The sequence below is a fragment of the Yoonia maritima genome, assembly GCF_043641945.1.
GTDB classification, from domain to species: domain Bacteria; phylum Pseudomonadota; class Alphaproteobacteria; order Rhodobacterales; family Rhodobacteraceae; genus Yoonia; species Yoonia maritima_B.
In genome coordinates this window covers 53865-165754 of sequence record NZ_JBHZRX010000004.1, presented here as the reverse complement: position 1 = coordinate 165754, position 111890 = coordinate 53865, and the positions used below count along the sequence as shown (strand labels likewise).

119 protein-coding genes and 1 tRNA gene (2 of these 120 cut by a window edge) are annotated in these 111890 nt (G+C 54.5%); 69 read left to right on the top strand and 51 right to left on the bottom strand.

What is annotated here, in order from left to right:
- On the bottom strand, positions 1–332 hold the 5' end (the start) of the coding sequence (locus ACHUEV_RS10440) for a [protein-PII] uridylyltransferase (protein WP_394179595.1). The gene continues 2482 nt to the left of window position 1, outside the view; only the first 332 of its 2814 coding nucleotides appear in the window; the start codon lies at positions 330–332; its stop codon lies off the left edge, out of view.
- On the bottom strand, positions 292–1422 hold the full coding sequence (locus tag ACHUEV_RS10435) for a penicillin-binding protein activator (protein ID WP_394179593.1): 1131 nt from the start codon (positions 1420–1422) through the stop codon (positions 292–294). Before ACHUEV_RS10435 ends, ACHUEV_RS10440 begins: the two co-directional genes overlap by 41 nt.
- A 141-nt stretch (positions 1423–1563) precedes the next feature.
- On the opposite strand from ACHUEV_RS10435, the gene rsmI reads away from it, so the two are divergent.
- The 4 genes from rsmI to ACHUEV_RS10415 all read left to right on the top strand — a co-directional run bounded on the left by rsmI (position 1564) and on the right by ACHUEV_RS10415 (position 4681).
- The gene (rsmI, locus tag ACHUEV_RS10430) at positions 1564–2424 is read left to right on the top strand and encodes a 16S rRNA (cytidine(1402)-2'-O)-methyltransferase (RefSeq protein ID WP_394179591.1); all 861 of its coding nucleotides are present in this window, start codon (positions 1564–1566) and stop codon (positions 2422–2424) included.
- On the top strand, positions 2421–2777 hold the full coding sequence (locus tag ACHUEV_RS10425; protein WP_394179589.1) for a YraN family protein: 357 nt from the start codon (positions 2421–2423) through the stop codon (positions 2775–2777). Before rsmI ends, ACHUEV_RS10425 begins: the two co-directional genes overlap by 4 nt.
- A gap of 70 nt (positions 2778–2847) precedes the next feature.
- Positions 2848–3792, top strand: coding sequence for a glutathione synthase (gshB, locus tag ACHUEV_RS10420; RefSeq protein WP_394179587.1), 945 nt, complete (start codon positions 2848–2850; stop codon positions 3790–3792).
- A gap of 49 nt (positions 3793–3841) precedes the next feature.
- Entirely contained in the window at positions 3842–4681 is an 840-nt protein-coding gene (locus ACHUEV_RS10415; protein WP_394179585.1) for an alpha/beta hydrolase, read from the top strand.
- On the opposite strand, the gene ACHUEV_RS10410 is transcribed toward ACHUEV_RS10415, so the two are convergent.
- Genes ACHUEV_RS10410 through cobU form a run of 4 tightly spaced genes read right to left on the bottom strand, consistent with a single transcriptional unit; the run spans position 4651 to position 8061 of the window.
- Positions 4651–6165 carry a YifB family Mg chelatase-like AAA ATPase gene (locus tag ACHUEV_RS10410; protein WP_394179583.1) on the bottom strand — a complete coding sequence of 505 codons (1515 nt, stop codon included), beginning with the start codon at positions 6163–6165 and terminating at the stop codon, positions 4651–4653. The two genes, ACHUEV_RS10415 and ACHUEV_RS10410, sit on opposite strands and share 31 nt — an antisense overlap.
- A 51-nt stretch (positions 6166–6216) precedes the next feature.
- Positions 6217–6906: a glutathione S-transferase gene (locus ACHUEV_RS10405; RefSeq protein WP_394179581.1), complete on the bottom strand. Its 690-nt coding sequence runs from the start codon at positions 6904–6906 to the stop codon at positions 6217–6219.
- Between the two features lie 58 nt (positions 6907–6964).
- Positions 6965–7543 carry a histidine phosphatase family protein gene (locus ACHUEV_RS10400; protein WP_394179579.1) on the bottom strand — a complete coding sequence of 193 codons (579 nt, stop codon included), beginning with the start codon at positions 7541–7543 and terminating at the stop codon, positions 6965–6967.
- The gene (gene cobU, locus ACHUEV_RS10395) at positions 7540–8061 is read right to left on the bottom strand and encodes a bifunctional adenosylcobinamide kinase/adenosylcobinamide-phosphate guanylyltransferase (protein WP_394179577.1); all 522 of its coding nucleotides are present in this window, start codon (positions 8059–8061) and stop codon (positions 7540–7542) included. Before cobU ends, ACHUEV_RS10400 begins: the two co-directional genes overlap by 4 nt.
- 96 nt (positions 8062–8157) lie before the next feature.
- Between cobU and ACHUEV_RS10390 the strand changes: the two genes are divergently transcribed.
- The 7 genes from ACHUEV_RS10390 (at position 8158) to ACHUEV_RS10360 (ending at position 15551) form a co-directional block, all read left to right on the top strand.
- Complete coding sequence (locus ACHUEV_RS10390; protein ID WP_394179575.1) at positions 8158–9036, top strand: RNA polymerase factor sigma-32; 879 nt, start codon at positions 8158–8160, stop codon at positions 9034–9036.
- Between the two features lie 67 nt (positions 9037–9103).
- Entirely contained in the window at positions 9104–10297 is a 1194-nt protein-coding gene (gene coaBC, locus ACHUEV_RS10385; protein WP_394179573.1) for a bifunctional phosphopantothenoylcysteine decarboxylase/phosphopantothenate--cysteine ligase CoaBC, read from the top strand.
- Positions 10294–10749 carry a dUTP diphosphatase gene (dut, locus tag ACHUEV_RS10380; RefSeq protein WP_394179571.1) on the top strand — a complete coding sequence of 152 codons (456 nt, stop codon included), beginning with the start codon at positions 10294–10296 and terminating at the stop codon, positions 10747–10749. The genes coaBC and dut overlap by 4 nt, the downstream gene beginning before the upstream one ends.
- The gene (locus ACHUEV_RS10375; RefSeq protein ID WP_394179569.1) at positions 10746–11801 is read left to right on the top strand and encodes a HesA/MoeB/ThiF family protein; all 1056 of its coding nucleotides are present in this window, start codon (positions 10746–10748) and stop codon (positions 11799–11801) included. The genes dut and ACHUEV_RS10375 overlap by 4 nt, the downstream gene beginning before the upstream one ends.
- A 42-nt stretch (positions 11802–11843) precedes the next feature.
- Positions 11844–12626, top strand: coding sequence for a transporter substrate-binding domain-containing protein (locus tag ACHUEV_RS10370; RefSeq protein WP_394179567.1), 783 nt, complete (start codon positions 11844–11846; stop codon positions 12624–12626).
- Positions 12627–12643: 17 nt separating this feature from the next.
- Positions 12644–13432: an amino acid ABC transporter permease gene (locus ACHUEV_RS10365; RefSeq protein ID WP_394179565.1), complete on the top strand. Its 789-nt coding sequence runs from the start codon at positions 12644–12646 to the stop codon at positions 13430–13432.
- 91 nt (positions 13433–13523) lie between these two features.
- Entirely contained in the window at positions 13524–15551 is a 2028-nt protein-coding gene (locus ACHUEV_RS10360; protein ID WP_394179563.1) for a M3 family metallopeptidase, read from the top strand.
- 17 nt (positions 15552–15568) lie between these two features.
- On the opposite strand, the gene ACHUEV_RS10355 is transcribed toward ACHUEV_RS10360, so the two are convergent.
- Both ACHUEV_RS10355 and ACHUEV_RS10350 read right to left on the bottom strand, forming a co-directional pair.
- On the bottom strand, positions 15569–16477 hold the full coding sequence (locus tag ACHUEV_RS10355; RefSeq protein ID WP_394179561.1) for a cation diffusion facilitator family transporter: 909 nt from the start codon (positions 16475–16477) through the stop codon (positions 15569–15571).
- Between the two features lie 43 nt (positions 16478–16520).
- Positions 16521–17051 (bottom strand): SH3 domain-containing protein, encoded by a 531-nt coding sequence (locus ACHUEV_RS10350; protein ID WP_394179559.1) that lies wholly within the window; start codon positions 17049–17051, stop codon positions 16521–16523.
- 108 nt (positions 17052–17159) lie between these two features.
- Here ACHUEV_RS10350 and ACHUEV_RS10345 point away from each other — a divergent pair, with 108 nt between their 5' ends.
- Both ACHUEV_RS10345 and ACHUEV_RS10340 read left to right on the top strand, forming a co-directional pair.
- Positions 17160–18146 (top strand): 2-hydroxyacid dehydrogenase, encoded by a 987-nt coding sequence (locus ACHUEV_RS10345; protein WP_394179557.1) that lies wholly within the window; start codon positions 17160–17162, stop codon positions 18144–18146.
- A gap of 75 nt (positions 18147–18221) precedes the next feature.
- The gene (locus tag ACHUEV_RS10340; protein WP_394179555.1) at positions 18222–19445 is read left to right on the top strand and encodes a hypothetical protein; all 1224 of its coding nucleotides are present in this window, start codon (positions 18222–18224) and stop codon (positions 19443–19445) included.
- A gap of 4 nt (positions 19446–19449) precedes the next feature.
- On the opposite strand, the gene ACHUEV_RS10335 is transcribed toward ACHUEV_RS10340, so the two are convergent.
- Positions 19450–20103: an alpha/beta hydrolase family protein gene (locus ACHUEV_RS10335; protein WP_394179554.1), complete on the bottom strand. Its 654-nt coding sequence runs from the start codon at positions 20101–20103 to the stop codon at positions 19450–19452.
- 174 nt (positions 20104–20277) lie between these two features.
- On the opposite strand from ACHUEV_RS10335, the gene ACHUEV_RS10330 reads away from it, so the two are divergent.
- On the top strand, positions 20278–22779 hold the full coding sequence (locus tag ACHUEV_RS10330; RefSeq protein ID WP_394179552.1) for a GcvT family protein: 2502 nt from the start codon (positions 20278–20280) through the stop codon (positions 22777–22779).
- A gap of 25 nt (positions 22780–22804) precedes the next feature.
- Here the strand turns inward: ACHUEV_RS10330 and ACHUEV_RS10325 are convergent, their stop codons facing one another.
- The 4 genes from ACHUEV_RS10325 to ACHUEV_RS10310 are packed head-to-tail and all read right to left on the bottom strand — an operon-like array spanning position 22805 to position 25880.
- On the bottom strand, positions 22805–23110 hold the full coding sequence (locus tag ACHUEV_RS10325; protein WP_394179550.1) for a hypothetical protein: 306 nt from the start codon (positions 23108–23110) through the stop codon (positions 22805–22807).
- A 31-nt stretch (positions 23111–23141) separates the two neighbouring features.
- On the bottom strand, positions 23142–23870 hold the full coding sequence (locus ACHUEV_RS10320) for a GNAT family N-acetyltransferase (RefSeq protein ID WP_394179548.1): 729 nt from the start codon (positions 23868–23870) through the stop codon (positions 23142–23144).
- Between the two features lie 10 nt (positions 23871–23880).
- On the bottom strand, positions 23881–24951 hold the full coding sequence (locus ACHUEV_RS10315) for an NAD(P)/FAD-dependent oxidoreductase (protein ID WP_394179544.1): 1071 nt from the start codon (positions 24949–24951) through the stop codon (positions 23881–23883).
- Positions 24948–25880 (bottom strand): aldo/keto reductase, encoded by a 933-nt coding sequence (locus ACHUEV_RS10310; RefSeq protein WP_394179542.1) that lies wholly within the window; start codon positions 25878–25880, stop codon positions 24948–24950. Before ACHUEV_RS10310 ends, ACHUEV_RS10315 begins: the two co-directional genes overlap by 4 nt.
- Before the next feature lie 163 nt (positions 25881–26043).
- Between ACHUEV_RS10310 and mgrA the strand changes: the two genes are divergently transcribed.
- Genes mgrA through ACHUEV_RS10295 form a run of 3 tightly spaced genes read left to right on the top strand, consistent with a single transcriptional unit; the run spans position 26044 to position 29521 of the window.
- On the top strand, positions 26044–27099 hold the full coding sequence (gene mgrA, locus ACHUEV_RS10305) for an L-glyceraldehyde 3-phosphate reductase (protein WP_394179541.1): 1056 nt from the start codon (positions 26044–26046) through the stop codon (positions 27097–27099).
- Positions 27096–28691, top strand: coding sequence for a glycoside hydrolase family 43 protein (locus ACHUEV_RS10300; protein WP_394179539.1), 1596 nt, complete (start codon positions 27096–27098; stop codon positions 28689–28691). The genes mgrA and ACHUEV_RS10300 overlap by 4 nt, the downstream gene beginning before the upstream one ends.
- Positions 28688–29521: a TolB family protein gene (locus ACHUEV_RS10295; RefSeq protein WP_394179537.1), complete on the top strand. Its 834-nt coding sequence runs from the start codon at positions 28688–28690 to the stop codon at positions 29519–29521. Before ACHUEV_RS10300 ends, ACHUEV_RS10295 begins: the two co-directional genes overlap by 4 nt.
- Here ACHUEV_RS10295 and ACHUEV_RS10290 read toward each other — a convergent pair.
- Positions 29518–30348: a hypothetical protein gene (locus ACHUEV_RS10290; RefSeq protein ID WP_394179535.1), complete on the bottom strand. Its 831-nt coding sequence runs from the start codon at positions 30346–30348 to the stop codon at positions 29518–29520. The genes ACHUEV_RS10295 and ACHUEV_RS10290 overlap by 4 nt on opposite strands.
- Positions 30349–30472: 124 nt before the next feature.
- Here ACHUEV_RS10290 and ACHUEV_RS10285 point away from each other — a divergent pair, with 124 nt between their 5' ends.
- The 3 genes from ACHUEV_RS10285 to ACHUEV_RS10275 all read left to right on the top strand — a co-directional run bounded on the left by ACHUEV_RS10285 (position 30473) and on the right by ACHUEV_RS10275 (position 32942).
- A complete protein-coding gene (locus tag ACHUEV_RS10285) occupies positions 30473–31069 on the top strand; it encodes a nicotinate-nucleotide adenylyltransferase (RefSeq protein ID WP_394179533.1) in 597 nt (198 codons plus the stop codon).
- Positions 31066–32532, top strand: coding sequence for a D-alanyl-D-alanine carboxypeptidase/D-alanyl-D-alanine endopeptidase (dacB, locus tag ACHUEV_RS10280; protein ID WP_394179531.1), 1467 nt, complete (start codon positions 31066–31068; stop codon positions 32530–32532). The genes ACHUEV_RS10285 and dacB overlap by 4 nt, the downstream gene beginning before the upstream one ends.
- A gap of 107 nt (positions 32533–32639) precedes the next feature.
- Positions 32640–32942, top strand: a complete 303-nt coding sequence (locus ACHUEV_RS10275) for a hypothetical protein (protein ID WP_394179529.1) — start codon at positions 32640–32642, stop codon at positions 32940–32942.
- A gap of 56 nt (positions 32943–32998) precedes the next feature.
- On the opposite strand, the gene ACHUEV_RS10270 is transcribed toward ACHUEV_RS10275, so the two are convergent.
- Positions 32999–33418, bottom strand: a complete 420-nt coding sequence (locus ACHUEV_RS10270) for a tellurite resistance TerB family protein (RefSeq protein WP_394179527.1) — start codon at positions 33416–33418, stop codon at positions 32999–33001.
- A 108-nt stretch (positions 33419–33526) separates the two neighbouring features.
- On the opposite strand from ACHUEV_RS10270, the gene ACHUEV_RS10265 reads away from it, so the two are divergent.
- The 10 genes from ACHUEV_RS10265 to ureG all read left to right on the top strand — a co-directional run bounded on the left by ACHUEV_RS10265 (position 33527) and on the right by ureG (position 42992).
- Entirely contained in the window at positions 33527–35092 is a 1566-nt protein-coding gene (locus ACHUEV_RS10265; RefSeq protein WP_394179525.1) for a lysine--tRNA ligase, read from the top strand.
- Between the two features lie 166 nt (positions 35093–35258).
- Positions 35259–37547 (top strand): glycosyl hydrolase family 28-related protein, encoded by a 2289-nt coding sequence (locus tag ACHUEV_RS10260; protein WP_394179523.1) that lies wholly within the window; start codon positions 35259–35261, stop codon positions 37545–37547.
- A 117-nt stretch (positions 37548–37664) separates the two neighbouring features.
- Positions 37665–38570 carry an urease accessory protein UreD gene (locus tag ACHUEV_RS10255; RefSeq protein WP_394179521.1) on the top strand — a complete coding sequence of 302 codons (906 nt, stop codon included), beginning with the start codon at positions 37665–37667 and terminating at the stop codon, positions 38568–38570.
- A gap of 3 nt (positions 38571–38573) precedes the next feature.
- Positions 38574–38876, top strand: coding sequence for an urease subunit gamma (locus ACHUEV_RS10250; protein WP_106354662.1), 303 nt, complete (start codon positions 38574–38576; stop codon positions 38874–38876).
- A 41-nt stretch (positions 38877–38917) separates the two neighbouring features.
- Positions 38918–39223: an urease subunit beta gene (locus ACHUEV_RS10245; RefSeq protein WP_106745153.1), complete on the top strand. Its 306-nt coding sequence runs from the start codon at positions 38918–38920 to the stop codon at positions 39221–39223.
- Between the two features lies 1 nt (position 39224).
- Positions 39225–40985 carry an urease subunit alpha gene (gene ureC / locus ACHUEV_RS10240; protein WP_394179518.1) on the top strand — a complete coding sequence of 587 codons (1761 nt, stop codon included), beginning with the start codon at positions 39225–39227 and terminating at the stop codon, positions 40983–40985.
- Between the two features lie 96 nt (positions 40986–41081).
- Positions 41082–41219 (top strand): hypothetical protein, encoded by a 138-nt coding sequence (locus tag ACHUEV_RS10235; protein ID WP_165793308.1) that lies wholly within the window; start codon positions 41082–41084, stop codon positions 41217–41219.
- A gap of 61 nt (positions 41220–41280) precedes the next feature.
- On the top strand, positions 41281–41739 hold the full coding sequence (locus ACHUEV_RS10230; protein WP_106354669.1) for an urease accessory protein UreE: 459 nt from the start codon (positions 41281–41283) through the stop codon (positions 41737–41739).
- Positions 41687–42364, top strand: a complete 678-nt coding sequence (locus ACHUEV_RS10225; protein ID WP_394179516.1) for an urease accessory protein UreF — start codon at positions 41687–41689, stop codon at positions 42362–42364. The genes ACHUEV_RS10230 and ACHUEV_RS10225 overlap by 53 nt, the downstream gene beginning before the upstream one ends.
- 16 nt (positions 42365–42380) lie before the next feature.
- Positions 42381–42992: an urease accessory protein UreG gene (gene ureG, locus ACHUEV_RS10220; protein WP_394179514.1), complete on the top strand. Its 612-nt coding sequence runs from the start codon at positions 42381–42383 to the stop codon at positions 42990–42992.
- Here the strand turns inward: ureG and ACHUEV_RS10215 are convergent.
- Both ACHUEV_RS10215 and ACHUEV_RS10210 read right to left on the bottom strand, forming a co-directional pair.
- Positions 42961–43653: a hypothetical protein gene (locus ACHUEV_RS10215; RefSeq protein WP_394179512.1), complete on the bottom strand. Its 693-nt coding sequence runs from the start codon at positions 43651–43653 to the stop codon at positions 42961–42963. The genes ureG and ACHUEV_RS10215 overlap by 32 nt on opposite strands.
- 53 nt (positions 43654–43706) lie before the next feature.
- The gene (locus tag ACHUEV_RS10210) at positions 43707–44171 is read right to left on the bottom strand and encodes a YdcF family protein (protein ID WP_394179510.1); all 465 of its coding nucleotides are present in this window, start codon (positions 44169–44171) and stop codon (positions 43707–43709) included.
- A 204-nt stretch (positions 44172–44375) separates the two neighbouring features.
- Here ACHUEV_RS10210 and acs point away from each other — a divergent pair, with 204 nt between their 5' ends.
- A complete protein-coding gene (gene acs, locus ACHUEV_RS10205) occupies positions 44376–46334 on the top strand; it encodes an acetate--CoA ligase (protein ID WP_394179508.1) in 1959 nt (652 codons plus the stop codon).
- A 95-nt stretch (positions 46335–46429) separates the two neighbouring features.
- Here the strand turns inward: acs and ACHUEV_RS10200 are convergent, their stop codons facing one another.
- Complete coding sequence (locus ACHUEV_RS10200; protein ID WP_394179506.1) at positions 46430–47530, bottom strand: Hint domain-containing protein; 1101 nt, start codon at positions 47528–47530, stop codon at positions 46430–46432.
- Positions 47531–47754: 224 nt separating this feature from the next.
- The gene (locus tag ACHUEV_RS10195; protein ID WP_394179504.1) at positions 47755–48228 is read right to left on the bottom strand and encodes an AAC(3)-I family aminoglycoside N-acetyltransferase; all 474 of its coding nucleotides are present in this window, start codon (positions 48226–48228) and stop codon (positions 47755–47757) included.
- A gap of 69 nt (positions 48229–48297) precedes the next feature.
- Between ACHUEV_RS10195 and ACHUEV_RS10190 the strand changes: the two genes are divergently transcribed.
- The gene (locus ACHUEV_RS10190; RefSeq protein WP_394179502.1) at positions 48298–48510 is read left to right on the top strand and encodes a hypothetical protein; all 213 of its coding nucleotides are present in this window, start codon (positions 48298–48300) and stop codon (positions 48508–48510) included.
- Between the two features lie 83 nt (positions 48511–48593).
- Here the strand turns inward: ACHUEV_RS10190 and ACHUEV_RS10185 are convergent, their stop codons facing one another.
- Positions 48594–49958, bottom strand: a complete 1365-nt coding sequence (locus tag ACHUEV_RS10185; RefSeq protein ID WP_394179500.1) for a mechanosensitive ion channel family protein — start codon at positions 49956–49958, stop codon at positions 48594–48596.
- 385 nt (positions 49959–50343) lie between these two features.
- Here ACHUEV_RS10185 and ACHUEV_RS10180 point away from each other — a divergent pair, with 385 nt between their 5' ends.
- From ACHUEV_RS10180 to ACHUEV_RS10150, 7 genes are all read left to right on the top strand, one after another.
- The gene (locus tag ACHUEV_RS10180; protein ID WP_394179498.1) at positions 50344–50769 is read left to right on the top strand and encodes a hypothetical protein; all 426 of its coding nucleotides are present in this window, start codon (positions 50344–50346) and stop codon (positions 50767–50769) included.
- A gap of 217 nt (positions 50770–50986) precedes the next feature.
- Positions 50987–52393, top strand: coding sequence for a 3-isopropylmalate dehydratase large subunit (gene leuC, locus ACHUEV_RS10175; protein WP_394179496.1), 1407 nt, complete (start codon positions 50987–50989; stop codon positions 52391–52393).
- Positions 52393–52998 carry a 3-isopropylmalate dehydratase small subunit gene (gene leuD / locus ACHUEV_RS10170; protein ID WP_394179494.1) on the top strand — a complete coding sequence of 202 codons (606 nt, stop codon included), beginning with the start codon at positions 52393–52395 and terminating at the stop codon, positions 52996–52998. The genes leuC and leuD overlap by 1 nt, the downstream gene beginning before the upstream one ends.
- Before the next feature lie 375 nt (positions 52999–53373).
- Positions 53374–54171: a hypothetical protein gene (locus ACHUEV_RS10165; RefSeq protein ID WP_394179492.1), complete on the top strand. Its 798-nt coding sequence runs from the start codon at positions 53374–53376 to the stop codon at positions 54169–54171.
- Positions 54172–54194: 23 nt separating this feature from the next.
- On the top strand, positions 54195–55142 hold the full coding sequence (locus ACHUEV_RS10160; RefSeq protein WP_394180175.1) for an endonuclease/exonuclease/phosphatase family protein: 948 nt from the start codon (positions 54195–54197) through the stop codon (positions 55140–55142).
- 157 nt (positions 55143–55299) lie between these two features.
- Positions 55300–56403, top strand: coding sequence for a 3-isopropylmalate dehydrogenase (leuB, locus tag ACHUEV_RS10155; RefSeq protein ID WP_394179490.1), 1104 nt, complete (start codon positions 55300–55302; stop codon positions 56401–56403).
- Positions 56404–56556: 153 nt separating this feature from the next.
- Positions 56557–57531: a DMT family transporter gene (locus ACHUEV_RS10150; RefSeq protein WP_394179488.1), complete on the top strand. Its 975-nt coding sequence runs from the start codon at positions 56557–56559 to the stop codon at positions 57529–57531.
- A 2-nt stretch (positions 57532–57533) separates the two neighbouring features.
- Here ACHUEV_RS10150 and ACHUEV_RS10145 read toward each other — a convergent pair whose 3' ends face one another.
- Positions 57534–59153, bottom strand: a complete 1620-nt coding sequence (locus ACHUEV_RS10145) for an FMN-binding glutamate synthase family protein (protein WP_394179486.1) — start codon at positions 59151–59153, stop codon at positions 57534–57536.
- Positions 59154–59226: 73 nt separating this feature from the next.
- Positions 59227–60036: a division plane positioning ATPase MipZ gene (locus ACHUEV_RS10140; RefSeq protein ID WP_394179484.1), complete on the bottom strand. Its 810-nt coding sequence runs from the start codon at positions 60034–60036 to the stop codon at positions 59227–59229.
- Between the two features lie 412 nt (positions 60037–60448).
- Here ACHUEV_RS10140 and ACHUEV_RS10135 point away from each other — a divergent pair, with 412 nt between their 5' ends.
- A complete protein-coding gene (locus ACHUEV_RS10135) occupies positions 60449–61762 on the top strand; it encodes a DEAD/DEAH box helicase (RefSeq protein ID WP_394179482.1) in 1314 nt (437 codons plus the stop codon).
- 38 nt (positions 61763–61800) lie between these two features.
- Here ACHUEV_RS10135 and ACHUEV_RS10130 read toward each other — a convergent pair whose 3' ends face one another.
- The 13 genes from ACHUEV_RS10130 to ACHUEV_RS10070 all read right to left on the bottom strand — a co-directional run bounded on the left by ACHUEV_RS10130 (position 61801) and on the right by ACHUEV_RS10070 (position 69202).
- On the bottom strand, positions 61801–62115 hold the full coding sequence (locus ACHUEV_RS10130) for a DnaJ family domain-containing protein (RefSeq protein ID WP_394179481.1): 315 nt from the start codon (positions 62113–62115) through the stop codon (positions 61801–61803).
- 10 nt (positions 62116–62125) lie between these two features.
- On the bottom strand, positions 62126–62578 hold the full coding sequence (locus tag ACHUEV_RS10125) for a hypothetical protein (RefSeq protein WP_394179479.1): 453 nt from the start codon (positions 62576–62578) through the stop codon (positions 62126–62128).
- Positions 62579–62629: 51 nt separating this feature from the next.
- A complete protein-coding gene (gene rpmE, locus ACHUEV_RS10120) occupies positions 62630–62851 on the bottom strand; it encodes a 50S ribosomal protein L31 (protein WP_090199856.1) in 222 nt (73 codons plus the stop codon).
- A gap of 11 nt (positions 62852–62862) precedes the next feature.
- Positions 62863–63246 (bottom strand): 50S ribosomal protein L19, encoded by a 384-nt coding sequence (gene rplS / locus ACHUEV_RS10115; RefSeq protein WP_394179477.1) that lies wholly within the window; start codon positions 63244–63246, stop codon positions 62863–62865.
- A 245-nt stretch (positions 63247–63491) separates the two neighbouring features.
- A complete protein-coding gene (trmD, locus tag ACHUEV_RS10110; RefSeq protein WP_394179475.1) occupies positions 63492–64307 on the bottom strand; it encodes a tRNA (guanosine(37)-N1)-methyltransferase TrmD in 816 nt (271 codons plus the stop codon).
- A 73-nt stretch (positions 64308–64380) separates the two neighbouring features.
- The gene (gene rimM, locus ACHUEV_RS10105; RefSeq protein ID WP_394179473.1) at positions 64381–64914 is read right to left on the bottom strand and encodes a ribosome maturation factor RimM; all 534 of its coding nucleotides are present in this window, start codon (positions 64912–64914) and stop codon (positions 64381–64383) included.
- Positions 64907–65059, bottom strand: a complete 153-nt coding sequence (locus tag ACHUEV_RS10100; protein WP_394179471.1) for a hypothetical protein — start codon at positions 65057–65059, stop codon at positions 64907–64909. The genes rimM and ACHUEV_RS10100 overlap by 8 nt, the downstream gene beginning before the upstream one ends.
- A gap of 60 nt (positions 65060–65119) precedes the next feature.
- Positions 65120–65512, bottom strand: a complete 393-nt coding sequence (rpsP, locus tag ACHUEV_RS10095; protein ID WP_204353921.1) for a 30S ribosomal protein S16 — start codon at positions 65510–65512, stop codon at positions 65120–65122.
- A 48-nt stretch (positions 65513–65560) separates the two neighbouring features.
- Complete coding sequence (locus tag ACHUEV_RS10090; RefSeq protein WP_106354712.1) at positions 65561–65857, bottom strand: chorismate mutase; 297 nt, start codon at positions 65855–65857, stop codon at positions 65561–65563.
- The gene (locus ACHUEV_RS10085) at positions 65850–66410 is read right to left on the bottom strand and encodes a GNAT family N-acetyltransferase (protein WP_394179468.1); all 561 of its coding nucleotides are present in this window, start codon (positions 66408–66410) and stop codon (positions 65850–65852) included. The genes ACHUEV_RS10090 and ACHUEV_RS10085 overlap by 8 nt, the downstream gene beginning before the upstream one ends.
- The gene (locus tag ACHUEV_RS10080) at positions 66407–66955 is read right to left on the bottom strand and encodes a GNAT family N-acetyltransferase (protein WP_394179466.1); all 549 of its coding nucleotides are present in this window, start codon (positions 66953–66955) and stop codon (positions 66407–66409) included. The genes ACHUEV_RS10085 and ACHUEV_RS10080 overlap by 4 nt, the downstream gene beginning before the upstream one ends.
- A 3-nt stretch (positions 66956–66958) precedes the next feature.
- Positions 66959–68458 (bottom strand): signal recognition particle protein, encoded by a 1500-nt coding sequence (gene ffh / locus ACHUEV_RS10075; protein ID WP_394179464.1) that lies wholly within the window; start codon positions 68456–68458, stop codon positions 66959–66961.
- Between the two features lie 156 nt (positions 68459–68614).
- The gene (locus ACHUEV_RS10070; RefSeq protein ID WP_394179462.1) at positions 68615–69202 is read right to left on the bottom strand and encodes a hypothetical protein; all 588 of its coding nucleotides are present in this window, start codon (positions 69200–69202) and stop codon (positions 68615–68617) included.
- A 39-nt stretch (positions 69203–69241) separates the two neighbouring features.
- On the opposite strand from ACHUEV_RS10070, the gene ACHUEV_RS10065 reads away from it, so the two are divergent.
- Positions 69242–70120 carry a LysR family transcriptional regulator gene (locus tag ACHUEV_RS10065; RefSeq protein ID WP_106354723.1) on the top strand — a complete coding sequence of 293 codons (879 nt, stop codon included), beginning with the start codon at positions 69242–69244 and terminating at the stop codon, positions 70118–70120.
- Positions 70120–70995, top strand: coding sequence for a DMT family transporter (locus tag ACHUEV_RS10060; protein ID WP_394179460.1), 876 nt, complete (start codon positions 70120–70122; stop codon positions 70993–70995). Before ACHUEV_RS10065 ends, ACHUEV_RS10060 begins: the two co-directional genes overlap by 1 nt.
- On the opposite strand, the gene ACHUEV_RS10055 is transcribed toward ACHUEV_RS10060, so the two are convergent.
- Positions 70992–71204 (bottom strand): hypothetical protein, encoded by a 213-nt coding sequence (locus tag ACHUEV_RS10055; protein WP_394179458.1) that lies wholly within the window; start codon positions 71202–71204, stop codon positions 70992–70994. The two genes, ACHUEV_RS10060 and ACHUEV_RS10055, sit on opposite strands and share 4 nt — an antisense overlap.
- Before the next feature lies 1 nt (position 71205).
- The gene (locus ACHUEV_RS10050; RefSeq protein WP_394179456.1) at positions 71206–71526 is read right to left on the bottom strand and encodes an ArsR/SmtB family transcription factor; all 321 of its coding nucleotides are present in this window, start codon (positions 71524–71526) and stop codon (positions 71206–71208) included.
- 400 nt (positions 71527–71926) lie between these two features.
- On the opposite strand from ACHUEV_RS10050, the gene ACHUEV_RS10045 reads away from it, so the two are divergent.
- From ACHUEV_RS10045 to ACHUEV_RS10020, 6 genes are all read left to right on the top strand, one after another.
- Complete coding sequence (locus tag ACHUEV_RS10045) at positions 71927–72262, top strand: AtpZ/AtpI family protein (RefSeq protein ID WP_394179454.1); 336 nt, start codon at positions 71927–71929, stop codon at positions 72260–72262.
- Positions 72252–73004, top strand: a complete 753-nt coding sequence (locus ACHUEV_RS10040) for a F0F1 ATP synthase subunit A (protein ID WP_394179452.1) — start codon at positions 72252–72254, stop codon at positions 73002–73004. The genes ACHUEV_RS10045 and ACHUEV_RS10040 overlap by 11 nt, the downstream gene beginning before the upstream one ends.
- 60 nt (positions 73005–73064) lie before the next feature.
- Complete coding sequence (locus tag ACHUEV_RS10035) at positions 73065–73286, top strand: F0F1 ATP synthase subunit C (protein ID WP_045996757.1); 222 nt, start codon at positions 73065–73067, stop codon at positions 73284–73286.
- Positions 73287–73366: 80 nt separating this feature from the next.
- Positions 73367–73915, top strand: coding sequence for a F0F1 ATP synthase subunit B' (locus tag ACHUEV_RS10030; protein WP_394179450.1), 549 nt, complete (start codon positions 73367–73369; stop codon positions 73913–73915).
- Between the two features lie 3 nt (positions 73916–73918).
- Positions 73919–74476 carry a F0F1 ATP synthase subunit B gene (locus tag ACHUEV_RS10025; RefSeq protein ID WP_394179448.1) on the top strand — a complete coding sequence of 186 codons (558 nt, stop codon included), beginning with the start codon at positions 73919–73921 and terminating at the stop codon, positions 74474–74476.
- A gap of 125 nt (positions 74477–74601) precedes the next feature.
- Complete coding sequence (locus tag ACHUEV_RS10020; RefSeq protein WP_394179446.1) at positions 74602–75336, top strand: CPBP family intramembrane glutamic endopeptidase; 735 nt, start codon at positions 74602–74604, stop codon at positions 75334–75336.
- On the opposite strand, the gene ACHUEV_RS10015 is transcribed toward ACHUEV_RS10020, so the two are convergent.
- The 3 genes from ACHUEV_RS10015 to ACHUEV_RS10005 all read right to left on the bottom strand — a co-directional run bounded on the left by ACHUEV_RS10015 (position 75333) and on the right by ACHUEV_RS10005 (position 77826).
- A complete protein-coding gene (locus ACHUEV_RS10015; protein ID WP_106354743.1) occupies positions 75333–76100 on the bottom strand; it encodes a FadR/GntR family transcriptional regulator in 768 nt (255 codons plus the stop codon). The two genes, ACHUEV_RS10020 and ACHUEV_RS10015, sit on opposite strands and share 4 nt — an antisense overlap.
- A gap of 108 nt (positions 76101–76208) precedes the next feature.
- Complete coding sequence (locus tag ACHUEV_RS10010) at positions 76209–76868, bottom strand: YiaD family glycine zipper/OmpA-like lipoprotein (RefSeq protein ID WP_394179444.1); 660 nt, start codon at positions 76866–76868, stop codon at positions 76209–76211.
- A gap of 118 nt (positions 76869–76986) precedes the next feature.
- Positions 76987–77826, bottom strand: coding sequence for a bifunctional helix-turn-helix domain-containing protein/methylated-DNA--[protein]-cysteine S-methyltransferase (locus ACHUEV_RS10005; RefSeq protein ID WP_394179442.1), 840 nt, complete (start codon positions 77824–77826; stop codon positions 76987–76989).
- Between the two features lie 93 nt (positions 77827–77919).
- Here ACHUEV_RS10005 and nth point away from each other — a divergent pair, with 93 nt between their 5' ends.
- The 5 genes from nth to ACHUEV_RS09980 all read left to right on the top strand — a co-directional run bounded on the left by nth (position 77920) and on the right by ACHUEV_RS09980 (position 83264).
- Positions 77920–78564 carry an endonuclease III gene (gene nth / locus ACHUEV_RS10000; protein WP_394179440.1) on the top strand — a complete coding sequence of 215 codons (645 nt, stop codon included), beginning with the start codon at positions 77920–77922 and terminating at the stop codon, positions 78562–78564.
- Positions 78561–79553 (top strand): adenosine kinase, encoded by a 993-nt coding sequence (locus ACHUEV_RS09995; RefSeq protein WP_394179438.1) that lies wholly within the window; start codon positions 78561–78563, stop codon positions 79551–79553. The genes nth and ACHUEV_RS09995 overlap by 4 nt, the downstream gene beginning before the upstream one ends.
- 32 nt (positions 79554–79585) lie before the next feature.
- Positions 79586–79813 (top strand): hypothetical protein, encoded by a 228-nt coding sequence (locus ACHUEV_RS09990; RefSeq protein WP_394179436.1) that lies wholly within the window; start codon positions 79586–79588, stop codon positions 79811–79813.
- Positions 79814–80186: 373 nt separating this feature from the next.
- A complete protein-coding gene (locus ACHUEV_RS09985) occupies positions 80187–80687 on the top strand; it encodes a heme oxygenase-like domain-containing protein (protein WP_394179435.1) in 501 nt (166 codons plus the stop codon).
- Positions 80688–83264, top strand: a complete 2577-nt coding sequence (locus ACHUEV_RS09980) for an HWE histidine kinase domain-containing protein (RefSeq protein WP_394179433.1) — start codon at positions 80688–80690, stop codon at positions 83262–83264.
- Positions 83265–83273: 9 nt separating this feature from the next.
- Here ACHUEV_RS09980 and ACHUEV_RS09975 read toward each other — a convergent pair whose 3' ends face one another.
- From ACHUEV_RS09975 to ACHUEV_RS09960, 4 genes are all read right to left on the bottom strand, one after another.
- Positions 83274–84917 carry an FAD/NAD(P)-binding protein gene (locus ACHUEV_RS09975; RefSeq protein WP_394179431.1) on the bottom strand — a complete coding sequence of 548 codons (1644 nt, stop codon included), beginning with the start codon at positions 84915–84917 and terminating at the stop codon, positions 83274–83276.
- Between the two features lie 55 nt (positions 84918–84972).
- The gene (locus tag ACHUEV_RS09970) at positions 84973–85287 is read right to left on the bottom strand and encodes an antifreeze protein (RefSeq protein ID WP_394179429.1); all 315 of its coding nucleotides are present in this window, start codon (positions 85285–85287) and stop codon (positions 84973–84975) included.
- 147 nt (positions 85288–85434) lie between these two features.
- Positions 85435–86952 carry a catalase gene (locus tag ACHUEV_RS09965; protein ID WP_394179427.1) on the bottom strand — a complete coding sequence of 506 codons (1518 nt, stop codon included), beginning with the start codon at positions 86950–86952 and terminating at the stop codon, positions 85435–85437.
- A 411-nt stretch (positions 86953–87363) separates the two neighbouring features.
- Positions 87364–87453: transfer RNA gene (locus ACHUEV_RS09960), tRNA-Ser, on the bottom strand.
- A gap of 139 nt (positions 87454–87592) precedes the next feature.
- Between ACHUEV_RS09960 and ACHUEV_RS09955 the strand changes: the two genes are divergently transcribed.
- The 8 genes from ACHUEV_RS09955 to ACHUEV_RS09920 all read left to right on the top strand — a co-directional run bounded on the left by ACHUEV_RS09955 (position 87593) and on the right by ACHUEV_RS09920 (position 96437).
- Positions 87593–88153: a GbsR/MarR family transcriptional regulator gene (locus tag ACHUEV_RS09955; protein WP_394179425.1), complete on the top strand. Its 561-nt coding sequence runs from the start codon at positions 87593–87595 to the stop codon at positions 88151–88153.
- A gap of 40 nt (positions 88154–88193) precedes the next feature.
- Positions 88194–88862, top strand: coding sequence for a DUF4166 domain-containing protein (locus tag ACHUEV_RS09950; protein ID WP_394179423.1), 669 nt, complete (start codon positions 88194–88196; stop codon positions 88860–88862).
- A 21-nt stretch (positions 88863–88883) separates the two neighbouring features.
- Positions 88884–89798 carry a LysR family transcriptional regulator gene (locus ACHUEV_RS09945; RefSeq protein WP_394179421.1) on the top strand — a complete coding sequence of 305 codons (915 nt, stop codon included), beginning with the start codon at positions 88884–88886 and terminating at the stop codon, positions 89796–89798.
- A 64-nt stretch (positions 89799–89862) separates the two neighbouring features.
- The gene (locus ACHUEV_RS09940; protein WP_394179419.1) at positions 89863–91938 is read left to right on the top strand and encodes a hydantoinase/oxoprolinase family protein; all 2076 of its coding nucleotides are present in this window, start codon (positions 89863–89865) and stop codon (positions 91936–91938) included.
- Positions 91935–93620, top strand: coding sequence for a hydantoinase B/oxoprolinase family protein (locus ACHUEV_RS09935; RefSeq protein WP_394179417.1), 1686 nt, complete (start codon positions 91935–91937; stop codon positions 93618–93620). Before ACHUEV_RS09940 ends, ACHUEV_RS09935 begins: the two co-directional genes overlap by 4 nt.
- Positions 93617–94822, top strand: a complete 1206-nt coding sequence (locus ACHUEV_RS09930; protein WP_394179415.1) for an NAD(P)/FAD-dependent oxidoreductase — start codon at positions 93617–93619, stop codon at positions 94820–94822. The genes ACHUEV_RS09935 and ACHUEV_RS09930 overlap by 4 nt, the downstream gene beginning before the upstream one ends.
- The gene (locus ACHUEV_RS09925) at positions 94819–95604 is read left to right on the top strand and encodes an HpcH/HpaI aldolase family protein (protein WP_394179413.1); all 786 of its coding nucleotides are present in this window, start codon (positions 94819–94821) and stop codon (positions 95602–95604) included. Before ACHUEV_RS09930 ends, ACHUEV_RS09925 begins: the two co-directional genes overlap by 4 nt.
- Entirely contained in the window at positions 95601–96437 is an 837-nt protein-coding gene (locus tag ACHUEV_RS09920) for an NAD-dependent epimerase/dehydratase family protein (RefSeq protein WP_394179411.1), read from the top strand. The genes ACHUEV_RS09925 and ACHUEV_RS09920 overlap by 4 nt, the downstream gene beginning before the upstream one ends.
- A gap of 26 nt (positions 96438–96463) precedes the next feature.
- Here the strand turns inward: ACHUEV_RS09920 and ACHUEV_RS09915 are convergent, their stop codons facing one another.
- Entirely contained in the window at positions 96464–96895 is a 432-nt protein-coding gene (locus ACHUEV_RS09915) for a DMT family transporter (RefSeq protein WP_394179409.1), read from the bottom strand.
- Positions 96892–97359 (bottom strand): DMT family transporter, encoded by a 468-nt coding sequence (locus ACHUEV_RS09910; protein ID WP_394179407.1) that lies wholly within the window; start codon positions 97357–97359, stop codon positions 96892–96894. Before ACHUEV_RS09910 ends, ACHUEV_RS09915 begins: the two co-directional genes overlap by 4 nt.
- Positions 97360–97752: 393 nt before the next feature.
- Between ACHUEV_RS09910 and rpsD the strand changes: the two genes are divergently transcribed.
- The 6 genes from rpsD to ACHUEV_RS09880 all read left to right on the top strand — a co-directional run bounded on the left by rpsD (position 97753) and on the right by ACHUEV_RS09880 (position 104115).
- Positions 97753–98373, top strand: a complete 621-nt coding sequence (gene rpsD, locus ACHUEV_RS09905; protein WP_106745819.1) for a 30S ribosomal protein S4 — start codon at positions 97753–97755, stop codon at positions 98371–98373.
- Between the two features lie 135 nt (positions 98374–98508).
- Entirely contained in the window at positions 98509–99669 is a 1161-nt protein-coding gene (locus tag ACHUEV_RS09900) for a beta propeller repeat protein (RefSeq protein WP_394179404.1), read from the top strand.
- A 72-nt stretch (positions 99670–99741) separates the two neighbouring features.
- Positions 99742–101160 (top strand): homospermidine synthase, encoded by a 1419-nt coding sequence (locus ACHUEV_RS09895; RefSeq protein ID WP_394179403.1) that lies wholly within the window; start codon positions 99742–99744, stop codon positions 101158–101160.
- Positions 101161–101288: 128 nt separating this feature from the next.
- Complete coding sequence (gene hisC, locus ACHUEV_RS09890) at positions 101289–102377, top strand: histidinol-phosphate transaminase (RefSeq protein WP_394179402.1); 1089 nt, start codon at positions 101289–101291, stop codon at positions 102375–102377.
- Entirely contained in the window at positions 102374–103297 is a 924-nt protein-coding gene (locus tag ACHUEV_RS09885) for a prephenate/arogenate dehydrogenase family protein (RefSeq protein ID WP_394179401.1), read from the top strand. The genes hisC and ACHUEV_RS09885 overlap by 4 nt, the downstream gene beginning before the upstream one ends.
- A complete protein-coding gene (locus tag ACHUEV_RS09880) occupies positions 103297–104115 on the top strand; it encodes an extensin-like domain-containing protein (protein ID WP_394179399.1) in 819 nt (272 codons plus the stop codon). Before ACHUEV_RS09885 ends, ACHUEV_RS09880 begins: the two co-directional genes overlap by 1 nt.
- Here ACHUEV_RS09880 and ACHUEV_RS09875 read toward each other — a convergent pair.
- Positions 104112–105164: an aspartate-semialdehyde dehydrogenase gene (locus ACHUEV_RS09875; protein ID WP_394179397.1), complete on the bottom strand. Its 1053-nt coding sequence runs from the start codon at positions 105162–105164 to the stop codon at positions 104112–104114. The genes ACHUEV_RS09880 and ACHUEV_RS09875 overlap by 4 nt on opposite strands.
- A 254-nt stretch (positions 105165–105418) precedes the next feature.
- Positions 105419–105742, bottom strand: a complete 324-nt coding sequence (locus ACHUEV_RS09870) for a hypothetical protein (protein WP_394179395.1) — start codon at positions 105740–105742, stop codon at positions 105419–105421.
- 276 nt (positions 105743–106018) lie between these two features.
- Between ACHUEV_RS09870 and ileS the strand changes: the two genes are divergently transcribed.
- Positions 106019–108940: an isoleucine--tRNA ligase gene (ileS, locus tag ACHUEV_RS09865; protein WP_394179393.1), complete on the top strand. Its 2922-nt coding sequence runs from the start codon at positions 106019–106021 to the stop codon at positions 108938–108940.
- 48 nt (positions 108941–108988) lie between these two features.
- On the opposite strand, the gene ACHUEV_RS09860 is transcribed toward ileS, so the two are convergent.
- Positions 108989–109969: an LLM class flavin-dependent oxidoreductase gene (locus ACHUEV_RS09860; RefSeq protein WP_394179391.1), complete on the bottom strand. Its 981-nt coding sequence runs from the start codon at positions 109967–109969 to the stop codon at positions 108989–108991.
- Between the two features lie 99 nt (positions 109970–110068).
- On the opposite strand from ACHUEV_RS09860, the gene ACHUEV_RS09855 reads away from it, so the two are divergent.
- The gene (locus ACHUEV_RS09855; RefSeq protein WP_394179389.1) at positions 110069–110527 is read left to right on the top strand and encodes a methylated-DNA--[protein]-cysteine S-methyltransferase; all 459 of its coding nucleotides are present in this window, start codon (positions 110069–110071) and stop codon (positions 110525–110527) included.
- Here the strand turns inward: ACHUEV_RS09855 and ACHUEV_RS09850 are convergent.
- Positions 110524–111222: a CDP-alcohol phosphatidyltransferase family protein gene (locus tag ACHUEV_RS09850; RefSeq protein WP_394179387.1), complete on the bottom strand. Its 699-nt coding sequence runs from the start codon at positions 111220–111222 to the stop codon at positions 110524–110526. The two genes, ACHUEV_RS09855 and ACHUEV_RS09850, sit on opposite strands and share 4 nt — an antisense overlap.
- Before the next feature lie 43 nt (positions 111223–111265).
- Positions 111266–111890 carry the 3' portion of a tyrosine recombinase XerC gene (locus ACHUEV_RS09845; RefSeq protein WP_394179385.1) on the bottom strand. It continues 290 nt past the right edge of the window, so the window shows 625 of its 915 coding nt (coding positions 291–915); the start codon falls outside the window, past its right edge — the gene reads right to left on this strand; its stop codon occupies positions 111266–111268.

Here is a 111890-nt window from a genome sequence, read left to right as displayed (position 1 = left end):
TGTGTCGCGACCTCAAGCACGAGTTCGACGATTTGATCCGTAAGCCAAGCGTAGGCGCGGGTTGTCGGACGCGATGCGAACGGCTGCGACCGGAATGCCGTTGCGATTGCGTCTCGACCAGCGTCGCGTGCATTTCCGAGGATCGAAACAGTCGCTGCGCGCACATCTTTTTCGGCGCTGAGCGGATCAAGCGCTTTGGCTAGTTCAGCCGCGATGGCATCACGATCAAAAATCTCAGACGCCGGACAGATAAATCCATCCGGCGCATTGGGGTTCAATTCTGAAGCCAGGTCAGAGACCTGCGCGACCGAAGCTGCGAGGGGCTTGTTCAAGGATGACTACCTGATTTTCTCTAATTGTGGCGACTGCCAATGCGCGTTGGTTCAGCCCGTTTGGAAGTAGACGGAATACACCGGATGTACCACGGAAACCCTGCGGAGAGGTCAACGCAGATTTGGTAAGGGCGTCGGATTTACCTGCGGCCACCAAGGCGCCAATCGCAGCGATGCCGTCATAAGCGAGACCAGCAAGCGGGTGTGGCTGTTGGCCATATGTGGCGGCGTAGCGGTTCTCAAACAGGGTAGCGGTCGATTGGTCAGGCATTGCAAAAAGGCCACCTTGGACACCCGGGAGCGCATGTAGCCGGGGTACATTGTCCCATCGAGTCAGACCAACGAACTTTGTCGTTTCAGTGTTCATGCCTGCGTCGGGCAGTGCGGTTGCGATCAACGGAAGATCGTTGAGCGCCCCAGCAGTGGTAAAGACGGCTTGCGCCCCTGAACTTCGGACACTGGATGCAATTCGACTGGCCGATGCGAAGATACCTTGCTGTGAAAATGGATAGCCTTCCATCCCAACAACTTGCGCACCATTATTTTTAATGGCTCTGGCAATTGCTTGGCTGCCAACTTGACCTCCGGTATCGTTAGCATAGGCGACAAGATAACGGTTTATACCCTGCCGGGCGCCATACTGAACAAGACGGTTCGCGGTGTTCTCGAAGGTTGGTCCAAGAACAAAAACGTTCCCGCCAGCGATGCTTGTCGTATTTGAGAAAGACAAGACATTAACGTTTCGTCCAGCAACCGCCAAGCCCGCAGCATTCGCGGCTTCACTGTAAACGGGCCCTAGAATGATCTTTGCCCCGTCGTTGACGGCGGTTACAGCGGCGTTCGCAGCGGTCGCTGGATCGCTAGCCGTGCTGTAAACACGCAATTCGATCTTCGCTCCTTCAAGGTCAGCGATAGCCAAACGTGCAGCGTTTTCCAAGTTTTGCGAAAGGAGTTCATCGTTGCCGTCTCCTGAACCGCGCGGGACAAGAAGGGCTACTGGCACGGGATCACCTGTGTCAATCTGTTGCCCGACGTCAGCGCCAGGTGCCAAGGTGACGTCGCACGCGGCGAGCCAAAGGAAAGCGGTCATGGTAAAAAATTGTACCACTGCGGTACGAGCACTACTGTATCGAGCAAACATATGCGTTATCCTCCTGGATCGGGCGACGTGCCGTGACGGTGTCGCAGCCATTCAAGACCATCATAAAGCAGGGGGCACTCGGGTCCAGATATGAATTTTGCAAACAAGCCACTCTCTGCCGGGTTGTACTTTGTCGCGACGCCAATTGGGTCTGCGCGAGACATGACGCTGCGCGGGCTAGATATTCTTGCCTCCGCCGATTTGATTGCCGCCGAAGACACGCGGACAGCCCGTAAGCTAATGGAAATTCACGGCGTGCCACTGAACGGTCGTAAGGTCGTCGCCTTCCACGATCACAGCGGCGACGGTGCGATTGCGCGGCTTGTGCAGGATATTAGAGACGGAAAATCAGTCGCTTACGTGTCAGAGGCGGGAACACCTTTGGTTGCTGATCCCGGATATGAGCTGGGCAAAGCCGCGATTGCTGAAGGGCTGATGGTCACTTCGGCACCCGGTGCTTCCGCGGTGCTTGCAGCGCTGACCGTTTCTGGCTTGCCGACTGATCGCTTTGCCTTCGTGGGTTTTCTTCCGGCGACGAAACAGCAGCGCGAAACTGAAATTGCGGGGCTGCGAGATGTCCCATTTACGCTGGTATTTTACGAAAGCCCGAAACGCGTTGGGGAAATGTTAGGGAATCTGCGCGATGTATTGGGAGGGGACCGGCAGGCTGTGGTGTGTCGGGAACTGACAAAGAAGTTCGAAGAAACCTCGCGGGGGACACTGGCCGAATTGGCAGAGGCCTTTGATGGGCGCTCTGTGAAAGGTGAATTGGTCGTGCTGGTTGGGCGTGCGGGCGCAACTGACGTGGCTGAAATGGATGTCGAAGATGCGCTGCGTGATGCGATGCAGACGATGCGGGTCAAAGACGCGGCGACAGTTGTTGCTGGTGCGTTAGGGTTGCCACGTAGACAGGTCTATCAGGTCGCGTTGGGCATGAAGGAAGATGAATGACAGGACACACTAGCTATCACGCGGGGTTAGCCGCAGAAGAAATCGTTGCGCGTGACTATCAACGCCGCGCGCATAGTGTTGCGGCACAACGTTGGCGCGGCAAAAGCGGTGAGATTGATTTGATCATGCGTGATGGCACCACAGTAGTTTTTGTCGAAGTTAAGAAAAGCCGTAGCTTTGCACGCGCCGCAACGCGGCTAAGCCGCACTCAGATGGATCGCATTTGCGGTAGCGCGTCAGAGTTTTTGGCCGGTGAACCACGTGGCCAGTTGACCGATGTGCGCTTTGATTTGGCGATGGTGGATGGCACTGGTGCGGTGAAAGTGATCGAAAACGCCTTCATGGAAAGCTGACTGGCCCATTGCACAAGGCATGTGCCTGCGCCATGTATCAGGGCAACACTGCATTCAAAGAGGTTGTAACATGTCGCTGAAAATTGCTTTCCAGATGGATCCGATCGGTCCCATTGATATTAACGCGGACAGCACGTTTCGTATCGCTGAAGAAGCACAGGCACGTGGGCATTCGTTGTTCTACTACACACCTGACAAGCTTGCGTTTGATCAAGGGCGAGTAACAGCGCGTGGCTGGCCGCTGACGGTTCAGCGGGTCAAGGGCGATCACTTTACACTGGGTGAAGAGCAGACCGTTGATCTGGGTGAATTCGATGTAGTCTGGCTGCGCCAAGACCCGCCGTTCGATATGGGCTACATCACGACGACGCATATCCTGGATATGATCCATCCGAAAACACTAGTCGTGAACGATCCGTTTTGGGTGCGAAACTATCCTGAAAAGCTGCTGGTGCTGAACTTCCCCGACCTAACCCCGCCAACAATGATCGCTCGCGATCTTGAAACCTTGCGCGGCTTCCGCCAAGAGCACGGCGATGTCATCCTTAAACCCCTTTATGGCAACGGCGGAGCCGGGGTGTTTAAGCTTGCCCATGCTGACAGCAATCTAGCCTCACTACATGAATTGTTCAGCGGCATTAACCGTGAACCATTGATCATGCAGAAATATCTGCCGGCGGTTTCCAAGGGTGATAAACGTGTGATCCTTGTGGATGGTGAACCTGTCGGCGCAATCAACCGCGTGCCAGCAGCGGGTGAAACCCGGTCAAATATGCACGTAGGTGGTCGTCCAGAGAAGGTCGCGCTGACAGATCGTGACCGCGAGATTTGCGCCAAGATTGGGCCTTTGTTGCGTCAAAAAGGTCAGGTTTTCGTTGGTATCGATGTGATCGGCGATTGGCTGACCGAAATCAATGTGACCTCACCGACTGGCATTCAAGAGCTTGAACGCTTTGACGGCACCAATGTCGCCGAAAAAATCTGGCTCGCGATTGAAGCACGTCGCGCCGGATAACATGCGACTGCGCATTTTAAATTTCTGGCTGCGCTATATGGTGCGGCCAGTGCTTAGTTTCCAGAGTTCACCGGCACGCGCTAAACGGGCGTTTGAATTCGTCGCCCCGTGGGTATTTCGCGGCCCGCCGCACATTTGTCACCTAACTGAAGCCATCGAAGACCTGACCCTGAACTGGGTGAGTGTTGGCAGAACTACCCCTCGGCGGGTGATCTTGTATTTGCACGGTGGTGCCTATTTCGCGGGGAGCGGGGCCAGCTATCGCGGTCTGCTGGGGCGAATCTCTAAATTGACCGGCATCCGCATGTGCGCGCCTGACTATCGGCTGCTGCAAGACGCCCCATTTCCCGCAGCATTCGAAGATGCCGTTCTGGCGTGGGATTTGCTGATAGCAAAAGGTTATCGGCCGCAAGACATTGTTCTAGGCGGTGATAGTGCTGGTGGCGGGTTAATGTTGGCCATGTTGGCCCATCTGACCCAACGCGGGCAGCAGCCGCGCGCGGCATTTGCGATGTCGCCTTGGGTCGATCTGACCCTTCTGGGGAAAAGCCTAACGACGAAGCAAGAAGTTTTGCTTCCTGTTTCTCGGATGGATGACGTCGTGGACCGTTACTTGGGCAGTGCCGCACGTAACGACCCGCGCGCATCGCCGTTATTTGCAAAGTTTGATCGGCCTCCACCTGTGTTGATACAGGTCGGTAGTGGTGAAGCATTGCGTGATGATGCGGTGCGAATGGCGGACGTGTTAGGGGACGCAGCAGACCTGCGTATCTGGGACGGTGTCCCACATGTTTGGCAGATGTTTGACGGTTACATCCCTGAAGCGCGCAAAGCGCTCAGGGAAATTGCGGAATTTGTTCAGACCTCTTTTGCCATGGACAATCGATAGCTGACAGCTTCGGCGACATGCGGTTTGCGCACGTCTATGGCCCCATCAAGATCGGCGATGGTTCGTGCGACCCGTAGTACTCGGTGATATCCGCGTGCAGACAGTCCGAAACGCTCGGCGACTTTGACCAGCAGATCACGCCCGTCTGCGTCTGGTGTTGCGATTTCTTCTAGTACCCGCCCTTCGGCGTCTGCGTTCACACGCATCCTGTCATGGTCTGCAAAGCGTGCCGTTTGCACATCGCGTGCCCGCGCGACGCGTTCGGCTACGGTGGCGGAGCTATCGCCGTCTTGGGGGAGGTCGAGATCGGTAAACGCGACGGGGGGTACTTCGATCCGCAGATCAAATCGATCCATCAGGGGGCCGGAAATGCGCCCCATGTAGTCATCGCCACATTGTGGAACACGGGCGCAGGCGCGCGCTGGGTCGGAAAGGTAGCCGCATTTGCATGGGTTCGCTGCAGCCACCAGCATGAACCGACAGGGGTAGCGCACATGGGCATTGGCGCGGGCGACGACAACTTCGCCAGTTTCAATCGGCTGTCGCAAGGTTTCCAGCACGGTGCGTGCGAATTCTGGGAATTCATCCATGAATAGCACACCATTATGCGCAAGGCTGATTTCACCCGGTTTTGCCGTACGGCCACCACCCACGATCGCTGGCATCGACGCCGTATGATGAGGTTCCCGGAATGGGCGTTCACGGTTGATCCCACCCTCGTCTAGCAGACCAGACAGAGAGTGGATCATTGACGTTTCCAGTGCCTCGACCGGTGACAATGGTGGCAAGATGCCGGGGATACGCGCGGCCAGCATCGATTTCCCAGAACCGGGAGAACCGACCATGATCAGATGGTGCCGACCTGCTGCTGCGATTTCCAACGCGCGTTTAGCGCGTTCTTGGCCTTTGACTTCGGATAGGTCGCGGCTGCTGCTGGTGCCGTGGACTTCGCCGGGCTCGGACGGGGATAGAACCGATTGACCTGTGTAGTGCCGGACAACATCGGCCAAGCTGCGCGGGGCGATGACATTGGCGGCGCCTACCCAAGCGGCCTCTGCCCCGCAGGCGTGCGGACAAAGCAATGTGCGGTCTTCGTCAGCTGCGGCCATCGCAGCGGGGAGCGCACCAACCACAGGAACCAACGTGCCATCCAGTGACAGTTCACCCAATGCCACGGTTTGGGCAGCGTCGTCTTGCGGAATGATGTCGAGTGCCGCGAGCAACGCGAGCGCGATGGGCAGGTCGAAATGCGACCCCTCTTTGGGCAAGTCGGCGGGTGATAAGTTCACCGTGATCCGCTTGGAGGGCAACGCAATCGCCATGGAGGTCAACGCAGCGCGTACCCTCTCGCGGGCTTCGGACACAGCTTTATCTGGTAGACCAACGATCGAAAACGCGGGAATGCCCGGCGTCACGGCGCATTGCACCTCGACCAGCCGGGCCTCGATTCCTTCAAATGCCACTGTGTAGGCCAGTGCGACCATGTCCACGCTCCGCTTTTTGTTAACGGTTACGTGGTCGTGGTTTACGAATGGTTAAGATGCATCGCCAGGCCATGGTTTACGGCCAAGGTCCATTGGATAGGGCCACGGATCGTAGTTTTCTGATTTGGATGCATCGCGCCATGCCAAAAACGCAGGATCGCTAAGGTGAGCGTCGACATAGGCTTGGGCGGCATCGCTGACCGGCAGGTCATAAGCCGTGATCCGCAGGGCAACGGGCGCGTAAAAGACATCGGCCAATGTATATTCACCAAATAACCAAGGCCCGTTCTGTCCGTGTCGCGAGCGCGCTAACGCCCAAAGTTCCTCAACGCGGGCAATGTCTGCCAATACGGCCTCGGACGGCTGGAACCCTTCCCATACGTGGGTGATCATGTTGGGGCAGGCATCGCGGAGAGCCATAAAGCCCGAATGCATTTCATGCGTGATTGTTCGCGCAAGGGCGCGCGCAGCTCCGTCGCGTGGGTAAAGGTTGATATCTGGGTGCCGTTCGACCAGCGTTTCGCCCATCGCCAGACTGTCAGTCAGCACGTAACCTTCGGGTGTCTGCATTGCTGGGACTGTGCGGGCTGGGGCCAAATGCGCCAGTTCTTCGCGGTAGGTGCCAGCATATAGCCCTACCAAATGTGTGTTATAATCCAGCCCGAATTTTTCGAGCATAAGCCAGCCGCGCAAAGACCAGCTGCTGAAGGTGCGATCACCAATGTAAAGTTCATATGTCATGGCCAAACCTTAGCGCGCGGTCAGCCACATGCATAACGACAAAATGTGACGGACCTCATCACGGAAGGTGATTAACGACGCCCAGTTCCCACCCCTGCGGTCCAACAGACATTTGCGTGATGGACAGGTTGTCGACCTGGTGTCCCATTGCTTGATAGGCAGTACTGCCGCTGGCGCGTTGGATTTGTGTCATGATGACACCGATGTGTGCGGTCAGGATGATGTCTTGGCCGTTGTGGCGTTGGCACAGATCGTCAACGACGGCATTGACCCGCTTTGCAACGGCGTTCCAGCTTTCGCCGTCAGGGGCTGTTAGGTCACCGGGTTCTTCCCAGAAACGGCGGCTTAGGTCTGGGTCGCGTTCTGCGACTTGGGTAAAGTGCAGACCGTCCCATGCGCCAAAGTCGAATTCGCGCAGGCCCGGATGATCGGGCAGGCGGGTACGGTTTCGCATGATGGCGTCCGCTGTTGCGGATGCACGGATCAGGTCTGATGAAATAACGATCGCGGTTTCCGGTAGGTGGTCAGCGACCCGATTAATCAGCGCATGATCGGATAGGTCCGCAGGAACATCGCGCCAGCCGACAAATGCTTTTTCATGGGTTGGGCCATGCCGCACCCACCATAGTCGGGTCACGGCAATTGCCCCTTTAGCGTCATCGGTAGCCCTGCCATGACAGCAACGACAAGATCAGCCTTGGCCGCGATCTGTTGGTTAAGCGTGCCTTGCGCGTTCCGAAACCTGCGCGCCAGCGCGTTGTCCGGCACAATCCCTTGGCCTGTTTCATTCGAAACAACGACCACTGGGCCTGCGCAGGTATCAAGTGCAGACAGCAACGCCGCGCTTTCTTTGGCAAGGTCATGTTCGCCTAAGATGATGTTGGTCAGCCATAGCGTGGCGCAGTCGATTAGCACGGCTTCGTCCTCTGACACCCGGTTCAGGGCAGACGCGACATCAATGGGTTCTTCGATGGTATTCCAAAGATTTCCGCGCTGATCACGGTGGCGCGCAACCTTTTGCGCCATCTCGTCATCAAAAATCTGCGCGGTTGCGACGTAAACTGGGTTACACTGCGTATTAAGCACAAGGCCTTCTGCAAAGGCTGACTTACCGGAGGCCGCCCCGCCTAGCACGAGTGAGAGTTTGGGCAGCATCTGTTTGAAACCTTTTTTGATCCAGAGCGTTGGTTCCCTACGTAAACGAATTACACAGCAAAGTTAATGCTGCGCATTCACCTAAGGAGCGGTTTGATGAGCACCATTGGTATTACTGATCAGAATTTTTCGCGCAACGCGATGAAGGCGGAAATGTTAGACGCCGAAACCGAGTTAGCGCTGGCCTATGCATGGCGTGATAAACGCGATGAACAGGCGCTTCATCGGCTGATCACGGCGTATATGCGGTTGGCAATTTCGATGGCCGCAAAATTCAAACGCTACGGCGCGCCGATGAACGATCTGATCCAAGAGGCGTCAGTCGGCCTGATGAAGGCAGCAGATAAATTTGACCCAGACCGTGGCGTTCGTTTTTCGACTTATGCTGTCTGGTGGATCAAGGCATCCGTCCAAGAATACGTGATGCGGAACTGGTCGATGGTTCGTACCGGATCGACATCATCGCAAAAATCGTTGTTCTTTAACATGCGGCGCGTTCAGGCCCGGATCGAACGCGAGGCTGCCGCCGAAGGACGCACAATTCCGACGCATGAACTGCATCAGCTTGTCGCGACCGAGGTTGGCGTGCCGTTACACGATGTCGAAATGATGGATGGCCGTCTTTCTGGGGCGGATTATTCGCTTAACGCCACGCAATCGGTCGAGGATGAAGGGCGTGAATGGATTGACGCATTGGAAGACGATAGCCCCCAAGCTGCAGAAACTGTCGCGAACAATCATGACAATGACACGCTAAAGCAGTGGCTATCGACTGCGCTGGGTGGATTGAACGAGCGCGAGCAGTTCATTGTCTATGAACGTAAAATACGAGATAACCCACGCACCTTAGAAAGCCTTGGCACGGAAATGGGCCTGTCAAAGGAACGTGTTCGTCAGCTCGAGGCTGCAGCCTTTGGTAAGATGCGCAAAAGTCTTGAGCGCCAAAGCCCAGAGGTACACGCATTTTTCGCATAAGGCCTGTCATTGTCTTTCCGGTATGAACTGACCTAAGTTCAACCCGAGTTAATACCGGAGACAGCACATGCTGGCGGAAAAGCACATATTGTTAATTGTTGGTGGCGGTGTCGCTGCCTTTAAGGCGTTGGACTTGCTGCGTCGTTTGCGTGAACAAGGCGCAAAGGTCACACCTGTTTTGACGAGGGCAGGGGCGGAGTTTGTAACCCCGCTTAGCCTTTCTGCGCTATCTGCGAGCAAGGTTTATCAAGACCTTTTTGATCTGACAGACGAAGCCGAGATGGGGCATATTGAACTGTCACGCGCTGCGGATCTTATCGTTGTGGCCCCTGCAACAGCCGATCTGATGGCGAAGATGGCAAATGGGCTGGCGAATGATCTGGCTTCTACTTTGCTTCTTGCGACAGACAAACGCGTTTTGGTTGCCCCGTCGATGAATGTGCGCATGTGGGAACACCCAGCCACGCAGCGCAATTTGGCAACTTTGAAAGGTGATGGTGTGCTTGTCGTCGGACCAGATGAAGGCGCGATGGCTTGCGGCGAATACGGTCCGGGTCGCCTTGCCGAAACGCCTGATATTATCGTGGCGATTGATGCGGCGCTGTCAGATGGTCCTCTGAAGGGAAAGCATGTCTTGGTGACCTCTGGCCCCACCCATGAGCCGATTGATCCGGTGCGCTACATCGCGAACCGATCTTCGGGTGCGCAAGGAACAGCCATTGCCAAGGCGTTGGTTGCGCTGGGCGCGAAAGTGACTTTTGTTACTGGTCCTGCCGATGTGCCACCACCCGCAGGCGCGCGCGTAATTGCCGTTGAGACTGCGAATGAAATGCTCGACGCCGTAATTGGTTCTTCCCCTGCTGACGCCGCTGTATTCGCTGCTGCAGTTGCTGATTGGCACGTCGCGAACGCCGGCGATAGCAAGATTAAAAAGGACAAATCGGGACTTCCCAAGCTTGAGTTCGCAGAAAATCCGGACATCCTTGCGACGGTGTCACAAATGAAAACCGGACGCCCTGCGCTTGTCGTTGGCTTTGCTGCGGAAACGGACGATGTGATTGCCAACGCCACGGCCAAACGCCTGCGCAAAGGGTGTGATTGGATCGTCGCAAACGATGTGTCGCCTTCGACTGGCATCATGGGCGGCAGCGAAAATGACGTGACCTTGATCACTGCTGACGGCGCCGAAGACTGGCCGCGCATGTCAAAGGATGCCACGGCGGCTGAGCTTGCCACACGAATTGCAAAGGCCATCACGTGACACCAGAAATTACGATCCAATGGGATGACGGGGCCGACGTTGGCCTTGGGCTTCCTTCTTATGAAACGCCCGGTGCGGCTGGCGCCGATCTACGTGCGAATTTACCGGACAAGCGGGCAATTGAATTGCCGCCCGGTCGCCGCGTGCTGGTCCCAACAGGCCTACGCATGGCGATCCCGCAAGGCTACGAAGTTCAGATCAGGCCGCGGTCGGGGTTGGCTCTTAAGCAAGGGATTGGGTTGGTGAATAGCCCCGGTACGATTGACAGCGATTATCGCGGTCCAGTGGGGATTATCCTGATTAACTGGGAGCAAGACTATTTCACCATCGAACACGGCATGCGCATTGCACAGATGGTAATAGCGCCAGTTGTGCAGGCCCGGTTTCGTCCAGTTGCGTCCTTGGACTTGACGTCGCGCGGTTCGGGCGGATTTGGATCAACCGGCCTATGATTATGGTCGGGGCAATGGCCGCTGCTCTTTGGGGTATCGGCATGTTGATGGGCGCACCAATGCGTGCGCGCTGGACGATGCTTGCCATGTTGATTGGTGCAGTGATCCTAGGGCATCTTGTGCTGCCCGACGGACACCCATTACGCATGGCGACAGGTGGTGATGTGCGCCTATGGATCATGCTTATCGTCTTTGGCGGGATCATTGCAGGCTATCGAAACCTTTTGGGGCGCGTGCGTGCGCGCGCCGTTTCAAACGCGACGCCCGAACAAATCCCTGCTAGTTTTTCCGATACCGAACTGAACCGCTATGCCCGCCATATCATATTGCGAGAGGTCGGTGGCCCCGGACAAAAAGCGCTGCGCGATGCATCGGTTTTGGTCGTTGGGGCAGGGGGATTGGGTGCTCCTGCGCTTCAATATCTGGCAGCAGCTGGGGTTGGCACGATCGGGGTGATCGACGATGATTTAGTCGAAAACGCGAACCTTCAGCGGCAGGTGATCCATTTGGATCGCAATATTGGTGTGCCAAAGGTGCATTCCGCCGCCGAAGCGATGCGTGCGCAGAACCCGTTCGTGACTGTGCAACCTTATCATCGGCGTCTGACTGCTGAGATCGCGAATGACTTGTTCGCTGAATATGATGTCATCTTGGACGGCACCGACAATTTCGATACCCGGTATCTGGTCAATCGCACTGCTGTCGCGTTGGAGAAACCGTTGATCGCAGCCGCGCTAACCCAATGGGAAGGGCAAATTAGCGTCTATGATCCCACCAATGGCACCCCGTGCTATGCCTGCGTGTTTCCCGTGGCACCCGATGCAGAACTTGTTCCTAGCTGCGCCGAGGCTGGCGTGATCGGGCCGCTGCCGGGCGTTATTGGTTCCATGATGGCGGTTGAGACAATTAAGCTGATTACGGGCGCTGGTGATGGTCTGCGTGGGCGGCTGCTGATTTATGATGCGCTTTATGCGCAAACACGGACAATTGCGGTTAAGCCACGTAAGGATTGCGCTGTTTGTGCGGGCAAGGGCTTGCGCGTCTCGGGCTGAGGCTCTTAGGCTGATCCACAATTTAGATCAGTGGAGATTACCATGAAAACGCTTGTGACACTTGCTTTGGCTCTTTGTGCCACCTCTGCCATCGCCGAAGGCCATTTGCCCAATTTGGAAGGCCAAGAGATCGTGGTGGTTACTGAAAACGCCTATCCGCCGCTACAGTTCATTGACGGTAACGGTGATGCCGTGGGCTGGGAATATGACGCCATGGCTGAGATCGCGAAGCGTCTGAATGCCACCGTTGTTTATGAAAATATTAGCTGGGATGCGATGATCCCTGCCGTATCAGAAGCCCAGTTCGATATGGGGATGACGGGAATTACGATCCGCGAAGACCGGGCCGAAGTCGTTGATTTTTCTGATAGCTATATGACCTCTGAAATGGTGATGCTTGTTCGTGGCGATGAGGATCGGTTCAATGATGCTGCCGGATTTGCTGCGAACGAAGATTTATTGATGGCCGCACAGCCGGGCACGACGCCCTTTTACGTCGGCGTCTATGAGGTTCTGGATGGTAATGAGGCAAACCCACGTATCCAATTGATGGAAACATTCGGGGCCACGGTGCAGGCGTTACGTGTTGGTGACGTCGACCTTGTTCTTACCGATGGGACTGCTGGCAACGGTTATGTCGCGGCCTCTGATGGTGGGCTAAAGATTGTTGGTGAAAAACTAGGGACCGAGGATTTTGGTTTTATTTTTCCTAAAGGGTCAGATTTGGTTGCCCCGATCAACGCGGCCATTGCTGATATGAGGGCAGATGGAACAATTGATGCGCTGAACACGCGGTGGTTTCTTGAATACAAAATGGGTGAATAGGCGCGGGGCGAACCGGGTTGCACCCTAAGAATACCGATAAACCGGATTTCCCTTATTGGCTGGTCGCTGTCGTCGCGATCGGCCTTTACTTGTTTTGGCAGGTCATCGCGGATGAAACTTACACCAAGGTCCTGCACACCCTGAGCAAAGGCATATGGGTGACGGTCTATGTGACTGTGATCGCCTATTCGATTGCTTGTGTTCTTGGGCTGGGTTTGGCGCTCGCGGGGATGTCGCGGTCGTTGGTGTTACGCCAGTTTTCACGGTTCTACATTGAAGTTGTGCGCGGCGTGCCTATTATCGTTTTGTTGCTGTATGTGGCCTTTGTTTTGGCACCGGCGCTTGTTTCTTTGTGGAATTGGATGGCTGAACTGACTGGGTTCGATCCTATCCGCACACGCGATTTTTCGTTGCTTTGGCGCGCTATCATCGCGCTGACCTTGGCCTATGCGTCGTTCTTGGCCGAGGTGTTTCGTGCTGGCTTGCAGTCCGTCGACACCGGCCAAATCGAAGCGGCCGAGGCGCTTGGTCTCAGTCGGTGGCAGGTTTTTCGGCTTATCGCCTTTCCGCAAGCCTTGCGTACGATTCTGCCTCCACTTGGGAACGACTTTGTCGCGATGCTAAAGGATTCTAGCCTTGTTTCGGTGCTTGGCGTGACGGACGTCACGCAGCTGGGCAAAGTGACGGCGGCGGGCAATTTCAGATACTTTGAAACCTACAATGTCGTTGCTTTGGTTTATCTGACGATGACCATCAGCCTGTCGATAGCGCTACGCCGATTTGAGCAGCGAATGCGCAGGCGATGACCGCCGATTCGGAGTATTTTGCACAAAGCGAGGGTCAAGTTCTGGCAAATTCGATGTCAGAGGCATAGCTATAGCCCAAAGGAGATTTGCCATGACTAATCCACTGCTTGCCGATTGGGATACGCCATTTGGGCTGCCGCCATTTGATCAGATCACTGACGCGGATTTTTCGCCCGCAGTGGATGCTGCGTTGGCCGAGTCGCGCGAAAACATCGCCGCGATTGCAGACAATCCTGACGCGCCGACATTTGAAAACACTATCGAGGCGCTTGAGCTGGCAGATGAAACATTGGGCCGCGTGCTGGGTGCATTTTATGGCGTGGCTGGCGCAGACAGCAATCCCGCGCGCGAGGCGTTGCAACGGGAATTTGCACCCAAGCTAAGTGCTTATTCGTCTGAAGTGTCAGAGAATAAGGCGCTGTTCGCGCGCGTCGAAACGCTTTGGGCGGCGCGTGATACGCTTGACCTGACCGATGAACAGCAACGCGTTTTGATGTTGTCACGCCGCACCTTTGTGCGCTCTGGTGCTTTGCTAGAAGGTGACGACGCCGTGGCCCTGCGCAATGTAAAGTCACGTCTTTCGGTTTTGGGTACAGAGTTCACTCAAAACTTGCTGGCTGATGAACGTGAATGGTTCATGCCATTGGCCGCAGGCGATATGGATGGTCTGCCTGATTTTGTGATCGCCACGGCCAAAGCTGCGGGTAAGGACAAGGGAGCCGACGGTCCGGTTGTGACGTTGTCGCGATCCTTGATCGTACCGTTCTTGCAGTTTTCTGAACGCCGCGATCTGCGTCAAAAGGCCTATGAAGCATGGGCCGCACGGGGTGCAAATGGCGGTAAAACGGACAACCGTGCGCTTGCCGCTGAAACGCTGAAGTTGCGTGAACAGCGTGCTGGTTTGCTGGGTTATGAAACATTTGCTGATTTCAAGCTAGAGACCGAAATGGCTGGTACCCCTGCGGCGGTACGTGATCTGTTGATGAAGGTTTGGAAACCCGCCAAGGCGGCAGCTGAGGCTGACGCCGAAGTACTAAAGCGTATGCTGCATGCTGATGGATGGGATGGCCCGCTAGAGCCTTGGGACTGGCGTTTCTATTCCGAAAAGCGCCGCAAGGAACTGCATGATTTGGACGAGGCCGAGTTGAAGCCATATCTTCAGCTTGATCGCATGATCGAGGCGTCGTTCGCTTGTGCAAATCGCCTGTTCAACCTTGATTTTGCGCCAATCGAAGGCCCGATCTATCACCCTGACGTGCGCCTGTGGGAAGTCACCCGCAACGGTGAACATATTGCCGTGTTCATCGGTGACTATTTTGCGCGTGGCTCCAAGCGTTCCGGCGCGTGGTGTTCTGCGATGCGGTCGCAACAGCGTCTAAGCGGTGACGTGCGCCCGCATGTCGTCAACGTTTGCAACTTTGCAAAGCCAGCAGAGGGTAAACCTGCGCTATTGTCTTATGATGATGCTCGGACTTTGTTCCACGAATTTGGCCACGCCTTGCATCAAATGCTGTCCGATGTGACCTATGAAAGCATCAGCGGTACATCCGTTGCACGCGATTTTGTAGAACTACCAAGCCAGCTTTATGAACACTGGCTAGAGGTGCCTGAGGTGCTTGCTGAATTTGCGACCCATTCAGAAACAGGCGAGCCGATGCCAAAAGATCTGCTGGATCGCATGTTGGCCGCGACGACATATGACATGGGTTTCCAAACCGTCGAATATGTTGCGTCTGCTTTGGTCGATCTGGAGTTCCACAATGGTCCGGCCCCTGCCGACCCTATGCAAAAGCAGGCGGAGATTTTGGAAGACATCGGTATGCCGCATGCGATCCGGATGCGCCACGCAACCCCGCATTTCGCGCATGTCTTTGCTGGCGACGGGTATTCGAGCGGTTATTACAGCTACATGTGGTCAGAGGTAATGGACGCAGATGCATTCGCCGCGTTTGAAGAGGCAGATGACCCCTTTGATGCGGATACGGCCAAGCGGTTGGAGAAAACTGTCCTGTCCTCTGGCGGATCAGTCGATGCCGCAGAGCTATACACGGCGTTTCGTGGGCGTCTGCCTGGGGTTGATGCTTTGCTCAAAGGGCGGGGGCTAGATCAAGCTGCGTAGGTGGATTGGAATCCACCCTACGGGCGCGGGTCGTCGGGGTGTTTCTCAACGCCGATCGGGTCCTTGTGGATTAGCACATCTGCATGCGGATAGGCATCTACAATGGCCCGGCGTAGCGCGGCACCGGTGGCATGAGCGTCATTCAGGCTCTGGCTGCCGTCCAGTTCGATGTGCATGTTGATGAACACCCTGCTGCCCGCAACGCGGGTCTTGAGGTCGTGATACCCGTGCACGCCCGGAAAGTTGTCAGTGATGTCGCCGATGGCTTGGATCATTGCAGGGTCTGCTTGACGATCCATCAGGGCGTCCCACGCGCCTTTGCCGATGCGAATTGCTCCGACTGCGAGCAGTGCTGCTGCACCCAGTGCAACCACGCTATCAATCTGCCCTAAGCCCAGAGTTGCCGACGCCCAAAGCGCGATGATTGCACCGATGTTGGGGATAAGGTCGCCGAGGTAGTGAAGGCTGTCGGCCTGGACGACCTTGTTGCCGGTTTGCGCGGCGACATAGCGCTGCCACAAAACCAACCCCAACGTGACAGCGATGGAGAAAACCATCACAGAAATGCCGCGTGTTTCATGTTCCGGCAGTAATACGGTGTCATCAAGCAGGCGCATAACGGCAGCTGTCGCAATGACCCCAGCGGAAATCAGAATGAATAGCGATTGCCCAAGCGCGGCGAGGTCTTCGGCAGAGGTGTGTCCAAAGTTGTGGTCTTCGTCAGCAGGTTTTGCAGCGTAAGCAATGGCGGCGAGCCCACCAAGCGACATCATCAAATCCATCGCACTATCAGCTAATGTGGCCGCAACCGCGAGTGATCCAGTTTGTGCCAACGCCCAGAGCTTTGCGAGCACGAGAACAAGCGCCACGGCGACCGATAGTAATCCGGCAGAGAGGTTGAGGCGGGTGGCGTGCGGGTCGGACATCTCTTTGTGCTAGGCCGTTTTCGTCAATATCGCAACTGTTTGCCTATTCTCTGATCTCTGCCTCGCTTACGCCCCACAGCACGGATTTTGGTGCCCAGCCGCCGTATCCGCCAGCGCTAAGTTCGCACCAAGATGGCGTACAGTCGCCAAGCCGGGCGATGACCCCGTGTTCAAGGACCGCGTTTTCGGTCGCGTCCTCGGAGGGGCGGGATCGGATGGGTGTGTCGTCGCCTTCGACCAAGACAGTGCGGACGCCTGACAGCATAGTGTAGTGAATCCAGCCGCCTTGCCCATCACGATCAATGACGCGGCGCCAGTGGCCGTATTCTGCGATTACTTGCAAAGGCATGTTGCGTCTTTGAAAGACCCAGTCAATGCGGTGGGACAATGATGGACCGCGCCGCACGTTTGCTTCGGATGCTTTGAGCGACACAAATCGCGGCAAAGGTAGGTTCGTTTCAGGTCCGAGGGCGGGCGCATCGTTGACGTCTTGCGCAAAAGCCATGCCCGCACTGAGAAATCCAGCGATCAAAGCCAGTTGAACGATGCGAAACCATTGCACCAAAGTACCCATTGTTTGTCCTTAACTGCTCAAAATCGGCGCGCGGTTCTTGTGCTGCGCGTCCCTTTGGCGCAACCTGACACGGAATGGATAATTTGGAAAGCCACGGGAGGGCCCACCATGTCAGGGAAGCAGTTAAGTGTTGTTGTGACGCGACGGTTACCCGAGGTGGTCGAAGCCCGCATGAAAGAGCTGTTTGACGTCACGCTGCGTGAAGACGACACACCAATGACTACAGATGAATTGGCCGACGCGATGGCAAACGCTGATGTTCTGGTGCCCACGATCACCGATCACATTGATTCAAAGCTGCTTGCTCGTGCGGGTGACCGATTGAAGTTAATCGCGAACTACGGGGCAGGGGTTGATAACATCGATGTTGCGACGGCTCGTGAGCGTGGCATTCACGTGTCAAATACTCCGGGGGTTACGACCGAAGATACAGCCGACGTGGTGATGGCGTTGATTCTTGGCGTGACCCGCCGCTTAGCTGAGGGACTGCGCCTTGCGCAGTCAAGCGATTGGCAAGGGTGGTCACCCACTGCAATGATGGGGGGGCGTATTCGCGGGCGTCGCTTGGGCATCTTGGGTATGGGGCGGATCGGACAGGCCGTTGCACGCAGGGCTAATGCCTTTGGTATGGAAGTGAATTACCATAACCGTAAACGTCTGCGCCCAGAAGTCGAAGAAGCGCTAGAGGCAACCTATTGGGAAAGCCTTGATCAGATGGTTGCACATATGGACGTTATTTCGATCAACTGCCCGCATACGCCTTCGACATTTCATTTGATGAACGCGCGTCGGCTAAAGCTGATGAAGCCAGACGCCGTGATCATCAACACTTCGCGCGGTGAGGTGATTGATGAAAACGCGCTTACCCGGATGCTGCGTGCCGATGAAATCGCAGGGGCCGGACTGGATGTGTTCGAACATGGTAACGAGATAAATCCACGTCTTAAGCAGCTACCGAATGCGATTTTGCTGCCGCATATGGGATCAGCAACCGTCGAAGGCCGCATTGAGATGGGTGAAAAGGTGATCTTGAACATCCAGACCTTTGCAGATGGTCACAGGCCGCCCGATCTGGTTGTGCCTGCGATGCTGTAACGTTAGTCTGAATGAACTTAAGTAGCGATTTGCTGCATTTTATGATTTTCAAACATAGATGAGGAACGGATCGCTATGCGACTTATGATGCCTGTTATTGGTATTGCGATGGTAGTTGTCGCTGCCGCTATCGTATTCACCTTCAAAATCGTTTGGGATGACTATGCCTACAACCAACGTCTGGTCAGCATCGAGGTGACCGCGCCGGATGGTTGGGAGGTGGTCCCATATGAGACGGCCCATGGTGAAGCGATTGTTAATGAGGCACTTGCTGCCAGAGATACGCCAGCCACCACGACACAGGGTTTGCTACGCCAGCTTGCGGATATTAGCGTGGATGAACACAAGGGTGCAGTTTGGACCTTTGCGAATGCAGAAGAACTGGTCGTCGTGAATATGGTCTACGGCCCGCATAGGCCAAAACGAAATAGTATTTTTGCGCAAATGAAGCTCGCTTCAGCGGGGGCGCCAAAGCCAAACCTCGATATCGAGGTAGCCACTGTTGCGGGGCGTCCTTTAATACTAAAGCCACGAATTTCTAACGTCCCAGGTGCTGAGTTTCCCGAACCAGTAAACTATCGCAGATTCAACATGAGTTTTGGCGATGAAGAGATTGATGAAGTCCTAAATATCGCTGTGCTGACCAATAGTAGCGATGCTGCGGTTGCTTCAGCGTTGATGGGAATTAATCTTGAGCGCGCAAATGGCTTGCTGCCGATGCCAGATCCAACGGTGGATGCTGAAGCTGGCATCGTTACGCCTGACCAGCAGCCCCTTTCTAGTGCGTTGCCAGAGCCAAGCGTCGCATATAAAGCGTTAGAATTGCTTGTCTCTGGGCGTGATTTTGGCACGCCTTGGACCGAAGCACTACAACGTGTGAAGGCGGGCGAGATTGCCGACTGGGATGCATTCATTCTGGCCTATCCGGATAGCATCGAAGAAGCCCCGTTTGAGCTTTTGACGCTTTTGAACGATGGCTCGGAAGAAATTTCGGCCCGCTCTTTTGCAGCAACGATGATTGACAGTGGTCGTGAATGGAACGCCCACGAACATTACATCCTGACAAAGGTTGTCGACCTTGAGAGCGCACAGAGTGATTTTGAGGAATACATGTCTGGCGACTACGACATCGCAGACGAAGTCATGGCCTTAATCGCGCGGTTGCCTGAAACTCGAGCGACTGCGCCTTCTGAGACACCTGATGTGAATGCACGGCCGGCGGTCTCGACCGGGTTTGGGCAGTCGTCGCAATGTCGCATCGAAAACGGTGTCCGCCGTTGTTCAGTCGGGGGCAATTAAGAACTTAGCCACCCGACCAATGCGACGGCAGGCTGCCGGCTATTTGCCCTGCCTCGACGATTTCGCGGTAGTGGGTCATTTTATGCGCCAGAAAGCGTCGGCGTGGATTTGGCAAAAGTGCGCTCACTTTGCCGACGTGATGAAACGTGCCGGGCAGGTTCGGCACGATATCGTCTTGGCGATTAATAAGAAGACACATCTTGCCATTCTTAATGGGACCCCGTGAGTGTCTTGGCCGGGGCGCAGCAAATCCGATCCCGGGGACGCCATAGGTCTTTGCAAGGATTTGCGTGGCCGCTGCACCAAGCGAATGACCGATTATGAAGGTTGGGGTGATGCGTTCTTTGATCAGCCAGTCTGCCACAACGGCCGCATACGCAAGAAAACCCTGATGCCAGAGCGTTCCCGACGTGCCCCGGCCGACATCATCATCGCTTAGCCTGAGTTGTTTGTGACCCAACAACAGGGGGCGTAGATTGAACTTCAGGTAATCGCGAACAGAATTGGAACCCGGCAAAAGTAGCGTATTGCCCTCCAGTATGTGGGCCTGCACGTCGTTGTGCGGGCAGGATCGCGTAACGCGCGGACTAATAATGTTGATGCTGTTATAGCTTGCTTCCGCCAGCTTTGCGGCGTCTTCGAGAGAAAATCGTGCCATCTGAAATTATCCATTTTTGACGTAATAATGTTATCGTCGCATTCTCTTTATACCACAAAACCGAAACCTTTGTGCTTTGCTGTCGCAATTGCACGATGAGGCGTCGGCTAGTTCTTTCGTTAATGTTCAGTTTCGCGCAAATTGAACGCAAGAATGGTAAAGGGAGTCGCGCTTATGAAATCGCATGTCAAAGCATTGGTCGTCGGCGGTGGCGCCGTCGGGACATCAATCGCATATCATTTGGCTAAGGCCGGTTGGGATGATGTGATGTTGCTGGAGCGCGACGAGCTGACATCTGGTTCCACTTGGCATGCGGCGGGCTTGCTGCCCTATTTCAACATGTCTTACGCGTCTAGCCACATCCACGACTATTCGATCAAGTTTTATAAAACGCTTGAAGAAGAAACCGGACTGAACCCCGGTTTCTCGGTTGTTGGTAACCTGCGCATGGCGCAGTCGCAGGCGCGTATGGACGAATATATGCTGTATGCGACGACTGCAGAAACCGTCGATATTCCCTATGAGTGGATGACACCTGATCAAATCCGCGAACGCTGGCCATTGGTCCGGACCGAAGATCTGGTTGGTGCGATCTTCCATCCGACCGATGGTTACATCAACCCAGCCGATGTCACGATGGCCATGGCCAAAGGTGCGCGTCAGCGCGGTGTCACGATTGAACGCCGCTGGCAGGTTGATGGCTATCATTGGACCGGGGATCATTGGGATGTCACCTGCACAAAGATGGTCGAAAAGGGCGGTAACCTTATCCCATCTGACGAACAGATTGTGATCCATGCGGAACACGTTGTCACAGCAACAGGTAACCACGCGCAACGCACAGCAAAGCTACTGGGTATCAAGACACCCGCGATCCCGGTCGAACACCAGTTCATCGTGACAGAACCTGATCCGGCGTTGGTCGAGTGGCGCAAACAGAATGGCGAACACCCGGTTCTACGCGATGTTGATGCGCGTTGGTATGTCCGCGAAGAACGCGGTGGCTGGATTTTGGGGCCATATGAGGACGGCGCACCTGCGCGGTTCCGTTATGGTGTGCCTGATAGTTTCCGTGCCGACCTGTTCCCGCTGAACCTTGAACGGATCGAACAAGAATACATGGACTTTATCCATCGTATTCCGTCGACCGAAGAGGTCGGTCTTAAGGACGATTTCAACGGTCCAATTTGTTACACGCCAGACGGTAACCCGCTGATCGGCCCTGCGCCGGGTCTGCGGAATATGTGGCTTGCCGAAGGGTTCTCGTTCGGGATTACGGCTGGTGGCGGTGCTGGTTACTACCTTGCGCAAATGATGGTCGAAGGCGAAGCCGAGATCGACATGGCGAGCCTTGATCCAAAGCGTTACGGCGATTGGATGACGTCCGAATATGCGACCGTCAAAAACGAGGAAACCTATCCTTTCCTGTTGAAACTGCACTGGCCAGACGAAGAACGCCCAGCAGCACGTCCGCTGCGCACATCACCAGCCTATGACCGCCAAGCCAAACGCGGCGCACAATTTGGTCAGGTCAATGGTTGGGAACGGCCTAACTATTTCGGACCCGTGGATGCGCCTACGAACTTTGACGAAGAAACCAATTCGTTCCGCCGTGGCGGCTGGTGGCAATATGCCGTCGAAGAAGCAAAAGCGATCCGCGAGGGTGTTGGTCTGATCGACGCAACAGCATTCACCAAGCACATCGTTAGAGGCCCGGGCGCGGAAGCGTTCCTAGATTGGTTTACCACAAACAAACTGCCAAAAGTCGGTCGGATTAACCTGACCTATGCACTGACTACTGCTGGGACGACACGCACGGAATATACGATCGTGCGGTTGAAGGATGATGAATTCTATCTTGTCTCAGCCGGGGCGTGGACTGAATACGATAGTGATTTCCTGCGTAAAGCGATTGAAGACAAAGAGCCTGAGTTTGGTCGCATCGAAGTGCAAAACGTGACGACACAATGGGGCGTGTTTGCCATTGCTGGCCCCAAAGCACGTGATGTGCTGAAGGATGTGATCTGCGATGCGGATCCTGAAACAGCACTGTCGAACAAGCGCTTCCCTTGGCTGTCGGCCCGTCAGATCGAGTTGGGCATGTGCCCGGTGAACGCAATCCGTGTGGCCTATACGGGCGAGCTGGGTTGGGAACTGCACCACCCGATTGAAATGCAGAACTACCTGTTTGATCTGCTCGAAAAAGCTGGTGAAAAACACGGGATGAAGCTAGTCGGTGCTCGTGCGCAAAACTGGCTGCGTCAGGAAAAGTCTTACCGTGCGTTTGGGACCGAACTGGGCCGTGATGCGACCCCGCTTGAAGCCGATCTGCCACGGTTTGTTGATCTGTCGAAAGATTTCCACGGCAAGGCTGCGATGGAGAAGATCGGTATCCGGTCTACATGCGTGACGCTTTTGATCGACGGTCCAGACGATGCTGACCCGTGGGGCCGCGAGGCATTGTATGATACGGATGGCAACCGTGTGGGGCGTCTGACCTCAGGCGGCTATTCAGTGGCGTTCGAGAAATCCATTGGTATGGGCTATGTCAAACCCGGCGTAGATGTGGTCGGCACGAAGCTGCAGGTCAAAATGTTTGATAAACTCTGGCCCGCCGAGATCGTCGAAGACAGCCCGTATGATCCTAAGAACGCGACGATCCGTATCGACGGATAAAGTTCCGAAAACAGTGCAGCGTTGGCTACCCACGCCAACGCTTGCGCATTCCATGCCAAAACCATCGACCTCGAACGATTAGCGATGCCAGCGGCCCTTGAAGCATTGGGATGTCGATGGCCAGCAACAGCATTCCTAACGGGATCATCCAAAGGCCAAACACCGGCAGAATTGCCAAAAAACCGCCTGCGATCAGAACCAGCGCCAACAATAGTCGAACGAGCAGCCAACCCGGCTGTCGTAATCTGTCGATCCATGGGGCAAGTTCAGCAACGCGATTAAATTCGCGTTCGAACCGCTTTCGCCGGGCTTTTAGCTTGTGCTTTGTCATAATGCACTAAGTGGCGTTCACACGCTGATATTCAATCGTCTGGGTTGGATTTTGATTGCGGCATGAGTTCATTTAACCGGCGGCGTTGTTGGCCATGCTGATCGAAGTTGTCGGGTGAAAGCCACGTTTGGATTGCGTGGTCAATTTCAGGCCAGTCTTTATCAAGGATCGAAAACCAAGCCGTATCGCGATTGCGTCCTTTGTACACAATGGCCTGCCGAAATAGCCCATCATAACTAAAGCCCAACCGCTTGGCCGCGCGGCGTGACGGTGCATTTAGCGCGTCACATTTCCATTCGTAACGTCGATAGCCAAGCTCGCCCATCGCACGCTTCATCATCAAATACATGGCCTCTGTTGCGGCGGGTGTACGCTGCAAGGCAGGTGCAAAAGTGATAAACCCGACCTCAACCACACCGTTGGCGGGGTCAATGCGCAAGAAACTAACAACGCCGACCGGCTCATCAGACTTCTTGTCGATGATCGCAAAGAACAGCGGGTCTTGGCTTTTGCAGGCGGTTTCGACCCAAGCGGCATATTCCACCTTTGTCGCAAACGGGCCGACGGGCATGTAAGTCCATAATGTTCCCGTCGTGTCCGCATCAAAGGCAGTGAATAGTGCGGCGCTATGTGATGGCGCAAGTGGAACAAGGTCGCAATACTGACCATACATTGGCGTGCGCGGGATCGTTGCACGTGGTGTCCAATTGGGGACTGCGGCACCGATGGGCTGGCCCTGTAAATTTCTGCTTTGCGTCATCGGACCGCTTTCAAGAAAACCGTGCAGGAGAAAGTGCTGCGACCGCGTCGCTTGGGATCGTAGGCGCGCGTCCGGCGATTAGATCGGCAAGAAGCTGGCTGGCGGCGGGTGCCGATTGCATCCCATATCCACCTTGCCCGGCGCACCAAATGAAACTGGAGTCAGCGGGGGAGGGGCCAAGCACCAGAGTTCTATCTGGCGAAAACGTACGCATACCAGCCCACGATGCCAAAAGGCGGGTCACAGACATCGTCACGTTTTCTTCGAACCGCGCGAGACCTTCGGCAAGCACCATATCATCGGCGTAAGTATCGTGCGGCGTGACCAAATCCTCGTCTGCGGGCGACACGATTAACGCGCCTGCGTCAGGTTTGGTGTACCATGTTTCGCCAGCGGCAAAGACCATGGGCCAATTGCTCACGTCCATTCCATCTGGCGCTGGAATGCGCGCCATTGATCGGCGTAGCGGGGTAAATCCCAGCGGCGCGATCCCGGCCATTTCAGCGATAACGTCAACCCAGCCGCCTGCCGCATTCACGATGTTTTTGGCGTCATAGCTTTCAGATTTCGTTGTGACGTTCCAGCCAGTGCCAGTGCGATTGATCCCAGTGACTTTGGCTTTGGTTTTTATCTCTGCGCCGTTTTGGCGGGCCATTTTGGCGAATGTCTGCACCAGCCTGTCGGTGTCGATATCTTGCGCCCGCTCATCATAACCGACCTGTGTAATCACATTCGGATCAAGGATAGGAAACCGTTCTTGGGCTTCTGGAATCGTCAGGCGGTCCAGTCCCATTTGGGTTAAGTCAGCATCAAAAGCCGCGCTATCTGTCGCAGTGCCAACCAACATGATACCGCGCGGGCTTAACACGTCAGCTTCCTTGTGGAACTCGTAAGAGGCCGTATTCAGGGCGATCGTGGATGGTTTGCCGTAGTTGCGTTCAAACAAAGCCGCAGAGCGGCCAGAGGCATGATAGGCAAGCGCGTCTTCGCCTTCCAACAGAGTAACGCTACCAATTTCTGATATCCGAGCCGCAGCAGTAAGCCCTGCAATTCCGCCCCCAATAATCAAAAAGTCTATCATGCTTCTTCCAGTCTGTCGGTCGCAGGGGCGGGGGCTACGCTCAGGGCTGTAATGCGGGCGTACAGGTCGGGCGGCATCTCAAAATTTTGAGCGGCCAAGGACGGTTCTAATTGCGCAGCCGATCTGGCCGAGATGATAGGGCTGGGACGCGTAGGGTGGGTCTTGACCCACGCCACTGCAAGGGTTGCGGGATCAGTGCCCAATTCGATGGCCAGCTCTGACAATGCGGTTGCTGTTTCGTGCATCCATGTTTGGTCATAGCGCGCTTGATAGCGTTCGTCTTCGGTTAATCGGCCCGTGCCGCCTTTGGCGTATTTGCCAGTGAGTAGCCCGCCGCCAAGTGGGGAATAAGGAATAAGTGCGATGTCCTGGTCTGAAGCCATCGGAAAGATTTCGACCTCAGACTGGCGTTTCACGAGGCTATACATGGGTTGGATCGCGTCGATCTGTGTTCCCAATGATTTCGCAACGCTTTGCGCTTTCATTGCCTGCCAGGCCGCATAGTTTGACACGCCGATATAGCGTATCAGGCCGGCACTTTGGAATTCAGCCATGGTGCTAAAGGTTTCTTCGAGCGGAGTATCGGGATCAAATCGGTGCAGATAAAGCAGATCGACCGCGTCTTGGTTGAGTTGTTTGCGGCTGCGGTCGAACTGTTCTGTGATGTTTTGCCGTGATGCGCCGCGGATATAGCCAACCTTTGATGCGAGGAAGATATCGTCGCGCTGATCTTTGATCATGCCACCCAAGATCGTTTCAGAGGCGCCACCGGTGTAGCCCACTGCGGTGTCGAAATGGTTTATTCCAGCGCGTTGTGCGGCATCAAACATCGCGCGGCTTTCATTGGCATCTGCTGTGCCGCCGAATTGCATGGTTCCAAAGGTTAAGTCAGAAACGGGGGTGCCGTTACGGGTAATTAGCTGTGTCATTCGGTTAGATTTGCACGACATTTGAACAATGAAAAGCGCCGAAGATGGGTGGATGAAAATCCACCCTACGGTGGCTTCCCGACAGGTTTCATTCATCAGCTAGTTGACTTCCTGCCGGGAGCATGGTCGCTTGCTACGTAAACGTTATAGGGGAGGATAACGCATGACATATGTTCCAGCCGAAAACCGTTACGAAAAGATGGTGTACCGCCGCTGTGGTGCGTCTGGTGTAAAGCTTCCGGCGATCTCGCTTGGGCTTTGGCATAACTTTGGCCACGACACGCCGCATGACACGAAACGTGCGATTTGTCGGACGGCGTTTGACAATGGCATTACGCATTTCGATTTGGCGAATAACTATGGTCCGCCGCCGGGTTCCGCCGAACATGCGTTTGGGTCGATTTTGGCCGAAGATTTCAAAGGCTACCGCGATGAGCTGATTATCAGCTCCAAGGCAGGCTATGACATGTGGCCGGGCCCGTATGGTGAGTGGGGCAGTCGCAAATACCTTGTGGCGTCCTGTGATCAGTCGCTCAAGCGGATGGGGTTGGATTACGTCGATATCTTTTATTCGCACCGTTTTGATCCTGACACGCCGCTTGAGGAAACGATGGGTGCGTTGGATTACATCGTGCGGTCGGGTCGTGCGCTTTATGCGGGGATTTCTTCGTACAACACAGAACGCACGCGCGAAGCCGTCGCGATTTTGAAAGATCTGGGTACGCCCTGTCTGATCCATCAGCCGTCTTACAACATGCTAAATCGTTGGGTCGAACGTGATGGGTTGAAAGATACGCTGAAGGACTTGGGTGTTGGATCAATTGCGTTCACACCGCTTGCCCAAGGCATGCTGACCAAGAAATACTTGGGTGGCATTCCCGAAGACAGTCGCGCAAGCCAAGGCAAATCGCTTGCGCCAACCATGCTGACCGAGCGTGCGATAGAGAACATTCGCAAGCTGAACGAAATTGCCGAAGGCCGGGGTCAGACGTTGGCGCAGATGGCGATTGCTTGGGTCTTGCGCGGTGGTGGTATCACGACGGCGCTAATTGGTGCATCGAAACCGAGCCAAGTCGAAGACTGCGTCGGTGCAATTAACAATCTGGACTTCACTGCAGATGAACTATCGCTGATCGATAAATATGCTGACGAAGAGCAGATCAATCTTTGGGCCAAATCAGCCGAGCAAACGCAGGGTGCTGCGGAGCGTAAGAAATGATCCAGAATCCGATCTTGCCCGGTTTTAATGCTGACCCGTCTTTTTGTCGGGTTGGCGAGGATTACTATATCGCTGTGTCCACGTTTGAGTGGTACCCCGGCGTGCAAATCTATCATTCGCGCGATTTGGTGAATTGGGATTTGGTTGCGCGTCCGTTAAACCGTGCCGCGCTTTTGGACATGCGTGGCAACGGTGATAGCTGCGGGATATGGGCGCCTTGCCTTTCGCATGCAGATGGCAAGTTTTGGTTGGTTTACACGGATGTTAAGCGGCTGGATGGCGCATTCAAAGATGCGCCGAATTATATCACCACATGTGAAACGATTGATGGTGAGTGGACCGATCCTTGGTATGTGAATTCGAGCGGTTTTGACCCGTCGCTGTTTCACGATGACGATGGCCGAAAATACTTCATGAATATGCAATGGAACCATCGCGGTCCGGGCACAGGTGGAAACCCTGCGCACGCGTCGTTTGACGGAATTCTGTTGCAGGAATGGTCACCTGAAAAGGGGCTGTTTGGCCCGGTTAAGAATGTTTACGCAGGCACGCCACGTGGCCTGACCGAAGCGCCCCACATCTTTAAACGTAACGGTTATTACTACATGACAACGGCTGAGGGTGGCACTGGCTACAACCACGCTGTGTCGCTGGCGCGTTCTCGCGATATTTGGGGGCCGTATGAAAATCATCCCGATATGCACGTGATCTGTGCAGAAGGGTCAGATGGCCCAATTCAGCGCACGGGCCATGGCCAATATGTCGAAACCCATTGGGGCGGCCATTATCATACATTCCTAATGGGCCGTCCGTTGCAGGGTCCTCATGGACCGTTTTGTGCACTTGGGCGTGAGACTGGGATCGAAGAGGTCGAGTGGCGCGACGACTGGTTGTATCTGAAAGCCGGGGGCATGGTGCCGCGGGTTGAAGTGGATGCACCGGTCAAAGTCACACCGCATGCGCCGGTACCGGTCTTGCATAAACTTGGTGGTAAACTACCGCCAGAATTTCAGTGGTTGCGTACCCCTGATACTGCACGCATCTTTCGCGAAGACGACGATGCGCTTGTACTGATCGGTCGCGAAAGTATCGGCAGCTGGTTTGAGCAGTCTTTGGTCGCACGGCGGCAAGAGCATCATGCCTATCGTGCGGAAACCTCGGTTGAGATTGTCGCGGACACCTATCAGCAGGCGGCTGGTCTAACGACCTATTACAATAGGCATAAGTTTCACGCGGCATTGGTCACACATAAAGATGGCGTTGGTCCCGTGCTAACGTTGATGTCCTGTCCCGGCGATTGGCCTGATGCGGCACTGACTTTCCCGACCGAAGACATTGCATTGCGGGCTGGCGCAGTTGACCTGCGGGTCGATGTAAATGGCGCGACCGAGCAATTTTATTATCGCCAAAGTGGTGATTGGATCGCATTTGGTCCCGAGCTTGACGCCTCGGTAATTTCGGACGAGGGCGGGCGTGGTGAGCACGGGTCGTTCACGGGTGCATTCGTTGGGATGGTAGCCCTTGATATAACGGGCCAAGGCAAGGAGGCTCGGTTCAGCCGATTTGACTATTTCCCGGGAGAGGTGGGTTGAAACCCACCCTACGAAGCCAGCTTTGTGTTTATACGCTTAGCAGTGGGACGGCAGAGGTATTGTTAGATCATTCTGGTCATATCGAAGCACCTAATTGGCACCCTGATGGTTATTTGATCGTCAACGGTGGTGGGCAGCTGTTTCGCGTGCCGCTAGATGCGCCTGCGCTGCATTTGATTGATACTGGCTTTGCCGAGACCTGTAATAATGATCATGGTATTTCGCCTGATGGGATGACGTTGATCATTAGTGATCGTAGTCGCACAGACAAGAGCTGTATCTATACCTTGCCAGCTGGTGGCGGCACACCGCAGCGCGTGACGGATGAGACACCGTCATATTGGCATGGCTGGTCCCCAGATGGGGAAATGCTGGCATATGTTGCGAAGCGTGGCGGTCCGTTTGCGCTCTATACTTGCCCGGTCGGCGGAGGCGGCGAGACCTGCGTGACGGATACTTTTGATCACATTGATGGGCCAGACTACACACCCGACGGAAATTGGATCTGGTTTAACGGAGAGCGCGCGGCTCAGGTCGACCTGTGGCGGATCAGGCCGGACGGCAACGACCTAGAACAGATGACCGATGATGATGCGGTCAACTGGTTCCCGCATCCATCACCAGATGGACAGCACGTTTTGTATTTGGCTTACCCCAAAGGCACACAGGGCCATCCTGCGGGATTGGATGTTGCCTTGCGGATGATGCCGGCGAGTGGTGGCTCTTCGGTGGAACTACTTGGGCTATATGGCGGTCAGGGCACGATCAACGTGCCGTGTTGGTCCCCTGACAGCACACAATTTGCATTCATGCGGTTCATTGAAGGCTAATGAACAAGTCGTTCTTGGGGAGATAATGCGTTGACCCATATCTCAAACTGGCCGTCAGGAACAAAACTGCCAAGGCGGCTAAAGTCACGGACTGACACCGGGGTATCTGGGCTGAGCGCATAAAGCGTTTCGGCAAGTGCTAGCGCAGCTTCGTTATCGGAAGGATGAAAGTACCGCACTTCGTTGCGTTTTGGCCCGTTGGTGACCAGTTCACCACGCGCTTGGCCTTCGGGTATCGACCAGTCGAGGGCTGTTAGGTTGTCTGCGAGCGCTTCGACTTCGTCCGGCTGAACGTCAGGTGTGAAGTGCAGGAATACTTTGGCAGACTGCGCGATGGTAGGGTCGGCATGGGGAATAGGTGGTTCAGTGACAAGCTGCGCAAACCAAAGGGTTTCGGGGCCGTCAATGCCGGGCAAGTCTAGCGTGTCTTGCTGTGGTCCACCGATCTCTGCCACGGTGGGGGCAAATCGGGCCATGCATTCCTCGGGGTGAGAGACGGGTAGACGGATATAACAGGGTAAGCTGGGAAGGCGTCCGGATAATTGGAGGGCTGAATCAAACAGGCCTACTGTCCAGCCGCCAAAAGCAGTGATGCAAATCCAGCAGATCGTTGCGCGCATCAGGCCATCATTCAGAATGAACGCAAGCACAGTGGCGATTGCAGCAAGCACAACAAGATAGATTGCGACAACGCTTAAATCAGAAATATCGCTGCCGAGGCTAATAACGATTGCGGCGGCTGCAAAAACGCCCATGCCCGCAAAAATAAACGCAGCAATTGTGGGAGAAACTTTGAAAAGACGAGAAAGAATTTGGATAGGTGACATTGACATGATCCCTAATGAAATGGCTATTAATGGCTTAAATGAATGGGGCTATATTAACTGAAAATGGTCAAATTTTCAATTGTTAGTTGTGTGTCGTAGCTGCGGGTCAAGAGGAAGATCGAAATTGGACGGACTTCCGGTCGCTAAATCTGGTCAAGTTATTGGTTTGCTTGGTGGGTCTTTTGATCCGCCGCATGCAGGCCACGTACATATCACCAAGGCAGCGCTCAAGCGGTTTGGATTGGATAATGTTTGGTGGCTTGTTAGTCCGGGGAACCCGCTAAAGGAAAATGGCCCAGCGCCAATGTCTGATCGGATGCAGGCCTGTCGTGATTTGATGGATCATCCGCGTGTTCGGATCACCGGGATCGAAGCGCAACTTGGTACGCGCTATACTGCGCAGACAATTCGGGCATTACAGCGGCGCTATCCGGGGGTGCATTTCGTTTGGTTGATGGGCGCGGATAATCTGGCTCAGTTTCATCGCTGGCAGGATTGGCGCTGGATAATCGAAAACGTTGCTGTTGGGGTGATTGCGCGTCCTGGTGATCGGATTGCCGCGCGTTTGTCAAAGGCGGCTCGGGTATATGCCCAATCGAAAGTGCCAAGCGGCGCAAGCCATATCATCGGTCGGCTGCACGCGCCCGCGTGGTCGTTTATAAACGTGCCAATGTCGGATCAGTCTTCGACGGCTATTCGTGCACGAGGAGAATGGAAATGAACTTGACAAGGCGTTCAATGCTTGCTGGTGCAATGTCCGCATACGCGACCTCTGTCGTCGCAGAGGCACCGCTGTCGTCGTTGCGCCCGGTCGCACGCCCTGTCTACCACGACACGTTGGCCCGAAAAATCGGTCGCGCGGGTTTAAGCGGTGACGTTGGTGTTGTTCTTGCGGATGCAGAAACCGGCGAAGTGATAGAGGCGCACAGCCCTGATTTGCCGCAGCCGCCTGCTAGCGTCTCAAAGGCGGTGACCGCGCTGTATGCGATTGAAAACCTTGGGGCAGAGCATCAATTTAATACGACCGTTTTTGTAGATGGTGTGATCACTGACGGCGTTTTGGATGGCAACCTGATATTGGCGGGCGGCGGTGACCCGAACCTTGTTACTGATGACATGGCCCTGTTGGCACAGCGATTAAAGGAAACTGGGCTGACCAGGGTGAATGGCGCGTTTTTTGTCTGGGACGAAGCGCTCGTTAACTTGGATGAAATCGATAACACTCAGCTTGATTATCTGGGGTATAATCCGACTGTGACGGGGTTGAACCTGAACTTTAATCGGGTGCATTTCGAATGGAAACTAGAGGGTAGCAACTATACGACTGCAATGGATGCGCGCAGTGCCAACTATCGTCCGGCAGTGACAACATCACGTATGCGGATCGAGGATAGGTCGGCACCCGTCTTTACCTATCGTGATTTGGGGCAGGTCGATCAATGGACAGTAGCGCGATCAGCGCTGAACAACGGCGGGTCGCGTTGGCTACCTGTGCGTCATCCTGCGTTATATGCGGGAGAGGTCTTTGCGACTTTTGCGCGAAGTAATGGGATAATTCTGAAAACGCCGACGGAAATCTCTGAATTGCCAGCCACAGCGACGCCTATTGCAAGTTTTCAAAGTCAGCCTTTGACTGAACTGATGCGTGCAATGATGCGCTATTCGACCAATATTACCGCCGAAGCGGCAGGGCTAGCGACGACTACGTTAGACACAGGGCAAAAATGGGGTTTGCAGGCGTCCGCCGCGCGCATGTCGCGCTGGGCGCGGCAACGTGGTGGCGACATTAGCCCGTATTTTGCAGACCATTCTGGGCTAGGTGATACCTCGCGAATGAAGGCTTCGGATATGGTGCGGTTTTTGACTGCATCCAATGTGGCGCAGACGCTTCGCCCGATCATGAAGGATATTCCTGTCGTGGACGCCGTGAAGAATCGCGTTGCCGCTGCAAGCGGGGCTGTTCAGGCAAAAACGGGAACGCTGAATTTCGTGTCTAATCTGGCTGGATATGTGCGTGCCGCCGATGGGCGCAATCTGGCATTCGCGATATTTGCAGCTGATGTCGCTGCGCGCGAACGCGGCAAGTTGGAAGGCAGCGAATCGCCAAGGGGTTCACGCCAGTGGAACCGCAAAGCCAAAGCGCTGCAGGAACATTTGCTGCATGGTTGGGCGACCGGCCTTTAGCGGAATTTATACTTTTCTTTGGAACGATCAGTCTTCTGCCGCGTTCATTTTCTGAAAGCGCTCAGCCTTGGCATTTAGCCGCGAGTGCGCAGAAAAGGAGAAATATTATGAAGACGGGTATGACAGTCGTAGGTGTGGTTGTTGCGCTAGTGATCGCAGTTTTTGCGTATTACATGATCGACATTGATCAGACGCAAGAAGGCGCTTTGCCGGACGTTGACGTTTCAGTCGAGGGCGGCGCACTGCCGCAGTTTGACGCTGATGTTGGCTCTGTCGAAATGGGTCAGGCCGAGGTGGAAGTCGAAGTTCCTGACGTGGACGTGTCGACAACGACTGAAACAATCGAAGTCCCAACAATTTCGCTGAACCCGCCAGAAGACGATGGCGTAGTGGACGATGATGAATCTTAATTTCCACGTAAATAATTGATATAAAACGGCCCTTTGGGGCCGTTTTTATTTTTGAACTAAAGGGTCAGGTGTCTTGCGCGCGCGCCGCGTTCAATTGCTGCGGCATGAAGCCGGTCAAGATCTAGCTCTTCTCGAATTTCTTCAAGCATCCGACCTTCTTGCTCATCGATCAAACCGTCTGCAGCAGCGACATCACATGATAGCGCATAAGCAGTCTCGAACAGCCGCTCTGGCAATGCATCGCGGATAAGGCCGAATAGTGCTTCTAGGCCGTCTTCTGGTTCAAGTAATTCGAATACGAGTTTGGACATGCGGGGCAGGCGTTCCGGATCATATCCCGCAAACACAGGCAGCATGTTGATGGCGTTGCTGATTTCAACAAGTTCGGCAGTCCGGATGTTCTCGTCCGAGGCAGACACTGCAATCATCAACGCAATAAGCGCGTCTTGCGCGGACAATGGGGCGTCTTCAGTCATGTTGTTTCCTTTGCATTCGCTACCCATTTATTGACGCTGACCCCGTGTCGCAATAGGGAGTGCGCTTAGTATGCACCATGGGGGTGCAGTTTAGACGTGAGAAAAACCATGACCAATTTGCGCGACGCGGCGATGACATCCAAGGCTTGGCCTTTTGAAGAGGCGCGCCGTGTGCTCAAACGTTACGAAAAGAAGGCCCCCGAGAAGGGCTATGTTCTTTTTGAAACTGGTTACGGCCCGTCGGGTTTGCCCCACATCGGTACCTTTGGTGAGGTAGGGCGCACAACAATGGTGCGCCGCGCGTTTGAGATTATTTCTGACATTCCGACCAAGCTGCTTTGTTTTTCGGACGACATGGATGGGATGCGTAAGATTCCGGGTAACGTTCCCGATCCTGCTGCGCTGGAACCATTCCTGCAAAAGCCCCTGACCGCTGTCCCAGACCCGTTTGGCACGCACGGTAGCTTTGGCGACCATATGAATGCACGTTTGCAAAACTTCTTGGATACCTTCGGGTTCGAATACGAATTTGCGTCTTCGACCGAATATTATACCAGCGGCAAGATGGACGAAATTCTGCTGAAAGCCGCAGAAAAATACGATGACGTCATGGCGATTATGCTGAAGTCGCTGCGCGAAGAGCGTCGCCAGACATATTCGATCTTCCTGCCGATCAGCCCGACCACTGGTCGCGTGCTGTATGTCCCAATGAAGGAAGTCACCAAAGACGGCATGATCACCTTCGAAGATGAAGACGGTACGGATGTGACTGTTCCAGTGACCGGTGGTAATTGTAAGCTTCAGTGGAAGCCAGACTTTGGCGCACGTTGGGCCGCACTTGATGTCGATTTCGAAATGTACGGCAAAGACCACGCGACCAATACGCCAATCTATGATGGCATCTGTCGTACGCTGGGTGGCCGTGCGCCAGAGCACTTTACTTACGAGCTGTTTCTTGATGCCGAAGGTCACAAAATTTCGAAAACATCTGGCAATGGTCTGACAATCGATGAATGGCTGACTTATGCGTCCACCGACAGCTTGTCATACTTTATGTACCTCAAGCCAAAGACCGCGAAGCGGATGCATTTTGACGTGATTCCAAAGGCGGTTGACGAATATCACCAGCAATTGCGTGCCTATCCGGACCAAGACGACAAGGGTAAGCTGAACAACCCTGTGTTCCATATTCACGGTCACAACGTGCCTGCGTCTGACATGGTTGTGCCTTTTGCGATGCTTTTGAACCTGGCATCTGTTTCTGGTGCTGAAGACAAAGAAACGCTGTGGGGCTTTATTCAGCGCTATGCGCCCGAAGCATCTGCTGAAAAGAACCCGCAGATGGATCAAGCTGCTGGATTTGCGGTCCGGTATTACAACGACTTCGTGAAGCCGACCAAAGTATACCGCGCCCCAACCGACCAAGAACGCGCAGCTATGGAAGATCTGGTTGCCCGCCTTAGGGTTTGGGATGGCGGTTTGGATGCCGAAGCACTGCAATCTATGGTTTTCGCCGTAGGCAAAGAGCATAACTTCGACCCGCTTCGTAACTGGTTCACAGCACTATACGAGGTGCTATTAGGCGCTTCTCAAGGTCCTCGTTTTGGCGGCTTCATCGCGCTTTACGGCGTTGAAGAAACGATCAAATTAATCGAGACACAGCTACAAGGCTAAGCCTTTACAAGAACTGTCACAAAGGCCGGGTGAATGTCCGGCCTTTTGCGTTGCAGCCCCCACCGTCACGGTGGTGTCAGGGCTGATTTAGCAGTTTCACGTACCTCTTTCGCAGCGGTGCCGCATGAGCGGGGCCAACATTCACGCTGCCAGAGAAGGTATCTTCATGAACAAAGCGATTACAGACGGGATTGTATTTCAGCCTCTGCCATTCTCGGCAGGGTTGGGTGTTTGGTCGAGCGGGGAAGGCACCCCGGGGTCGGATACATATGCGATTAGCGGGTCAGGTGTGTTCGTCGCGGCAGACGCCGATTTTGCTGGGTGCCTCGAGGTGTTGAAGGTCGATCCAACTGCGCGCGTGCGGTATATGGGCGAAACGCCAATTCTTCCCGGCTGCTATTTACGTGTAACGGCCAAAGTAAAGGCGATTTCGGGGCCATTCCCTGCTGTGCGGGTGTCTGGTTGGGCGGGGCAGGCCGGTGGGGCACCGTTGGTTGGATTGCCAGCGTTCGGCCCGGCCACTCAGCTGACCAATTACGGGCAAGTTGTGGAAATCAGCGCGATCATCGGTACGGGTGATCGAACGGGCGTTGATATGCTGTGGACCGGTGCCGACTATGGGCATTTGGGGATTGATCTGACCGGGCCGACCGGTGGCGTCGTTCGTGTCGATGACATTCAGATCGAAGATGTAAGCAGCGTCTTTACTCGGGAACTTTTGTCCCTTGTTGATGTGCGCGACTTTGGCGCCAAGGGTGATGGTGTGACCGACGACAGTGCCGCGTTTGAGGCCGCCGACGCGGTTGCAAACGGGCGTACGGTGATGGTGCCAGCGGGAACATATCTGTTGGCCGATAACGTCACGATGGAAAATCATGTGAAATGCGAAGGCCGCATTGTGCAGGGCGCAGAGTATCGGTTCATTCTACAGCGGGGGTATGATTTTGATGCCTACCTCGACGCATTTAAGAATGAAGAAGTCGCGTTCAAAAAGGCCTATCAAGCCTTAATCAACTTTGCTGATCATGAGTCCCTCGATCTATGTGGTCGCCGCATTCTGTTGACTGAACCCGTCGATATGCAAGCGTGCGATCCTACACGTACGCGGTTTGAAACCCGCCGCGTCATCCGTAATGGACAATTTGAGCCAGCCGACGGTGCGGCTTGGGATAGTGATATCGTGACCTCGCAGGCGAATTATGCTGCGGCAGACGACCTTTTGCTGACCAACGTCGTTAATATCGAAAACATCCAAGTTGGGTCTTTGGTCGAAGGCAATGGCGTCGGTCGCGAGATTTATGTCGCTGCGGTCAACGTGGCGGATCAAACGCTTGAGCTAAGTGCGCCGTTGTTCGACGCAGAGGGTAGCCAAGTCTTTACGTTTACCCGGTTCAAATACCTGCTGGATTTCACAGGTTATGAAAAGCTCAGTCAGTTCGTTCTGGACGATATCGAATTTCAGGGCCGCGGCGTGGCGAGCGGTATCGTGTTGGCGACAGCGGGGCTGACGTTTCACCTACGCGACTGCTTTATTAACAAGGCCAAAGATCGTGGGCTAACGTCGCCGGGGCGTGGTTGTCAGGGCATGATGATTGATCGGTGCCAGTTCATCTCGACAGAGCAATCGTTGCCGGTGTCCGAACGGGTCACTATTGGTTTCAACGCCAACGCCAATGACGTAAAAATTCGCAACAACCGTGCCAGCCGTTTCAAGCACTATTGCGTATTGTCCGGTACGGGCAGCGTGATTACGGGCAACCATTGGTTCAACGGCGATAACGAAACGCTTGGGGTACGTAAGGGCGGGATTATCATTACAACGCCCAACCCCAAAACGATTTTCACTGGTAACTATTGCGATAACAATTTCATCGAATGGACGAATGAACACAGTAGCGACCCGTCATTGGGGCAGCAGTTTTCCTTTGGTGGGCTCAGTATCACTGGCAATGTGTTTACCATTAACGATGTTGCCCCTTGGGCGCATTTCATCGTGATTAAGCCCTACGGTCCGGGGCATTACATCAACGGGTTTGCGGTGCAGGGCAATGTGTTCCGTTCCTTGAATGGCAAGATTGACAGGGTCGAACATGTCGATACCACTTATGCCGATCTGGATTTCGGGCGCACGCGCGGGTTCGAGTTTCAAGGAAATACCTTTAGCAATGTCGCAGAGCCCGTTTCCAATCCGGTCACCATGGAACATGAGCAAGCGAGTGAGGCGGTAACCTGGGTCATGGATACGGGTGTCGCTTTGCCGTTTTTCGGCCCGGCACGCTATGTCGAAGCGGTGATGCCGAATGGGCCAATTACCAATTCTTCGGGTGGTCGCGTGCACGAGATGCCTTGGTCAGAAGGTGAGCAGGGCGCGCATAGCCGAAGCGTTCATTTGAACTGGGGTACGTCCGTGAAAGGGCGCGTGCGGTATCAGGTCCGTATGGACGATCCATATTGATCTCAAAAATGATTAAAAAAGGGGCGCAACTTGGCGCCCCTTTGTTTTTGGGCATGGTTGTTGCCACTATTTTGGGCGCTCGCGCGGTTTGGTGTGAAAACTTAAGCGTTTTCTCTGATGTGCTCTGGCATCGTCCTAAGATTATTTGGCAGTTTGATTATCGAAAGATCAAACGTCCGAGGCCATCCCATTACCTACGCCGCTGAAATTAAAGTCACCGATGCAGCCCCTTTGGCCCCGCGCGCCAAGGGCGTTTTACACCTTGCCGCAAAGCGGCGAGGGCCGGACACCGTGATCTCTGATCTGCGTCAGGAAGGTTCACTGAAGGCGCTATTCCCACGGGTTCGCGGCGATGCGTTGGATGCGGTGTTTTTGAACACTGCAGGTGGATTAACCGGCGGCGATCATATGCGGTTTGATGTGTCCGCCGAACACGACGCGCATATCGTTTTGTCGTCGCAAGCGGCCGAACGGGCATATCGTGCGCATCCAGGCCAGATTGCACGGTCAGAGGTGACATTGGACGTTGCCTCTGGTGGTCGCATTGATTGGCTACCGCAGGAAACCATTCTGTATGAGAACGCAGCGCTGGATCGGCGCATGAACGTGCAGCTTGCGTCTGATGCCACTGCATTGATCGTTGAGCCAATTATATTTGGCCGCGTCGCGATGGGCGAGGTTGTTCGCACTGTCCATTTTGCTGACCAATGGCGCGTCTGGCGCAATGGGCGTTTGGTCTTTGCAGATGCCGTTCGGCTGATTGGCGACGCCCAAGCCCAGATGGCACGTGTCGCAATTGCAGGTGGCGCTGGTGCCATGGCAACGGTTCTATTGGCAGGCGCGCAGGTCGAAGCCTTGGCGCGCAGTTTGACGCTTCCTGAAACAAGTGGCGCAAGCCTGATTGCTGATGACTTACTGCTGGTCCGGCTGTTGGCCGAGGATGGCTTTGCTTTGCGTCGTCAACTTATTCCTGTTGTTGAGGCGCTATCAACTGCGCCCATCCCCCGTGTTTGGAGACTATAAACCATGCAACTAACCCCCCGCGAAAAAGACAAGCTGCTGATTGCTATGGCTGCTGAGGTCGCGCGCAAGCGGCTCGCCCGTGGTGTAAAGCTGAACTATCCCGAAGCAATCGCGCTGATTACCGACGCGGTTGTCGAAGGCGCACGCGATGGTCGGTCAGTTGCTGACATGATGCAGGCAGGCGCGCAAGTGATCACCCGGGATCAGGTTATGGATGGCATCGCCGAAATGATCCACGAAGTGCAGGTCGAGGCAACCTTTCCTGACGGTACCAAGCTGGTGACCGTGCACGACCCGATCCGTTGATTTTTGAGTATTTATAGCAAGATGATGAGGGGGATTGTACGATGAAGCCCGGTGAATTGATCGTCGCAGATGGTGAAATTACGTTGAACGCAGGCGCAGAGGTTACTGTGATGGAAGTTGCCAACACGGGCGACCGCCCTGTGCAGGTTGGATCGCATTTCCATTTTGCAGAAACGAATCCAGCCTTGGATTTTGATCGTGACGCGGCTTACGGGCTGCGGCTTGATATTGCCGCGGGGACGGCCGTGCGGTTTGAGCCTGGACAGCGCCGTGAGGTTTCATTGATCCCGATGTCCGGCGCACGTCGTGTTTATGGATTTAATGCCAAAGTGATGGGGGATCTTTAGGATGCCAGCAACAATTTCCCGCCGCGATTACGCAGCTATGTTTGGCCCCACCGTGGGCGATAAGATTCGGCTAGCCGATACCGATTTGATCATTGAGGTCGAGCGTGATCTGACCGCTGAATATGCAGGGGCGGCCAGCACTGGTGGTTCCGGCAGCAATGCCATGCTTTATGGCGAGGAGGTCAAGTTCGGCGGCGGCAAGGTGATCCGCGATGGCATGGGGCAAAGTCAGGCGACCCGCGCTGAGGGTGCCGTTGATACGGTTATTACCAACGCACTGATCGTTGACTGGACTGGGATCATTAAGGCGGACGTCGGCCTAAAGGATGGTCGCATCGTCAAGATCGGTAAGGCTGGTAATCCTGATACCCAGCCCGGCGTTGATATCATCGTTGGCCCGGGAACCGAGGCGATCGCTGGCGAGGGTCGCATTCTGACCGCTGGCGGTATCGACAGTCATATCCACTTTATCTGTCCGCAACAGATCGAAGACGCGCTGCATTCTGGTCTGACGACTATGATCGGCGGCGGCACTGGCCCTGCGCATGGGACATTGGCCACGACATGTACGCCGGGGCCTTGGCACCTTGGGCGTATGATGCAATCGGCTGATGCGTTTCCGATGAACCTTGCTTTTGCTGGTAAGGGGAATGCGTCACTGCCTGCCGCGCTTGAAGAGCAAGTGTTGGGCGGCGCGTCATGTCTGAAGCTGCATGAAGACTGGGGAACGACCCCAGCTGCGATTGATAACTGTCTGTCTGTGGCTGATGCGATGGACGTGCAGGTGATGATCCACACGGATACGCTAAATGAATCTGGATTTGTTGAGAATACCGTTGGCGCCATGAAGGGCCGCACAATCCATGCTTTTCATACGGAAGGTGCGGGTGGCGGGCACGCGCCTGACATTATCAAGATTTGTGGCGAAGCACATGTGTTGCCATCTTCCACAAACCCAACACGCCCGTTCACGGTGAACACGGTAGATGAACATCTCGATATGCTGATGGTTTGCCATCACTTGGATAAATCAATCCCGGAAGACGTCGCCTTTGCCGAAAGCCGCATCCGCCGCGAAACGATTGCCGCCGAAGATATCCTGCACGATATGGGGGCGTTTTCGATCATCGCATCTGACAGTCAGGCCATGGGCCGGGTTGGTGAAGTGCTGATCCGTACGTGGCAGACCGCTGATAAAATGAAAAAGCAGCGCGGCGCCCTGAAAGAGGAAACGGGCGACAACGACAACGTACGGGTCCGTCGCTATATCGCGAAATACACAATCAACCCGGCCATCGCCCATGGGATTTCGGCGCATGTTGGATCGATCGAAGAAGGCAAACGTGCTGACCTTGTCTTATGGAACCCGGCTTTCTTTGGTGTGAAGCCCGAGATGATCTTGATGGGGGGTACCATCGTGGCCGCGCAAATGGGGGACCCGAACGCGTCGATCCCGACGCCTCAGCCAGTTTATACGCGCCCGATGTTTGGTGCATATGGGCGGTCGGTTGAAAACTCTGCCGTCACATTTGTAAGCGCTGCTGCCCAAGACGCTGGTCTGCGCGACAAGCTGGGGTTGGCGAAACAGACCTTGGCCGTCACGAATACCAGAAATATCGGTAAGAAAGACCTTAAGCTGAACGATGCTATGCCGCATATGGAGGTGAACCCTGAAACCTACGAAGTGCGTGCGGATGGAGAGTTGCTGACATGCGAACCCGCCAAAGAATTGCCCATGGCACAACGGTATTTTCTGTTCTGATGGATATGACGTGGCGTTCAAAGGGCTTGATTGCTGCAATGCAGCATTATAGATTTGTTGCAGGGAGGAAAGACATCGCTTTTGACGAGGCTCAATATGACTTTCCAGACGAACAACACTCTTATCACAAACCGCGAAATGATCATCGAATTGGCCAAAGTGGCTGTTCGGGAAATCTTTCTGCTACCAGCAACCGTCGTGCGTGCGGTACGTCGCATCGCGGCGAAGCGCTAAAAACACGCTTCCCTCTGGCGAATGCTGGGGGGATAGCCCTGCGAAATCCTATAGGTGCGCCATGACAGCCAAGGCGCATCAAACACATGCCCATGCGCATGGGGCTGTGGCAGGTACGGTTAGTTTGACCTATGACGCACGACTGCTGCGTCGTAAGCGGTTGACCACTGACGCGGGTGAACCGTTCTTGGTGGATTTGCCGCAGACGACATCGGTGAATGCGGGCGAGGTTTTCCTGCTCGAAGATGGTCGTCAGATTACTGTTGCCGCTGCTGACGAACCGCTGATGCGGGTCACTGGCGACCTTGTTCGGCTTGCATGGCATATCGGTAACCGGCATGCGCCTTGCGCGGTTTTGCCTGATGCGTTGGTGGTGCAGCGCGAAAAGGTGATGCGCGCGATGCTGGAACAGTTGGGCGCGACTGTTACCGATTTCGACGGCCCCTTTACCCCAGAAGGCGGTGCCTATGGGCACGGCCGGACTATGGGGCACGATCACAGCCATTCCCATGAACACTGAACACCTGCTGACACTGACCCAGTGGCTTTCGCCTGCCTATCCTATCGGCGCATTTGCGTGGTCGCATGGGTTAGAGCGTGCTGTGCAACGCGGTGATGTGGCCAATGCGGCTGGGTTGGCGGATTGGCTGGATGCTGTGTTAACCCAAGGGGCTGGCCGGTCTGATGCAATTTTGCTGTGCGCGGCACATGGTGCCGATGATGTGGAACCTGTTGCTGAATTAGCGGCAGCGCTTTCGCCTTCGCGGGAACGAAGGATGGAGACCTTGCAGCAGGGTGCAGCATTCGCTTCAACGACACGTGCAGTTTGGGCGCTGGACCTGCCGGATATGGCCTATCCCGTGGCCGTTGGCCGTGCTGCGGCACTTATGGGATTGCCGGTTGTTCCGACAGCGCAGGTTTGGTTGCAAAGCTTTGCCAGCAATCTGATGCAGGCAGCCCAACGACTGATGCCATTGGGGCAAACCGAAGGGCAGCGTATTTTGGCGGGCTTGCTGCCTGTCTGCGCTGCGATCGGCGAAGAAGCCGCGCAATCCACTTTGGATGATATCGGCACGGCCAGCTTCGCTGTTGATATTGCGTCGATGCAGCATGCGGACCAGTATCCTCGCATATTCCGATCATAAGAAAGATGGAGCAAGAATGATGTCACCGCATGGACCATTGCGCGTTGGAATTGGTGGGCCTGTTGGCGCGGGTAAGACGACGCTGACAGCGGCGCTTGCGCGTGCGCTAAAGGATCAGGTTAGCCTTGGGGTGATTACGAACGACATCTACACCCAAGAAGACGCCGAAGCTCTGATGCGAATGCAAATCCTGCCCGCTGACCGCGTGATGGGTGTTGAAACGGGTGGTTGTCCGCATACTGCGATCCGAGAGGACGCGTCCATCAACCTCGCTGCAATTGCTGAAATGCGTGCGCGACACGATGATCTTGAACTGGTGCTTATTGAAAGCGGCGGTGACAATCTGTCTGCGACATTCAGCCCGGAGCTGGCCGATGTAACGATCTATGTTATCGACGTTGCCGCTGGCGAAGAAATCCCGCGCAAGGGTGGCCCCGCGATCACACGTTCCGATATTCTAGTTATCAACAAAACCGATCTGGCACCGCATGTTGGCGCATCGTTGGGCGTGATGGCGACGGATGCCGCGCGGATGCGTGGGGATCTTCCCGTTGTTTTTGCTAGCCTGCGCCATGAAAAGGGCGTCGATGAAGTGATTAGTCTTCTGCGCGAAATTGGGGGATTGTAGCGGTCGACCACAGGTCCAGCTTAAGCGCCGATCCGCGGTCGCCGGTTAATGCTTTCACCGCGCCAAGGCTGATCGAGTACCGTTCATTTACATGGAAGATCAGCGAAGGGTTCACCTTGGCATAGGTGTCATCGTCATAGCCTTGCCCAGTTTGCAGTTGGGATACGACAGTCCAGCGATCACTTAGATGATGCCCCCATGTGAAATCAGCTTTGGACCGAAAAACCTGATCTATGTCGCCGTAAGTGGCGCTGGTATCAATAGCGAGCCAGCCTTGATCTAGCCCGCGCCCCCAAGACACGCCGCCGCGCGTCAGGTGCTCTACGGGGTTAAGTGGGTCCACCCGGCCGCCCAAGCCAATATGTGCGGACCATATGTTGGGCGCGATCGGTTCGCCTATCGGAAAACTCGCGAAAAACACCGCAGCTTGAATGCGTCCCTGATCGGCTGTGTGATAATCGACGCCAAGGGTGACAAGGCCATTCAGACCATATTCGGCATAGAATGTCGGGTCATAGTTCACCGGAAGTTTTGCGCCTTCCGATAGTAAAAAGTTCCCGCCACTTGCTGTGAAAATCTGTCTGTGTTCACGGCTCCATGGTCCGGCGTCCGCAAGGGATGCCATGCAGAGAAAATACAAACAGGTAATAAGAAACCGCATCAATTCATCCAGTCAGATGTCGGTATTCTGCGTTAAGGATGGTTAATACTGTGTTAAGGTTGGCGCGGGGTCTTTCGCAATTTGATCGCGTAAGCAGGCAGCGCGATTGCTTCGCGCAGGTGTTGCTTAAGATGACTTCGGGTGGGTCGCGGGCTCGATACAGTCGCGTTGAACCCGAAATGTCGAGCGACCATGGCAGCGCGGCGCGCGTGATACCTGTCAGTTACAACTATGACATCACGACCAGGCAGCAAATCCCGCGCATTGCGAATGTTTTCCAAGGTCGTGGTCGACTGGTCCTCTGGCAGGATGCAGTCGGGGCTAACGCCGTGATGCTCAAGAAGGGTTTTTATCAGCGCCGCCTCGGTCGGGGGGTAAAGCCCCAGTCCACCACATGGGATGATGATGGGTGCATGGCGATCAAGCCAAAGGCTGGCCGCGTGTTGGGTGCGTCGGCGCAAGGCCGGTGACGGGCCGCCCTTCCAAACAGCAGCGCCCAGAACAATTATCGCGTCCATTTTGATGCGCCTCATTCCGTGTGTTTTGCAGGTCTTGTAAAAAACCTAACAAAATTCACGCCTCGCGGGTGTTAAGATTGACAAATTGCGCATTGGCTTAGCGCGACGGCTTGGATTCCTAATCATTCTGATCATGATATGCCTCGGAGGAGGCCAACAGTTTCTTAGCTGGGCCCAAACGACACGTCAAAGGGGGGAGAGACCATGACCGATCAAACATCCAAGATGTATCCGCCATCTGCCGAAATGGCCGCTGCAGCGCATGCTGACAAGGCAACATATGACGCGATGTACGCACAGTCGATTTCTGACCCCGAAGGTTTCTGGGCTGAGCACGGCAAGCGCGTTGACTGGATCAAGCCTTTTACGAAGGTTAAAAACACGAGCTTTGCCCCCGGCAATGTCGACATCAAATGGTTCGAAGACGGCACACTGAACGTCACCGCAAACTGTATCGACCGCCATTTGGAAACCCGTGGTGATCAGACGGCGATCATCTGGGAGCCAGATAGCGTTGACGATGACGCGCAGCACATCACGTACAAGCAATTGCACGAACGCACCTGCAAAATGGCAAATGTCCTAAAAGAAATGGGCGTGACCAAAGGCGACCGCGTCGTGCTTTACCTGCCAATGATCCCAGAGGCTGCCTATGCGATGCTGGCCTGTGCGCGTATTGGTGCGATCCACTCGATCGTATTCGCTGGCTTCTCTGCCGAGGCCTTGGGCGCACGTGTAAACGCATGTGATGCAAAGGTTGTGATTACATCAGACGGTGCACCACGTGGTGGCCGTGTGACGAACCTTAAGGATAGCGTGAACCAAGCGCTTCTAAATGACTTTGACGAAGTGAAATGTCTGGTCGTGAAACGTACTGGTCAACAGATCGCTTGGCGTCCTGAGGGCGATTACTGGCTGCACGAGATGGAAGAAAAGGTCAGCGCTGACTGTCCGCCCGAAGAAATGAACGCGGAAGATCCGCTGTTCATTCTGTACACATCCGGTTCGACTGGTCAGCCAAAGGGTGTTGTACACTCGACTGGTGGTTATATCGTCTATGCATCGATGACCCATCAATATACATTCGACTATCATGATGGTGATGTGTTCTGGTGTACTGCCGACGTGGGCTGGGTCACGGGGCACAGCTATATCGTCTATGGCCCGCTCGCCAACGGTGCGACGACTGTGATGTTCGAAGGTGTGCCAACTTATCCAGACGCAGGTCGCTTCTGGGCCGTCTGCGAAAAGCACAAAGTCAACCAATTCTACACTGCGCCAACTGCCATCCGGGCGCTGATGGGGCAGGGGACTGAGTTTGTTGAGAAATATGATCTCTCTGACCTCAAAGTGCTGGGGACAGTGGGCGAGCCTATCAACCCAGAAGCTTGGAACTGGTACAACGATGTTGTCGGCAAAGGTACTGTGCCAATCGTCGATACATGGTGGCAGACCGAAACTGGTGGTCACCTGCTGACCCCACTACCGGGTGCAACTGCGACCAAGCCGGGTTCAGCAACGCTTCCGTTCTTCGGTGTGCAGCCTGTGATCCTAGAGCCAACATCAGGCGAAGAAATCCATGATACGGCCGCCGAAGGTGTGCTGTGTATCAAAGACAGCTGGCCTGCACAGATGCGCACCGTTTGGGGTGACCATGAACGGTTCGAAAAGACCTATTTCAGTGACTACAAAGGTTACTACTTTACTGGTGACGGCTGCCGCCGTGACGATGACGGATACTATTGGATCACGGGCCGCGTTGACGACGTGATCAACGTATCTGGTCACCGCATGGGTACCGCCGAAGTCGAAAGCGCATTGGTTGCGCATGCAAAAGTCGCTGAAGCTGCCGTGGTCGGATATCCGCACAACATCAAAGGGCAGGGCATCTACGCCTATGTCACCTTGATGAGCGGTGAAGAGCCATCTGACGAGCTGCGCAAAGAGCTTGAGGTTTGGGTGCGTTCAGAGATTGGTCCAATTGCTAAGCCTGACTTGATCCAATGGGCACCGGGCCTACCTAAAACGCGCTCAGGTAAAATCATGCGCCGCATCCTGCGCAAAATCGCCGAAGACGATTTTGGTGCGCTGGGCGACACCTCTACTCTGGCTGATCCTTCTGTGGTCGATGACCTGATCGAGAACCGGATGAACAAGGGCTAACAGCCCTGACAGAACGAACAATAACGGCCGCGCGAGATGATCGAGCGGCCGTTATTATTTGGAATGGGTTGTTGTATTGCCTATTAGCTAAACGCCTAAGCAAGTCTGGCCGTTTCAACCAACGCTTTGCTGTTCGACATATGGCGTCGAACGAAGTTCTCTAGGCGCTTGCCCTGAACAACCTGCCGCGCAGTTTTAGCAGCCTCTGCCATGACATCAGGAAAAAGCGCGTTCATTTCAGCAAGTGTATCTTCATCAAGTGCTGCCAATGCGCCTGGGCCGGTCAGGAACGACTCGCTTGGCGTGCCTTCGGCATAGATCACTTCGTGGCGATCAAGCAGAAGATGGTAATAGGTCACTTCTGTTGTGCGTTCGTCCACCTCAACACCAGGCAGGCCTACTAGCTTAATGGCAGGAACAAGAACCTCTGATTGGCCAAACATCTTTTCCGCGATCTTGGAATTCACAAGCATCCTGTGCTGACGCGAGACATACAAATCCCGCGCGGGAAGGTTCTTGCCAAGCGCGCCACGTGCGATTTTGACGGGTGCAAGCTTTCCAGTCCCTTTGACGCGCGCTACGCCAATCCATCTGATCGTCTGAGGGCCATTATCCCGTGTCGTAACAACGTCGCCAACAACCAGGTCTTCGATGTTGGTTTCACCACTGGGGGTGTGAATGCGTGTTCCGTCAAGGTAGCAGGTTACATAGTCCCAAGTTTGACGATCTGCAGCAAGACCGGTCAGATTAGTGTTCCTGTTGAGGCTGTCGAATGTAATCGAGCGTATCGGCCCTGCTTCGAGCGCGGTTTGGTCCGCATTCGGCGAAAACTCTGGTGCCAGATAGGCATTGCCGTTTGTATCTTGAAACACAACGGCAGTGATTTGGGCCGTCGTGCCATCGCTGTAGGTGATGGTCGCGTTGTAAATCGCGGTCCCGTCAAAGGTCTGATTTGCGCCGCCATTGATCCTGAACGTCTCCGCAGGAGAGTTGTCCATATCGTAGGCGTTGTTGGTTCCGCCGCCAAAACCAGTAGAGCCAGGCGAGAAAGTTTGAGCATAATTTAGCAGCGCGTTATTCGTTCCGCCAAACGTTAGGCCGACAAGAGCAGCAGCGTTTTCAGCATTGTTATTGCCTTCTTGCGTATCAATGTCCGCAAGATTCCCTAATGAGAATACCGTGAATGTTGTCGCCATGGTCGGTGGTCGCTTTGTATAAGGTTGCGAAAATTCGCTGTGTTTCAAAATTTCATTTAAGAATGAAAATAGAATTAAACAAGATAGTTTCGCGGCTACCGCCTTGATCTAAAGTCCTTGTTACGTAGGGTTATTGCGCGCGTCGCCTGTATTACCGGTGAGCTTTGCAACGAACCTGTAGGGGGGTGAATATAGCATTCCGTGGGCTACGGCACAGGCGGATATCAGTCCAAGGCAATATCGAAATGCAAGACATCTTCACGGCTACCCAAGCCAGAATACAACGCGATTGCCGGTTCGTCCCCTTGATCTGCCTGCACATAGATGATCCAAGTGTCGCTGTTTCCTGCAATCTCCTTAAGGCGGTCAATCATCGCCGTCGCAATACCGCGGCGGCGGTAGTTTTCAGCAACTGCCAGATCATAGATATAGAACTCCGAGCGTTCTTGCTCAAACTTACGCAACTGATATGCCACAAGCGCCCCAACAACGGACCCTTCCCAAATAGCGACCAAACTGACGAAGCTGTCCTGCGCCAATATCCGTCGCTGATAGGCCACTGAGGGCCTTGCACTGCTGTAGCTAACAGGATCATCAAACGCATCCGCGAACAGATCAAGCATTGCGTTGAAATGCAGGCCGTCGTCCGGAGTTAATCGTATGACAGTTAGATCATCATGTTCGGCCCGTTGTCTCATGGCTGATGCCCCTCGCTGATCCTATCGGAGTATACTCTGCGGACAGTCTCTAATCAAAGAAGGCATCGGGTGGCGGAGAAAACAGTCACTCTTCTCGACGAATCAGCCAATAATAAAACCATTCCGACGCGCCTGCGGCGAATGGCAAGTATGAGCCCAAAGTTACGTTGGTTGACGCGTCGGGCGGTTACCCTCCACCGCTATCAGGTGGGCGATTTTACGACCCTAATTGTCACCGAAATTGTTTATTTACTGGCGCGTCATCGTTTTGATATCGCTTAGGTCAAGCAAAATCAAGTTTGGGAGATGAGGCTTTTGCTTTCTTGATCAACGGTAGTTTCGTCCCGCATAGCGGCCATTGACCACTAATCCAACTTCGTATTCACGGGGTCACTTGCCAACATCTTCACTTCTCTTTGTGGGAATGGGATGCTGATGCCGTTTTGTTGGAATGCGTCCCAGAGAGCGAGGAAGACGTTGCCTCGGATGTTAGTTAGGCCCCCGGTCGGATCGGTGATCCAGAAGCGTAGGATGTAGTCGACGGAACTGTCCCCGAAGCCGACGATGTGACAGACCGTGGGGCGGCTGGTCAGGACACGGTCGACGCTTTGTGCTGCTTCAATTGCGATGCGGCGTACGTCATGAGGGTTGTCACTGTAGGACGTACCGAAATGGATATCGAGCCGGACAAAGTCATTTGAATGCGACCAGTTCACGACTTGCCCGGTGATCAGGTCTTCGTTCGGGATCAGGTATTCTTTGCCGTCACGGGTAACGACGGAAACGTAGCGCGCGCCCAAAGAATTGATCCAGCCAAAGGTATCGCCAAGGCTAATGACGTCGCCGGGTTTAATGGACTTGTCTAACAGGATGATCACGCCGGACACGAGGTTCGACACAACCTTTTGCAGACCAAAACCAAGACCCACACCAATCGCGCCAGAAAGCACGGCAAGACCCGTCAGGTCGATCCCGATTGCTTTAACGCCGAAAAAGAATGCAGCACCATAAACCGCGATTTGCAGGCCTTTGATGATGAGGACTTGCATTGAGGGGCTGATGTCTTGGTTTGTGCGGATTTTGTTCGCGGTCGTTGTCGTAAAGAACCGTGCAAGACTGATCAGAACCCCAAGGATAACCAGAGATTGGACAAGAAGCAAAAGCGAGAACCTAATCTCACCTACTGTAAATCCGGCGCTGTGAAGCAGTTGTTCGACGGGATCAAGCAGGCCAAGGATGCGAAGGCTCACATAGGTCCACGCTCCGTAGCGGACCGTTTTACGCAGAAATGGGCTTTTGATGAGCCGTGTCGCGAAGACAACTGCGAGCCATGCAAAGGCGAGCGTCCCGATGAGGCTAAGTAGGTAGCTACGGCTGTTCCACGTCACTTCGCGCATCACAAAGATCGTCAGCCAAATGAGTATTACAAAGAAGATCGGTCGCAGACGTTGATGAATCACGACCAAGACGCGCATCCGCCATTTTGGCCAATTTTGTCTGGCTGCCATCCATTCCCGGATACGAGGCCCTAGAATGACCCGAAGGATATGCGCAAGAACGAATAACCCAATCGCGATGCCGACCTGATAAATGTTCCACGTACGCACGAAAGTGTCCGCGAATTTGCTGGCATAATCGAATAGTTCGTTGCCAAACGACAGCACCTGATCAAGCTGCGCGTCAACGGAGACGCTATTGGTGGTCTCTGGCGGGATGTTATGTTCGGCCATTGCTGCTCTTACCGTTTCGGTCTGACCAGTGTTGCATGCGCATAACCCAGTCGGCAAGCCGGCCTAGTGTGACTTTCATTGGGGGGCGATGATCTGCTAAGAGGTGGGATTGTTAAGTATTGAAAATTATTTAAAGTGATTTTTTTGAGAGATAGCACTGTGTATTGCTTTGGGATTGGTTTTGACGACATTCGGTTTAGTGTTTTTGAGACATGATGGCGACTAAGATGTAGTCAAAGAAAGCGAAATCCGCGGTTCCCTCGACGACGATGAAATAACCAGCACGGATGGTGACGATACTGTTCTTGCTTGGGCAGGAAACGACACGATCACGGGCGGTGCGAGGGATGACGAAATCCGGCCTAGCGATGGCGAAGCACAAGGTATGGACGGTGCCGATGATTTGATTTTCGTGACAGGCGCCGCAACGTTGGAGGCTGACGCTGGCTTTGGTGACGAATTTTTCGTTCTTGCGAACGTTACGGATGATCAGCTGACCGAAGCAACAATCACTGACTTCGATCCCTCGCGGGACACCCTGACACTGACCGTCGATCATGTTCCTGAGGGCGGGACACTTCCGGACGTTGATGTGACTATGACCGAAACAGAAGTTGATGGCGTAAGTGGCGTTCGGGTCGAAGCGGTATACAGCGGAGCCGGCGATGTCCCTGACGAATCCGAGGGTGCTGTGGCGTTCTTGGAGAGTATGACTGTCGATATGCTTGGTTCCGCGAATATCGCGGTGGTGGCAACGGAGCAGGCTGATTTGTTCGATCCAGAGAGCACAATAGCCGAACTTGTCACGTAATCGCCTTTGTTAAGAGGGGTTCGTGACGAGTTACTCTTGCGAGACTCGCCGACCATGTATATCTGAGCGCTTATGAAACAGGTTTTTGACATGGATGACCGCGCCCGCCTTCCTTGGCGATTTTTTGGCGCGAGCTGCACGATCCTAGCTCGGGGCTAATCCCCTCGCCAAATCCGCACGCCTGAAGACATCTGAAAATTTGACACGGGAGAGGACCATGTCCCCCAAAACGCTCTATGATAAAATCTGGGACGCTCATGTTGCCCATGAAGCCGAAGACGGCACCTGTTTGCTGTATATCGACCGCCATCTGGTTCACGAAGTGACCAGCCCACAGGCGTTCGAAGGTCTGCGCATGGCGGGCCGTAAGGTACGCCAGCCGAGCCAGACAATCGCTGTGCCGGATCACAACGTGCCAACGACGCTGGATCGCGATAACGCTGATAACATGACCGAAGACAGCCGCATTCAGGTTGCCGCTCTTGACAGTAATGCCAAGGAATTCGGTATCAACTACTACCCTGTGACCGACGTACGTCAGGGGATTGTTCACATCGTGGGCCCTGAACAGGGTTGGACCCTGCCGGGGATGACTGTTGTTTGTGGTGACAGCCACACCGCGACGCACGGTGCTTTCGGTGCGTTGGCACATGGTATCGGTACATCTGAAGTAGAGCACGTTCTTGCAACCCAGACGCTGATCCAGAAAAAATCCAAGAACATGAAGGTGGAAGTCACCGGAAAGCTCAGCCCAGGCGTGACTGCTAAGGACATCACTTTGGCGATCATCGGCGAGACCGGCACTGCTGGCGGCACTGGATATGTCATTGAATATTGTGGCGAAGCGATCCGTGATCTGTCTATGGAAGGTCGCATGACCGTCTGTAACATGGCAATCGAAGGCGGTGCTCGCGCTGGCCTCATCGCTCCAGACGAAAAGACATATGAATACTGCAAAGGCCGTCCGCACGCGCCAAAAGGCGAAGACTGGGACAAGGCTGTCGCTTATTGGAAGACGCTCTTCACTGATGAAGATGCGCATTTTGACAAGGTTGTTACGCTGAAAGGCGAAGACATCGCACCAGTTGTCACATGGGGCACGTCGCCCGAAGATGTGTTGCCGATTGATGCGGTTGTGCCTGCACCCGAGGACTTCAAAGGCGGCAAGGTCGGCGCGGCTAAGCGTTCAATCGAATACATGGGCCTCGAAGTTGGTCAAAAACTGACTGATATCCAGATTGACACAGTGTTCATCGGTTCCTGCACCAACGGTCGGATCGAAGACTTGCGTGCTGCTGCCGCCGTGCTGAAAGGCAAAAAGATCAAAGACGGTCTGCGGGCGATGATCGTACCGGGTTCTGGTCTTGTGCGTGCGCAAGCCGAAGAAGAAGGTCTGGCCGACATCTTTAAAGAAGCCGGATTTGAATGGCGTCTAGCGGGATGTTCGATGTGTCTGGCGATGAACCCAGACCAATTGGCACCTGGCGAACGCTGTGCATCTACGTCTAACCGAAATTTTGAAGGTCGCCAGGGTTACCAGGGGCGTACGCACCTGATGTCTCCAGCTATGGCTGCGGCTGCCGCTATTACCGGTCACCTGACCGACATCCGGGAGTTCAACTAATGCAAAAGTTCACGAAACTCAGCGGCATTGCCGCGCCACTGCCATTGGTTAATATCGACACGGATATGATCATTCCAAAGCAGTTTCTGAAAACGATCAAACGTTCGGGCCTTGGTGCGAACCTGTTCGACGAAATGCGTTTTGATCGCCAAGGGAATGAGATTCCGGATTTCGTTCTGAACAAACCGCAATATCGCGAAGCGCAGATTCTTGTTGCGGGTGATAACTTTGGCTGTGGTTCATCGCGTGAACACGCGCCATGGGCGATTGCGGATTTTGGGATCACTTGTGTGATCTCGCCATCCTTCGCTGATATCTTCTACAACAACTGTTTCAAGAACGGCATCTTGCCAATCGCGTTGCCACAAGAGCAGGTCGACGTGCTGATGAAAGACGCCGAGAAGGGTTCAAACGCCCGGATCGAGGTTGACCTTGAAGCGCAGACAATCACGTCATCGGACGGTGAGGTCTTCACGTTTGAAGTCGATGAGTTCAAGAAACACTGCCTGCTGAACGGTCTGGATGACATTGGTTTGTCACTGGAAAAGGTCGCTTCAATCGACAGCTTCGAAGCAAAAGCAGGCGCTGAACGCCCTTGGGTTTAAGCGTTTCAACATGACTATTAAAAGGCCGCGCGTTTGCGCGGCCTTTTTTACGTTTTATGGCGGGTCGCATGAAACCGCCGATGCAATATCTCGACATCGTGACAGTCTAGGCTATGTAACGTATACGTTTACGTGGTTTGGTTGATAAGACTTGGGGTTACTTAACGCGATCTCAATTATTCGACGGAAACAATGCTTCTCATCGCTGGCGACATCGTTTGTTGACCTTCCTAACAATGCGTTGAGATGTTGCGCAAATGGTAAAATTAGCGTTTCATATTTGGAATGCGGAGGAAACCCAGATCACGATGTGATCTGAAATGGGATAAATCTAAATTGTTCAATCGCCTACCTGGAGCGTTGGTACGTGCAGTCATGGTCGTAATCCTTGTGATTATGCCGGCCTTAATTTTACCACGCGGCGCGCAGGACAGTTTCCAGATTGTCGCGCTGTTTGCGATATTTGCTGCGATTTTTACGATCGTCGAATACAGCTCGGCTAGCCCAAGCTTGGTCGAATTCAGGGACGCTCCACCTTTCAACCGGGTTCGGTTTTCGACGCTTTTTGCGACAGTACTGTGCTTGTCGGTGATCTTCCGTGGATATGTAGCACCCTCAGCGATCACGGAAATATTTCAGCGAAGCGGGGCAAGCATTGGTGCTGTGATCGATTTTCCCTATTCGCCTGTGCGGCTAATGGTGTTGATGTTGCCAGAAGATGCCCCAGCTGACCTCGTGCAACGGGTTCGTGACGGGGCAGGACTTAGCTATTTGGTTTCTATTTTTGCAATCGTTTGGTTCATCCTTGTGCTGCGTCTGCGCCAATGGCCACGTCGCGACGGCCCCTTTAACGTGTGGGTAAACTTGCCGACATTTGATCCCGCCGGCGGCGACGTCGTTGAACGGCTCGAACGCGACGGACGAATTAACGTTATATTAGGCTTTCTGCTCCCATTTCTTGTCCCGGCTGCGTTGAAATTGTTCGCAAGCTTTGGTGCGCCCGTCCAGTTGGACGATATGCATACATTACTGTGGATGATCTCGGCATGGGCCTTCTTACCAGCAAGCATATTGATGCGTGGTGTCGCGCTCAGTCGGGTCGCGCAAATGATCCGTCGCCAGCGCAAGATGGCCTACGAGCGCGCTGCATCCGAAGGTTTGTTGGTGGTCTGATCCTCGCCTGCCTGTCGTGGGGCGTGCAGGCTGAAACTATTCGGATCGCTACATTTGCAGCGCCACTTAGCAGGGCAGGTCCCGGATTAATTTTGCGCGATATCCGCAAGGGCGATGACCCTCAAATTGCGGCAATCGTTCAGGTTATTGATCAGATATCGCCGGATATCCTTTTGCTTACTGATATTGACTTTGACCTTGATGGTGCGGCGCTGGCTGCATTTTCGGATGTGTTACAGCAGCCCTATGAACATCAGTTCACGGCACGCCCTAACGCCGGGATACCGACGGGTTTTGACGTTGACGGTAACGGTCGGTTAGGCGAAGCACGCGACGCACAAGGGTACGGAGAGTTTTCCGGTGATGGCAGTTTGGCCGTGCTGTCGCGATTTCGATTTGGTGACGTCGCTGATCTGTCAGCTGTGCTCTGGCGCGATCTTGCGGGGGTGGAGTTGCCCCCCATGAAGGCCGAACATGCTGCAATTCAGCGATTGTCATCCACCGGCCACTGGATCGTTCCAATCGACTTGCCAATCGGTCGGCTCCATCTTTTGGCATTTGCGGCAACGCCGCCAGTATTCGATGGGCCCGAAGACCGGAACGGATTGCGAAATCGCGATGAACTACGGCTTTGGACCGAGGTGCTGGATGGAGCGTTTGGTGAGGTGCCCGATAGTTTTGTCATCGCGGGGAATGCCAACCTCGATCCAACTGCCGGCGATGGTCTACGTGATGCGATGGTCGACTTTCTTGCAGACCGCCGATTACAGGATCCACTGCCGGGTATCCCAACGGCCTATTGGCCCGACAGGCCAGCGCTAGGCGCGTTACGCGTTAGTTATGTTCTGCCGTCGAGAGAATGGGTGGTCAAGGATGCAGGTGTGGTCTGGCATTCCTCTGATCCGATAGAGGGCGTTGGCAATATGGTCGCCGGTCCGCATGCGCTTGTTTGGGTGGATATCAGCAAGTAGATTAGATGCTTACCTTTACACATGAGGCAACGCGCCAAAACCCACGTATTCGTCGCGTTTGGGACCTGCATGAGGTAGGTCTGCCCCCTTGGTATCTTGAACCTTTGGCCTTGGCAGGCTAGGCCGTTGACAACATTTTCAACCAAGGACCAGACATATGGCAAACCCCTCCCTTTTGATCCTCGCCGGTGACGGCATCGGCCCCGAAGTCATGGACGAGGTAAAGCGGATTATTGGCTGGTTCGGCGATAAGCGCGGCGTTTCTTTTGACGTGTCCGAAGACCTTGTTGGTGGTGCGGCTTATGACAAGCACGGCGTTCCATTGCATGACGACACAATGGCAAAAGCCCAAGAAGTAGACGCCGTTCTGTTGGGTGCTGTTGGCGGTCCAAAATACGATGATCTGGATTTCAGCGTAAAGCCAGAGCGTGGCCTGCTGCGTCTGCGTAAAGAAATGGACCTGTTCGCGAACCTGCGTCCTGCACAGTGTTTTGACGCGCTTGCTGATTTCTCGTCGTTGAAAAAAGACATCGTTGCCGGTCTGGACATCATGATCGTCCGCGAGTTGACGTCAGGTGTTTATTTCGGTGAACCGCGCGGCATTCACATGGAAGACAACATGCGCGTCGGCATCAACACCCAGCGTTACACCGAAGCAGAGATCGAACGCGGCGCACGTGCAGCGTTCGAACTGGCGATGAAGCGCGACAAGCGTTTGTGTTCTATGGAAAAAGCAAACGTTATGGAATCTGGTATTCTGTGGCGTGATGTTGTAACCGAAGTGCACGCCGACTACCCAGAGGTGGAACTGTCGCATATGTACGCCGACAACGGTGCGATGCAGCTGGTACGCGCGCCTAAGCAGTTCGACGTGATCTACACAGACAACCTGTTCGGTGACATCCTGTCTGACTGTGCTGCGATGCTGACGGGTTCGCTGGGCATGTTGCCATCGGCAAGCCTTGGCGTTCCAATGGAAAACGGCCGTCCAAAGGCGATGTACGAACCGGTCCACGGTTCAGCACCTGATATCGCAGGTCAAGGCAAAGCAAACCCAATCGCGTGCATTCTGTCGTTCGCAATGGCGCTGCGCTATTCGTTCGACATGGGCGCAGAGGCGGATCGTCTTGAAGCGGCCATCGAAAAAGTACTGGCCGACGGCGCACGTACGGGCGACCTGATGGGGCCAGAAGGCGGCACACCACTGTCTACGACCCAAATGGGTGATGTCATCTTGGCCGCGCTGGACGCGTCACTGTAAGCAAATTTTTGTCGCATCCGGCTTAGGGTGCGATCTAGAAACATCATGATGCCCGCAGGTGTCTGATCGGTCTTCTTAATTAGAGGGTTGATCTTGACACCTGCGGGCTATCGTTTTTTGTCAGTAAGTAGCTAAACCAACGAAAGACCGGATATGTCCCCCAACGCCAAAGGTGCAATGCTTGCGTTGACAGCTTTTGCTGTCTTTGCCACGCATGACGTGATCATCAAGATTTTGGGCGCGACGTATTCGCCGTTTCAGATCGTGTTCTTTAGCGTTCTGCTAAGTTTCCCATTGGCCACTGTTATGCTTATGCGTGATGCAAAGCCGGGTACATTGGTGCCTGTGCACCCTTGGTGGATGGCTTTGCGTACGGCCGCAGCAACAGTGACAGGTGTTGCGGCGTTCTATGCGTTCTCTGTGCTGCCGCTGGCGCAGGTTTATGCGATCTTGTTTGCGACGCCGCTTTTGATCACTGTGCTTGCGATCCCGGTCTTGGGTGAAACCGTGCGATTGCGCCGCTGGATTGCGGTTTTGGTTGGCCTTGTTGGCGTTATGGTCGTGTTGCGACCGGGGCAGACCCCGCTGACTGGTGGTCATCTTGCAGCACTTGCATCTGCGGTGTGCGGTGCGATTGCATCGATTGTCGTGCGTAAAATTGGATCAGAGGAGCGCCCTGTCGTGATGCTGATCTATCCGATGGTTGCTAACTTTGTACTGATGGGCTGCGCGCTACCGTTCGTTTATGAGCCGATGCCGATTACGCATCTGGGAATGCTGGGTGTGATCGCCTTGTTTGCATGGATCGCTAGCTTTCTGGTTATTCTTGCTTATCAGGCGGGCGAGGCGGCAATCATCGCGCCGATGCAGTACAGCCAGATCATTTGGGCCACGATTTTCGGGATGCTGTTCTTTGACGAAACGATGGATTTGTTCACGGGTGTAGGTGCGACGATTATCATCGCAAGCGGCCTTTATATCGTGTTGCGCGAAAGCAAAGGGACGTCACAGAACACACCAGTTCTACGAAATCGGTCCCGCACTGTTACCAGTGCAGAACCGCGTGTCAGCCTGTTTATGCGTGTGCTGGGACAAACCCCGCCACGGCAGGAAGAAACTACCGAGTAAGCCTATGTGCGGGCTTCTGGCGGCGCAAAGCTGTCGGCTGATGCCCGTGCCCAGCGTTCTTTATAGACGATGTGTTCGTCGCCATCTTCAAGCAAGAAGCCAATCGGTAGATAGTTGTAGACATCGTTGGCTTCGGTCATCTGCCCGTCACCACGACGCGTCATAAAGTGATAGGGTAGGAAACCACTGGGGTCGTTCAGCCCTGCAGCGCCGGCGATTTCGCCAAGCGCTTTAAGCGTGTTCGCATGGAACCGCGCGACCCGTTGGCTTTTGTTTTCGACATTGAGTGCCTTTTGACGCAGTGGATCTTGGGTCGCAACGCCCACAGGGCAGTGGTTAGTGTGGCAGGCCTGGGCCTGAATGCAACCAATCGAGAACATGTAGCCACGCGCCGAGTTGCACCAATCTGCGCCTAGCGACAGCGCACGTGCAATATCAAATGCACTGACCAGTTTACCGGCGGCGCCGACTTTTACGTGGTCACGGATGCCAGCGCCCCGCAGCGTATTGTGCACAAATGTCAGACCTTCGATCATTGGCATCCCGACGTGGTTGGCGAATTCCAGCGGCGCTGCACCTGTGCCGCCTTCGGTCCCATCGACCACGATGAAATCGGGGATGATCCCCGTTTCCAGCATTGCTTTGACCATGCACATGAATTCACGGCGGTGGCCGATGCATAGCTTGAAACCAACGGGTTTACCGCCTGACAGGTCACGCAGTTGCGCGATGAAACGCATCAGCTGTCGTGGTGAGGAAAACGCGCTGTGGGCAGCGGGTGAAACGCAATCGACACCCATTGGAATATGCCGCGCCTCTGCAATTTCTTCCGTAATCTTTGACGCAGGTAGCATACCACCATGACCGGGCTTAGCGCCTTGGCTAAGTTTTAGTTCGATCATCTTGACCTGATCGTCTGCGGCTTGCTCTGCGAATTTTTCGGGGCTGAAGGTGCCATCATCATTTCGGCAACCAAAATAACCCGAGCCAATTTCATAGATCAGGTCGCCACCCGGTTCACGGTGATAGCGGCTGATGCCACCTTCGCCCGTGTCTTGAGCAAACCCACCAAGTTTGGCGCCTGTGTTCAGGGCCGTGATCGCATTTGCAGATAACGATCCAAAGCTCATCGCTGATATGTTGTAAAGCGAAGCGCTGTAGGGCTTCTTGCAGTCTGGACCGCCGATCATAACGCGAAAATCGGTGTCTGAAAAATGGACCGGTTGGACCGAGTGCGTGAGCCAAGAATAACCGGCCTCGTACACTTTTTCTTGGGTGCCAAATGGGCGCTTATCTTCGGCACCCTTTGCACGCTGATACACCAACGAACGCTGTTCGCGGCTGAACGGCTGTTCGTCTTGATCGTTCTCAATCAGGTATTGGCGAATTTCGGGGCGGATTGCCTCGAACAGGAATCGTAGATGACCCAAAACCGGGTAGTTGCGCAGAATCGAATGACGGGTTTGCCGCATGTCGCGGATTCCGACAATTGTCAGGATTGCGAATGCAAAGAATGGAAAGATCACCCAAGTATACCAGAAGGATAATAGCAGGGTGACAACCGCCATAACCGTAACAAACAAGAACGTACTGTAACGTTCCAACGACAACAAATCCCGCATGATGGCTCCTCTTAGCTTTCGCGACATGCTTAGGCTGCTAAGCTACGTCGCGAAAGGGGGTCGCATCAACTGGTTAAAAATTAGGTGTCACGCCCGGCAGTTCAAGCGACTTGATCAGCTCGCGTAGTTCTTGGCGGGCGGCAACATTAGAAATGTTCATGCCTTTGACGCCAATGTCACGTAGGTCCAACAGGGTCAGGCCACGTGGGAACAGTTCGCGGAAAATCACACGCTCGTTAAAGCCAGGGGCAGTCCGGAAACCGACGCGCTTGGCCAGTTTCGTGATGGCGCGCTGCATCTTTTCTTTGTTGACCATCGCCTGCGCACCCATACGGTTCCGCACGACAATCCAGTCAATGGGTTTTAAACCAGCCTGCGCCCGCAATTGCCGCGCGTTCCAGACCATTTCTGAATAAACAGATGGGCCGGTGATTTCTTCGCCGTCGCTATCGACATGGGCGAGCAGATCAAAGTCGATGAAGCTATCGTTCAACGGCGTAATCAGCGTGTCAGCAAGGCTATGCGCCACTTGGCTAAGCCGGGTGTGCGAGCCAGGGCAGTCGATCAGGATAAAGTCGTTGTCGGCTTCCATCTCTGACACGGCCATCGAAAGGCGGTGATCAAAGGCGTTTTCGCCGGGCTTTAGGCTTGTCTGATCGATCTCAGGAAGCTCGTGATAGCTGGGCGAGGGCAGGTCGAGCCCTTTTTCCGCAAGAAAATTCGCGCGATTTACGATATAGCGCCCAAGCGTCTTTTGCCGTAGGTCAAGGTCAAGCGTCCCAACCCGATGTCCCATCCGTGCAAGCGCTGTCGCGACATGCATTGATACGGTCGACTTGCCCGCGCCGCCTTTTTCGTTACCCACAACAATGATATGTGCCACGCAATCTATCCCTACAGAATGTGCTTTGGCACACTATATGGTGTGGTGCCCCCAAGGGGAAGTGATCGGCCCGTCGATACTGCGTTTATTTCGCATTTGCGTGCTACTGACGATACACCCGGCAGAGTGACGTAGCTGTCACCTTGACAGTTTGTTCGGAAAGGCGCATGTGCAACCCAACCGATGCAAGCTGCCGCGTGAGCAGAGCGTGACCGAAGGTCAATCGCAAGGCATCGCTTAACTCTCAGGTTCCCACATCACGCAGGGGTCCCGCGCCAAATCGGCGCCCGGACAATGCGGTTCTGGCTGTCAGCATATGGCGCAACCTTGCTTTGGGTTCATGGCGCTGTGCCGTGAGCCTTACCGTATGCGCAGGCCTGATCGCCTGCTAAATAGACAGGATATCCAATAAATGGATTTTGATATGCTGGGGCTCGCGCCTCGCCTTGTGAACGTTCTGAAAGAACAAGGGATCACCGATCCCACCCCAATTCAAACCCAAGCCATCCCGCACGCCATGAATGGCCGCGATGTGATGGGGCTTGCCCAAACTGGTACTGGTAAAACCGCCGCCTTTGGTCTGCCGATGATCAACGCACTGATGAAGGCTGGCGTTAAACCAAGCCCGAAAACAGCACGCGGTTTGATCCTTGCGCCAACACGCGAGTTGGCCAAACAGATTTCTGAAAACCTGACGGCTTATACCAAGGGTAGCCATTTGAAAGTGGCACTTGTGGTTGGTGGTGCTGGGATTTCTGCACAATCGAAACGTCTAGCAGGCGGTGTTGACCTATTGGTTGCGACGCCGGGCCGTTTGATTGATTTGATCGATCGTCGCGCCGTGCGTTTGGACGAAACAATTTATCTGGTATTGGACGAAGCCGACCAAATGCTCGACATGGGCTTTATCCATGCGTTGCGCCAGATCGCGCCGTTGTTGGCTAAAGATCGCCAAACAATGATGTTCTCGGCAACGATGCCAAAGCTGATGGCTGAATTGGCATCCACATACCTTAAGGACGCCGTACGCGTTCAGGTGAACCCTCCAGGGCAGGCTGCGAAAAAGATCGCGCAATCGGTGCACTTTGTGGCCCAAGCTGCCAAGACTGACCTGCTGATCGAACTGCTTGATAAGCACCGCGATGAGCTGGCACTGGTGTTCGGTCGCACGAAACATGGCTGTGAGAAGCTGTATAAAGTGCTGGAAAACAAAGGCTTTGCTGCGGCGTCTATCCACGGCAACAAAAGCCAAGGTCAGCGGGATCGTGCGATCACGGCGTTTAAGGCTGGTAAGGTCCGCGTGTTGGTCGCAACAGATGTGGCCGCGCGCGGGATCGATATTCCCGATGTGCGTCACGTGTACAACTACGATATGCCAAACGTTGCAGACAACTATGTTCACCGGATTGGCCGGACTGCGCGTGCTGGTGCCGAAGGCTGCGCTGTTGCACTGGTTGCTCCTGATGAAATGATCGAATTGCAGGACATTGAAAAGGTGATGAAGGAAACAATTCCTGTCGCCTCTGGTCGTCCGTGGGAAATCAAACCCGGTCAGAAAAAACGCCCCAACGGTGGCGGTGGCGGCGGTCGTCGTGGAGGCGGTGGTGGCCGTCACGCGTCTGGCGGCAAGCCAGGTGGTGGTAAGCCCGGTGGCGGTGGTAAACCCGGCGGAGGACGTCGTCGCGGTGGCGGCGGTGGTCGTTCGCGCGCAGCTGCGTCTGCATAAGTAAGATACGCCGCCTCGGGTATGATCCGGGGCGGTACCTATCCGTATTTACGAAACGCCTCCATCTCAATGGCGAGCTTTGTGTGAAGCTCGGACAACACCAGCATCTCATCCTTACGCGCAGTTTCATCCGTCAGTGATGTGAGTCGTTCTTGCGACGCAAGGATCTGCTGGCGCAAGATCACAACAGGCGACTTTGCATCGGCCTCGGACATGATCCGATTTAGCACGGCATTCTGCGGATCATCCAACCCCGTCAGCGGCTCACCTGCACCAGGTAAATCATCAAAATCACCACGCTTTTCCGCGTTCTGGACAATTTGATCGATCAGGCTGCTAAGTGGATGATGCATTGATTTTCGTTTAACTAACGGGAGAGGGGATTTTACACTGGCGAGCTTCAGCAAAACAAGGGCCATCGGGGCGGTGCGTCGGTTTCCAGCACACGTTTTCGTTCGGCAGTATATGCAACACCCATTCAACTAGATCGCCATTCGGCTGTCGACGATTTTCATGATCTAGCACCATTGTGATCGTCGACTGATCTGATGCCAGAACAGTATAATTTGCTTCATTGGTCCATTGGTCGTCGTAACCCTGAATTTTGTGCCTCCAAAGAAAATGGGCTCTCTGCTCATTTTCTGAAAACGTAATTGTAAATGGGTTAGCTTCGCAACTGGCCTCTGGCTGGCCAATAATACCTCGTGGGCCTGCAGCAGCGCGGTCAAAGGCGGTTTCAGCTACGCACATTGCCGGTGCAAATATCATTCCGACGCTTACTAAAAATTTAATCAAAATGGTTTTCTTCGGAAGCAAAAAAGCCTGCTTCAGTAGAAGCAGGCTTTCAAAACACAATCAAGAATGAGCTTAGAAGCCCAGACCAGCGTATTTGTTTTTGAACTTAGAAACACGACCGCCAGCATCCATCAGACGGGTTGATCCGCCGTTCCATGCTGGGTGTACAGATGGGTCGATGTCCAGCGCCATTTGGTCGCCTTCTTTGCCCCATGTGGATTTCATTTGAACCACAGTGCCATCGGTCATTTTCACGTCGATGAAGTGATAATCTGGGTGGATATCTTTTTTCATGACAGCAATCCTTAAGCTTCGGCGCCCTTAGGCGCTTTGTAGTTGGTGACTTCTGCGATACGTGCGGACTTACCGCGACGGCTGCGCAGGTAGTACAGTTTCGCGCGACGTACGCGACCACGGCGAACCACGGTGATGTTGTCGATGTTTGTTGAGTGCAGTGGGAACACACGTTCCACGCCTTCACCAAAGGAAATCTTGCGAACAGTGAACGAGCCAGCAATGCCTTTGCCGTTCTTACGGGCGATGCATACGCCTTCGTAGTTCTGCACACGAGTACGTGTGCCTTCGGTTACTTTGTAACCAACGCGGATGGTGTCACCCGCTTTAAAATCGGGGATTTCTTTCCCCAGCGCAGCAACCTGCTCCGCTTCGAGTTGTGCAATCAGATCCATCTGACGGCTCCTTAATATGCTTGCGGTTTTCCGCAATGTTTCTGTGCAAACTGAGAGCTCTTGGTCTTCAACCGGGTCCCTATCCAAAGATAAGCCCGCCAGAGGTCAGGTCGTCATTCGTTTATTGGTTTGGCTCCGTCTGCCTTGCACCGAAGAAGGTACCACATATGACATTACCAAACGAATCCGCAGGCCAAAGGCCGCAGACTGCCGTTCTATAGGGGGCATCCCCTTTGTGATCAAGGTTATTGTTGGGTTTTGGCCTGATGGGCCGCCCATAAATCGGGGCGTCGTTCTTGTGTGATCTTTTCCGACATCTCGCGCCGCCATTCTGCGATTTTGGCGTGGTTGCCGGATAGCAGAACATCGGGGATCGCATGACCCTGCCATTCAGCGGGTTTTGTGTATTGCGGATGCTCTAGCAGCCCGTTGGAATGGCTTTCTTCGACCGCGCTATCTGCATTTCCGAGCACGCCTGGCAAAAGGCGCACAGTTGCGTCGATCATGGCTTGGGCTGCGATTTCGCCGCCTGTCATGACGAAATCACCAAGCGACACTTCTTGGATACCAAAGTGCTGCAATATCCGCTCGTCCACGCCTTCAAACCGACCACAGAGCATGGTGACACCATCCGCGCGCGCCCAGTTACGGGCCATGGCCTGATCAAACCGCTGTCCGCGTGGTGACAGATAGACCATTGGCATCATGCCCCGCGCGCCAGCGCGTGCATCTTTGATCGCTGCTTCTAGCACGTCAGCACGTAGAACCATGCCAGCGCCACCACCGGCAGGGGTGTCATCGACGTTTCGGTGTTTGCCGATCCCGTATTCGCGCAGGTCATAAGTCTGCATCTGCCAACGCCCGTCCTGAAGTGCCTTACCCGTCAGGCTCTCACCCAATACGCCGGGAAAGGCTTGGGGAAACAGCGTAAGCACCTGTGCGGTCCACGACCCGGCAAGCTCTGGGGTGTCGGTCATCAGTTCGCGCGGCTTCAATGTCGGGCGAATGGAGATGCGCCCAGCGGCTTTGCCCGCGGGCTTTGGGGGAGTTTTTTCAGACATGCGGTGTTTCTATGGGATGCCACTGCGCGGCGAAAGGGGCAACGTGCCCGGTTGGGGAAACGATCTGGGCTGGTTATTCCGCGTCTTGCGGCAAATCGGATTGTGAAAACAAACCTTCAGGCGGATCAGCGATCACGCGGCCAGACGAAAGATCAACAGTTGGCACGGCGGCCTTAGTGAATGGCAGTAGGACGGTTTCGGATTGGCCGGGCACAATAACCTCAAGCAGATCGCCTGCACCGTGGTCCATGACGTTCTTAACGGTGCCAAGCGTTGCGCCACCAGTATCAAGCACCGTTAGCCCGATCAGATCGGCATAGTAATATTCATCATCAGGCAGGGACGGCATCGCGTCGCGGTCAGCGTAAAGGCTGATGTTGCGTAGCGCGTCGGCTTCTTCTTTGGTGGTGATGCCATCAACACGGGCGGTAAAGCCGTTTTTCAGCTGACCAGTCAAAACCATTTGGCCAAAGGTGCGACCGTCTTCGGTGTAAAGCGGGGTGTAATCGGCAATTGCTGCGGGATCCGCGCAAAACGACTTAAGGCGGACTTCGCCTTTGACGCCAAAAGAGCCGCCAAGCGTTCCAACAATTACGCGGTCAGTCATTTGGGATATCCGATCTTACACACATTTGTTTGGTCCATTGTCCGTTGCTGTCTTCGCAATTTGCCTGCGCATTGCCGCGTTCAGTCAGAATACCTGCAATGAAAGCAAATGCTGTGAAAATCACAAGGCGTAGCAAACGAAACATGGAAGTTCCCTAAAGGGATGGGGTGTTGCCCGGCACAATGACCGGGCAACGGTGAGTAACTTACTCTTCAGAAGCAGCAGCTTCTTCTGCAGGTGCGTTTGCAGCTTCTTCAGCAGCTTTCGCTTTTTCTGCTTTTTCTTCAGCACGTGCCTGAGCAGCTTTGCCAGGTGTACCTTTTTTCGGGTTGCTGCGGTCTTTCTTAGGCAGCTCGCCTGCGGCTTCCAGCATACGGGAAACACGGTCAGTCGGCTGTGCGCCTTCACCCAACCAGTACTTCACGCGCTCGATGTCCATTTTCACGCGGTCTTCGCTGTCTTTTGGCAACATTGGGTTATATGTGCCCAGCTTTTCGATGAAACGGCCATCACGTGGCATGCGGCTGTCAGCAGCAACGATTGCGTAGTGAGGACGTTTTTTAGAACCGCCGCGTGCGAGACGAATTTTCATAGCCATGGTGTATTCTCCTATAAATGGCAGGTGTGTGGTGGATTGAAATCCACCCTACGATTGGTGTTGTTTGTGGTGTTGGATTACTTCCTGAATGATGAAGTTCAGGAATTTCTTGGCAAACTCAGGATCTAGATCGGCCTGACTTGCAAGTTCGGTCAACCGTGCAATCTGCTGCTCTTCGCGCGCAGGATCGGACGGTGGAAGGTCGTGTTCGGCTTTGAGTTTGCCGACGGCTTGGGTGTGCTTGAACCGCTCGCCCAATGTATAAACAAGGATCGCGTCCAATCGGTCAATGCTATCGCGGTGGCCTTTAAGCACCTCGGCGGCGCGGGTAATAGCGTCAGACATGGGACGTTCCTTTGCTGGGGTAATGGTTAAATGTAGTGTTGGCGTCCACCGCATCAGGGGATGGATGCCGCCAGATGTACATTTTGCCTAGCGTTTCGTGATGGTAGGTTTCGCCATCGGTGCAGCCCATGCGTTTGGCAAGGGCGACAGAGCGGCTATTGGTCGGATCGATCAAGCTGATCGCAGTGGTCCAGCCAAGTGTTTGGTAGGCGTAGTTGCGGGCGGCAAGTGCTGCCTCATGGGCGATGCCGCGTCCTTCGCCGTTTTCGAAAAGAGACCATGCAATTTCCGGTTCTGGCCAGCCTTCGGGGTAGTAAAGCCCAACGACACCAAGTGCTAAATCCGTTTCACGATCTGCGACGATCCAACGCCCGAAACCGCGCAAGACCCAATGCCCTGCGATTTCCGCAAGCTGGGTAAAAGCCTGTGCCCGCGTAAACGGCCCGCCAAGCAGTTTTGTGCGGTCAGAGCCCCGAAATTCGGCATAGTCATCAAAGTCGCGCCATTCGGGTGCGCGTAGGGTTAGCCGTTCAGTTTGCAACACAGGGATCATGAAATTGCCCCTGCTGCTTGGGCGGTGGCGCGTGGATTGTCGTGGGCAAGATGCCGCATGACGATCACGTTTTCACCATCGATCACGTCGCGGCGTTCTTCGGTCGCCCCAAGGCGCGTCGCCAAAGAAAGCGAACGTGTGTTGCTGGGCGCGATGAGTGAAATCAGTGGTTCAAGCCCAAGTGTCCGGCCAGCCCATTCGCGCACAACGCAGGCAGCCTCGAACGCGTAGGATTTGCCTTCGAAGCCATCAAACATATGCCACGCCATTTCGGGCTGCGGCCATTCGATGTGGTTCAGGACACCAACGCGGCCAGTTGCAACGCCAGTATCTTTTTCAGTCACGGTAAAGAAACCGTAGCCATGCCAATTCCAGTGCCCAATGCCTGCGATAAAACCACGCCAAGCGTCACGTTCACTTACCGCGCCACCCAACGTTTCCATGCGCGCAGAACGCGTTGCCCAAGCGGTGAATGCCGCTAGGTCGCGCTTTTCTGGGCCGCGAAGGACCAGACGTGCTGTGGAAAGGGTGGGTGCGGGTGTCATTGGTTACTTTTTCTTCCCGAAACCAGATAGACCGGGTGGCAGGCCCATGCCGCCGCCAAGACCGGGCAGACCGCCGGGCATTTTGCCTTGCAGGGCTTTAGCCGCTTCTTCCATGGCTTTTGGGTCGTTCATGTCGGGCATTCCAGCTGGCATACCGCCGCCTTTGCCGAACATGCCTTTCATGGCTTGTTTCAGCATGCCGCCTTTGCCCATCTTCTTCATCATGTCAGCCATCTGACGATGCTGTTTGACCAGCTTGTTCAGTTCAGACACTTCAAGGCCGGCACCTTTGGCGATCCGCTTTTTGCGGGATGCGGCCAGTAGGTCAGGGTTCGCCCGTTCCTTTTTCGTCATGGAATTGATCAGCGCGATTTGGCGTTTCAGGATGCTGTCATCCATGCCAGCAGCGGCCATCTGTTTACCCATTTTGGCAGCGCCCGGCATCATGCCCATCATACCTTCCATACCGCCCATCTTGAGCATCTGCTCGAGCTGCATTTTCAGGTCGTTCATGTTGAAACGGCCCTTTTGGAACCGCTTCATCATGCGTTCGGCTTGTTCAGCCTCGATGGTTTCTTGGGCTTTTTCGACGAGCGCAACGATGTCACCCATGCCAAGGATACGACCGGCGATCCGGTCAGGCTCAAAGGTTTCAATCGCGTCTAGCTTTTCACCGACACCAACAAAACGGATTGGTTTGCCCGTGATCGCACGCATCGAAAGCGCCGCACCACCGCGACCGTCACCGTCCATACGTGTCAGGACGACGCCAGAAACGCCGATTTTGTCGTCAAATTCTTGGGCGACGTTGACCGCGTCTTGACCTGTCAGGCCGTCGACGACCAGCAGTGTCTCGCGTGGGCTAACGGCGTCACGCACCGCGGCAGCTTGCGCAATCAACTCTTGGTCAATGTGCAGCCGGCCCGCAGTATCGAGCATATAGACGTCATAGCCACCAAGGCTGGCTTGTGTCTTGGCGCGTTTTGCAATCGCAACCGGATCTTCGCCTTTGACGATTGGCAGCGTGTCCACGCCAATCTGACCACCAAGGATTTGCAGCTGCTCCATCGCCGCTGGGCGGTTCACGTCGAGTGACGCCATCAACACGCGCTTGCCTTCGCGTTCTTTCAAACGCTTGGCTAGTTTCGCAGTTGTTGTTGTCTTACCGGAACCTTGCAAACCGACCATCAGGATCGGGGCAGGTGGGTTGTCGATTTTCAGCGCGCCCGGGTCTTCGTCACCGGTTAGGATATGCTGCAGTTCGTCATGAACGATCTTAACGACCTGTTGGCCGGGTGTGATCGATTTTGTGACGGCCTGACCTGTTGCTTTATCCTGAACGGCCTTGATGAAGTCCCGCGCCACCGGCAACGAGACGTCAGCCTCAAGCAATGCCACGCGGACTTCGCGTAGCGCGGTTTTGACGTCGTCGTCAGATAGCGCACCCTGTTTGGTGAGCTTGTCAAAGACGCCTGAAAGGCGGTCGGATAGATTCTCAAACATAGGCCTTGGCCCCTCGCGTCGTTTCGGTTGCCTTGCGTATATAGGAACGCGCGGCGTAAAGCAGTAGCGCCCCCGTGGGCGCAACGCGCTGACGGAGGGCGATCCCCTAGATTTCGGGGACCGGAAAGCTGGTGCTATCCGGGTGTTGGGTCGCGTTTACGCCCGCATGGCGTCTGAGTCAACATCCTGCGCTAGCCAGTCGTTGATGGCTTTGGCAACGTCATTTGCTTTACGTTCGGCGATGCGACCGTTTTCGAATGAAGCCGTTAGGGGATGCGTACCTTCGTCCATTCCACCATCCAGTATCACTGCCACGCGGTGAAATTTTTTATTGGGTTCGCGAGGGGAGGAATATGTCTGAACCTCTGCGCGTGCCACATTCGCAAGCTCGTGGCGAACACGCGTGCGCCCAAATACAGTGCTTCGCCTGATTTCAAACAGATTTCGGCTACGGTCAAATAGAACGTCGATCCGCTTTACCGCCACGCAAAAAATGATGCCGACCGCTATCGCTATCAATGTTAGCATCACGCCTGCAAAGGTATCGCCATTGGTGAAGTTATGAAGCGCCCAGCCGACCAAGGCAACAATTGCAGCACAAATCGTGAGGCCGGCTGCCCACGGCACGTTTTGTAAAATTAGCTGCTCTGGCGTGTTAGTCGCGATCTTCATTGGTGTAATATGGGTGCTAATTCCGTTAATTTCCAGAGAATTAGCTTTGCGGCCTTGAACATACCGCCCCATTTTCTATCTTAGCTGTTAATAAACGCACAGGGGCGGCACATGGATAACTGGGACGAAATTCGCACTGCGTATCAAGTGGCCCGTAAAGGAACCGTGAGCGGCGCAGCGGATGCTCTTGGGGTTCATCATGCCACAGTCATTCGCCACATTGATGCGTTAGAGACCCGATTGGGCGTTAAGCTGTTTCAGCGGCATGCACGCGGTTACACCGCGACCGAGGCGGGGCAGGACCTGTTGCAGGTCGCCCAAGCAACAGATGATCAATTCACGCAATTGGCTGGCCGCATCAAAGGGCAGGGCGAAGGCGTGTCCGGCGATCTGGTCGTCACATCGCTTGAGATGGTGTCGGACTTGCTGACCCCGATCTTGACCCGTTTCCAAGCAAATCACCCAGAGGTGCGCGTCCGTTATCGGACCGGCGACCGTGTTTTCCGTCTGGAATATGGTGAGGCACATGTAGCCGTTCGGGCAGGGCGTATGCCCGAAGAACCCGACAATGTCGTTCAGCCGTTTATGTCACAGCGCATGGCGCTTGTTGCTTCGGCTCCTTATGTCGAAAAATACGGTATCCCTAAGGGTATTGAGGAATTCAAAGACCATATCTTTGTCGGACATGACGATGATAATAGTAGGGCACCATTTGCGAAGTGGATGCGCGATAACATTCCAAGCAACCGTATCGTCTATCTGGCCAGTGAAAACCGCCACATGCGCGACGCAGTGTTGACCGGGGCAGGCATTGGTTTTGTTCAAAGCCATTTGCTGAAACGAGATCTTGGACTGACCGAAGTAATCCCCCCACAAGAAGAATGGGAATCGGCCCTATGGTTGGTGACCCATGTTGATCTTCACCGTACGACCAAGGTGCAGGCATTTCTGCGATTCCTGAAAGACGAAGTAAAAGGCATGAGCTGCTAATGAAGCCTTCACATGCCGGGCATCTTGCGATGCTTTCGTTTTCGGTGCTGATTGCCGGGTCTTTTTCGCTTGGTGCGCTGGCCGCAAATGAAATTACCCCATTGGCGCTGAACTCAGTTCGGTTTTGGATTGCCTGTGCAATTATCGGTACCGCAGCAATGGTAACGACTGGTATCCCACGATCTGCTGCGCAGGCACCTTGGCGTTATCTTGTGCTGGCCGGGTTCTTTACCACCTATTTCGTTTTAATGTTTGAAGGGTTGAAAACCGCAGCGCCAGTCAGTGCGGCGGCGGTATTCACATTGACCCCGATCCTAAGTGCAGCGTTCGGCTGGCTGCTTTTGCGGCAGGTGTTGACTGGTCGCATGGCGCTCGCGCTTGGCATCGGTGCAATGGGCGCGATTTGGGTGATTTTCCGTGCGGATATTCCTGCCATTCTGCGGTTTCAGATTGGTGCGGGTGAAGTCATATATTTCTGGGGCTGCGTCGCCCATGCCGCCTATACTCCGCTGGTGCGCAAGCTGAACCGGGGCGAGTCGACCCTGGTGTTTACATTTGGCACCCTGCTTGCCGGGGCGATTATTCTGACTTTTGTCGGTTGGAATGATCTGATGGCGACCGATTGGGGGAATCTGCCTAGCATCGTCTGGATCACGATCATCTATACATCGGTGATCGCAAGCGCGACGACCTTCACACTCTTGCAGTTCGCAGCACTACGTCTGCCCAGCTCAAAGGTAATGGCCTATACTTATCTCACGCCATCGTGGGTGATCGCATGGGATATTGCTTTGGGTGGAACCGCGCCGCCAGCCATGGTGTTGCTTGGCTTAGTATTGACGGTTGTGGCGTTGGTGATGCTGTTGCGCGACTAGCGCTGAAAATACCAACGGCGTGCCGCGACAAAGGCCCATATCCCTTCGGCGACAAAGAACGGATATGACCCGATCAGGAAGGCATAGACCGCCGCAGCAGCACATGCGCAGGCGAAAATCGCGATGTAGACGGACCCGCGCTGTTCTAGCGCATAGCTTGCGACCATCACAGTTACGGCAGCAAGGCCAAAGTATTCGATCGGTTCCATACTACTTTAATTCGACTTTGAGGAATTCTTCGAACGCATCAAGGTCGATCGCGTCCATCTGGCCAAATGCTTGCATCCAAACAGAGGCCTCGCGCATTGCATCGGGTTCCAGCTTGCACCATTTCACCCGCCCGCGCTTTTCTTGGCTGATGAGTCCGGCAGATGTGAGGATGCCTAGGTGTTTCGAAATCGCTGCGAGTGAAACCGCAAAGGGGTCGGCCACATCGGTCACTGCCATGTCATCCTCTAGCAGCATCGCAAGGATCGCGCGGCGTGTCGGGTCAGCGAGGGCCGAGAATATGATATCGAGCTGTTGCGTCATAAGGTGACGTCCTAGCAATGATCTCGCAGGCAGACCAGCGTTTCATAGCGGGGGATCTTCTTTGGGTCATATGAGCCAAGTAATGCGAAGGTGTGTAAGTTCGGCAGGTGCTAAGCCCAAAACATACACGCTGTAACTTCAGTCGAAAGCTTTGCTCTCCTCGGTGTTCGAGGGGTGAGAGTTTGTGCGGTCAAAAAGGTGGGTTGCACCTGATCTTCCGATACTTAACGAAATGGTTGAATGTTGTGTGGGGCTGAATCTGTCGCGTTGATTGTGATTTTCGGGAATCTTGTCTGGCTATTTGTTATATAAAACAGTGCCTTATTGACTCATCACGTTTGCTTGACTCTGAGCGGCGGCACACCTAAACCATGCCCAACCTTCCGAGGGGACCAAATACATGTCTGACCCGCACGACGCTGACCGCCTAAAGGCACTTGAAGCGAAGATCGCAGCGTTAAAAACGCCTGAGCCAGACAAGGACCACTCAGAAGAACATTATTCTCAAGCACAGCTTGCTTGGCGGATGGTGATAGAGCTAGTTGCCGGTCTTGCGATCGGCTTTGGCATCGGATTTGGGCTGGATACCTTGTTTGGGACCAAGCCAATTTTTCTGGTGCTGTTCATATTCTTTGGCCTCGCGGCTGGTGTTTTGACCATGATGCGATCAGCCAAAGAGGTGCAGATGAAGCAGCAAGAAGCTGCGGAAGAAAAGGGTGACGCAAGTGGCGACTGAAACACACTCCGAAGGTGGTCTGGTTTTCCATCCGCTGGATCAGTTTATTCCCAAGCCGTTGTTCGGCCATGGTGAAGTTCACTGGTATACACCATCGAACCTGACCCTTTGGTTGGCAATTTTGGTTCTTTGCGTCGTTGGCGTTTTCGTTCTGGGTAGCCGCGGTCGCGGTATCATCCCATCACGTATCCAATCTGTAGGCGAGCTGATGTACGGCTTTGTTTACAAGATGATCGAAGACGTGACTGGCAAAGATGCTGTCAAATACTTCCCATACATCATGACAATGTTCGTGTTTGTGTTGTTTGCGAACTATCTGGCGCTGCTGCCTATGTCTTATAGCCCGACATCTATGATCGCGATTACTGCGGTTCTTGGTTTCGGTGTCTTTATCGCAATCACTGTTCTGGGCTTTGTTAAGCACGGCGCTGCGTTCCTTGGCCTTTTCTGGATGAAAGACGCGCCCGGCTTCTTGCGCCCAATCATCGCGATCATCGAAGTGATCTCTTACTTCGTTCGTCCGGTCAGCCTGTCCATTCGTTTGGCTGGTAACATCACTGCGGGTCACGTTGTGATCAAGGTTTTCGCAGGCTTCGCCGCGCTGACTTTGGCCAGCCCTGCAGCGATCCTTGGTATCACTGCTATCTACGGTCTTGAGATCTTGGTGGCTGGTATTCAGGCCTATGTTTTCACGATCTTGACGTGTGTCTACCTAAAAGACGCGCTTCACCCCGCACACTAATCACCACAAGGGTGGGCAATTCCACCCTTTACTAAACTTCCAATCGTAAGGAGAATTCTCATGGAAGGCGATATCGCAAGCATCGGTGCCGGTCTGGCAGCAATCGGTTCAGGCATTGCAGCCATCGGCGTTGGTAACGTTGCTGGTAACTACCTGGCAGGCGCACTGCGCAACCCATCAGCTGCTGCTTCGCAGACAGCAACACTGTTCATCGGCCTGGCCTTCGCCGAAGCTCTGGGGATCTTCTCGTTCCTCGTCGCGCTTCTGCTGAAGTTCGCCTAAGAACAAGCCGTTATCCTTACGTCTGGCTGGTGCGGTAACCTGCGCCAGCCAGTAAAATCACAAGGTATTCGGGGGCCATTATGGCGACAGAAACACACGAAACCGTAGCAAGCGCTTGCGTCGATGCGCAAGGTGGTGCCATCGGCATGCCGCAGCTTTGCGCGGACTGGATTCCACACCAGATATTCTGGCTACTCGTTGCGCTAGCCGCGACTTTCTTTGTGATGTCACGCATCGCATTGCCCCGCATCGCTGCGGTTCTGGCAGAGCGTTCCGGCACAATCACAAACGACCTTGCCGCTGCAGAAGAGCTAAAGAACAAAGCATCCGAAGCAGAAGCTGCTTATGACAAGGCGCTTGTTGATGCACGTGCACAGGCCCAGCAGATCGTTGCTGAAGCCAAAGCAGAAATTCAGGCAGAGCTGGATGCGGAGCTTGCAAAAGCTGACGAACAGATCGCTGCTAAGACAGCCGAAAGCGAAGCGGCAATCGCCGAAATTCGCGAAGGTGCTGTTAAATCCGTCACTGACGTTGCCAAAGCAACAGCCAAAGAATTGGTTGCTGCAATGGGCGGCAAGGCTGACGCAAAAACCATCACCGCTGCGGTGACGGCACGGATGAAAGGCTAAGTCATGCGTTTGATTTTCACCGCACTCTTCGCCCTGAGCGCTTCACCTGCATTCGCAGCAAGCGGTCCATTCTTTTCTCTGAAGAACACTGACTTTGTTGTTCTGATCGCGTTCCTGATCCTTGTCGGTATCATGCTTTACCTGAAGGTCCCAAAGGCCATCGGTGACATGCTTGATAAACGTGCAGCCAGCATCAAGTCTGAACTGGACGAAGCCAAGGCACTGCGTGAAGAAGCACAGTCTTTGCTGGCCTCTTACGAGCGCAAGCAAAAAGAAGTTCAAGCGCAAGCTGAACGGATTGTTGCATCTGCGAAGGACGAAGCAACCAAAGCTGCTGCCACAGCTAAGGAAGAAATCGCAACGTCGATCACACGCCGTCTGGCCGCTGCTGAAGAGCAGATCGCTAGTGCACAGGCTGCTGCTGTCAAAGACGTTCGCGACCAAGCTGTCGTCGTCGCTGTCGGCGCTGCGAAAGACGTGATCGCCAAGCAGATGGACGCTAAGTCCGCTGGTTCTTTGATCGACGATTCAATCGCGACGGTTGCTGACAAGCTGCACTAAACGCTTGTGGGAAACCACATGATGAAATTCAAAAGCCCAGATGCAATATCGCATCCGGGCTTTTTTGTTGACAGTTGGATGGGGCGGCGAAACATTAGTTTCATGTCGGCAGAGAACGTCCACAAATGAATAGTCTCTGCCGCGCGCTCTGGGCCTTTGCGATTTACTTTGGCATTCTGGTTGGGGCGACTGCATCTACATTCCTTTCGCCGAACGCTCCGACCGACACGGTTTCAATCATGTGGCGCCTGCTGCCAGTAAAGTTGGTGTTGCTGGCCTTCTGCTACTTTTACGTCACGCGTTATGCCGACTGGCGTAGCATCGGTTTTGGACCTGTCCATTGGCCGGGTCTTATCTGGTTGCTACCCTCGTGTTTGCTGATGTGTGTGATGGGCATCGTGACTGTTTTGGGTACGACAACGGGTGAGGCGGTAACGATCAACTTACCGTCGTTCCTTTTGCTGATAACGATACCTTTGTTCATCGGACTGACCGAAGAAATTATGTTTCGGGGTATTCTGCTGCGTGCGTTTCTGGAACGGCTTCCTGTCTTCTATGCTATGTTGCTCAGCGCGATACTGTTTGGCGCGATGCATTTGGCGAATGGGCTAACCGGGCAACCGATGCTTGCGACCCTTCAGCAGGTTGCCTTTGCATTTCTTGTGGGGGTCTTCCTTGCGCCGATCGCGTTGAAAACGGGTAACCTGTGGGTCGTGATCATTTGGCACGCTGTCTGGGATTTTCTCGTTTACCTAAGCCAATTGGTCGGCGTGCTGCATCACTACGCGTTGATCGGAATTATGGTCCAAACGCTGATCAGCGTTTGGCTTTGGGCGCAACTCGTTCAGGTGAAGGATTAGCGGGAAACTTCTTGGTCCAGCCGTTTTTGGGCGAAGGTTTCGTTTCGGTCCGACTTTTGTTGATCCGACAAAGATGCCTCGACAAAGTTCAAATGTGCTTCGACGGCGGCACGGGCACCGGCAGGGTCACGGGCTTGCAGCGCATCATTGATCGCACGGTGTTGGTCAAGCAACGTATCGCGTGTGGTCCGCTGTTTGAACATGATGGACCGATTATAGAAAACGCCTTCGCGCAGCAGTTCGTACATCGAACGCATCATGTGCAGCATGATGATGTTGTGGCTTGCTTCGATAATCGACAGATGAAAATCCGCGTCGAGATATGCCTCGTCAGCGGGGTTCCGTTTTTCGTGGGCAGCTTCCATTTTCTGAAAAATGGTGTTGATCACCTCTAGGTCGGTGTCGCTTGCTAACCGTGCGGCACGTTCTGCGGCCAGCCCCTCCATATCGCGCCGAAAGGCGATGTAGTCGAACACCGCATCGACATGGGTCGCGAATAGCTTCACGAGGGCAGGGGCAAAGGCAGAACCGAGCACATCAGCGACATAGACACCGGCACCTGCCTTAGAGGTCAGTAAGCCACGCTCCTGAAGGTCGGCAAGCGCCTCTCGTAGTGACGGTCGGGACACCCCCATACGTTCGCTCAGTTCGCGCTCAGAAGGGAGCCGTTCACCAGGGCGTAGAATGCCGCGCAGAATGAGCCCTTCGATCTGGCGTATGACGCCGTGCGATAGTTTTTCTTGTTGAACTGGTTCGAATGGCATTGGGTCCGCCTTGTTGGATTGGTCAATTTATATGACCAGGTTGGCGTGTTCACAACGAAAAAGGGGCCGCATGATGCGACCCCTTTCAATCGTCATACCAATGGGCGTTTAGCCGTTTGGTGTAATGATGATCTCAACCCGGCGGTTCTGGGCGCGGCCAGCTGCGTTCAGGTTAGATGCGATTGGTTGGTTCTCACCCGCACCGATTGCGCGGATACGTGACGATGAAACGCCACCGCTGCGCAGAACAGATGCAACAGCCTGTGCGCGACGCTGTGACAGGTCGAAGTTATAGCTCGCGTCGCCAGTGTTATCAGTGTGGCCAACAACGTTGACTGTCGTGTTCGGGTGGTTGTTTAGCGAACGTGCAACGATCAGCAGTTCGTTCTGGGACACGCTGGAAACAGCGGTGCTGTCAGTCGCGAACAGCAGGTCTTGTGACAGAACAACGCGCAAGTCGGTGCCGTTGTTTGAAACGCCTACATCGCTGCGCAGTTCACGGCGCAGTTCTTCGGCTTGCTTGTCCAGGTTGTTGCCGATGGCCGCACCAGCACCAGCACCAAGTGCTGCACCGATAAGGGCAGCTTGGTTCCGGTCACGGACTGTGCCGTCGTTGTTTGTCAGTGCGCCTACCGCGGCCCCACCAAGTGCACCAATCAGTGCGCCTTGCTGTGTCTTTTGATAGTCGTTCGGTCCACCGGGTTCACAAGCTGCTACAAAGGTGAGCGAAGCAGCTGCGGCAACAAGCGGGAGTTTTGAAAATTTCATCGTTTCGGTTCCATTCGATATGGGTGCGCAAAATGCGCGTTATGGATAACGCAGCTTATGATCCTAATGCTACTGTTATCCAATAACGCATTCGTCATAGGAATGGTTCCGCCTAAAATTAAGGGGTTGCGTCAGCGCGGGCAGATTCCCAAGCGAGAATCGCACGCTTTACCGGAAGCCCCCAATGATAGCCGCCAAGCGCACCGGACTTGCGTAACGCCCGATGGCAGGGGATCAGCAAGCTAACAGGATTCCGCCCGACCGCAGTGCCAACCGCGCGAACTGCCTTTGGGTTGCCGATGGATTGGGCGATTTCAGAATAGGTCGTCACGTGACCTGATGGGATGCTCAGCAACGCCTCCCATACCTTAAGCTGGAATGGTGCGCCGATCATATGAAGTTGGGTTTCACCAGTCATACCCAACGCGGCAGTTGCCCATGGGGTCAGTAGGTCTGGGTCTTCGACATACGTCGCCTTGGGCCAGCGGGATTTCATATCGGCCATTGCTGGCTCCGCTCCAGCCTCGGCCGCAAAAGCCAGCCCGCAAATGCCACGGTCTGTACCCATTACCAAAGCCGGACCAAAGAGGCTGTCGAACCAGCCCCAGCGGATCGTTAAATCCGCACCATCGCGGGCATAGTCGCCGGGGCTCATGGCTTCCCACCTAACGAACAGATCATGCAGCCGCCCACTACCTGACAAACCAACAGAATGTGCGGTTTCCAACGTGGTAAACCGATCGCGCAGGAGCGTTTTAGCATGGCCCAGTGTCAGGTACTGTTGATAGCGTTTGGGCGACACACCCACCCACGTTGAGAACAGGCGCTGAAAGTGCGCAGGGCTCATGTTCATGTCAGCGGCAAGATCAGCAAGGCTAAGCTGTGTATCGCCAGCAGCGTCGATTGCATCAATCGCACGGCGCATGACCTGATAGTGGTAGGGGGCTGTGTGTTCCATAGGTGTAATCTAGGTACAACTGCCCCAACGTGCGACCCGAATATTGCGCATCTGCGGCTTGCCCCCTTTGTCATGAAAAGGCATACCCGCTGAATGGTCAAACAGCTTGATTATCACACGATCCGAGAGATCTTTACGCGTTTCCACGACGCTGAGCCCGAGCCGAAAGGTGAGCTTGAGCATGTGAACGTGTACACATTGGTTGTTGCTGTTGCACTATCTGCGCAGGCGACTGATGTGGGCGTGAACAAAGCAACCCGCGAATTGTTCAAGATCGCGGACACGCCGCAAAAGATGCTCGACCTAGGTTTGGAAGGTCTGACCGAACACATCAAAACCATCGGCCTGTTTCGACAAAAGGCAAAAAACGTCATTAAAATGAGCCAGATACTGGTTGATGAATTTGACGGAGAGGTCCCGAACTCTCGGGCGGCATTACAGTCGCTACCTGGTGTGGGCCGTAAAACAGCGAATGTCGTTCTAAACATGTGGTGGCACCAGCCTGCGCAGGCGGTCGATACGCATATCTTTCGCTTTGGCAATCGCAGTGGCGTTGCCGTTGGAAAAGATGTCGACGCTGTAGAACGTGCGATCGAAGACCATATACCCGCTGACTTCCAGCAGCACGCCCACCACTGGATGATTCTTCATGGGCGCTATACTTGCGTCGCCCGAAAACCCAAATGCGCGGCCTGTCTAATCCGCGATCTCTGTCTATTTGAGGATAAAAACCTATGAAAAAGTTTCAGGTTGTCGGTATCGGCAATGCGATGGTCGACGTTCTGGCCCGTGCCGAAGATGCATTCCTAGAAGAGGCCGGGATCGGCAAAGGTATTATGCAACTGATCGACATGGACCGCGCCGTGTCTCTTTACGCGAGCGTTGGTCCTGCGAAGGAAATCAGTGGCGGGTCAGCTGCGAATACCATCGCGGGTATCGCGCATCTGGGCGGGCGCACTGCCTATGTCGGTAAAGTCAAAGACGATCAGCTTGGCGCGATCTTTGCACACGACCTACGCGCGCAGGGGGCAGTTTACGAAACAGCGCTCGCGCCAAAGTCGGAAGAAGCTGAAACAGGACGCTGCATTGTCATCGTGACGCCAGATGGTGAACGCTCAATGAACACCTACCTCGGGGTGACCGAATTTCTAACACCCGATGACATCGACGAAGTACAGATGGCCGAGGCCGAATGGATCTATCTCGAAGGCTATCGCTTTGACGGGCCAGACAGCCACGCCGCCTTTGCCAAAGCGATCAACGCTTGCAAAGGGGCAGGGGGCAAGGTCTCAATCACGCTTTCCGATCCATTCTGCATCGACCGCCACCGCGAAGCTTTCCGCGATATGATCAAAAATCACATCGACCTGCTGTTCTGCAACCGCGCAGAAATGCTGTCGATGTACCAAACTGATGATTTTGAAGCAGCGCTGACCAAAGCCGCTGCCGAAGTCGCAGTTGTCGCCTGCACGGACAGCGAAAACGGCGTTCACATCCTAGACGGCGACAACCGCTGGCACGTACCTGCCGTACCCACGCAAATCGTCGATGCGACCGGCGCGGGCGACCTATTCGCAGGCGCGTTCCTATGGGCACTGACAAACGGTTATGACCTGCAAACATGCGGCAAGATGGGCAACATCGCAGCATCCGAAGTCATCAGCCACATCGGCGCACGCCCCGAAGCCGACCTAAAGGCTTTGTTTGCGTCGCATGGATTGATCTAGAATTATCGAGTTACGGAAGTGCTGGCGGGGTTATGGAAGGTGTACCAGGCCTGCTAACGCGCTACCGTGTAATCGGCGAAGGCCTTTCTGCAGGAACTGACAACCAACTGGAGGCATGGGAAAGAATGGTAGCTAAATTGACACCGATGGCCCCAGAGTTCTTTGCAGAACATGTTGATTCAGCGCGTGCATATCAACTGCGTTACCTTTGCCGCCGGGCGATCAGTAAGGCTGTCAGTGAAATGAAGTGGAGCGTTTGACCTTATACTGCCCGTAAATGGCTTACCGCGATCTCTCAAAGCCGTATTGCGTTACACCCCTTGATAACGTCTATTTAATGATCATCGCCTCTTGGACTTTAGCGTACTAGCCAGCCTGCAAAGGTTTTTCCGATTGCTTTGCCGCTTTGTTCTTCCACTCTTGCCAACGTGCCTTGGTGATCATAATCCTGTTCATAGCATCGCTGGGTGCGCGTTACTTATTGATTGATATACTAGTAGTGATTTTAGCGAGTTTTCGAATGGCATGAGTTTGGGCACCGATGTTTGGGTTCAGGCATGATTTGGGAACGTCCATATGCATCACAACTTTCGCGTCGATCTCAGGGAGCGCACCAGACATGATCATTCTGACATGGATGAGCTTTTTTCACTGTTCGATGTGGCTGAGCGCACTGACCTTCTGTCATTTATGCGTATTCATCTTGCCTGTTTTGGCGCGTTGGCCGTGGTATCTGCAGCGGGGACGGTCGCGAACCAATTGCTTAGTGATATCATCGCGGGCTTACGAACAGATTTGGAAACCCTGCAAAATGACAAACCCAAGATTTTTTTAAATCCGATTGCAAAACTTGACCCGCTGGCCGTTGACTATGTGCTTGGCGGATCGCGCATGGGAACCAAGTTGCTTCGTGTGCGTTGGTCACAATCATCCGACCCGCGTGTGAAAGAAGCCAATGCCTATTTTAACCTCTCGTCCTATCCGCAGTTTTGGCAAACGACCTGTCAAGAACTGGCTAAGATTCAGATGAATTCTGACCGTGCCGAAAAAATCGTCGCGGATACGACAGAGATATTTAATCTTTTCAAATCGACCTATCACCAAGAAATGCTAAAGCCTGCGAAAGCCTGTTAGATGAATGATGCCCACCACGCGCCTCACACGGGCCAAGACGTTGACCTGACCAATTGCGATCGGGAACAGATTCACCTTTTGGGCACCGTTCAGGCCTATGGATGTTTGATTTCGACATCGAGCGATTTCATGATCAATCACGTTTCTGAAAACATTGCAGATTTGCTTGGCTTGGCCCCATCTGCTGTCGTGGGCGGGCGGCTGACAGAATTTCTGCCTGCGAACACAATTCATGACCTGCGCACCAAACTGCAACTTATCAGGATTGATACGGGTGCTGCGCGCCTGTTTGCCGTCGATGTCATGGGCAACGGGGCGCTATTTGATGTATCGATCCATGTGTCGGGGCATTCATATGTATTTGAATTTGAGCCTAAAATTAGGACCGAAGACCGTGATGAAATGGCGTTGGTACAGCCGCTCTTGTCGCGGGTGAAGCGTGCGAAAGACGTCATCGGTGCCGCCCGCGAAGCAGCGACAGCTATTCAAGTATTGTCGGGCTTTGATCGCGTCATGGTCTATAAATTTGCAGAAGACAGTTCAGGTGAAGTTATCGCCGAACGGTGTGCTGCGCAGATGGAATCGTATCTAGGCCTACGCTACCCGGCCAGTGATATCCCCAAGCAAGCCCGCGAGCTATACAAGCGCAACCTGCTGCGGCTGATCGCTGACGCTGATGGCCACAACGCTCCTATTGTGCCTCCGGCTAACGCTTTGGGAGAACCTCTTGATCTTTCGATGTCAGTGACGCGTTCGGTGTCCCCCATTCATCTTGAGTACCTTCGCAATATGGGTGTCGGCGCGTCGATGTCTGTTTCAATTCTGAAAGACGGAGAGCTTTGGGGGTTATTTGCGTGCCACCACAATTCGCCCCATTACATCGATTACGAAAGACGCACCGCGATCGAGTTATTCGCGCAGTTCTTTTCCTATGAGCTGCTGCAGAAAAGCGAACAGAAAATTCGCCAAGAAGAACGCGAAGCACGACGTATTCACGATCACCTGATGATCAGGCTTTCAAACGGTGAAGACCTGTACGAAGGGTTCGAAGTTGTCGCTGATGAGCTTGCTGAAATCGTTTCGAGTGACGGTATCTTAGTTTATTCAGATGGCAGGTTTATCGCGCGAGGAGCCACTCCAACACGCGAAGAATTCCTAGGTCTTGCTAGGTTCTTAAATACTGCCCCCACAGGACAGATTTATGCGACAGATAATTTGGCTTCGGTTTATCCGGCGGCGTCATCATTTGGCGACCGCGCGGCTGGTTTGCTTGCAGTGCCTATTTCACGGACGCCACGCGATTACATCGTGTTTTTCCGGCGCGAGGTCACCCAATCCGTCAACTGGGCAGGCAACCCCGAAAAACCGGTCGAGCTTGGTCCAAACGGGGCGCGATTGACCCCGCGCAAAAGCTTTGCCGCTTGGCAGGAGATCGTGCACGGCACTTCTTCACCGTGGACCGATACCGACAAGCGCGCAGCCGAAGCGTTGCGCGTATCGCTGATCGAAGTGGTCTTGAAACTGACCGATGACGCGAACCTTGAACGTCGCAAAGGCGCCGAGAAACAAGAGCTGTTAATCGCGGAATTGAATCACCGCGTTAGAAATATTCTTAACCTCATCCGTGGCCTCGTTTCGCAGTCCAAGGATGGCGCGACGGACATCAGCTCTTATACAAAGTTGCTTGACGGACGGATTCAGTCGCTTGCCCGTGCCCATGATCAACTGACCCGAAAAGAGTGGGAGCCGAGCCCGCTTCGAGAATTGATCGACGTCGAAGTGAACGCCTTTTTGAACAATCAAAGTGGACGGATGACTGTCACAGGGGACAGCCCGATGCTGTCGCCTGAAGCGTTCTCAACCATGGCGTTGGTGATCCATGAATTGGTGACCAATTCTGCAAAGTATGGTGCGCTGTCGAATAACGCGGGCACGGTGTCTGTCGGGCTTACGATTGACGAAGATGGGTCGCTTCATGTTGCTTGGAAAGAACAGGGTGGGCCTGCGGTCAAAGCACCAACGCGCCGCGGGTTCGGGACAACTATTATCGAAAAAACAATTCCGCATGAACTGATGGGGAACGTGAAAACGCAATTTCTGCTTACCGGATTTCAGGCAAACATGATGATCCCTTCGCGCCATGTCACCGCTGGTGCAGCGCCTCAGCCAGTCGTCGCGACGGCATCGGTGCATGAAATGAAGGTCGAAACTCATGGGCTATCGGGTGAGGTTCTTGTCGTGGATGACAACTTAATCATCGCGCTCGACGCTTGCGATATGCTTAAAACCTATGGTGCAGAACGTGCCCACATGTCTGGATCAGTAGACGAGGCATTGGCTGTTGTCGAAAAACGCGACATTAGCTTTGCTGTTCTGGATGTGAACTTGGGTTCCCAAACTTCGCTGCCGATTGCCCAGAAATTGGCAGCAAAGAACATCCCGTTTGTGTTGGCGACGGGATACGGTGACACTGAAGCAATTGTCGAAGCATACCCAGCCGCGCAGATCGTGAAGAAACCCTTCACGACTGAATCGCTCTTGCGCGAAGTCGAGGCGACGCTGCAGTCGCGATCTTAACAGGGACGATCAATTCTTGACCCGCGAGATAACGCCTTTCGCCCAACGGTCGGTTGCGGCGCCAAAGCAATCGTGAATGGAGTCCACGGCAATGACACTGCCAAGCGCCTGTCGGCCCAAAAGGCTAAGGCCGAGTTGAACATTGCCGTCTTGATGAACCAATTGCCCGTCGGCTTGGGTCTGTGCACCAAGGCCGTCTTGCAGCGCGCAGATTTTTGCGCTTGATATGAGGCTGATCATCAAACTGTCGGTCGATTGCTCTAGCGAAGGCGGCGGCATTACGGCATCCACCATCGCCGAAACGGTCATGACTGTACCGTCTTCAATCAATTGCCATCCGTCCTCGACCAACGTGATATCGGGGTCATCCGCTGCGCGTAGGTCAACCAAGCGCGCATCGATTAGGGCAAGTAGTTCGTTGGCTGACCGAACGGGTGGGCCGTAGGAATAGCGCTTTAGTCCCTCATCAAAGCCAATAAGTGCCTTTGCTGTTACGGGTGTGATCTGGGCGGAGTTGAATCCGATCCGAAGTGCGTTTTGCCACTTTCGCCAAAGCTGCCCGATCACGTAGCCAATTGACGGCGGAGTATTGCCTTCCGCAATTGAGACACCGGTGCGCAGTGCTTCTGTCGGCGACTGTGTTTCTTGCGATCCCGGCGCATCACGTTCCATGCTGAGCCACCTCTTCACATCACTTGCGTTTAGAGGATTGCCCGCTTCATTCAAAATGCGCAGCACGGGTTCGATCAAGACCTCGCATAGCCTATCCAAGGCCGCCTCGGGCGCTTTGTCGGTTGCCTCTTTCAGAGCTATTTCAAAAGCATTCGTTTCATCCTCAGTGGGATCAAAGCGCTTATCTAAATCTGCATTGTCTGGCTTTGCTACAGGGGCATGACCGTTGAGTGAGAAGGGAAGAATACATGCGGGTTCTTGGCCGGACCGCTGATAATGCCCGTTTTCAAAACGGCCCCCCAATCCGCAGGTCAAAAGACGTAAAACATCCAGCGTCGAAAGCCCAAGCCCGCGGATTGCAACGTTCTTGCCAGCCCAGTTCTTTGCCGCATTCAATAAATCGGTGCCTGGGTAGGCAGGCATCAGGTCGACGCCGTTCTTGCGTGCGTGATCAATCCAGCGGGCAAGCTGATCGTCCGGTTTTGTGGCAGGTTGTCCTTGGGTCAAAAGTACCTCGGAGTATGGGCCAAAACGCTGATGGTCCGTTTCGACCCACCAGCCATCACCATCATTTTGAATGTCCGTCACCGTTTCGGGGCGCTCTGACAAATGCAGCGCCTTGGCGTTGCTCGCCAGATCGCGGTAGCGCGCCTCGAAATATTCGCCAAGTTTGGCGCGTGGCGGAAATTTATCAGGGTCAGCTGCCAATGAGGGCCAGACCGAAAACTGCCCAACCGTTGCGCCGGGGAATTCGGGCGGGGCAACCGAAACCTCACGCACGGGGATATTCAAAAGGCAAAATTCGCTCTCACCGGGGCAAAAGTTGGGGCCCGCGCCAAGGTGCCCAACTGGGTCAAAGATATCGACATAAACGGTCAAATCCGTGCTGCTTAGCTGCGTTGCTAGCGCTTCAAGCGCACCCAAACCGCGTGGCCCCATACCAATGATGGCAATGCGAGGGCGTTTATTATCTGTTGGCATTAAGGCCATCCTCTTACAGGCCCCAAAATTGGGGCTATCACGCCGCTAGTTCTGATCAGCGTTTGGAGAAACCACGTTTACTTAACCGCTTATAGTTCGCGGCAGTTTTGCTCCCGATCGGGGTCAAGGCACGCGCGAGTACCTTTTCAGGGGACTTGCCCTGCAGCGTTGCTTTAGACGCAGCAGTGGCGCTTTGGCGCAGGGCCTTTGTTTTTTCCGTAATCATTCGCGCGTTCTCGCTTGGCGTCACGGACCAAACTCCGGCCATGCCTAATACTCTGAATGCGATCACGGCTTGCGCTTCTGCCATCATTTTGTAGGTCGCAAATCCTAGTGACCACATGGCGACGATGTTGTTGGGGTGTATCATAAGCGGCGTCCTATCTTACTGTTGTGCAATAACTGGGATGCTCCCAATCCTTGCTTTGAAGGCATTTAGTCATGATTAGCCTTCCGCCGCCCGTTTGTGGGACGGAAAGCGCCAGTTCTTTGAAGCCGCGCAGCGCCCGTACAAAGTTTAACCGCTAATACTCTTGGCAGAGGCAAGGCCCGGTGCGTCCGATGCACCGCCCAGTTTTTCACGCACGCCAGCTTCAATTTTGTCGCCAGTTTCGCGGTCAATGTTGCGCCAATATTCAAACGCACGCTGAAGTACATTTTCACTGACGCCGGCAGTCAGGTGGCCGACCACGTTTTCGACCAAACGTTTGCGCGCGCCATCATCCATGACCTTTCGAACAAGGTCACCTGCTTGGGACCAGTCATCATCGTCTTCACGAAGGGAATAGGCCTGACGCACCATTTCACCATCGGCGTGCCAAATACCTGCTTCACCACCTGGCTCGGGTTGGGCCGATGGACCACCGTAAGAGTTCGGCGCATAGACGGGATCCGCAACATTTACGGTTCGGCCCGCACCGTCCTTTGAGTAGCTATGAACAGGCGACTTTGGGCTATTCACTGGTATTTGTTTATAGTTCACGCCAAGACGCGCCCGATGCGCGTCAGCATAAGAAAATCCGCGAGCTAATAGCATCTTATCTGGCGACAACCCAATGCCTGGCACCATGTTGTTCGGCTCGAACGCTACCTGTTCAATTTCAGTGTGAAAATCAGTCGGATTTCGGTTCAATGTCAGCTTGCCAACTTCCATGAGAGGATAGTCCGCATGCGGCCACACTTTCGTTAAGTCAAACGGGTTGATGCGATAGGTCTTGGCATCCTCAAACGGCATCACTTGCCACTTCAGGGTCCAGCTTGGGTGGTCACCTTTGGCAATTGAATCAAACAGATCCCGGCGGTGGAAATCACCATCGGTTCCGGCTAGCTGGTCTGCCTCATCTTGGCTTAGATAAGTGTTCCCGTCACCTTGGTCGGTATGGAAGTGGAACTTGACCCAAAATTTCTCACCCTCAGCGTTTACTAAGGAATATGTATGGCTCGAATAGCCGTTCATCTCGCGCCATGTCTTGGGAATACCGCGATCCCCCATGAGATAGGTAACTTGATGTGCGCTTTCGGGCGACAAGGTCCAGAAATCCCACTGCATGTCGTGATCACGCAGGTTGTTGTCAGCACGTCGTTTCTGGCTGCGAATAAAGTGCTGGAATTTCAAAGGGTCGCGAATGAAGAAGATCGGCGTATTGTTCCCAACCATGTCAAAGTTGCCGTCTTCGGTATACATTTTGACCGAGAAACCACGCGGATCGCGCCAAGTATCAGGGCTGCCGCGCTCACCAGCAACGGTAGAAAACCGCATCACGACATCACATTTCGCGCCGAGCTGAAAAATCTTGGCTTTAGTAAACCGCGATACATCTTCCGTCGTTTCAAAGGTACCAAACGCCCCAGAACCTTTCGCATGCGGTTGCCGTTCAGGGATACGTTCACGGTTGAAATTGGCCATTTGTTCAAGAAGATAATGGTCGTTCAAAACAATCGGTCCGTCTGGCCCCACAGTCAGCGAATGTTCATCGCTCCGTACGCGGATACCCGCATCAGTGGTTGTCGGCGGTGTGGCTTTCTTGCTGGTCATGATCTGCCTTTCCATGATGGCTTTCAGTGCGTCTCATGGTTGCAAACGCATCAAGCGGGAAAAGGTTCCTATCAATGGTTTCGCTCGAAGGTCGTCCTGTGACCTGCTTGGATAGGTGAATGTACTTGGCGCAAACTTTTATTAAACTGGCAGGCCCGTGAGGTTTACCCTTATGACACGGCTCCGCAGTACCAATGCTAGATAATTAAAGGTATTGAAGTGAATTCGCTTGCAGGCACGGGGACCCGGTTCGTCGTGCTATGACTTAGCTGGGAGGACGAAACCGTCCTTCAATTTTGACCACCGGGCGGGATATGCGGGGATGGAAGTCCCTTTTAGGATGAGCGAACCATTTAGCCCTCAAGCAACGCCATGTCCTGACGGCGCATTGCTTGAGTAAAAGCGGTTTGGTGGCGGAGACGAAGGGATTCGAACCCTCGAGACGGTTTCCCGCCTACTCCCTTAGCAGGGGAGCGCCTTCGACCACTCGGCCACGTCTCCGCTGGCGGGTCTATCAGTAATAAAGATCGGATCACAAGCGGAAATTGCGATTTTATGTTCTGTTTTTGGCTGGTGCCACATACACGCGGTTTTTGCGGAAATGCTTGCAATAGGTGTGCGTATTTCGTATATTTCTGTTATGACAGAAATTTCACAAATAAAGCGCCCGGAGGCAGTTGATCAATTCATCCTTTATTGGGGTGATATGGGCAGTCAGTGGGGCGTTAATCGTTCGGTCGCGCAGATCCATGCTTTGTTGTATCTTGCGACCAAGCCGATGAATGCAGAACAAATTTCAGAGGCTCTGGGTATTGCGCGGTCTAACGTCTCGAACTCGCTTAAGGAGTTGGTCGCATGGCGTTTGATCAGGCGCGTTCCAATAGCGGGTGACCGTCGCGAACATTTTGAAGCCGAGGTGGACGTTTGGGAGATGGCTATGCGGATCGCGCAGGGCCGTCGCGAGCGCGAGATTGATCCTGCGGTTTCCGCGATTGATCAATGCGTCGCACGTGCTGAGGTCGACGGGGATGTTGATCCGGTTGCATTGCAGCGATTGCAGGACATGCAGAATTTCCTGTCCACGACGACGCGTTGGTACGACCAGATGCTGGGCGTTCCCAAGGCACAGCTTATCAGGCTGATGGGGCTTGGGGACAAGGTAATTAAGCTGCTCAAATTTGCGGGCGGCAAAGGAAAATAACCCACCGCGGTCAGGTGGGGTGCTGAGTTAGGAACGCGCTATGCAGCTTGTTCAATATGTCGAAAATGTTCCTCCACCACTGATACCGGTTGATCCCCCACTTGCCGATGACCGATTTCGTAACTTACTGGGCCCGCAGGCATGGGCGCTATTGCCCGCTGCCGTTCGTAAACGGTTCGGCAAGCGCCTGAAGGGCGGGGATAGTGTTGCTTACCAAGGTGTCGTGACTGCAATGCGGATGAATTTGGCTGGCTGGGTATTAGCGCAGGCCGCCCGGCTGGTTGGTGCACCATTTCCGTTTGACCGCAGTTCTTTGCACCGGCCTGCCGTTGTGATCGTCACCGAAGACCGCGTGACTGACGGCCAATTCTGGATCAGGCAGTATGGTCGTGGACGTGGCTTTCCACAGGTTGTTCATAGTTCTAAGCGATTTGCCGGCCCGACCGGTCTAGAAGAATACATTGGTTATGGCATCGGTATGGCCTTGCAAGTTGAGGCAACTGCCCAAGCGCTGCTGTTCAAAAGCGACCATTTCTTTGTGCAAGTCGCGGGTCGCAGGTTTCGTTTGCCTCAGGTTCTAAGCCCGGGAAGGGTCGTCGTTGGCCACCACGAATTGGGGGCGGCAAGTTTTCGGTTTTCCCTAGAGGTGACACACCGATTGTTCGGGTGCATGCTTAAGCAAGACGCGATTTTTCGCGACGCTGATTAGCCCTGAAACCGGAGCCTGAAATTGCGCCTGAACCTTAAGCAGCTTGAAGCCTTCGTTTGGGTCGCTGACATGCAAAGCTTTCGCCGCGCGGCAGAGCGACTGAATACAACGCAACCGAACATATCAGCACGTATTGCGAGCCTTGAAAGCGCGCTGAATACACAATTGATGACCCGCGATGCCGGGTCAGTTCGTTTGACACGCAAAGGGCAAGAATTGCTTTCGCATGCACGGCGGGTTTTGGATGCGACTGAGGCGTTGGTTGTTGCGGCTGATCAAAAGGGGCTGTTGTCGGGGACCTTGCGCCTTGGGGTGACAGAAATGATCGTTCACACGTGGTTGCGTGACTATTTGCGTGCTCTGAAAGACGATTATCCAAACTTAGTGGTTGAGCTAACCGTCGATCTGTCGGTGAACCTTGAAAAGGGCTTGGCAGAACGGACGCTTGATCTTGCCCTGCAAAATGGGCCGTTCAGCCGAATGTCGAGCAGCGAGATCACGCTTGGCTCTTATGATATGGTCTGGGTGGCCGCACCTGAGATTGCACCGAGTGGGGTCGCCACTGCCGAAGATTTGGCACAGCATCCAATCCTGACGCACGCGCGAAATACCCGTTTATTCGATGAGGTTTCTGCCCATTTTGCCATGCGACGTGACTTGGATGTGCGGTTGGTGCCGTCCAGCAACCTTGCAGCCTGTTTGCACATGACGCTGGACGGTATGGGGATCGCTACTTTGCCTAGGGCAATGGTTTCGGGTGAACTGGAGCGGGGTGCCTTATGCGAAATCCGGTACGATTGGTCGCCGGCGCCGCTTGATTTTTATGCGCGATACGATGCGGAAAGGGCGGCACATTCTGTTGTGGCTTGTGCTGACGCCGCGGTTCGTGTCGCGCAGCAATATAATCAGAAAAATTTATTATATGTATCCAATTAAACAATTTGTGATGATGGGTGACGCGGCCTAACCTTTCCTTGTGAACAGCTTGGGGACCGCGTTTATGCAAAATCACATCCGACTTGGCGTTGATATTGGCGGGACCTTTACGGATGTCGTACTGGAAGTTGGCAAAGATCAGTTTTCGACCAAGGTTTTGACGACATATGCCGCCCCTGAAAACGCAATCATTGATGGGATGCATCAGGTCTGTGCCAAGGCTGGGATCGCGCCCAATGCAATTTCGCAAATCATTCATGGTACAACGCTTGCCACGAATGCGTTGATCGAAGGGCGTGGCGCGAAAACTGCGCTGATCACGACCCAAGGCTTTCGTGATGTGATCGAAATGCGTACCGAAAGCCGTTTTGAACAATATGATTTAAACCTGACATTGCCAGAACCGCTATTGCCCCGGCAGCATCGCTTTACGCTGTCCGAACGCATGGATGCGCAGGGCAAGGTTTTGGTCCCGCTGGACCGCGCAGATGTAGAGGCGCTTGCTGATCAGCTTGCCCCGATTGGGTTTGAAAGCATCGCGGTTGGGCTGATCCATGCCTACCTGAACGACGCACATGAACAGATGATCCGGGATGTGTTGGCCGAAAAACTGCCCGGCGTGATGGTGTCGATCTCGTCCGAGGTGTCACCGCAGATGCGCGAATACGAACGGTTTAATACGACCGTAGCGAATGCCTATATCAAACCATTGATGAAGTCCTACCTTGGTCGGCTAAAGGGACGCCTTGCCGACGAAGGCGCGGTATGTCCGATCTTTTTGATGCATTCGGGTGGTGGGATTATTAGCCTTGAAAGCGCAGCAGAATTCCCGGTGCGTTTGGTCGAATCTGGCCCTGCTGGTGGTGCTGTCTTCGCGGCCAATATTGCTGCGCGGTATGGCCTCAATAAGGTGCTGTCTTTTGATATGGGCGGTACGACTGCCAAGATTTGCCTGATCAAGGACCAAACCCCGAAAACGGCACGCGTGTTCGAGGTTGCGCGTACCTATCGTTTCAAAAAGGGATCAGGCATGCCGATCTCTATCCCTGTGATCGACATGGTTGAGATCGGGGCGGGCGGTGGCAGCTTGGCCCATGTGGATGCGATGCGCCAAATTCGCGTTGGTCCAGAAAGCGCCGGATCAGAACCGGGGCCAGCGTGTTATGGCCGCGGCGGCACGCGCCCGGCGGTGACTGATGCTGATCTTACACTTGGCAAGCTGGACCCAGATAACTTTGCGGGTGGGTCAATCAAACTGCATTCGGACGCTTCTAATGCTGCATTGAATGAACTGGGCGCGCCACTCGATATGGATGCGCTGACCGCAGCCTATGGGTTGGCCGAGGTCGTTGATGAAAACATGGCGAACGCTGCGCGTGTGCACGCCGTCGAAAATGGCGAAGACCTTGCCGATTATACGATGATTGCCTTTGGCGGTGCAGCCCCGCTGCATGCTGGGCGCTTGTGTGAAAAGCTGGGTGTGAAACGGCTGCTGGTTCCAACTGGGGCAGGGGTGGGGTCGGCGATCGGATTTCTGCGCGCCCCGTTCAGCTTTGAGGCGACGCGCAGCGTGTATATGAAGCTGTCGGATTTCGCGCCTGTGACAGTCAAAACCCTGCTTTCTGACATGGAAGCCGAGGCGACAGGCTTTGTGCGCACATGCGACGCCACTGCACCGATCCATTCTGAGTTTAAGGTCTATATGCGCTACACGGGGCAGGGGTGGGAAATCCCGATTAGCTTGACCGCTGACCAAGCAATGTACCCAGACCCCGCGACGTTCCAAGCCCTGTTTGAGGCTGAATACGAAGCGCTGTTTGGGCGGACCGTAGCAGGGATGGATATCGAAATTACGGTTTGGGCAGTGAACGCCACGACTGACGCAGCCGTTGCCGATGCGTTGATCGCGACGCCGGACGAAAGCAACGCTGCGGCGTTCGGCCACCGGGATCTATTTGATCCTGCATTGGGTAAGGTTGCCAAAGCAGCCGTCGTTTTGCGCGATAACCTCGTGCCGGGGGCGGTCGTTCAGGGACCTGCTTTGATAACCGAAGACGAAACGACCATCGTGGTCCCCACCAGCCGAAGTGCCATCGCGCGTCCTGATGGAACCATCGACATCACAGAGGTGCAGTCATGAGCAATGTCGCCTACCAAGTTATGTGGAACCGCCTGATCTCAATCGTTGAAGAGCAGGCGCAGGCGCTGGTGCGTACCGCGTTTTCTACGTCAGTACGAGAAGCGGGTGATCTTTCAGCGGGTGTGTATAACGCCGATGGTCTGATGTTGGCCCAAGCGGTAACGGGAACACCAGGCCATGTGAACGCAATGGCAGACGCCGTGGCGCATTTTATTCGGCGTGTTGGCCGGGAAAATATCTTTGAAGGTGACGTCTATATCACCAATGATCCGTGGGAAGGAACCGGCCATTTGCACGACATCACGGTCGTGACGCCTTCGTTTCATAACGGCAACCACGTCGGGTTCTTTGCGTGCACGGCGCATGTGGTGGATATCGGCGGACGCGGCTTTGGTGCCGACGCGGCTAGCGTCTATGAGGAAGGGATCTACATCCCGATCATGAAATTCGTGGAACGTGGAACGGTCGATGAAACCTTGATCCGCATCGTGCGCGGCAATGTTCGTGAACCTGATCAGCTGGTTGGCGATATGTATGCGCTTGCTACCTGTAACGAGATCGGGCAGCGCCGCCTTGCTGAGATGATGGATGAATTCGACCTGTCTGATTTGGGCGGTATCGGTGACTTTATCCTCGACAACTCTCGGCGGGCTACGCTTGAAAGGATCGCGGGGCTACCTCAGGCGTCGGCTGACGGTGGGATGACCATTGATGGATTTGATGCGCCGATTGATCTGCGCGTCAAATTGACCATCGAAAAAGATCGGATGATTTGCGATTTTGCGGGTACGTCTGGGCTGGATAAAAAGGGTATCAACGTTCCGCTCGTCTATACCAAGGCCTACGCCTGCTATGCCCTGAAATGTGCGATTGCGCCTGAAATCCCAAACAACGCGGCGTCTCTTGCCCCGTTTGAGGTCACGGCCCCAGTGAACAGCATCGTAAACGCGGTGCATCCGGCACCCGTCGCGTTGCGCCATATCATCGGCCATATGATCCCTGACACAGTCTATGATGCGCTTGATGAAATCTTGCCCGCGACTGTTCCCGCCGAAGGGGCAGGGTGCCTATGTAATTTCCAAGTCAGCTTGCGCCCTGCGCCGGGTCACAACGGAACGCGGTCCGAGGTGCTGACCTTTAATTCTGGTGGCGCAGGCGCACGGCCAACCGTTGATGGGCTAAACGCCACGGCGTTTCCTTCTGGCGTTATGACCATGCCGATTGAAGCGACTGAACACACAGGCCCCGTGATTATCTGGCGCAAAGAATTACGCCCTGACAGCGGTGGCGCTGGGCAATATCGCGGTGGGCTTGGCCAATATATGGAGGTCGGCGCGTCCAGCGGTCACGAGTTTGATTTTTCGGCAATGTTCGACAGGGTGGATCACCCCGCACGTGGTCGGCAAGGCGGCGCGAGCGGTGCGCCAACGACAATTGCGCGTGACGATGGCACCCCAATGCAGGGCAAGGGAAAACAGTTTGTCGCTGATGGCACGCGTGTTGTTCTGGGGCTGCCAGGCGGGGCGGGCTATGGTCCCGCAGCGGGGCGTGATCCGGAACTGGTAAAGCGCGATTTGATCCGGGGATATATTTCAGCCGAGTCCGCAGTCAGAGATTATGGGTTTGACCCGCAAACCGTCACAGACATCTTGGAAACCGTTGCACGGGGAGAAACCGCATGACGCAAACACCTGTGAAGAAATCATATGATGTCGTAATCGTCGGCGGCGCGATGCTGGGTTCGTCGGTGGCCTGGTTCCTTTCGGACAATCCCGATTTCGACGGGTCTGTCCTCGCGGTGGAACGTGATCCGACATACGAATTCACTTCGACCTCCCACACCAATTCATGCATGCGCCAGCAATTCAGCCGTGAGATCAACGTACGCATTTCTCAGTTCGCTGCAGATTTCGTGAAAAACTTCCGCAGCTACATGGGCGGCGATGAACGCGTGCCGAACATCCCGATCCAAAGTTATGGCTATATGTATCTTGCGGATAACACCGAATTCGCGGCGACTTTGCGCGAAAGCCAACAATTGCAGGCCGTATGTGGGGCTGGCACAAAACATATGACCCGGGACGAGATCGCGGCGGCTTATCCGTTCTACAATCTTGATGACATCATCGCGGGCAACCATAATCTGATCGACGAAGGGTATTTCGACGGAAATACGCTGTTTGATTGGTGGAAACGATCCGCACGCGAACGCGGTGTTGAATATGTAACGAACGAAGTGGTGGCGATGACCAAGAACGCCACAGGCACCCGCGTTGAATCAGTGACGCTAAAATCAGGCGAGGTTATCGCCTGTGGGACCGTTGTGAATGCCAGCGGCCCACGTGCTGTGCTGACATCGCGCATGGCTGGTATCGAAATTCCGGTCGAGCCGCGCAAGCGATACACCTATATATTCGAGGCTGAAAAGCCGCTGGACCGTGACTTACCACTGACGATTGATCCGTCTGGCGTTCATATGCGGACGGACGGCACCTATTACCTTGCGGGCTGTCCGCCGGACGAAGACCCAGCCGTCGATTATAACGATTTCACCCAAGACCACAGTCTTTGGGAAAACAAGGTCTGGCCAATTCTCGCTAATCGTATTCCACAGTTCGAGGCGATTAAGTTGCGGAATTCATGGGCTGGGCATTACGCCTATAATACCTTCGATCAGAACGCGATTGTCGGGCCGCATGCGGAAGTCTCGAACTTCCTTTTCGTGAACGGGTTTTCTGGCCACGGCTTTCAACAATCCCCTGCAATGGGGCGCGGCACAGCAGAGTGGATCGCGCATGGTGAATACCGTACGCTTGACCTGACGCCGTTCCATTTCGATCGCATCGTGAACGGCACCAAGTTTGTCGAAAAGGCTGTGATATGAAGATGAAAACCAACCGCTTTCTTGCCGGTCTTAAGGCCGGCGAAAAACAGGTCGGGTTTTGGGTGAGCCTCGCCAGCCCTTATTCTGCCGAAGTCGTCGCTGCCGCTGAATTTGATTGGCTGGTGGTTGATCTGGAACACACGCCCGGCGACATGCAGACGGTGTTAGGTCAGTTGCAGGCTATCGCGCCATACAATTCAACCGCGATTGTAAGGACCCCGGTGAATGACCCAGTCATTGTCAAAAGGCTGCTTGATTTGGGACCAGAAGGAATACTTTTCCCCATGATCCAAAACGCAGATGAGGCGCGTGCCGCGATTGCGGCGACCCGCTATCCGCCGCACGGTATTCGTGGTGTCGCAGGGGCGGCACGTGGAAACCGCTTTGGTCGCGTTACGGATTACTATGAAAAGGTCGAATCCGAGACTTGCGTGTTGATCCAGATCGAAACATCTTCCGCGCTTGATCAGGCAGAGGAAATCGGCGGCGTTGAAGGTGTGGACGGCGTCTTCTTTGGGCCGGCTGACATTTCGGCCGACATGGGAATGATTGGCCAACCGCTCCACCCTGATGTCTGGGCTCGGATCATGCCTGCCGCACGCAAGCTGATGGATATGGGCGTGCCCGTGGGGACTTTGGTCACTGATCCAGCGATGGCTGCAGATTTATTGAATGACGGTTTTTCGTTCGTTGCCTGTGGCACCGATGTGGGGCTTTTGGCAAAAGCGACCGACAGCTTGCTGACGCAGATGCGTCAATCGATTGATAAGGAAAAGACATGAAAAAACTCGTACTAACCGGGGCCGCAGGCAGATTGGGATCATACCTGCGCGAGCCGCTGACAAAGATGTGCGATGAGCTGGTATCTACAGACCGCGCCGAAGCGATTGGCAAAACCTACCCCGGTGAAACATACGTTCAAGCAGACCTAACCGATTTGGCCGCGATGGAAACGATCCTCGAAGGCGCTGATATGGTCGTGCATTTTGGTGCAATCGGGGATGAGGCACCATGGGATGACATCCTGCAATCCAACATTATTGGCGCGTACAATGTTTGGGAAGCAGCATATCGCAAAGGCGTGCGCCGCGTTGTCTACGCGAGTTCTGTTCATGCGGTTGGGATGCACGTAAAAACCGACGTGATTGATCTGGATGCACCGCATAAGCCGGACACCTACTATGGTCTGGCGAAGTGCTTTTGCGAAGATTTGGCAAGTCTGTATTGGGATAAGCGCGGCGTTGAATCGGTTTGCGTGCGGATCTTCTCCTGTGCGCAGGTCAACAATGCGCGGGCGCTGGGGACTTGGCTGTCTTATGATGACCTTATCCATCTAATCGAGCGGTCCATCGACACGCCGGTGGTCGGCTTCACCAAGGTTTGGGGGCTGTCTAACAACGACCGCATTGTGGCCGACAACAGCAAAGCCGCGCATCTCGGGTACCGCCCCAAAGACAATGCCGAAGTCTTTGCCAAAGAGATTTTGGCGGACACGCCACCGCTAGATAACAAAGACCCGGCGAACATGTGTTTGGGCGGGCCGTTTGCCACGGTTGAACTTGGTAATTCCGGTGTTGCCGCACTTGGTGTCGTTGACGACCGCAAGGAAACTTGAATGCAGTTAGGGCGGGGAAACCCGCCCTAGTTCTTTTTCGGTGCGCCGCGTGCGACCCACATGCCAGCAAGGATCAGCGCGACGCCGAACGCGCGCACCCACTGACTGCCGGGCGCACCCATCACGATATCCAGAACGACACCTGATATCATCTGGCCTGCGATGATCAGCATCGCGGTTTGCGCAGCCCCAATGCGTGGGATCAACCAACTGCCAGCCGCGATAAAGATCACGCCGATTGGTCCACCCAGATAGGCCCACCATGGTGATGCCTGTGGCTCTCCTGCGAATAAGCCACCTATAATGAGCGCGACGCAGGTGATAAATACGAATCCGACAAAGTGGTTCCAGAAAGACGATTCCATCGCAGAGGTCGAAAGCGCCAACCGTCCGTTGATCTGGCGACTAAGTCCGACAAGTAACCCTGCAATGACGGCGAGCGCGGCGTAGATAATCATGCCTCGCCTCCGAAAAAGATCAGGACAAGGCTGCCCGCGATGATTAGGGCCAGCGATACATAGTCACGTTGTGTTGGCATCCGCTGCGGGAGGCCGAACAATCCGCGCATATCAGCAAACAGGCTGAACAAGACTTGGCCAGCAAGCCCAAGTGCGATTGTCCCTGATAAGGCGAGCGCCGTGTTCATGGTAGCTGAGGTCAGCATGACCGTTACACCGCCAGAGACACCGCCCAGATAGGCCCAAATCGGTGGACGTGACTTTGCAGCCCTTCGCGGTCGTAGAATCAGTAATAGGATCAGCGCAACTATGCTGCCAGCCAGATGCGGCACCCAAGATGAAAAGAACAGTGATCCATAGGCGGCGAGGGTGCCGTTACACAGCACCATAAGGGTCAATAAACCGCCAGCGCCGAAGGCGGCGATAAAGTGAAATGACTTCGGGGATAATGTCGTGTTTTCCATGCGCTATGCATCACGAATTTTTTGTCGAGGTGCAATGGCCGCCGTGCGAGTATGTGGGACAAATTTGCCGACACATGCTTGCCTTACTGATTAACAGAATACTGGATAGTGGCTGAACAAATTACTCGTTACACACGGCATGCGATCCTCATCACTGCCTTAAAGATACATTACCATTGTGATATGTTTAGAATGGGACACAAAATGTGCTTTCGTGGGACAGTTACGTGCCACATTTAGACGTTGATACTTTGGCGTTGACAGTACCGGAACAGGCTCTATAAGCCGCCCATTCATTGGTGTTGGTGGACCTCGCAAGAGGAACCCTGTCGTTCCGGCAAAATCCGGAAAAAAGGACAACGCCCTTCGTAATACAAAGAAGGAGATCAGCGTATGACTAAACGTACCGCTGCCAAGTACAAAATTGACCGCCGGATGGGCGAAAACATCTGGGGTCGTCCTAAGTCCCCAGTAAACCGTCGTGAATACGGCCCCGGCCAGCACGGTCAGCGTCGTAAGGGCAAACTGTCCGACTTCGGTACACAGCTGCGCGCAAAGCAAAAGCTGAAGGGTTACTATGGCGACCTGACCGAGAAACAGTTCCGTCGCATCTACGGCGAAGCCGAGCGTGTAAAAGGCGACACAGGTGAAAACCTGATCGGTCTGCTTGAGCGCCGCTTGGACGCAGTTGTTTACCGTGCGAAATTCGTACCAACTGTCTTTGCTGCACGTCAGTTCGTGAACCACGGCCACGTGACTGTGAACGGCAAGAAAGTGAACATTCCTTCTTACCGCGTAAAAGAAGGCGACGTGATCGAAGTTCGTCAAAAGTCCAAGCAAATGGAATTGGTTCTGGTTGCTTCACAACTGCCAGAGCGCGACGTTCCTGACTACATGGACGTTGACCACTCCAAAATGACAGCGACATTCGTACGCACGCCAACACTGGGCGACGTGCCATACCCTGTCACAATGGAACCAAACCTGGTCGTCGAATTCTACGCTAAGAACTAATCAGTTCTTGCAATCTAAAACGAAAGGCCGCGCCATTGGGTGCGGCCTTTTGCATTTGTGGTGGTGCTTCAACAGTTCTAGGTGGAAATTTCACGGCGTGCTAAGCTGAGCACGTTAAGGATTGGAGAAAGCGCGATGACTGCTCAGGGGTTAACGGTCCTGATTGGGACGACGAAGGGTGCATTCTTACTATCGGGCGGAGCTGACCGAACGGGTCGGGACGTCAGCGGCCCGTTCTGTGACGGATGGCCGATTAATCACGTTATCGGCGATCCAGATACCGGTACGCTTTGGGCTGGCGGCGGAGGCGAATGGCATGGCGCAGGCATCTGGCGTTCGGATGATGGTGGCGCGACGTGGGCGGTGGCAAAACTGTCCAAGGGCACTATGGATGACTGGGCCGCGAACGATTCTGAATTTGCCGAAATGATTGGATGGACAGATGCGCCACTGCCCTTTGGGGATGAGCTGGCGTCGATCTGGTCGCTGAACTATTCAAATGGCGTGCTTTATGCTGGTGCTAAGCCCGCCAATTTGCTTGCCAGCCACGACATGGGGCAAACTTGGCAAAAGGTCGAGGGGCTGACCGACCATCCTTCGGCAGATAGCTGGAACCCTGGTGCCGCTGGGCTTGTTTTGCATTCAATTGTCGTCGATCCGCAGAGCGCGGACAAAATGTGGGTGGGCATTTCGGCAGCAGGTGTTTTTGGCACCGAAGATGGCGGTAAAACGTGGGAACGTCGCAATCGGCTATCGAATACGCAAAACTGCGGTCATCATGACCATCCTGCCGCCCCAAAAGACGGTGATATTGGTCATTGCGTACATAATATGATGCGCGCACCCGGTGATGGGGATCGCCTTTATCAACAAAATCATCATGGCGTATGGCGTTCCGATGACGGGGGGCGCAGCTGGGATGACATCACCGACGGGCTGCCTTCGACGTTTGGCTTTCCAATTCGTGTGCATCCGCGTGACCCCGATACGATTTGGACGCTGCCGTTGAACGGTGACAGTGCTGGGCGCTTTCCACCGGATGCAGCCGCGGCCGTTTGGCGGTCGCGCGATGGCGGCGAAAGCTGGCAGGCGATGCGCAAAGGCCTGCCGCAAAAGGGCTGCTATTTCACTGTTCTTCGCCAAGCAATGGCTGGTGATGCGCGTGAAAATGCAGGGATCTATTTCGGCACAAACAGCGGCTCTGTTTTCGCAAGCCTAGACGAGGGCGAGACATGGGACGAAATAGCGCGGCATCTGCCGACGATATTAGGTGTGGAGGTTCTGGATAGGGCGTAAGATTATCCATTCCCATCCCTTTCGAGATAAAATATCAGGGCGCGCAACCATCAATTTTTAAAGGCGCTACTGATGACATCGCACCCTACCTACGGTCGTATCGACGGGCACATTGTGATGATCGGCTTCGGCTCGATCGGGAAGGGTACATTGCCCTTGATTCAGCGTCATTTCGACTATGACGAAGACAAGATCAGCGTAATTGATCCCAATCCTGCCAGTGCCGAATTTCTGGCCGATCAGGGGATTACCCATCATCAGCTTGCCTTGACTCCCGAAAATTACCGCGAGGTCCTGACCGGATTATTCCCAGAGGGGCGCGGTTTTTGCGTGAACCTGTCAGTAGATACGTCTTCGCTTGATTTGATGAAGCTCTGCCGCGAGATCGGCGTCTTGTATATCGATACGGTCGTCGAGCCTTGGGCGGGTTTTTACTTTGAGACCAGCGATAACGCAGATCGTACAAACTATGCGTTGCGTCAAAAGGTGCGCGATGAAAAGGCGGCAAACCCCGGCGGCACGACCGCCGTTAGCTGCTGTGGCGCAAACCCCGGCATGGTCAGCTGGTTTGTTAAAGAAGGGTTGATGACCCTGACGCGCGACCTTGGCCGTGATGATCCGGTGCCGACCGACCGTGCTGCTTGGGGTGCCTTGATGCAGTCGCTTGGGGTCAAAGGTGTCCATATTGCTGAACGTGACACGCAAGCCCGTGCAGAGCCGCGTCCACGCGATGTGTTTGTGAACACTTGGTCTGTCGAAGGTTTCATCGCCGAAGGTTTCCAACCAGCCGAGCTTGGCTGGGGAACACATGAAAAATGGATGCCAGAAACTGCACGCACCTACGACACAGGCTGTCAGGCGGGGATTTGGTTTGAACGTCCCGGCGCGATCACGCGCGTCCACACATGGTGCCCAACACCCGGCCCACAGTTTGGTTATTTGGTGACGCACAACGAGGCGATCAGTATTTCTGATTATTTTACGGTCGGCGATAAGGCCGATCCTGAATTTCGCCCAACCTGTCACTACGCTTATCACCCATGCGATGACGCGGTTCTTTCACTTCACGAAATGTTTGGCGCAGGCAGACAGCAAAGGGTTCACGAAATTCTTGATGTGGACGAGATTGTCACGGGTATCGATGAGCTAGGCGTGTTGCTGTATGGCCATGAAAAGAACGCGCTTTGGTTTGGATCCCGCTTGTCAAACGAAGAAACCAAAACGCTCGCGCCATATCAGAACGCGACGGGCCTTCAGGTGACCTCTGCTGTTCTTGCTGGGATGGTTTGGGCGCTTGAAAACCCGAACGCAGGCATCGTGGAAACGGATGAGATGGATCATGCGCGCTGTCTCGAAGTGCAACGCCCTTATCTTGGCCCGGTCGAGGCCCATTATACCGATTGGACGCCACTGCAAGATCGTTGGGAGCATTTCCCAGAGGACATCGACGAAAGCGATCCTTGGCAGTTCCGGAATGTTCTGGCTACTTAGGTTAAATCGCACTTTTCGGGTCACTTGGGCTGACATTATTTCTGGGTTGTACGTGATGGCGTGCCTTGTCTCTGGTCAGGCCGTGATCATGACGCTAGAAACGAGCGACATGACAAGGATAGGGTAAAATGGCTGACGGTATTAAACCGCAACCGGGCATTATGGACATCGCTCTTTATGAGGGCGGCGTTTCGCATCTTGATGGCGTAAGTAATGTTCTAAAGCTTTCATCAAACGAAAACCCACTTGGCCCCAGCGATGCGGCCAAAGAGGCGTTTTCGCGGGCCGTCCACCAGTTGCACCGTTATCCATCCACCGATCACGTTGGTCTACGGACCGCCATTGGCGATGTCTGGGGCGTAGACCCTGATCGCGTCATCTGTGGTGTCGGATCGGACGAAATTCTGCACTTTATGTGCCAATGCTATGTTGGCCCCGGCGACGAGGTGATCCACACTGAACACGGTTTTGCGATCTACCGAATTGCGACGCTGGCCGCTGGCGGTACCCCAGTTGAGGTGCGAGAACGGGAACGCGTGACTGACGTCGATGCGATCTTAGAGGCCTGTAACGAACGGACCAAATTGGTCTTTATCGCGAACCCGAATAACCCGACGGGCACGATGATTGGTCAGTCTGAATTGGCACGCCTTGCCGAAGGGCTGCCTTCGCAGGCGATTTTGGTGCTTGATGGTGCCTATGCTGAATATATTGAAGCGTACGATGCTGGCCTTGCTTTGGTCGAGGCACGCAACAACGTTGTGATGACGCGCACCTTTTCCAAGATTTACGGTCTTGGCGGAATGCGTGTTGGCTGGGGATACGGCCCACGTGAAATCATTGAGGTGATGAACCGCATTCGTGGACCATTTAACATGTCGTCTGCGGCGCTTGCGGCGGCAGAGGCCGCAGTACGGGACACCGACTATACAGAAAAATGCCGCGTCGATAACGCGCGTATGCGTGAATGGATGGCGACAGCTCTTGCTGAACTAGGGGTCCCATCTGATACTTCAACAGCTAACTTTGTTCTGGCCCGTTTCGCGGATGAGGCAGAGGCAGACGCATGTGACGAAGCTTTGCGTAAGGCTGGAATAATCGTGCGCAAGGTTGCCGGGTACAAGTTGCCGCATTGCTTGCGCATTACTGTTGGCGACGAAAGCGCATGTCGCCGGGTAGTTCACGCTGTCGCGCAATTTAAGGGGGCCGTGAAGTGACCCAAGTTTATGGTCGAGTAGCCCTTATCGGATTGGGACTCATTGCGTCGTCTATGTGCCACGCAATGCGCCGCGCTGGACTCGCTGGTGAAATTGTTGGCTACGCACGGTCCGAGGAAACCCGCGAGATCGCCCGCGAGATTAAGCTTTGTGATCGCGTCTGCGATAGTGCGGCAGAGGCCGTAGAAGGCGCCGATCTTGTGGTGCTGTGTGTGCCTGTTGGTGCGATGGGCGCCGTTGCTGCCGAAATTGGCCCGGTATTGAAACCGGGCGCTACTGTCAGTGATGTGGGCTCTGTGAAGCGTACCGTGATTGATGCCGTGGCACCGCATATTCCCGCAGGGGTTCACTTTATTCCTGCACACCCGCTGGCAGGGACGGAGCATTCTGGTCCTCGGTCGGGGTTTGCGGAACTGTTCGACAACCGCTTTTGTATTATCGTGCCTGTCGAAGGTTCTGATCGTGCAGCGGTTGATCGCGTGGCTGATCTGTGGCGTGGTATAGGCAGCAATGTTGATGAGATGGACCCGGATCACCATGATCTGGTCTTGGCCGTGACCAGCCATACCCCGCACCTGATCGCCTATACGATGGTTGGTGTCGCCGATGATCTTAGCCGCGTGACAGACAGCGAAGTGATCAAATACTCGGCCGCTGGTTTCCGGGACTTTACCCGTATTGCGGCGTCGGACCCGACGATGTGGCGCGATGTGTTCTTGAACAACAAAGAAGCGACGCTTGAAATTTTGGGTCGTTTCACCGAGGAATTGTTCGCGCTTCAGCGGGCTATTCGCCAGGGCGACGGTGATCATCTGTTCGATTACTTTACGCACACACGGGCAATCCGGCGTTCGATTATTGAAGCTGGCCAAGATACGGATGCGCCGGATTTTGGCCGCAGCGCGGTAAAGTCAAAGTGATGCGCTTGGCGATAGCGGTGCTAGTCCTTTGGACTGGCGTGGCTGCCGCCCAAGATGACGCGCCTGTATTGCGCCCCGTGGCACGGGGTACCTATGTTCCGCCGCCAATCATGCGTCCGGTTGCGCGACCACATGAGCGGCCAGCTATGGCGCACGGCGCCCACACCAAAGCAGAAGCGCGTGCAGAGCGCGGGATGTTTGCGATCAGCCCCTACGCCGTATTTGGATCGTTGCGCCCCGCAAAACGCCCTGGTTCAATTGAACGGGCCGCCACGGAACGCCGTCTGGCACGATTGCGCGGTCAGGTCTGCAACGATATCGCGATTCAAGGGCAATCACTTGGGCGGGTCGAAGGGCCGGGTGCCTGCGGCGTTTCCAACGCGGTAAGGGTCCGGTCGGTTGCCGGCGTCGCCTTGCGTCCTGCCGCGACAATGGATTGTCGCACGGCCGCAGCATTGAAACGCTGGATTAATCGCGGTGCAATCCCCTCAGTGGGCAACGAAGGTGGCGGTATTGCTAGCCTGCGCGTCGTTTCGCATTATGCGTGTCGCAACCGGAATAATGCCGCGAATGGTCGGCTATCGGAACATGCAAACGGGCGCGCGATCGATATCGCAGGCATTGGTCTACAAGACGGCAGCGAAATTACGGTGCTGTCTGGCTGGGGCAGCAATGCGGATGGCCGCCAACTGCGTCAGATGTGGCGGGCAGCATGTGGTCCCTTCGGGACCGTGCTTGGCCCCGAAGCAAACAGATTTCATCTTGATCATTTCCACTTCGACACCGCACGGTATCGAAGCGGTTCTTACTGTCGCTAGGCGGCAGCTTTGGCGCGCAAAGCCTCGGCGATTTGCACAGCGTTTTGTGCGGCACCCTTTAGCAACTGATCGCCTACAATAAACATGGTTGATGTGCGGCCCGATGGGTCACCCAGATCGTCGCGGATACGACCGACCAACACATCCTGTTCGCCCGATGCCTCGGATGGCATTGGGAAATGGTTCGCCTCGCGATCATCGACGACACGAATACCCGGTGCGCCGTTCAGGGCGTTGCGAATACTGTCTGTGTTTACATGTTCGTCAAAGCGGATCGACAGGGAAATCCCATGCGCACGCAAGATCGGAACGCGAATACAGGTCACGCTAATCGGAAGAGCAGGTTGGCCAAGAATACGGCGTGTCTCGGCGATAACCTTGAGTTCTTCGCCATTATATCCGGTTTCCGGGTCCACATCAGAGTTATGACTAAAGATATTAAATGCATATGAATGGGGAAGAATCTTAGGCTCGAACTCTTCGCCGTTAAGATGCGCGCGGGTGCCTTCGCGTAGTTCTTCCATCATCTCGGCACCACCGCCAGATGCCGCCTGATATGTTGACATGGACAGGCGTGTGATGGACCAACGTTCATGCAGCGGGGCAAGCGCGGTTGTCAGGATCGCCGCGATACAGTTGGGGTTTGCGATAATACGCGGGGCCGCGTCCAGTTCTTTGCCGTTCGTCTCTGGGACAATCAGGGGAACGTCATCTTGCATGCGGAATGCTGAAGAGTTGTCGATCACTAGTGCGCCCGCGTCCACGGCATGTGGCGCGAATTTGCGTGAAATCGAAGCACCGGCTGAAAAGAACGCGATATCGACGCCTGCAAAGCTGTCTTCTGTCAGTTCTTGCACCGGAACCTTGTTCCCGCGAAACGACATGCTTCGCCCCGCTGACCGGGCGGACGCAAGCAGGCGCAGCTCACCAACCGGAAATTTGCGTTGTTCAAGGCTGTGGATCAGCGCAAGGCCAACAGCGCCTGTTGCGCCAACAATTGCAACAACAGGGGCATCGCTTTCGGGGGCGGGGCGATTATGGGCATTCATGGTGTAGTCTTCCTTTAGTGTTTTGGAAGACGGGGCTAACTAAAACAAAACCCCGTCCAGTCCGGCGGGGTTTTTTGTTTGGGTTAGGTTAGCTGAGATGCGCCCATACCAAACATTCCCCCGCGAGAGCGGTGGTCATCTTGGTCATGGTTGTCGTCATCATGTTAGTCATGGCGGAGTGGGTAGCAGCTCAAATCACGGCTGGCAAGGGATGTGTACAAGATGCTTGTCCGCCTGAATTCAAGGTGATCCAATTATTCATCAGGTGTCGTATCACTAGCATCGTTCTCCCATCTACGGAACAGAACCACATCAAGATTATCAAGCCGCCCCAAAGGCTCAGTCGAATACACCAATTCTATATCAAGATGATCGAGGGCATAACTTAGACCTGAGTCAAAGTTTACCGCTATGATTTCGGCTCTTTCACGCGTGAAATCATTGGGTTCGCTGTCAAGATAGTATCTGAACTTGGCGGATAGGCCATCTAGTTGCAACACGACCATTCTCATGTCTCGCGAGATTTCGCCGCTCAGGCACTTCACGGCCCAAATAAACGTCTTGTCATCTAATGGCATTGAGAATTTCCCTAAGAGCCAACGGTGTAACCGTTGCAGGTTTTCGAAGGTGCCACAATGAATTGAAACTTTATAGGTGACACAGACGTCTGCAAACACGACCCTTTACCACCATTGCGACCCTGCCTATAAGCAGCTTCATGAAGTTGAGCATGATGATCATACGCATTATCTGCCCGGCGGTTTGATTGCATCAAACCAGCCGGGAAAATGGTGTCGGCGTATGCGCACCGCTCCTTACCTATATGAATTCCCGATTTTCAGAGGACGCTCCACATGTGCGCCGAGACCACAGACTATAAAGACACATTGAACCTGCCACGCACCGATTTCCCGATGCGGGCTGGATTGCCAAAACGTGAACCCGATTGGCTGGCCCGTTGGGCACAGATCGGGGTATATGAAAAGCTGCGTGCAAAGGCAGGTGGACGCAAACCGTTCACGCTGCACGATGGCCCGCCGTATGCGAACGGTCACCTCCACATTGGTCACGCGCTGAACAAAATCCTGAAGGATATGGTAGTACGTTCGCACCAGATGATGGGCCGCGACGCGCGCTATATCCCGGGGTGGGATTGTCACGGGCTTCCTATCGAATGGAAGATCGAAGAACAGTACCGCAACAAAGGTCAGAATAAAGACGACGTTGATGTTGTCGACTTCCGCCAGGAATGTCGCAAGTTCGCCCAAGGCTGGGTGGATATCCAACGCGAAGAATTCAAACGCCTCGGGATCACTGGCAATTGGGATGAGCCCTATCTGACGATGAATTTCCACGCGGAAAAAGTCATCGCTGAGGAATTCCAAAAATTCTTGATGAACGGCACATTGTATCAGGGCTCTAAGCCTGTGATGTGGTCGCCAGTTGAACAAACCGCATTGGCCGAGGCTGAAGTCGAATACGCAGATAAGGAAAGCTTTGCGATCTGGGTGAAGTTCCCCGTGCGCGAAACGAATAACGCAGCGCTAGAAGGCGCAAGCGTTGTGATCTGGACGACGACGCCTTGGACCATCCCGTCGAACAAAGCGGTCGTCTATTCTGAAACCATTTCTTACGGCGTCTACGAAGTCACTGACGCACCAGAGGATAACTGGGTCCGCAAAGGCGAGCGTTACATCCTTGCCGATAAGCAAGCCGAAGCAGTTTTCGCAAAGGCCCGTATTGAGCAGTTCACCCGCGTGAGCGACGCTGGCGATATGTCTGGTACGTCGTTGTCTCATCCGCTTGCGGGCGCTGAAGGCAGTGAGGGCGAGTGGGATGATGCCCGCGATTTCCGCGCAGCGCCTTTTGTGACCGAAGATGAAGGTACAGGATTCGTGCACTGCGCACCGTCCCACGGTATGGACGAATTCGAGCTGTACCGCGATCTTGGCATGTTGGAACAGGTAATCACCTACAACGTGATGGAAGATGGTTCGCTGCGTGCTGATCTGCCATTCTTTGGCGGTGCGAAAATCCTGCGCGACAAGCCAAACAAAAAGAACAAGAATAACCCTTGGGAAGGCGACGCGAACACTGCCGTCATGTCGAAACTGGCCGAGGTTGATGGGCTATTTGCGCGCGGTGTGATCAAACACAGCTATCCGCATTCTTGGCGTTCCAAAGCACCGGTAATCTATCGCAACACGCCACAGTGGTTTGCTGCCGTGGATAAGGCCGTTGGTGATGGCAAAGACCAATACGGCACCACAATCCGTGAACGTGCGCTGCGTTCCATCGATGAACTGGTCACATGGACTCCGCAGACGGGTCGTAATCGTCTGTATTCGATGATCGAAGCGCGCCCTGATTGGGTGCTGTCACGCCAGCGTGCGTGGGGCGTTCCACTGACTTGCTTCACCAAGAAACGTGCGCTGCCTACTGATCCTGATTTCTTACTTCGCAATGAGGCGGTCAACGCCCGTGTGCTTGAAGCGTTCGAAGCTGACGGCGCCGATGCTTGGTATGCTGATGGTGCTAAGGCGCGGTTCTTGGGTAATGACGTTGATCATGATGCCTATGATCAAGTCTTCGACATTTTGGATGTTTGGTTCGACTCTGGTTCGACCCACGCGTTTGTTCTGCGTGACCGTCCAGATGGGTCCGAAGACGGCATGGCTGATGTTTACCTTGAGGGTACGGATCAGCACCGCGGTTGGTTCCATTCGTCGATGTTGCAGGCATGCGGCACGATCGGCCACGCGCCGTACCGTGCGGTTGTGACCCACGCGTTTACGCTGGATGCCAAGGGCGAAAAGATGTCCAAATCCTTGGGCAACACAATCGTGCCGGAACAAGTCGTGAAGCAATACGGTGCAGACATCCTGCGCCTGTGGGTGGCGACGACCGACTATAAACACGATCACCGCATCGGCGACGAGATCTTGAAAGGTGTGGCAGACAGCTATCGCCGCCTGCGTAACACGCTACGTTTTATGCTGGGTTCTCTTGCGGACTTTACCGAAGCTGACCGTGTTGAGCCTGCCGATATGCCAGAGCTAGAGCGTTGGTTGCTACACCGTTTGTCCGAGCTGGATGAACAGGTGCGGGAAGGCTATGCGAAATACGACTTCCAAGGTGTGTTCCAAGCGGTGTTTACCTTTGCGACGCTTGAGCTGTCCGCGTTCTACTTTGATATCCGCAAGGATGCGCTGTACTGCGACGGCGATACAGCACGACGCCGTGCGTCGCGTACGGTTCTGGATATCTTGTTCCACCGTCTAACGAAATGGTTGGCCCCAATGCTAACCTTCACAATGGAAGAGGTCTGGTTGGAGCGCTTCCCGGGTGATGACAGCTCGATCCACCTCGAAGACTTTGCCGAAACACCAGCCGCATGGCGCGACGACGCATTGGCCGCGAAATGGGCTGTTGTGCGTCAGGTACGCCGCGTGGTTACTGGCGCGCTTGAGGTGGAGCGTACAAACAAGGTTATCGGCGCTTCTCTTGAAGCCGCGCCAACTGTGTTTGTAACTGCCGACGTCGCCAAAGTGCTTGAGACAGTTAGCTTTGACGATCTGTGCATTACCTCTGGCATCAACGTGTCGACAGACGCAGCGCCAGCGGATGCGTTTGCATTGGATGAAGTTGCAGATGTTGCCGTCGTCTTTGCCCGTGCAGAGGGCGACAAATGTCAGCGCTGCTGGAAAATCCTGCCCGACGTTGGCACGCACAAACACGAAGGTGTGTGCGGACGTTGTGACGCAGCATTAAGCTAAGACTTTGATCCCCGCCCCATAGAGGGCGGGGATTTTTCGTTAAGCGGCCTACAGATCGCGTAAAACCTCTGCTGCGATTTCAAATGAACGCAGTCGTTCGCTGTGTTCGTGGATCATACCCGTCACAATCAGCTCGTCTGGTTGAAAGCTATCCAACAGGCTTTGCAGTTGGGTTTTGATTGTCTGCGCTGACCCGGTTGCAGAACACCCAAGCGCTGCATTGACCTGCGTGAGGACTTGGGCAGGCACTTCGGTCGCAATGTCATTCACCGGAAGTGGCAGTTTGCCGGGCTTGCCCATACGCAATCGGGCAAAGGCCAACTGTTGCGACGTGCGCAGATATGCCGCCCGTTCATCGGTGTCTGCGGCGCACACGCCCGCCGCCATCATGACGTATGGCTTTGCCAGCCACTCTGATGGGCGGAATGTGCCGCGATAAACCTCAATTGCCTGTTCCAGCATTGTGGGGGCAAAGTGCGATGCAAATGCATAGGGTAGCCCCAAATGTGCAGCTAGTTGAGCACCGTAAAGGCTTGAACCCAAAATCCAAACCGGCACGTTAGTTCCTGCGCCTGGGATCGCCTGGACAGGCGTCGGATCATCCCCAAGATAGGCGATCAGTTCCTGCACATCTTGTGGAAAGCTGTCTTCGGGCGCCATGTGCCTGCGCAAAGCGCGGGCCGTCTGCATGTCAGTACCGGGCGCACGCCCTAGGCCCAAATCGATACGATCCGGGTAAAGCGTTGCAAGCGTGCCGAATTGTTCTGCGACCATCAGCGGTGCGTGGTTCGGCAGCATGATACCACCAGCACCGATGCGCATGGTCTTGGTCGCCGCTGCCACATGACCGATCACGACGGAAGTCGCTGCTGACGCAATTCCGGGCATGTTGTGGTGCTCTGCCAGCCAAAATCGGTGATAACCCTGCGTTTCGGCAGCGCGGGCAAGGTCCACCGTATTCGCAAGCGCGTCGGCTGCGGTTTTGCCTTCGGGGATGGGGGAAAGATCGAGAAGTGAAAAATGCTGCATCTTGGGCTCCTTAGCTGTGTACCTAGTGTCGCGGGAACAGCAATCCAAGGTGCACATCGTCCTTTGCGTGGTGCGATTAACTGGCGTAGGATTTGTATGATGACAGGATTAATATGTAATTCATCCCCGGTGGGGGCGCTTGGTGCAGATGCCACCGACGGGGCGATCACGCGATTGATTTGGGGGCAGTCAGGGACATTGACTGACGGGCCACTGTTTGAACAGCTTCAGGCCGAGATGACAGCATATTTTGACGGTAGCCTAACGGAGTTCACCGTGCCGCTCGCACCACGCGCCACCGCATTCCAATCAGATTTCTACGGCGCGCTTTGCGCGATTCCTTATGGTGAAACCCGCACCTACGGAGACTTAGCCAAATTACTAGGTGTCTCTGCCCAAGCCATTGGGCAAGCCTGCGGTGCGAACCCCATCGCAATCTTGATCCCATGTCACAGGGTATTAGGCGCAAGCGGGTTAGGCGGGTATTCCGGTGAAGGCGGGGTCGAGGCAAAGGTCGCCTTGCTACGTTTAGAAGGCGCTGCAGGGTTGCTGATTTAAGCGGTCGTTTTTTCAGGAATGATTTGCTGCGCGACACCCGCCAGAAGCAGATAGATCGAGGTAATGACCAGCCCCCAATGCGCCAGGCTTTCGGGATGGAAATTGACCCAAGCGGCCCAGCCAGCAAAGAATGTCCAAGCTAGCGCCATGGGCAACGTTACCCCCCGCCAACGCTCTGTCCGGACAGGGTGTACAAATTTCAGTGGTAAGAACATCGCAACGGCGAGGCTGGCAACCAAGAACAGCGAAACCCAAAAATTGGGCGCGAGCGCGAAGATCACAAGCACCAGCATGTTCCAACAGCCCGGAAAACCGGAAAAGGAATTATCTTTGGTCTTCATCCGCGTGTCTGCAAAGTACATCGCCGATGTGAATGTAATGATGATGATCGCGAACCATCCAGTCCAACCGGGCAATAGCCCTGATTTGAACAGGGCATAGGCGGGCACAAAGACATAGGTCAGGTAGTCGATGATTAGGTCCAGCAGCACGCCATCGAAAATCGGCGCATTTGTTTTGACGTCATAGCGCCGAGCAAGCGGCCCATCGATTCCGTCGACGAAGAACGCAACAACCAACCATAGGAACATCATGTTCCACTGCTCATCAACTGCAGCAAGCATCGCTAGCATGGCGAAAACAGCACCGGTAGCGGTAAGCAGATGAACGGCGAGGGCTTTGGAACGTAGTGTCATGAAGACTTCATGAGGGAAAAAACGGCAGGGGGCAATCGGTTAGTCATGCCTTTGGGTGCGCCTTGTCGTAGACCTCCATCAATCTTGCGGCGTCAACGGCTGTATAGGCTTGGGTTGTCGATAGTGATGCATGCCCAAGCAGTTCTTGGATCGCACGTAGGTCGCCGCCCGCGGCAAGCAGATGGGTCGCAAAGGAATGTCGCATCGCATGTGGGGTCGCCGTCGCGGGCAGGCCTAGCTGCATGCGCGTTTGCGCCATGACCTTCTGGATCACACGCGGGGAAAGCGGGCCGCCGCGGACCGCCCTGAACAGCGGCTCGCCCGGTTCTTTGGGGTAGGGGCACATGCGTAGATAGGCATCCACAGCGTCACGTGCTGCGTCTATCACTGGCACGATCCGTTCTTTGTCGCCCTTACCGGTGATCCGCAGCACGGCGGGCAGGGGGGCATCGGCACCCTTTAGGCCCAATGCCTCTGAAATCCGCAGGCCACATCCGTATAACAGCGTAACGACCGCACTGTCGCGGGCGGCAACCCATGGCTCGCGGGCTTGCAGTTCGACTGTTTCGATCATCGCCGTGGCCGCGTCTTCGGCCAATGGCCGAGGGAGCTTTTTCTGAAACTTTGGCGACCGTGTCGACAGGACGGCGGTAGGTTCAAAGCCTTCG

Coding starts and splice junctions, on each gene's coding strand:
- ACHUEV_RS10435 (WP_394179593.1), bottom strand. CDS start 1,422: ATGACCGCTTTCCTTTGGCTCGCCGCGTGCGACGTCACCTTGGCACCT.
- rsmI (WP_394179591.1), top strand. CDS start 1,564: ATGAATTTTGCAAACAAGCCACTCTCTGCCGGGTTGTACTTTGTCGCG.
- ACHUEV_RS10425 (WP_394179589.1), top strand. CDS start 2,421: ATGACAGGACACACTAGCTATCACGCGGGGTTAGCCGCAGAAGAAATC.
- gshB (WP_394179587.1), top strand. CDS start 2,848: ATGTCGCTGAAAATTGCTTTCCAGATGGATCCGATCGGTCCCATTGAT.
- ACHUEV_RS10410 (WP_394179583.1), bottom strand. CDS start 6,165: ATGGTCGCACTGGCCTACACAGTGGCATTTGAAGGAATCGAGGCCCGG.
- ACHUEV_RS10405 (WP_394179581.1), bottom strand. CDS start 6,906: ATGACATATGAACTTTACATTGGTGATCGCACCTTCAGCAGCTGGTCT.
- cobU (WP_394179577.1), bottom strand. CDS start 8,061: ATGCTGCCCAAACTCTCACTCGTGCTAGGCGGGGCGGCCTCCGGTAAG.
- ACHUEV_RS10390 (WP_394179575.1), top strand. CDS start 8,158: ATGAGCACCATTGGTATTACTGATCAGAATTTTTCGCGCAACGCGATG.
- coaBC (WP_394179573.1), top strand. CDS start 9,104: ATGCTGGCGGAAAAGCACATATTGTTAATTGTTGGTGGCGGTGTCGCT.
- ACHUEV_RS10375 (WP_394179569.1), top strand. CDS start 10,746: ATGATTATGGTCGGGGCAATGGCCGCTGCTCTTTGGGGTATCGGCATG.
- ACHUEV_RS10370 (WP_394179567.1), top strand. CDS start 11,844: ATGAAAACGCTTGTGACACTTGCTTTGGCTCTTTGTGCCACCTCTGCC.
- ACHUEV_RS10360 (WP_394179563.1), top strand. CDS start 13,524: ATGACTAATCCACTGCTTGCCGATTGGGATACGCCATTTGGGCTGCCG.
- ACHUEV_RS10355 (WP_394179561.1), bottom strand. CDS start 16,477: ATGTCCGACCCGCACGCCACCCGCCTCAACCTCTCTGCCGGATTACTA.
- ACHUEV_RS10350 (WP_394179559.1), bottom strand. CDS start 17,051: ATGGGTACTTTGGTGCAATGGTTTCGCATCGTTCAACTGGCTTTGATC.
- ACHUEV_RS10345 (WP_394179557.1), top strand. CDS start 17,160: ATGTCAGGGAAGCAGTTAAGTGTTGTTGTGACGCGACGGTTACCCGAG.
- ACHUEV_RS10340 (WP_394179555.1), top strand. CDS start 18,222: ATGCGACTTATGATGCCTGTTATTGGTATTGCGATGGTAGTTGTCGCT.
- ACHUEV_RS10335 (WP_394179554.1), bottom strand. CDS start 20,103: ATGGCACGATTTTCTCTCGAAGACGCCGCAAAGCTGGCGGAAGCAAGC.
- ACHUEV_RS10330 (WP_394179552.1), top strand. CDS start 20,278: ATGAAATCGCATGTCAAAGCATTGGTCGTCGGCGGTGGCGCCGTCGGG.
- ACHUEV_RS10325 (WP_394179550.1), bottom strand. CDS start 23,110: ATGACAAAGCACAAGCTAAAAGCCCGGCGAAAGCGGTTCGAACGCGAA.
- ACHUEV_RS10320 (WP_394179548.1), bottom strand. CDS start 23,870: ATGACGCAAAGCAGAAATTTACAGGGCCAGCCCATCGGTGCCGCAGTC.
- ACHUEV_RS10315 (WP_394179544.1), bottom strand. CDS start 24,951: ATGATAGACTTTTTGATTATTGGGGGCGGAATTGCAGGGCTTACTGCT.
- ACHUEV_RS10310 (WP_394179542.1), bottom strand. CDS start 25,880: ATGACACAGCTAATTACCCGTAACGGCACCCCCGTTTCTGACTTAACC.
- mgrA (WP_394179541.1), top strand. CDS start 26,044: ATGACATATGTTCCAGCCGAAAACCGTTACGAAAAGATGGTGTACCGC.
- ACHUEV_RS10300 (WP_394179539.1), top strand. CDS start 27,096: ATGATCCAGAATCCGATCTTGCCCGGTTTTAATGCTGACCCGTCTTTT.
- ACHUEV_RS10290 (WP_394179535.1), bottom strand. CDS start 30,348: ATGTCACCTATCCAAATTCTTTCTCGTCTTTTCAAAGTTTCTCCCACA.
- dacB (WP_394179531.1), top strand. CDS start 31,066: ATGAACTTGACAAGGCGTTCAATGCTTGCTGGTGCAATGTCCGCATAC.
- ACHUEV_RS10275 (WP_394179529.1), top strand. CDS start 32,640: ATGAAGACGGGTATGACAGTCGTAGGTGTGGTTGTTGCGCTAGTGATC.
- ACHUEV_RS10270 (WP_394179527.1), bottom strand. CDS start 33,418: ATGACTGAAGACGCCCCATTGTCCGCGCAAGACGCGCTTATTGCGTTG.
- ACHUEV_RS10265 (WP_394179525.1), top strand. CDS start 33,527: ATGACCAATTTGCGCGACGCGGCGATGACATCCAAGGCTTGGCCTTTT.
- ACHUEV_RS10260 (WP_394179523.1), top strand. CDS start 35,259: ATGAACAAAGCGATTACAGACGGGATTGTATTTCAGCCTCTGCCATTC.
- ACHUEV_RS10255 (WP_394179521.1), top strand. CDS start 37,665: ATGTGCTCTGGCATCGTCCTAAGATTATTTGGCAGTTTGATTATCGAA.
- ACHUEV_RS10250 (WP_106354662.1), top strand. CDS start 38,574: ATGCAACTAACCCCCCGCGAAAAAGACAAGCTGCTGATTGCTATGGCT.
- ACHUEV_RS10245 (WP_106745153.1), top strand. CDS start 38,918: ATGAAGCCCGGTGAATTGATCGTCGCAGATGGTGAAATTACGTTGAAC.
- ureC (WP_394179518.1), top strand. CDS start 39,225: ATGCCAGCAACAATTTCCCGCCGCGATTACGCAGCTATGTTTGGCCCC.
- ACHUEV_RS10235 (WP_165793308.1), top strand. CDS start 41,082: ATGACTTTCCAGACGAACAACACTCTTATCACAAACCGCGAAATGATC.
- ACHUEV_RS10230 (WP_106354669.1), top strand. CDS start 41,281: ATGACAGCCAAGGCGCATCAAACACATGCCCATGCGCATGGGGCTGTG.
- ACHUEV_RS10225 (WP_394179516.1), top strand. CDS start 41,687: ATGGGCACGGCCGGACTATGGGGCACGATCACAGCCATTCCCATGAAC.
- ureG (WP_394179514.1), top strand. CDS start 42,381: ATGATGTCACCGCATGGACCATTGCGCGTTGGAATTGGTGGGCCTGTT.
- ACHUEV_RS10215 (WP_394179512.1), bottom strand. CDS start 43,653: ATGCGGTTTCTTATTACCTGTTTGTATTTTCTCTGCATGGCATCCCTT.
- ACHUEV_RS10210 (WP_394179510.1), bottom strand. CDS start 44,171: ATGGACGCGATAATTGTTCTGGGCGCTGCTGTTTGGAAGGGCGGCCCG.
- acs (WP_394179508.1), top strand. CDS start 44,376: ATGACCGATCAAACATCCAAGATGTATCCGCCATCTGCCGAAATGGCC.
- ACHUEV_RS10200 (WP_394179506.1), bottom strand. CDS start 47,530: ATGGCGACAACATTCACGGTATTCTCATTAGGGAATCTTGCGGACATT.
- ACHUEV_RS10195 (WP_394179504.1), bottom strand. CDS start 48,228: ATGAGACAACGGGCCGAACATGATGATCTAACTGTCATACGATTAACT.
- ACHUEV_RS10185 (WP_394179500.1), bottom strand. CDS start 49,958: ATGGCCGAACATAACATCCCGCCAGAGACCACCAATAGCGTCTCCGTT.
- ACHUEV_RS10180 (WP_394179498.1), top strand. CDS start 50,344: ATGGACGGTGCCGATGATTTGATTTTCGTGACAGGCGCCGCAACGTTG.
- leuC (WP_394179496.1), top strand. CDS start 50,987: ATGTCCCCCAAAACGCTCTATGATAAAATCTGGGACGCTCATGTTGCC.
- leuD (WP_394179494.1), top strand. CDS start 52,393: ATGCAAAAGTTCACGAAACTCAGCGGCATTGCCGCGCCACTGCCATTG.
- ACHUEV_RS10165 (WP_394179492.1), top strand. CDS start 53,374: ATGGTCGTAATCCTTGTGATTATGCCGGCCTTAATTTTACCACGCGGC.
- leuB (WP_394179490.1), top strand. CDS start 55,300: ATGGCAAACCCCTCCCTTTTGATCCTCGCCGGTGACGGCATCGGCCCC.
- ACHUEV_RS10150 (WP_394179488.1), top strand. CDS start 56,557: ATGTCCCCCAACGCCAAAGGTGCAATGCTTGCGTTGACAGCTTTTGCT.
- ACHUEV_RS10145 (WP_394179486.1), bottom strand. CDS start 59,153: ATGCGGGATTTGTTGTCGTTGGAACGTTACAGTACGTTCTTGTTTGTT.
- ACHUEV_RS10135 (WP_394179482.1), top strand. CDS start 60,449: ATGGATTTTGATATGCTGGGGCTCGCGCCTCGCCTTGTGAACGTTCTG.
- ACHUEV_RS10130 (WP_394179481.1), bottom strand. CDS start 62,115: ATGCATCATCCACTTAGCAGCCTGATCGATCAAATTGTCCAGAACGCG.
- rpmE (WP_090199856.1), bottom strand. CDS start 62,851: ATGAAAAAAGATATCCACCCAGATTATCACTTCATCGACGTGAAAATG.
- rplS (WP_394179477.1), bottom strand. CDS start 63,246: ATGGATCTGATTGCACAACTCGAAGCGGAGCAGGTTGCTGCGCTGGGG.
- trmD (WP_394179475.1), bottom strand. CDS start 64,307: ATGTCTGAAAAAACTCCCCCAAAGCCCGCGGGCAAAGCCGCTGGGCGC.
- rimM (WP_394179473.1), bottom strand. CDS start 64,914: ATGACTGACCGCGTAATTGTTGGAACGCTTGGCGGCTCTTTTGGCGTC.
- ACHUEV_RS10100 (WP_394179471.1), bottom strand. CDS start 65,059: ATGTTTCGTTTGCTACGCCTTGTGATTTTCACAGCATTTGCTTTCATT.
- rpsP (WP_204353921.1), bottom strand. CDS start 65,512: ATGGCTATGAAAATTCGTCTCGCACGCGGCGGTTCTAAAAAACGTCCT.
- ACHUEV_RS10090 (WP_106354712.1), bottom strand. CDS start 65,857: ATGTCTGACGCTATTACCCGCGCCGCCGAGGTGCTTAAAGGCCACCGC.
- ACHUEV_RS10085 (WP_394179468.1), bottom strand. CDS start 66,410: ATGATCCCTGTGTTGCAAACTGAACGGCTAACCCTACGCGCACCCGAA.
- ACHUEV_RS10080 (WP_394179466.1), bottom strand. CDS start 66,955: ATGACACCCGCACCCACCCTTTCCACAGCACGTCTGGTCCTTCGCGGC.
- ffh (WP_394179464.1), bottom strand. CDS start 68,458: ATGTTTGAGAATCTATCCGACCGCCTTTCAGGCGTCTTTGACAAGCTC.
- ACHUEV_RS10070 (WP_394179462.1), bottom strand. CDS start 69,202: ATGGGGCGGTATGTTCAAGGCCGCAAAGCTAATTCTCTGGAAATTAAC.
- ACHUEV_RS10065 (WP_106354723.1), top strand. CDS start 69,242: ATGGATAACTGGGACGAAATTCGCACTGCGTATCAAGTGGCCCGTAAA.
- ACHUEV_RS10060 (WP_394179460.1), top strand. CDS start 70,120: ATGAAGCCTTCACATGCCGGGCATCTTGCGATGCTTTCGTTTTCGGTG.
- ACHUEV_RS10055 (WP_394179458.1), bottom strand. CDS start 71,204: ATGGAACCGATCGAATACTTTGGCCTTGCTGCCGTAACTGTGATGGTC.
- ACHUEV_RS10050 (WP_394179456.1), bottom strand. CDS start 71,526: ATGACGCAACAGCTCGATATCATATTCTCGGCCCTCGCTGACCCGACA.
- ACHUEV_RS10045 (WP_394179454.1), top strand. CDS start 71,927: ATGTCTGACCCGCACGACGCTGACCGCCTAAAGGCACTTGAAGCGAAG.
- ACHUEV_RS10035 (WP_045996757.1), top strand. CDS start 73,065: ATGGAAGGCGATATCGCAAGCATCGGTGCCGGTCTGGCAGCAATCGGT.
- ACHUEV_RS10030 (WP_394179450.1), top strand. CDS start 73,367: ATGGCGACAGAAACACACGAAACCGTAGCAAGCGCTTGCGTCGATGCG.
- ACHUEV_RS10025 (WP_394179448.1), top strand. CDS start 73,919: ATGCGTTTGATTTTCACCGCACTCTTCGCCCTGAGCGCTTCACCTGCA.
- ACHUEV_RS10020 (WP_394179446.1), top strand. CDS start 74,602: ATGAATAGTCTCTGCCGCGCGCTCTGGGCCTTTGCGATTTACTTTGGC.
- ACHUEV_RS10015 (WP_106354743.1), bottom strand. CDS start 76,100: ATGCCATTCGAACCAGTTCAACAAGAAAAACTATCGCACGGCGTCATA.
- ACHUEV_RS10010 (WP_394179444.1), bottom strand. CDS start 76,868: ATGAAATTTTCAAAACTCCCGCTTGTTGCCGCAGCTGCTTCGCTCACC.
- ACHUEV_RS10005 (WP_394179442.1), bottom strand. CDS start 77,826: ATGGAACACACAGCCCCCTACCACTATCAGGTCATGCGCCGTGCGATT.
- nth (WP_394179440.1), top strand. CDS start 77,920: ATGGTCAAACAGCTTGATTATCACACGATCCGAGAGATCTTTACGCGT.
- ACHUEV_RS09995 (WP_394179438.1), top strand. CDS start 78,561: ATGAAAAAGTTTCAGGTTGTCGGTATCGGCAATGCGATGGTCGACGTT.
- ACHUEV_RS09990 (WP_394179436.1), top strand. CDS start 79,586: ATGGAAGGTGTACCAGGCCTGCTAACGCGCTACCGTGTAATCGGCGAA.
- ACHUEV_RS09985 (WP_394179435.1), top strand. CDS start 80,187: ATGGATGAGCTTTTTTCACTGTTCGATGTGGCTGAGCGCACTGACCTT.
- ACHUEV_RS09980 (WP_394179433.1), top strand. CDS start 80,688: ATGAATGATGCCCACCACGCGCCTCACACGGGCCAAGACGTTGACCTG.
- ACHUEV_RS09975 (WP_394179431.1), bottom strand. CDS start 84,917: ATGCCAACAGATAATAAACGCCCTCGCATTGCCATCATTGGTATGGGG.
- ACHUEV_RS09970 (WP_394179429.1), bottom strand. CDS start 85,287: ATGATACACCCCAACAACATCGTCGCCATGTGGTCACTAGGATTTGCG.
- ACHUEV_RS09965 (WP_394179427.1), bottom strand. CDS start 86,952: ATGACCAGCAAGAAAGCCACACCGCCGACAACCACTGATGCGGGTATC.
- ACHUEV_RS09955 (WP_394179425.1), top strand. CDS start 87,593: ATGACAGAAATTTCACAAATAAAGCGCCCGGAGGCAGTTGATCAATTC.
- ACHUEV_RS09950 (WP_394179423.1), top strand. CDS start 88,194: ATGCAGCTTGTTCAATATGTCGAAAATGTTCCTCCACCACTGATACCG.
- ACHUEV_RS09940 (WP_394179419.1), top strand. CDS start 89,863: ATGCAAAATCACATCCGACTTGGCGTTGATATTGGCGGGACCTTTACG.
- ACHUEV_RS09935 (WP_394179417.1), top strand. CDS start 91,935: ATGAGCAATGTCGCCTACCAAGTTATGTGGAACCGCCTGATCTCAATC.
- ACHUEV_RS09930 (WP_394179415.1), top strand. CDS start 93,617: ATGACGCAAACACCTGTGAAGAAATCATATGATGTCGTAATCGTCGGC.
- ACHUEV_RS09925 (WP_394179413.1), top strand. CDS start 94,819: ATGAAGATGAAAACCAACCGCTTTCTTGCCGGTCTTAAGGCCGGCGAA.
- ACHUEV_RS09920 (WP_394179411.1), top strand. CDS start 95,601: ATGAAAAAACTCGTACTAACCGGGGCCGCAGGCAGATTGGGATCATAC.
- ACHUEV_RS09915 (WP_394179409.1), bottom strand. CDS start 96,895: ATGATTATCTACGCCGCGCTCGCCGTCATTGCAGGGTTACTTGTCGGA.
- ACHUEV_RS09910 (WP_394179407.1), bottom strand. CDS start 97,359: ATGGAAAACACGACATTATCCCCGAAGTCATTTCACTTTATCGCCGCC.
- rpsD (WP_106745819.1), top strand. CDS start 97,753: ATGACTAAACGTACCGCTGCCAAGTACAAAATTGACCGCCGGATGGGC.
- ACHUEV_RS09900 (WP_394179404.1), top strand. CDS start 98,509: ATGACTGCTCAGGGGTTAACGGTCCTGATTGGGACGACGAAGGGTGCA.
- ACHUEV_RS09895 (WP_394179403.1), top strand. CDS start 99,742: ATGACATCGCACCCTACCTACGGTCGTATCGACGGGCACATTGTGATG.
- hisC (WP_394179402.1), top strand. CDS start 101,289: ATGGCTGACGGTATTAAACCGCAACCGGGCATTATGGACATCGCTCTT.
- ACHUEV_RS09880 (WP_394179399.1), top strand. CDS start 103,297: ATGCGCTTGGCGATAGCGGTGCTAGTCCTTTGGACTGGCGTGGCTGCC.
- ACHUEV_RS09875 (WP_394179397.1), bottom strand. CDS start 105,164: ATGAATGCCCATAATCGCCCCGCCCCCGAAAGCGATGCCCCTGTTGTT.
- ACHUEV_RS09870 (WP_394179395.1), bottom strand. CDS start 105,742: ATGCCATTAGATGACAAGACGTTTATTTGGGCCGTGAAGTGCCTGAGC.
- ileS (WP_394179393.1), top strand. CDS start 106,019: ATGTGCGCCGAGACCACAGACTATAAAGACACATTGAACCTGCCACGC.
- ACHUEV_RS09860 (WP_394179391.1), bottom strand. CDS start 109,969: ATGCAGCATTTTTCACTTCTCGATCTTTCCCCCATCCCCGAAGGCAAA.
- ACHUEV_RS09855 (WP_394179389.1), top strand. CDS start 110,069: ATGACAGGATTAATATGTAATTCATCCCCGGTGGGGGCGCTTGGTGCA.
- ACHUEV_RS09850 (WP_394179387.1), bottom strand. CDS start 111,222: ATGACACTACGTTCCAAAGCCCTCGCCGTTCATCTGCTTACCGCTACC.